102 protein-coding genes and 2 other RNA genes (1 of these 104 only partly in view) are annotated in these 115,343 nt (G+C 32.7%); 67 read left to right on the top strand and 37 right to left on the bottom strand.

The features are described 5' to 3' along the window. Positions 1–84 precede the first annotated feature (84 nt). From VDP25_RS03110 to VDP25_RS03085, 6 genes are all read left to right on the top strand, one after another. Positions 85–366, top strand: coding sequence for a DUF427 domain-containing protein (locus VDP25_RS03110; RefSeq protein WP_215925090.1), 282 nt, complete (start codon positions 85–87; stop codon positions 364–366). 16 nt (positions 367–382) lie between these two features. Further along, the gene (locus VDP25_RS03105; RefSeq protein WP_334466744.1) at positions 383–907 is read left to right on the top strand and encodes a peptide-methionine (S)-S-oxide reductase; all 525 of its coding nucleotides are present in this window, start codon (positions 383–385) and stop codon (positions 905–907) included. Then, on the top strand, positions 904–2,127 hold the full coding sequence (locus tag VDP25_RS03100; RefSeq protein WP_334466741.1) for a bifunctional alpha/beta hydrolase/OsmC family protein: 1,224 nt from the start codon (positions 904–906) through the stop codon (positions 2,125–2,127). Before VDP25_RS03105 ends, VDP25_RS03100 begins: the two co-directional genes overlap by 4 nt. 1 nt (position 2,128) lies before the next feature. Further along, positions 2,129–3,283 (top strand): ergothioneine biosynthesis protein EgtB, encoded by a 1,155-nt coding sequence (egtB, locus tag VDP25_RS03095; RefSeq protein ID WP_334466738.1) that lies wholly within the window; start codon positions 2,129–2,131, stop codon positions 3,281–3,283. Between the two features lies 1 nt (position 3,284). Continuing rightward, positions 3,285–4,226 (top strand): L-histidine N(alpha)-methyltransferase, encoded by a 942-nt coding sequence (locus VDP25_RS03090; RefSeq protein ID WP_334466736.1) that lies wholly within the window; start codon positions 3,285–3,287, stop codon positions 4,224–4,226. A gap of 221 nt (positions 4,227–4,447) precedes the next feature. Continuing rightward, positions 4,448–5,380, top strand: coding sequence for a sterol desaturase family protein (locus VDP25_RS03085; RefSeq protein WP_334466733.1), 933 nt, complete (start codon positions 4,448–4,450; stop codon positions 5,378–5,380). Between the two features lie 47 nt (positions 5,381–5,427). Here VDP25_RS03085 and VDP25_RS03080 read toward each other — a convergent pair whose 3' ends face one another. Then, positions 5,428–7,233, bottom strand: coding sequence for an SLC13 family permease (locus VDP25_RS03080; protein ID WP_334466730.1), 1,806 nt, complete (start codon positions 7,231–7,233; stop codon positions 5,428–5,430). A 274-nt stretch (positions 7,234–7,507) separates the two neighbouring features. On the opposite strand from VDP25_RS03080, the gene VDP25_RS03075 reads away from it, so the two are divergent. Then, a complete protein-coding gene (locus VDP25_RS03075) occupies positions 7,508–8,350 on the top strand; it encodes a phospholipase A (protein ID WP_334466727.1) in 843 nt (280 codons plus the stop codon). A gap of 5 nt (positions 8,351–8,355) precedes the next feature. On the opposite strand, the gene VDP25_RS03070 is transcribed toward VDP25_RS03075, so the two are convergent. Continuing rightward, on the bottom strand, positions 8,356–9,354 hold the full coding sequence (locus VDP25_RS03070; protein WP_334466725.1) for a metal-dependent hydrolase: 999 nt from the start codon (positions 9,352–9,354) through the stop codon (positions 8,356–8,358). Positions 9,355–9,485: 131 nt separating this feature from the next. Between VDP25_RS03070 and VDP25_RS03065 the strand changes: the two genes are divergently transcribed. From VDP25_RS03065 to VDP25_RS02995, 15 genes are all read left to right on the top strand, one after another. After that, positions 9,486–10,502, top strand: a complete 1,017-nt coding sequence (locus VDP25_RS03065; protein WP_334466723.1) for a c-type heme family protein — start codon at positions 9,486–9,488, stop codon at positions 10,500–10,502. A 13-nt stretch (positions 10,503–10,515) separates the two neighbouring features. After that, positions 10,516–10,812 (top strand): thioredoxin, encoded by a 297-nt coding sequence (gene trxA, locus VDP25_RS03060; protein ID WP_334466721.1) that lies wholly within the window; start codon positions 10,516–10,518, stop codon positions 10,810–10,812. Between the two features lie 371 nt (positions 10,813–11,183). Continuing rightward, a complete protein-coding gene (locus VDP25_RS03055) occupies positions 11,184–12,515 on the top strand; it encodes a cytochrome ubiquinol oxidase subunit I (protein ID WP_334466718.1) in 1,332 nt (443 codons plus the stop codon). A gap of 2 nt (positions 12,516–12,517) precedes the next feature. Then, entirely contained in the window at positions 12,518–13,591 is a 1,074-nt protein-coding gene (gene cydB, locus VDP25_RS03050; protein WP_334466715.1) for a cytochrome d ubiquinol oxidase subunit II, read from the top strand. A 15-nt stretch (positions 13,592–13,606) separates the two neighbouring features. Beyond that, the gene (locus VDP25_RS03045; protein WP_334466712.1) at positions 13,607–13,903 is read left to right on the top strand and encodes a hypothetical protein; all 297 of its coding nucleotides are present in this window, start codon (positions 13,607–13,609) and stop codon (positions 13,901–13,903) included. 79 nt (positions 13,904–13,982) lie between these two features. Further along, positions 13,983–14,597 carry a TetR/AcrR family transcriptional regulator gene (locus VDP25_RS03040; RefSeq protein WP_334466709.1) on the top strand — a complete coding sequence of 205 codons (615 nt, stop codon included), beginning with the start codon at positions 13,983–13,985 and terminating at the stop codon, positions 14,595–14,597. Position 14,598: 1 nt separating this feature from the next. Then, positions 14,599–15,849, top strand: a complete 1,251-nt coding sequence (locus VDP25_RS03035) for a TolC family protein (protein WP_334466706.1) — start codon at positions 14,599–14,601, stop codon at positions 15,847–15,849. A gap of 95 nt (positions 15,850–15,944) precedes the next feature. Continuing rightward, positions 15,945–16,856 (top strand): HlyD family secretion protein, encoded by a 912-nt coding sequence (locus tag VDP25_RS03030; protein ID WP_334466703.1) that lies wholly within the window; start codon positions 15,945–15,947, stop codon positions 16,854–16,856. Between the two features lie 30 nt (positions 16,857–16,886). Next, positions 16,887–17,345, top strand: a complete 459-nt coding sequence (locus VDP25_RS03025) for an OsmC family protein (protein ID WP_334466700.1) — start codon at positions 16,887–16,889, stop codon at positions 17,343–17,345. Between the two features lie 6 nt (positions 17,346–17,351). Continuing rightward, positions 17,352–18,254 carry an ABC transporter ATP-binding protein gene (locus VDP25_RS03020; RefSeq protein ID WP_334466697.1) on the top strand — a complete coding sequence of 301 codons (903 nt, stop codon included), beginning with the start codon at positions 17,352–17,354 and terminating at the stop codon, positions 18,252–18,254. Positions 18,255–18,325: 71 nt separating this feature from the next. Further along, positions 18,326–19,054, top strand: coding sequence for an ABC transporter ATP-binding protein (locus VDP25_RS03015; protein ID WP_334466694.1), 729 nt, complete (start codon positions 18,326–18,328; stop codon positions 19,052–19,054). Positions 19,055–19,270: 216 nt separating this feature from the next. Next, positions 19,271–19,657: a GxxExxY protein gene (locus VDP25_RS03010; RefSeq protein WP_334466691.1), complete on the top strand. Its 387-nt coding sequence runs from the start codon at positions 19,271–19,273 to the stop codon at positions 19,655–19,657. 635 nt (positions 19,658–20,292) lie between these two features. Further along, positions 20,293–21,399: an ABC transporter permease gene (locus VDP25_RS03005; protein WP_334466689.1), complete on the top strand. Its 1,107-nt coding sequence runs from the start codon at positions 20,293–20,295 to the stop codon at positions 21,397–21,399. Positions 21,400–21,483: 84 nt separating this feature from the next. Continuing rightward, entirely contained in the window at positions 21,484–22,605 is a 1,122-nt protein-coding gene (locus VDP25_RS03000; protein ID WP_334466686.1) for an ABC transporter permease, read from the top strand. Between the two features lie 69 nt (positions 22,606–22,674). After that, the gene (locus tag VDP25_RS02995) at positions 22,675–24,132 is read left to right on the top strand and encodes an NAD(P)/FAD-dependent oxidoreductase (RefSeq protein WP_334466683.1); all 1,458 of its coding nucleotides are present in this window, start codon (positions 22,675–22,677) and stop codon (positions 24,130–24,132) included. Between the two features lie 351 nt (positions 24,133–24,483). On the opposite strand, the gene pncA is transcribed toward VDP25_RS02995, so the two are convergent. Further along, on the bottom strand, positions 24,484–25,089 hold the full coding sequence (gene pncA, locus VDP25_RS02990) for a bifunctional nicotinamidase/pyrazinamidase (protein ID WP_334466680.1): 606 nt from the start codon (positions 25,087–25,089) through the stop codon (positions 24,484–24,486). 43 nt (positions 25,090–25,132) lie between these two features. Further along, the gene (locus tag VDP25_RS02985) at positions 25,133–26,530 is read right to left on the bottom strand and encodes a nicotinate phosphoribosyltransferase (RefSeq protein ID WP_334466677.1); all 1,398 of its coding nucleotides are present in this window, start codon (positions 26,528–26,530) and stop codon (positions 25,133–25,135) included. Between the two features lie 566 nt (positions 26,531–27,096). Here VDP25_RS02985 and VDP25_RS02980 point away from each other — a divergent pair. The 5 genes from VDP25_RS02980 to VDP25_RS02960 all read left to right on the top strand — a co-directional run bounded on the left by VDP25_RS02980 (position 27,097) and on the right by VDP25_RS02960 (position 33,746). After that, positions 27,097–28,404: a TolC family protein gene (locus tag VDP25_RS02980; RefSeq protein ID WP_334466675.1), complete on the top strand. Its 1,308-nt coding sequence runs from the start codon at positions 27,097–27,099 to the stop codon at positions 28,402–28,404. A 54-nt stretch (positions 28,405–28,458) separates the two neighbouring features. After that, positions 28,459–29,535 carry an efflux RND transporter periplasmic adaptor subunit gene (locus tag VDP25_RS02975; protein WP_334466672.1) on the top strand — a complete coding sequence of 359 codons (1,077 nt, stop codon included), beginning with the start codon at positions 28,459–28,461 and terminating at the stop codon, positions 29,533–29,535. Positions 29,536–29,813: 278 nt separating this feature from the next. After that, positions 29,814–33,008: an efflux RND transporter permease subunit gene (locus VDP25_RS02970; protein WP_334466669.1), complete on the top strand. Its 3,195-nt coding sequence runs from the start codon at positions 29,814–29,816 to the stop codon at positions 33,006–33,008. Positions 33,009–33,103: 95 nt separating this feature from the next. Continuing rightward, positions 33,104–33,409, top strand: coding sequence for a hypothetical protein (locus tag VDP25_RS02965; protein WP_334466667.1), 306 nt, complete (start codon positions 33,104–33,106; stop codon positions 33,407–33,409). 127 nt (positions 33,410–33,536) lie between these two features. Beyond that, positions 33,537–33,746 carry a YgaP family membrane protein gene (locus VDP25_RS02960; RefSeq protein ID WP_334466664.1) on the top strand — a complete coding sequence of 70 codons (210 nt, stop codon included), beginning with the start codon at positions 33,537–33,539 and terminating at the stop codon, positions 33,744–33,746. A gap of 166 nt (positions 33,747–33,912) precedes the next feature. On the opposite strand, the gene VDP25_RS02955 is transcribed toward VDP25_RS02960, so the two are convergent. After that, positions 33,913–35,805 carry a T9SS type A sorting domain-containing protein gene (locus VDP25_RS02955; RefSeq protein WP_334466658.1) on the bottom strand — a complete coding sequence of 631 codons (1,893 nt, stop codon included), beginning with the start codon at positions 35,803–35,805 and terminating at the stop codon, positions 33,913–33,915. A 57-nt stretch (positions 35,806–35,862) separates the two neighbouring features. After that, positions 35,863–41,886, bottom strand: coding sequence for a beta strand repeat-containing protein (locus VDP25_RS02950; protein ID WP_334466655.1), 6,024 nt, complete (start codon positions 41,884–41,886; stop codon positions 35,863–35,865). 576 nt (positions 41,887–42,462) lie between these two features. Here VDP25_RS02950 and VDP25_RS02945 point away from each other — a divergent pair. The 7 genes from VDP25_RS02945 to VDP25_RS02915 all read left to right on the top strand — a co-directional run bounded on the left by VDP25_RS02945 (position 42,463) and on the right by VDP25_RS02915 (position 52,410). After that, positions 42,463–42,825: a DUF4870 domain-containing protein gene (locus VDP25_RS02945; protein ID WP_334466652.1), complete on the top strand. Its 363-nt coding sequence runs from the start codon at positions 42,463–42,465 to the stop codon at positions 42,823–42,825. Between the two features lie 141 nt (positions 42,826–42,966). Continuing rightward, positions 42,967–45,873, top strand: coding sequence for a sensor histidine kinase (locus tag VDP25_RS02940; protein WP_334466649.1), 2,907 nt, complete (start codon positions 42,967–42,969; stop codon positions 45,871–45,873). 7 nt (positions 45,874–45,880) lie between these two features. Continuing rightward, a complete protein-coding gene (locus VDP25_RS02935) occupies positions 45,881–46,633 on the top strand; it encodes a LytR/AlgR family response regulator transcription factor (RefSeq protein ID WP_334466646.1) in 753 nt (250 codons plus the stop codon). Positions 46,634–46,746: 113 nt separating this feature from the next. Next, entirely contained in the window at positions 46,747–47,982 is a 1,236-nt protein-coding gene (locus VDP25_RS02930; RefSeq protein ID WP_334466643.1) for a hypothetical protein, read from the top strand. 38 nt (positions 47,983–48,020) lie between these two features. Then, positions 48,021–48,527: a hypothetical protein gene (locus VDP25_RS02925; RefSeq protein WP_334466641.1), complete on the top strand. Its 507-nt coding sequence runs from the start codon at positions 48,021–48,023 to the stop codon at positions 48,525–48,527. Between the two features lie 162 nt (positions 48,528–48,689). Then, positions 48,690–51,782, top strand: coding sequence for a T9SS type A sorting domain-containing protein (locus VDP25_RS02920; protein ID WP_334466639.1), 3,093 nt, complete (start codon positions 48,690–48,692; stop codon positions 51,780–51,782). 76 nt (positions 51,783–51,858) lie between these two features. Further along, entirely contained in the window at positions 51,859–52,410 is a 552-nt protein-coding gene (locus tag VDP25_RS02915) for a hypothetical protein (protein ID WP_334466637.1), read from the top strand. 131 nt (positions 52,411–52,541) lie between these two features. Here the strand turns inward: VDP25_RS02915 and dnaN are convergent, their stop codons facing one another. From dnaN to VDP25_RS02885, 6 genes are all read right to left on the bottom strand, one after another. Then, positions 52,542–53,660 (bottom strand): DNA polymerase III subunit beta, encoded by a 1,119-nt coding sequence (gene dnaN, locus VDP25_RS02910; protein ID WP_334466634.1) that lies wholly within the window; start codon positions 53,658–53,660, stop codon positions 52,542–52,544. 223 nt (positions 53,661–53,883) lie between these two features. Next, the gene (gldG, locus tag VDP25_RS02905) at positions 53,884–55,554 is read right to left on the bottom strand and encodes a gliding motility-associated ABC transporter substrate-binding protein GldG (protein WP_334466631.1); all 1,671 of its coding nucleotides are present in this window, start codon (positions 55,552–55,554) and stop codon (positions 53,884–53,886) included. After that, a complete protein-coding gene (locus VDP25_RS02900) occupies positions 55,541–56,038 on the bottom strand; it encodes a hypothetical protein (RefSeq protein ID WP_334466628.1) in 498 nt (165 codons plus the stop codon). Before VDP25_RS02900 ends, gldG begins: the two co-directional genes overlap by 14 nt. 1 nt (position 56,039) lies before the next feature. Then, on the bottom strand, positions 56,040–56,762 hold the full coding sequence (gldF, locus tag VDP25_RS02895; protein ID WP_334466625.1) for a gliding motility-associated ABC transporter permease subunit GldF: 723 nt from the start codon (positions 56,760–56,762) through the stop codon (positions 56,040–56,042). 136 nt (positions 56,763–56,898) lie between these two features. After that, entirely contained in the window at positions 56,899–57,195 is a 297-nt protein-coding gene (locus VDP25_RS02890; RefSeq protein ID WP_334466622.1) for a putative quinol monooxygenase, read from the bottom strand. Positions 57,196–57,242: 47 nt separating this feature from the next. Then, positions 57,243–58,094, bottom strand: a complete 852-nt coding sequence (locus VDP25_RS02885) for an SAM hydrolase/SAM-dependent halogenase family protein (RefSeq protein ID WP_334466618.1) — start codon at positions 58,092–58,094, stop codon at positions 57,243–57,245. 121 nt (positions 58,095–58,215) lie between these two features. Here VDP25_RS02885 and VDP25_RS02880 point away from each other — a divergent pair, with 121 nt between their 5' ends. From VDP25_RS02880 to VDP25_RS02870, 3 genes are all read left to right on the top strand, one after another. Next, positions 58,216–59,169, top strand: coding sequence for a PhoH family protein (locus tag VDP25_RS02880; RefSeq protein WP_334466615.1), 954 nt, complete (start codon positions 58,216–58,218; stop codon positions 59,167–59,169). 132 nt (positions 59,170–59,301) lie between these two features. Then, entirely contained in the window at positions 59,302–59,817 is a 516-nt protein-coding gene (locus tag VDP25_RS02875; protein ID WP_334466610.1) for a hypothetical protein, read from the top strand. Between the two features lie 121 nt (positions 59,818–59,938). After that, positions 59,939–60,883 carry a phosphoribosylaminoimidazolesuccinocarboxamide synthase gene (locus VDP25_RS02870; RefSeq protein WP_334466608.1) on the top strand — a complete coding sequence of 315 codons (945 nt, stop codon included), beginning with the start codon at positions 59,939–59,941 and terminating at the stop codon, positions 60,881–60,883. 83 nt (positions 60,884–60,966) lie between these two features. On the opposite strand, the gene VDP25_RS02865 is transcribed toward VDP25_RS02870, so the two are convergent. From VDP25_RS02865 to rlmD, 6 genes are all read right to left on the bottom strand, one after another. Further along, positions 60,967–62,103, bottom strand: coding sequence for a hypothetical protein (locus VDP25_RS02865; protein ID WP_334466605.1), 1,137 nt, complete (start codon positions 62,101–62,103; stop codon positions 60,967–60,969). 5 nt (positions 62,104–62,108) lie between these two features. Then, entirely contained in the window at positions 62,109–62,627 is a 519-nt protein-coding gene (locus VDP25_RS02860; protein ID WP_334466602.1) for a T9SS type A sorting domain-containing protein, read from the bottom strand. A gap of 246 nt (positions 62,628–62,873) precedes the next feature. Beyond that, the gene (locus VDP25_RS02855) at positions 62,874–63,440 is read right to left on the bottom strand and encodes a DinB family protein (RefSeq protein ID WP_334466601.1); all 567 of its coding nucleotides are present in this window, start codon (positions 63,438–63,440) and stop codon (positions 62,874–62,876) included. A gap of 79 nt (positions 63,441–63,519) precedes the next feature. Beyond that, complete coding sequence (locus tag VDP25_RS02850) at positions 63,520–64,278, bottom strand: DUF6048 family protein (protein ID WP_334466599.1); 759 nt, start codon at positions 64,276–64,278, stop codon at positions 63,520–63,522. Then, the gene (locus VDP25_RS02845; RefSeq protein ID WP_334466597.1) at positions 64,244–64,864 is read right to left on the bottom strand and encodes a DUF6452 family protein; all 621 of its coding nucleotides are present in this window, start codon (positions 64,862–64,864) and stop codon (positions 64,244–64,246) included. The genes VDP25_RS02850 and VDP25_RS02845 overlap by 35 nt, the downstream gene beginning before the upstream one ends. A 114-nt stretch (positions 64,865–64,978) precedes the next feature. Continuing rightward, a complete protein-coding gene (gene rlmD / locus VDP25_RS02840) occupies positions 64,979–66,433 on the bottom strand; it encodes a 23S rRNA (uracil(1939)-C(5))-methyltransferase RlmD (RefSeq protein ID WP_334466594.1) in 1,455 nt (484 codons plus the stop codon). Positions 66,434–66,569: 136 nt separating this feature from the next. Between rlmD and VDP25_RS02835 the strand changes: the two genes are divergently transcribed. Next, positions 66,570–66,866 (top strand): hypothetical protein, encoded by a 297-nt coding sequence (locus VDP25_RS02835; protein WP_334466592.1) that lies wholly within the window; start codon positions 66,570–66,572, stop codon positions 66,864–66,866. Positions 66,867–67,006: 140 nt separating this feature from the next. Further along, a complete protein-coding gene (gene rocD, locus VDP25_RS02830) occupies positions 67,007–68,251 on the top strand; it encodes an ornithine--oxo-acid transaminase (RefSeq protein ID WP_334466590.1) in 1,245 nt (414 codons plus the stop codon). A 75-nt stretch (positions 68,252–68,326) separates the two neighbouring features. Here rocD and VDP25_RS02825 read toward each other — a convergent pair whose 3' ends face one another. Next, positions 68,327–68,656, bottom strand: a complete 330-nt coding sequence (locus VDP25_RS02825; RefSeq protein WP_215926036.1) for a CCC motif membrane protein — start codon at positions 68,654–68,656, stop codon at positions 68,327–68,329. Positions 68,657–68,670: 14 nt separating this feature from the next. After that, entirely contained in the window at positions 68,671–68,970 is a 300-nt protein-coding gene (locus VDP25_RS02820) for a DUF2752 domain-containing protein (protein ID WP_334466587.1), read from the bottom strand. A 111-nt stretch (positions 68,971–69,081) separates the two neighbouring features. On the opposite strand from VDP25_RS02820, the gene VDP25_RS02815 reads away from it, so the two are divergent. Together VDP25_RS02815 and VDP25_RS02810 are read left to right on the top strand one after the other, a co-directional pair. Continuing rightward, the gene (locus VDP25_RS02815) at positions 69,082–69,297 is read left to right on the top strand and encodes a hypothetical protein (RefSeq protein ID WP_215926032.1); all 216 of its coding nucleotides are present in this window, start codon (positions 69,082–69,084) and stop codon (positions 69,295–69,297) included. Then, positions 69,287–69,844, top strand: a complete 558-nt coding sequence (locus VDP25_RS02810) for a Smr/MutS family protein (RefSeq protein ID WP_334466584.1) — start codon at positions 69,287–69,289, stop codon at positions 69,842–69,844. Before VDP25_RS02815 ends, VDP25_RS02810 begins: the two co-directional genes overlap by 11 nt. Here the strand turns inward: VDP25_RS02810 and VDP25_RS02805 are convergent. Then, complete coding sequence (locus tag VDP25_RS02805) at positions 69,841–70,806, bottom strand: hypothetical protein (RefSeq protein ID WP_334466582.1); 966 nt, start codon at positions 70,804–70,806, stop codon at positions 69,841–69,843. The two genes, VDP25_RS02810 and VDP25_RS02805, sit on opposite strands and share 4 nt — an antisense overlap. Before the next feature lie 86 nt (positions 70,807–70,892). Between VDP25_RS02805 and VDP25_RS02800 the strand changes: the two genes are divergently transcribed. Next, positions 70,893–72,041: a cysteine desulfurase family protein gene (locus VDP25_RS02800; protein ID WP_334466579.1), complete on the top strand. Its 1,149-nt coding sequence runs from the start codon at positions 70,893–70,895 to the stop codon at positions 72,039–72,041. Here VDP25_RS02800 and VDP25_RS02795 read toward each other — a convergent pair. The 3 genes from VDP25_RS02795 to VDP25_RS02785 all read right to left on the bottom strand — a co-directional run bounded on the left by VDP25_RS02795 (position 72,031) and on the right by VDP25_RS02785 (position 78,272). After that, positions 72,031–73,866, bottom strand: coding sequence for a T9SS type A sorting domain-containing protein (locus tag VDP25_RS02795; protein WP_334466578.1), 1,836 nt, complete (start codon positions 73,864–73,866; stop codon positions 72,031–72,033). The genes VDP25_RS02800 and VDP25_RS02795 overlap by 11 nt on opposite strands. 158 nt (positions 73,867–74,024) lie before the next feature. Beyond that, entirely contained in the window at positions 74,025–76,493 is a 2,469-nt protein-coding gene (locus VDP25_RS02790; protein WP_334466576.1) for a TonB-dependent receptor, read from the bottom strand. 90 nt (positions 76,494–76,583) lie between these two features. Beyond that, positions 76,584–78,272, bottom strand: a complete 1,689-nt coding sequence (locus tag VDP25_RS02785) for a M23 family metallopeptidase (protein WP_334466573.1) — start codon at positions 78,270–78,272, stop codon at positions 76,584–76,586. A 178-nt stretch (positions 78,273–78,450) separates the two neighbouring features. On the opposite strand from VDP25_RS02785, the gene VDP25_RS02780 reads away from it, so the two are divergent. From VDP25_RS02780 to VDP25_RS02755, 6 genes are all read left to right on the top strand, one after another. Then, positions 78,451–78,741, top strand: a complete 291-nt coding sequence (locus VDP25_RS02780; RefSeq protein ID WP_215926017.1) for a hypothetical protein — start codon at positions 78,451–78,453, stop codon at positions 78,739–78,741. Positions 78,742–78,762: 21 nt separating this feature from the next. Further along, complete coding sequence (locus tag VDP25_RS02775; protein ID WP_178987955.1) at positions 78,763–79,050, top strand: cell division protein ZapA; 288 nt, start codon at positions 78,763–78,765, stop codon at positions 79,048–79,050. A gap of 60 nt (positions 79,051–79,110) precedes the next feature. After that, positions 79,111–79,241: non-coding RNA, 6S RNA (ssrS, locus tag VDP25_RS02770), on the top strand. A gap of 97 nt (positions 79,242–79,338) precedes the next feature. Continuing rightward, a complete protein-coding gene (rny, locus tag VDP25_RS02765) occupies positions 79,339–80,916 on the top strand; it encodes a ribonuclease Y (RefSeq protein WP_334466566.1) in 1,578 nt (525 codons plus the stop codon). Between the two features lie 173 nt (positions 80,917–81,089). Then, entirely contained in the window at positions 81,090–82,748 is a 1,659-nt protein-coding gene (locus VDP25_RS02760; protein ID WP_334466564.1) for a C1 family peptidase, read from the top strand. An 86-nt stretch (positions 82,749–82,834) separates the two neighbouring features. Beyond that, positions 82,835–83,719 (top strand): pentapeptide repeat-containing protein, encoded by an 885-nt coding sequence (locus VDP25_RS02755; protein WP_334466562.1) that lies wholly within the window; start codon positions 82,835–82,837, stop codon positions 83,717–83,719. A gap of 92 nt (positions 83,720–83,811) precedes the next feature. On the opposite strand, the gene VDP25_RS02750 is transcribed toward VDP25_RS02755, so the two are convergent. Together VDP25_RS02750 and xerA are read right to left on the bottom strand one after the other, a co-directional pair. After that, complete coding sequence (locus tag VDP25_RS02750; protein ID WP_334466560.1) at positions 83,812–84,975, bottom strand: PAS domain-containing sensor histidine kinase; 1,164 nt, start codon at positions 84,973–84,975, stop codon at positions 83,812–83,814. 71 nt (positions 84,976–85,046) lie between these two features. Beyond that, positions 85,047–85,955 (bottom strand): site-specific tyrosine recombinase/integron integrase, encoded by a 909-nt coding sequence (xerA, locus tag VDP25_RS02745; RefSeq protein WP_334466870.1) that lies wholly within the window; start codon positions 85,953–85,955, stop codon positions 85,047–85,049. A 219-nt stretch (positions 85,956–86,174) separates the two neighbouring features. Here xerA and VDP25_RS02740 point away from each other — a divergent pair, with 219 nt between their 5' ends. From VDP25_RS02740 to VDP25_RS02720, 5 genes are all read left to right on the top strand, one after another. Then, complete coding sequence (locus VDP25_RS02740) at positions 86,175–86,699, top strand: outer membrane beta-barrel protein (protein WP_334466557.1); 525 nt, start codon at positions 86,175–86,177, stop codon at positions 86,697–86,699. A gap of 518 nt (positions 86,700–87,217) precedes the next feature. Next, positions 87,218–87,838: an outer membrane beta-barrel protein gene (locus VDP25_RS02735; RefSeq protein WP_334466555.1), complete on the top strand. Its 621-nt coding sequence runs from the start codon at positions 87,218–87,220 to the stop codon at positions 87,836–87,838. Between the two features lie 83 nt (positions 87,839–87,921). After that, positions 87,922–88,338, top strand: coding sequence for a type II 3-dehydroquinate dehydratase (gene aroQ / locus VDP25_RS02730; RefSeq protein WP_334466552.1), 417 nt, complete (start codon positions 87,922–87,924; stop codon positions 88,336–88,338). Between the two features lie 67 nt (positions 88,339–88,405). After that, complete coding sequence (locus VDP25_RS02725; RefSeq protein ID WP_334466549.1) at positions 88,406–88,888, top strand: hypothetical protein; 483 nt, start codon at positions 88,406–88,408, stop codon at positions 88,886–88,888. Positions 88,889–89,099: 211 nt separating this feature from the next. Further along, complete coding sequence (locus tag VDP25_RS02720; RefSeq protein ID WP_334466547.1) at positions 89,100–89,633, top strand: hypothetical protein; 534 nt, start codon at positions 89,100–89,102, stop codon at positions 89,631–89,633. A gap of 190 nt (positions 89,634–89,823) precedes the next feature. On the opposite strand, the gene lpdA is transcribed toward VDP25_RS02720, so the two are convergent. The 3 genes from lpdA to msrB all read right to left on the bottom strand — a co-directional run bounded on the left by lpdA (position 89,824) and on the right by msrB (position 92,509). Continuing rightward, positions 89,824–91,200, bottom strand: coding sequence for a dihydrolipoyl dehydrogenase (gene lpdA / locus VDP25_RS02715; RefSeq protein ID WP_215925998.1), 1,377 nt, complete (start codon positions 91,198–91,200; stop codon positions 89,824–89,826). Between the two features lie 166 nt (positions 91,201–91,366). Beyond that, complete coding sequence (locus VDP25_RS02710) at positions 91,367–91,921, bottom strand: DinB family protein (protein ID WP_334466543.1); 555 nt, start codon at positions 91,919–91,921, stop codon at positions 91,367–91,369. Positions 91,922–92,029: 108 nt separating this feature from the next. After that, a complete protein-coding gene (gene msrB / locus VDP25_RS02705) occupies positions 92,030–92,509 on the bottom strand; it encodes a peptide-methionine (R)-S-oxide reductase MsrB (protein ID WP_334466541.1) in 480 nt (159 codons plus the stop codon). Between the two features lie 164 nt (positions 92,510–92,673). Between msrB and VDP25_RS02700 the strand changes: the two genes are divergently transcribed. The 7 genes from VDP25_RS02700 (at position 92,674) to rnpB (ending at position 102,674) form a co-directional block, all read left to right on the top strand. Next, positions 92,674–94,077: a glycogen synthase gene (locus VDP25_RS02700; RefSeq protein WP_334466538.1), complete on the top strand. Its 1,404-nt coding sequence runs from the start codon at positions 92,674–92,676 to the stop codon at positions 94,075–94,077. 9 nt (positions 94,078–94,086) lie between these two features. Beyond that, positions 94,087–95,352: a glucose-1-phosphate adenylyltransferase gene (locus VDP25_RS02695; RefSeq protein ID WP_334466535.1), complete on the top strand. Its 1,266-nt coding sequence runs from the start codon at positions 94,087–94,089 to the stop codon at positions 95,350–95,352. A gap of 2 nt (positions 95,353–95,354) precedes the next feature. Continuing rightward, the gene (gene glgB / locus VDP25_RS02690) at positions 95,355–97,265 is read left to right on the top strand and encodes a 1,4-alpha-glucan branching protein GlgB (RefSeq protein ID WP_334466533.1); all 1,911 of its coding nucleotides are present in this window, start codon (positions 95,355–95,357) and stop codon (positions 97,263–97,265) included. Between the two features lie 242 nt (positions 97,266–97,507). Further along, positions 97,508–99,919 carry a glycoside hydrolase family 31 protein gene (locus tag VDP25_RS02685; RefSeq protein WP_334466530.1) on the top strand — a complete coding sequence of 804 codons (2,412 nt, stop codon included), beginning with the start codon at positions 97,508–97,510 and terminating at the stop codon, positions 99,917–99,919. 98 nt (positions 99,920–100,017) lie between these two features. Next, positions 100,018–100,845, top strand: coding sequence for a M48 family metallopeptidase (locus tag VDP25_RS02680; RefSeq protein ID WP_215925984.1), 828 nt, complete (start codon positions 100,018–100,020; stop codon positions 100,843–100,845). 70 nt (positions 100,846–100,915) lie between these two features. After that, positions 100,916–102,310 carry an MFS transporter gene (locus VDP25_RS02675; RefSeq protein WP_334466526.1) on the top strand — a complete coding sequence of 465 codons (1,395 nt, stop codon included), beginning with the start codon at positions 100,916–100,918 and terminating at the stop codon, positions 102,308–102,310. A 53-nt stretch (positions 102,311–102,363) separates the two neighbouring features. Continuing rightward, positions 102,364–102,674, top strand: an RNA gene (rnpB, locus tag VDP25_RS02670) — RNase P RNA component class A. A 51-nt stretch (positions 102,675–102,725) separates the two neighbouring features. Here rnpB and VDP25_RS02665 read toward each other — a convergent pair. From VDP25_RS02665 to VDP25_RS02650, 4 genes are all read right to left on the bottom strand, one after another. Beyond that, positions 102,726–103,250, bottom strand: coding sequence for a hypothetical protein (locus VDP25_RS02665; RefSeq protein ID WP_334466524.1), 525 nt, complete (start codon positions 103,248–103,250; stop codon positions 102,726–102,728). Between the two features lie 180 nt (positions 103,251–103,430). Next, entirely contained in the window at positions 103,431–103,967 is a 537-nt protein-coding gene (gene rsmD, locus VDP25_RS02660; protein ID WP_334466522.1) for a 16S rRNA (guanine(966)-N(2))-methyltransferase RsmD, read from the bottom strand. Further along, positions 103,967–104,773 (bottom strand): DUF3822 family protein, encoded by an 807-nt coding sequence (locus VDP25_RS02655; protein WP_334466519.1) that lies wholly within the window; start codon positions 104,771–104,773, stop codon positions 103,967–103,969. Before VDP25_RS02655 ends, rsmD begins: the two co-directional genes overlap by 1 nt. 1 nt (position 104,774) lies before the next feature. Next, on the bottom strand, positions 104,775–105,500 hold the full coding sequence (locus tag VDP25_RS02650; protein ID WP_334466518.1) for a hypothetical protein: 726 nt from the start codon (positions 105,498–105,500) through the stop codon (positions 104,775–104,777). A 154-nt stretch (positions 105,501–105,654) separates the two neighbouring features. On the opposite strand from VDP25_RS02650, the gene VDP25_RS02645 reads away from it, so the two are divergent. From VDP25_RS02645 to VDP25_RS02615, 7 genes are all read left to right on the top strand, one after another. Next, positions 105,655–107,094 carry an ATP-dependent DNA helicase gene (locus VDP25_RS02645; RefSeq protein ID WP_334466517.1) on the top strand — a complete coding sequence of 480 codons (1,440 nt, stop codon included), beginning with the start codon at positions 105,655–105,657 and terminating at the stop codon, positions 107,092–107,094. 3 nt (positions 107,095–107,097) lie between these two features. Further along, positions 107,098–107,658 (top strand): DUF4126 domain-containing protein, encoded by a 561-nt coding sequence (locus VDP25_RS02640; RefSeq protein WP_334466867.1) that lies wholly within the window; start codon positions 107,098–107,100, stop codon positions 107,656–107,658. Between the two features lie 63 nt (positions 107,659–107,721). Further along, positions 107,722–108,450, top strand: a complete 729-nt coding sequence (kdsB, locus tag VDP25_RS02635; RefSeq protein WP_215925969.1) for a 3-deoxy-manno-octulosonate cytidylyltransferase — start codon at positions 107,722–107,724, stop codon at positions 108,448–108,450. Continuing rightward, positions 108,441–109,145: an HAD family hydrolase gene (locus VDP25_RS02630; protein WP_334466513.1), complete on the top strand. Its 705-nt coding sequence runs from the start codon at positions 108,441–108,443 to the stop codon at positions 109,143–109,145. The genes kdsB and VDP25_RS02630 overlap by 10 nt, the downstream gene beginning before the upstream one ends. 4 nt (positions 109,146–109,149) lie before the next feature. Next, positions 109,150–109,773, top strand: a complete 624-nt coding sequence (locus VDP25_RS02625; protein WP_334466510.1) for a CatA-like O-acetyltransferase — start codon at positions 109,150–109,152, stop codon at positions 109,771–109,773. 41 nt (positions 109,774–109,814) lie between these two features. Further along, entirely contained in the window at positions 109,815–110,897 is a 1,083-nt protein-coding gene (locus tag VDP25_RS02620) for an iron-containing alcohol dehydrogenase family protein (RefSeq protein WP_215925963.1), read from the top strand. Between the two features lie 115 nt (positions 110,898–111,012). Beyond that, positions 111,013–111,561 (top strand): 1-acyl-sn-glycerol-3-phosphate acyltransferase, encoded by a 549-nt coding sequence (locus VDP25_RS02615; protein WP_215925961.1) that lies wholly within the window; start codon positions 111,013–111,015, stop codon positions 111,559–111,561. A gap of 115 nt (positions 111,562–111,676) precedes the next feature. Here the strand turns inward: VDP25_RS02615 and VDP25_RS02610 are convergent, their stop codons facing one another. The 4 genes from VDP25_RS02610 to VDP25_RS02595 form a co-directional block, all read right to left on the bottom strand. Continuing rightward, entirely contained in the window at positions 111,677–112,150 is a 474-nt protein-coding gene (locus VDP25_RS02610; RefSeq protein ID WP_334466503.1) for a nuclear transport factor 2 family protein, read from the bottom strand. A 254-nt stretch (positions 112,151–112,404) separates the two neighbouring features. Beyond that, a complete protein-coding gene (locus VDP25_RS02605; RefSeq protein ID WP_334466500.1) occupies positions 112,405–113,571 on the bottom strand; it encodes an ABC transporter permease in 1,167 nt (388 codons plus the stop codon). A gap of 3 nt (positions 113,572–113,574) precedes the next feature. Beyond that, positions 113,575–114,534: an HlyD family secretion protein gene (locus VDP25_RS02600; RefSeq protein ID WP_334466497.1), complete on the bottom strand. Its 960-nt coding sequence runs from the start codon at positions 114,532–114,534 to the stop codon at positions 113,575–113,577. Positions 114,535–114,551: 17 nt separating this feature from the next. Continuing rightward, positions 114,552–115,343, bottom strand: partial view of a TolC family protein gene (locus tag VDP25_RS02595; protein ID WP_334466495.1) — the 3' portion only. Its footprint extends 582 nt past the window's final position; the window shows 792 of its 1,374 coding nt (coding positions 583–1,374); the start codon falls outside the window, past its right edge; the stop codon is at positions 114,552–114,554.

Below are 115,343 nucleotides of genomic sequence, written 5' to 3'. Positions count from 1 at the left end.
ACTAAGCCTATGTAATTGAGGCTTACTTGTGATGTATAATAGAAAAACTATTACGATTAAAATATAAAGTATATAAAGTATATAATGAAAGCAATTTGGGAAAATCAAGTCATCGCAGAAAGTAATAATACAGTGGTCATTGAAGGGAACCATTATTTTCCTCATGAGAGTTTAAATAAAGCGTTTTTTAAACCAAGTGATTTACACTCTACATGTCCATGGAAGGGTAAAGCATCTTATTACACATTAGAAGTAAATGGGAAAGAAAATAATGATGCAGCTTGGTATTATGAGAATCCATCAGAGTTAGCAAAAGGAATAAAAAACCACGTTGCTTTTTGGAGAGGAGTAGAGGTCACAGAATAAAGCGTTGTAAATAGTAATGAAGCACTTTGAAAAAATAGGATTTGGTGGAGGATGTCATTGGTGTACAGAGGCTGTCTTTCAGTCACTTATTGGTGTAGAGCAAGTACAGCAAGGTTGGATTTCTTCAAGCGGAGATAATGCGACATTGTCTGAAGCGGTAATTGTAAATTATAATGCAGCTTTAATTTCGTTAGAGGTGTTAATTGAAATTCATTTGTACACGCATAAAAGTACATCGGATCATAGCATGCGCCAAAAATACCGTTCTGCAATTTATGTTTTTGATAAAATTAAAGAAAACAAGGTGTTAAACGTGCTTAAAATACTGCAATCTAAATTTAATAATAAGTTAGTTACGCAAGTGCTTCCATTTTCAGAATTTAAACCTTCAAGAGAAGCAATTTCAAATTACTATTATAAAAATCCTAACAAACCATTTTGTGAAACCTTTATTAATCCAAAATTAAAATTGCTTTTAGAAAGGTTTGGTAACTATACCGACATAAGTAAAACAGCACATTTAAATATTAAAGTATCATGAAAAGTAACAGAATAAAAATAAAAAATAATAAAGGCTATACACTAGCTGCGCATTTAGAATTACCAGCCAATCAAAAGCCAAATTACTTTGCCGTTTTTGCACATTGTTTTTCATGTACAAGTAATTTAAATGCAACAAGAAATATTTCAAGAGCCTTAACAGCACATGGTTTTGGTGTTGTACGGTTTGATTTTACAGGTTTAGGTAGAAGTGAAGGAGAATTTGCTGAAAGTCATTTCTCAGCAAACGTAGATGATTTAATTGCTGTGAATGATTATATTACAGAACATTTTAAAGCTCCTAGTTTATTAGTAGGACATTCTTTAGGTGGAGCAGCGGTTATAGTTGCAGCATCTAAATTAGAAAATATTAAAGCGGTTGCAACTATAGGTGCACCAGCAACTGTAGAGCACGTAACACAGCATTTTTCACACAATATAGATGAGGTTGCAGATAAAGGAGAGGTGGAAATAAATATTGGTGGACGACCATTTAAGGTAAATCAAGAGTTTATTAAAGATTTTAGTAAAACCGATTTGCCTACGATAACAAAAAACCTACGCAAACCCATACTCATAATGCATGCTCCTTTTGATAATATCGTTGGCGTAGAAAATGCACAACAGTTGTATTTAAAAGCAATGCACCCAAAAAGTTTTGTGAGTTTGCATGATGCAGATCATTTGCTTTCAAGTTCAAAAGATAGCACGTATGTAGGTCGTATGATTGGCGAATGGGTTAAACTGTATTTACCACAGTTAGAAAACAAAATGCTTAGTACAGAAGATGAACAATTAGTGGCACATCTTAATTTAAAAGAGAATAATTTTACAACGCAGCTTCAAACTAAAAATCACACTTTTGTTGGCGACGAGCCTGCTAGTGTTGGTGGAGACGATTTTGGACCGTCTCCTTATGAATATTTAAATGCAGCCATTGCCACATGCACGGCTATGACTTTAAAGTTGTATGCAGAGCGAAAAAAATGGGATTTGCAGGAAGTCTTTGTGTATATTTCTCATGCACGTAAACATAGTGACGAATTAATGTTAGATATTGAAAAACCAGGGTATTTAGACCATATTTCTAAGCGTTTAAAATTTGTTGGAAATTTAGACGACAAGCAGAAACAACGCTTAAAGGAAATTGCTTCTAAGTGTCCTGTTCATAAAACAGTAGCTAGCGAAGTAATATTTGACACTAAAATAATAGAATCATAGTTTGGATACAACAGCCTTAATTACAAAGTTTAAAACAACAAGAAATGCAACAGAAGAGATTTGTAAACCTCTAGAAATCGAAGATTATTCGGTTCAGCCTATTGTAGATGTGTCGCCACCTAAATGGCATTTAGCACATAGCACATGGTTTTTTGAGCAGTTTGTTCTTAAAGCTTTCAAAAAAGGGTATACCGTTTTTAATGATGATTTTGCTTACCTTTTTAATAGTTACTACAATAATGCAGGCGAACGTGTATTGAGACCAAATAGAGGTTTAATGACGCGACCAACTGTAAAAGAGGTTTACGCTTATCGTAAGTTTGTAACGCAAAATGTTATTGATTTATTAACTAAAAATAGCTCGGAAGCCTTATTAGAATTGCTTGAAATAGGTATTAATCACGAGCAGCAACATCAAGAACTGTTGGCTTATGATATTAAATATATTTTAGGACATCAACCTACATTCCCTAAATACGATGCTTATTTTGTACTTTCAGAAGCACAGGAAAAACAAGAATTTATTTCTATTGAAGAAGGAGTTTATGAAATAGGCCATAAACGCAACGATTTCTGTTTTGATAATGAATTAGGCGTTCACAAAGTATATATTCATCCTTTTGAAATTTCAAATCAACTTATAACCAACAAAGCATATCTCGAATTTATTGAAGCTGGAGGTTATCAGGATTTCAATTTGTGGCATGCAGAAGGCTGGGATTTTATTAATAACAATAACATAAAAGCACCTCTATATTGGCATTTTACTAAGGGTAAGTGGCATTATTACAATTGTAATGGTTTGGAAGCGATTAAATTAAATGAACCTGTAATGCACATTAGTTATTATGAAGCCTTTGCTTTTGCAGAATGGAAAGGTATGCGCTTACCAACAGAATTTGAGTGGGAAGTAGCGTCTTCAAAATTTAATTGGGGCGCCTTATGGGAATGGACCGCAAGTGCTTATCAACCGTATCCAAATTTTACAAAAGCAGATGGAGCACTTGGAGAATACAACGGTAAATTTATGATAGGGCTTCAGGTATTAAGAGGTGCCTCTATAGCAACAGCAAAAAATCATAGCAGACACACCTACAGAAACTTTTTTCATCCGAGTTTACAATGGATGTTTTCGGGAATTAGACTTGTAAAATAATATGAATACACAATTTAAAAAAGACTTAATAGAAGGGCTTTCTAAAGAACAAAAAACGCTTTCGTCTAAATATTTTTACGACGATGCTGGCAGCCGGATTTTTCAGGAAATTATGAATATGCCTGAATATTATCTAACTAATAGCGAGTTTGAAATTTTGTCTTTACAGGCGAAGCAAATTATTGAAGCCTTAAATTTTAACGAACCCTTCAATATTATAGAGTTAGGTGCAGGTGATGGCTTTAAGACTTTTAAACTACTGGAATACTTGGTAAATAATAATATCAATTTTCATTATGTACCAATAGATATTTCCCAAGGAGCTATGGATGATTTAACAGGGAAATTGAAACAAAAATTACCACAGCTATCTATTCATCCAAGGGTTGGCGATTATTTTGAAGTACTTTCAAAAGAAAATATGCAAACCAAGATTCCCAGTTTATTATTGTTTTTAGGAAGTAATGTTGGAAATTACTCTAAGAATGAAGCTGTATCGCTTATGCAGCTGTTTAATAGTAATATGAAGCAAGGTGATAAATTGCTTTTAGGTGTAGATTTAAAAAAGAATCCTATAACAATTCAGAATGCTTATTTTGATAAGCATGGCATTACTAAACGGTTTAATATTAATTTGCTTTTACGTATCAATCGTGAGTTTGATGCCGATTTTAAAATAGATGATTTCGATTTTTATTGTCACTATAATCCAATAAATGGCGAAGTGCGTAGTTATATAGTAAGTCTTCGTAATCAGAAAGTAGAATTGAAAAAAATTAACGAAAGTTTCGATTTTACTTATGACGAGTTAATCTGGACAGAATTATCTAAGAAATATAGTCTTAAAGGTATTGAAGAACTTGCTAAGGATAGTAATTTTAAAGTTGAAAATCATTTTTTAGATTGTAAACACTATTTTACGGATACATTATTAATAAAATAAAAATGTAGAAAATTTCTTAATCAAAAGTCGCTACGTTTTAAGACCTAGTGTAATAAATAGAATAATTATCAATTTCATAGGTTTTTAGTACAAATCATATGTATTGGTCCTATATTTTTTAGGATTTAAACTTCTTTTAGTATTATTCCATAAGATGTAATTTAAAGAATATAGAAATTGTATTTTGCGGAAAATGACTACAACTAAAAAAAATATAATAAATGGATTTTACTAATCCTCTCGTTTACGGAGTTCCTTGTTTCTTGGGTTTTATAGCTCTTGAGCTTTCTTATAGCAAAACATTTGATAATAAAAACCTATATAAATGGAGGGATTTAGTATCGAGTTTATCACTGGGAATAGGGTCAGCAGTACTTGGTGCACTTTTAAAAACTGTTTCTGTAATGTTGGTTTTTAATTTTGCTTACGAGATTTTTAATCCTATGGTAGACGGAGTTAGAACTAATATAATGGGATGGGAGTCCTTTGGTTATGCTTGGTATATTTGGGTAATATGTATGCTCTTAGATGATTTTTCTTATTATTGGTTTCATCGTCAAAACCATATGGTTAGAATATTTTGGGCAGCGCATATTGTACATCATTCTTCTAATAATTTTAATTTAGGAACTGCTGTTAGAAATGGTTGGTTTACATTGTTTTATAAACCCTTTTTTTATGTGTGGATTGTTATGATTGGTTTTCCGCCAGCAATGCTTTTATTTTGTTTAGGTCTTGAATCTTTATGGCAATTTCAGCTTCATACGCAGTATGTTAAAAAATTAGGATTCTTTGATAAGTTTCTAAATACACATACCATGCACCAAGTGCACCACGCTAGAAATATTGAATATATGGATAAAAACCATGGAGGTATTCTTAATATTTTTGATCGTGTTTTTGGAACTTGGAAAGAATTAGACGATGAAGTTGATATTGAATACGGAGTTTCAACACCTCCAAATTCCTATAATATCTTTATAATTCTAACTCATGAATACAAAAATATTTGGGAGGATATGAAAAAATCTAAGCAATGGAAACACAAGTTTATGTATGTTTTTGGTCCACCAGGTTGGAGTCACGACGGAAGTACATTAACCATAAAACAAATAAGAAACGAACAAGCTAAAAATGTTTCTAAGGTAAAGTAAAGCGCTATGAAGGCTTAAACTTAAGCACTTGTTGATGTGTTTTTTTATTAAAGAAGAGTTGATAAAACTAGTGTTCCTACAATCCAAAGTATCAAGGATAATACACCTCCAATAATTAAGAAGTGTTTAAACTTATAAGCACCAGTACCATAAATAAGCGTGTTAGTTTGATAGCCAACAGGAGTGAAAAAACTAAAATTAGCACCAAACATAACGGCTAATAAAAATGGTTTGATATCTAAATTCAAACCGCTAGCTACGGCAATAGCAATTGGTGCCATAATAATAGCTGTGGCATTGTTAGAAATAACTCCAGACATAAGCATGGTAATACCAAATAAAATACCTAAAACTACCATTGGAGTTTGATTGCTCATTAAAACTAATAAATATTTAGATAGCCAAGTATCTGCACCACTATTAGACATGGCAATGCCCAATGGAATCATTCCTGCTAATAAAAAAATAATTTGCCAATTGACTTTTTGGTAAACGCTTTCTAACTGAATTATATTAGTTAAGAGCATGGCAGAAACACCAACAAGGGAGGCCGTTAGTATACTTAAAATGCTGGTTGCAGCTAGAGTAATGACTCCTAATAAAATAAAGAGCGCCATTGTTCTTTTAGATTTAGAAACATTGGGTTTAAACTCGTGTTCGTTTAGTATAGCAATATTTTTAATATTATATAAGTCTGAAATTTTATGCTCTTGCATTTCAAGTAGTATACGATCACCAGGCTTAAGATTGATGTCTTTTATGTTTTTACGTAATAAACGTTCTTTTGTATTTCTTATGTTTCTTCGCTTTTTTATAGCAATAGGATAAGCTCCTTGAAAAGACATACGACGTAAACCTCTTAATGTTTTACCAATAAGGTTGGAACCAGGAAGTATAAGAGTTTCTACATAGGTCATATCGTATTCAGAAGTAGCTTTGTCAGAATTTTGAGTTTGTTGTTTTTGTCGTTTTTCATTTAATACAAAACCATTTCTTTTCATAAATGGTTGAAAATTTTCCAAGTTGCTCATTAATACTAAACTATCGTTAGCTAATAGCTTTATGTATTTTCCAGGGTTGTTTATAACTTGGTTATTTCGAATTAGCTTTAAGATTTTTGCATCTTCATTATTAAAAAAATCAATATCACCTAATCTTTCGCCAATTAATGGTGCATCCTTAGTCACTTTAACTGTAAAAACATAAGATTCAATATTGTAATCTTTAGATAAATTGCTTTGTTTTTTCTTTGGCAAAAAGGGAGAAGCAATCGTCATAATTACCAATCCAATTATAAAGAAAACAAGACCATATAAAGAGAATTCAAAGAAACTAAAAGCTTCAATACCATGTTTTTTTGCAATAGAATTCACTAATAAATTAGTAGAAGTACCCATTAAAGTACAGCTTCCACCCAATATACCAGCAAAAGAAATAGGCATTAACAAACGCGATGATGAAAACCCGTATTTTTCAGATAGTTGATTAACTATTTTTATAAAGATAATTACAACTGCAGTTGTACTTATAAAAGCTGAAATACTCGCTGATATAACCATAAATGCAGGTGTGAGTAAAATAAGAGGAAGGATGCTTAATTTTTTAATACCGTCAGATATTAGTTGTATTACACCATTTTCTTCAAGGCCAACAGCTAAAATCATTAAGGCTAATATGGTAATTGTAGCTGGGTTAGCAAAACCACTAATAGCTTCCTCAGGAGTAGCTAATTGTGATAACACTAAAGCAACAATAATAAAGAACGAAATTTTATCTACAGGAAAGAATTCAGTAATAAAAAGCAGAATACTAACACCAATAATCGCAAAAACCAATATAATAGGTAATTCCATAAAAAGTAATGCGTTAAATTAATTGTCTTTTACTTATTGGTCTCATTCACTTTGCCATAATAAGTTTAAACATAAGTTGGGGATACTAAAGATAGTTATCAATTAAGTAAGTTTTGTAACTTAATTAGTAATATTTTTATCTCATTTAGAAGGCGTTAGAGCCACCAAAATAGTCTCTTTAAAATATTTATTTAAGGTATTTTCATTACTGTTTGAGTTAAGTAATTTCAAAATCTAAGCTTAAGTTTGTGTACTATTTTAGAATCTCATTTATATGAAACAATCTTTTTTTACAATTGTAAGTTTTCTTTTTATCTTTTTTACAGCTTCAGAAGTTAATTCGCAAAGCTATACAAAACAAGAGTTAAGAGATTCGATTGCAAAGCTGCCTTATTTTTCAATTCATAAAGACAATTATTTTATTACTGGAGTACCAACAAATAAAACCATTAATAAGAATACGGCAAACGCAAAGTATCAGATTAGTTTTAAACAAATTCTAACCAGAAGTCGCTTACCTTTAGATACTTATTTGTTTATGACTTATACGCAACGGTCTTTTTGGAACATTTATAAAGAATCTTTTCCTTTTAGTGATATTAATTTTAACCCGTCAATTGCTTTAGGAAAGGCTTTTTTTGATAAAAATGATAAATTAAAAGGTATAGCCAATCTTTCGTTTGAACATGAGTCTAATGGTAGAGATAGTATTTTTTCTAGAAGTTGGAACCGTTTGAGCTTAGAATACACAACTAATGTTGCTAAAAACACCATTGGTAGGTTTAAAGTATGGGTGCCTTTTGGTTACAAGGAAGGAAATCCAGATTTATTAGAATACACGGGCTTAGGACAGATTAATCTTTCGCACATTATAAAGCCTGATAAGTTTTTTTTTGATGTAAGAGTTAGAAAAGGTATAAATTTTGATCTAAAAGGATCAATTAGAACACGTGTTTATTTTAATCCATTTGATAATAATATCTCCAATCAATACTTAATACTCGAATGGTTTTTAGGACAAGCAGAGGGGATGTTAAACTATAAACAATCGCAAAGCATGATTAGAATAGGATATGTTATTAGAACCAATGAGTTTAGGTGGTTAGGAGGTAAATAGTAAATTTAGTTTCCTTTTATTCTCTCCCATAAATCTTGAATTAATTTTTTTCCATCGCGTTGCGTTTTTTCTTGTTCTATAAAATTAACATTTCCAGAAGCATCTACATCAATGAAGTATTTAAACACAAAGTTTTGAGATTGAGATTCCATATTCAATAGTCCAAATCGCAAGTCGTTATAGTATAATTTATCATCTATTTTGTTAATGGTGTACCAACCTTCAGAAATAGCAATCATACGTTTTACTTTTTCGTTTTCAATTAGTTTTCCTAGCAGTTCATGGTTTTTAGGGTAACTTTCAAAGGTTATACCCTTAGTGTCAAAAAATGAATAATCGCCTAATAAGTATGCCTCTTTAGTTTCGACATTAGCGTTCCATAAAATGGTATTTAAAGGAGAAGGTCTAATATCTATTTCTTGGTAATTAATATTTTGGGTTTGTAAGGCGCTCTCAAAATGATTTAAAGCTGCGTCTTTTAAAACAAAGGTTAAGGCTAAATAGGCTGTGCTTATAGTTAATCCAATGCCGTTATAAAGTTTTCTTTTTTTAGATGTTCGTTTTTGAAACATCGTTAAAATTAAGAATACTAAAAAAGGTAAGGTGTAAAGTGGGTCAATTACAAAAATGGTTTTAAAAGCCAATCTTATATCCAAAGGCCAAAATAGTTGTGTGCCCCAAGTCGTATGTGCATCTAATATAGGATGTGTTATTAATGCCCAGAAAAATAACCAAGACCAAGCTTTAAAGTCCTTATACTTTTCGTAACGAGAAACTAACCAACCAAAAATAGGAGCAAAGAGCACTGAAAAAACAATAGAATGAGTAAAGCCGCGATGAATCGCCAAAGCCGAAACCGTATCTGTAAAATGAGAAGCAAAAATATCTAGATCTGGTATCGTACCTGCGATAGCACCATATAAAATAGCTTTATTGCCTACTTTGTTTCCTAAGACAGCCTCGCCTACAGCTGCACCTAAAACGATTTGTGTGAGTGAATCCATAATTGGATGTAAAAATACACTTTCTAATACAGAAAATTAGTATAATTTTTATAGTGCTTTTAAGCAGCATTGTAACATTAGTTACCTAAGTATTTCGTATTCCTTACTATCTTTATTCAAACTAAATTTATATGAAAAATTTTATTGGATTTCTTGTGTTAATTATAACTTTAGTGGGTTGCAACTCAAGTCATAAAACTAAAGACACATATAGTAGTACTGATAAATCGAGTGCAGCAACAGAGCATCCTGGTAAAAAGTTAATGGAAGCAAATTGTTATGTGTGTCATAATCCTACCGCAACGCAAGCAGATAGAATTGGTCCACCGATGATTGCCATTAAAAAACATTATATTAATAGTGAAACGAGTAAAGAAGATTTTATTGCTTCAATGCAAACTTGGATTAAAAATCCCAATGTAGAGGATGCTAAAATGTATGGAGCTGTCAAACGATTTGGTGTGATGCCTAAACAGGCATTTGCAGAGAAAACTATAGAACAGATTGCAGATTATATGTATGATTTTGAAATTGAGCAACCAGAATGGTTTGAAGAGCATTTCAATGAAGAACGAGGTAAAGGCATGGGTGATGGTAAAGGCATGGGAAATGGAAATGGTAAAAAACAGGGTATGCAACAAGCCCAAACTAATTTTGAAGACTTGTCTTATGGTGAGAGAGGTTTAAAGTACGCCTTGACAACAAAAGCCGTTTTGGGTAAAAATTTAATGGGAACCATTCAGAAAAAAGGAGTATTGGAAGCCTTAACATTTTGTAATGAACGCGCGTATCCTTTAACCGATAGTATGTCAGTGGTGCATAATGCTGTTATTAGACGTGTGTCGGATAAACCAAGAAATCCAAAAAATAAAGCAAATTCAGAAGAATTAGATTATATAAACACCTTTAAAAAGGGTATCGCTAATAATGAAGAGGCAAGCCCAATTGTAAAAGAATTAGACAATAAAGTAAAGGTTTATTACCCAATTACGACTAACACAATGTGTCTTCAATGTCACGGAAAACCTAATGAAACATTGAATGAAACCACTTTAACTAGAATTAAGAGTTTATATCCTATGGATAAAGCAATTGGTTATAATATTAACGAGGTAAGAGGTATCTGGAGTATCACTTACGATAAATAAAAATAAGTCAGGTATGAGCAAATTTTCAGAAATAATAAATCAAGATCAACCCGTTTTAGTTGATTTTTTTGCAGATTGGTGTGGACCATGTAAAATGTTGAGCCCAATTTTAAAACAAGTAAAAGAGGCTATGGGTGAAGATGTTAGTATCATTAAAATTGATGTCGATAAAAATCAAGCTCTAGCTTCAAAATACCAAGTGAGAGGTGTGCCAACTATGCTTTTGTTTAAAAATGGGAAGCAAGTATGGAGGCAGTCTGGAGTGCTTCAAAAAGATGAGATTATAAATGTTATAAAATCATCTAATTAATTTTTAAAGATTGTTTAATATTTTTTCTTAGAATGACAAATGTCATGTTTAATAAAAAAATAAGTAATTATTTTTATACCCAGAAAAAATAGATAATTTATATGATTAATTCTTCAATAACATTGTATAGTTGGACGAGTGGAGTGGTAATGATAATAATCTTCGCGTTAGTCTGTATTACCTTAGTGGGTATATTAATTAACTTTATGTCAAAGGGAAAACCTAAAGACGAAGAGCCAGAAGAAAGATAGTTATAACATATTTATAAAAATATAAAAAAGGTTATCTGTAATACAGATAGCCTTTCTTTGTATCAAAAGTTACTTAATTTCTTCTTTTTCATTCGTATTTTTATAGCTTAAAATTTGGCTATGGAAGACATGATCTTTTACGATAGATTGCAATTTGCATTTACTATCACTTTCCACTATATATTTCCGCAATTAACCATGGGATTGTCATTAATGATAGTCTACTTTAAATGGAAATTCCTTAGAACTAAAATTGATAAATATAACAATGCAGCAAAGTTTTTTATGAAAATCTTTGCTATTAATTTTACTATGGGAGTGGTAACAGGAATTCCAATGGAATTTCAATTTGGAACCAATTGGGCAAAGTTCTCAGAACTCACAGGTGGTATTATTGGTCAGACTCTAGCTATGGAAGGCATGTTCTCTTTCTTCTTGGAATCCTCGTTTTTAGCATTGTTCATTTTTGGTGAAAAACTAATGGGACAAAAACTGCACTTTCTAACTGGTTTTTTAGTCTTTTTAGGCTCTTGGGCAAGTGGATGGTTTATTTTGGCCACCAATGCTTGGATGCAACATCCAGTAGGCTACGAGATTTTAGATAATGGTAAATTTGTTTTAGAAAACTTTTCGGCACTCTTTACGAATCCTTGGTTATTACCTGCTTTTTTACATAATCAATTAGCGTCTGTGGTAACGTCTTCTTTCGTTGTCGCAAGTATTGGTGCATTTTATGTATTAAGAAATAAACAAACCGAATATGGTAGACTGTTCTTAAAAACAGGTGTTGTTTTTGGTTTAATCTCTAGTATTTTGGTTGCATTCCCAACAGGAGATTGGAATGCTAAAAATGTTGCAGAATACCAACCAGCAGCTTTTGCAGCTATGGAAGGGATTTTTGAAACGGAAGAAGCTGGAGCTGAAATTGTACTTATTGGACAACCTAATATGGTTGAAAAAAAGCTAGATAATAAAATTGCAGTACCCAATATACTAAGCTTCTTAACGCATCAGGATTGGAATAAACAAATTCCAGGAATGGATCAATTTAAAGAAGAGGAATTACCAGATAATATTCCTGCGCTTTACTATTCGTACCATATAATGGTTGGTTTAGGTACTATTTTTATTGGAGTAATGGCTTTAGCGCTTTTCTTTTTATGGCGAAAAAAATTATATACTATAAAACCTCTATTGTGGACTATCATGTTTTTAGTTCCATTTCCATATATCGCAAATCTTACAGGTTGGTATACTGCAGAATTAGGAAGACAACCTTACCTCGTTTACGGTTTATTAAAAACAAGTGATGGTATTTCACCAACAGTATCTTCAGGTAATACATTATTTACCTTACTTGGTTTTGTCGCATTATATATGCTACTAGGCTTATTATTTTTAGTCTTAGTTGGTAAAACTATTAATCATGGTCCAAAACCCCAAACACATTAATTATGGAAGTATTTTGGTATATAGCAATTGCGCTAGTTTTAGCAGTGTTTTTTATTTTAGATGGTTACGATTTTGGAGCAGGCATCATCCATTTATTCTTTGCTAAAAAAGAAAAAGATAAAGAAGTAATAGCAAAATCTGCCGGCTTATTTTGGGACTCAAATGAGGTTTGGCTCGTTGCAGCAGGCGGAATGCTTTTTATGGCTTTTCCTACGTTTTATGCCTCTGTTTTTAGTGGATTTTATTTGCCTTTAATTATCGTATTATGGTTAATCATTTTTAGAGCTATTGGTTTAGAGTTTAGAGGACAATTTAAATATCAAATGTGGAAAGACATTTGGGACGCCTCATTCGGAGTTTCTAGTTTGTTATTAGCCTTGTTCTTTGGTATTGCCTTGGGGAATGTTGTAAGAGGTGTAAATTTAGGAGGTGTAGAAAACGGCGCCTCTGCATACGAAGGCCATTATTTTTTCTTACCCTTATGGGACAGTAGTTTTAGTCCTTTAAGTGACACACCAGGCATTATAGATTGGTTTACAATAATTATAGGTTTAATTTCTGTGGTCACCTTAGCGATTCACGGAGCCAATTGGGTGATTTTAAAAACCAATTCATCAATTAATAATAAGCTTACAGGTGTTGTTTTTAAGTTGAATATAGTACTAGCAGCACTAACTGTATTATCATTAATTGTTTGGCAAATTGTAAATCCTAATGCGTTAAACAACTATATAGAAAGACCTTATTTAATAGTGTTTCCTGTTGTTTATTTTACAGGTTTAATAGGATTGTTTTTTATTAAAAAATTCAAAAAAGAAAATCAAGGTTTTTTGTTTTCTACCATACTAATTGTTGGCGGAATTACATCGTCTTTGGCATCATTATTTCCTGTAATATTACCATCAATCAATAACACTCATGAACACTTAACTATTTACAATACAGCTGCAGAACATTATGGTCTGTCAGTAGCTTTTAATTGGGCAATTATTGGGTTTATTCTTTTAATTGTTTACTTCATAGTTCAAAAAAGACTCATGGGAGGAAAGGTTGATAAAATGGATTACGGGCACTAATCTAAACTTGTTATTATGACTGAAACATTAATTTCTTTAATTAGTATACTAACAGGAATAATAGCTGCCAATACTTTTGGATATATTAAAAAGTCATATACGTTTGGCTTTACTGGAAATACATTAATTGGCGTATTTGGAAGCATTTTAGTTTTAAAATCTTTTGGACGATTAGGTTTTAATCCATGGTCAATAATGAAAGATGGAAGTATTGATGTTTCTTTATTTGTCATCAATATATTGGTGTCTGCTTTAGGTGGAATTATCGGACTCGTATTAGCTAAGATGATATTTCGAAAGATGAATACATAAATATAAAATAATCAAACAGGTGATGGTTTGATTATTTTTTGTAAATTTATTAACCAATTGGTTAAACCATATAGTTAAAATGAAAAAAACAAAAGACGAAAATACCGAAGAGCTAATACTAAATGCAGCAAAACACATTTTTCAATCTAAAGGAATGGTTGGCGCAAGAATGCAAGAAATAGCCGATAAAGCAGGTATTAATAAAGCGATGTTGCATTATTACTATAGAAATAAGCAGTTATTGTTTGAAGCTGTTTTTAAGAATGCATTTTCGTTGTTAGCACCACAATTGAATGCCGTTTTAAATGATGATTCTTCTATTGAAGATAAAGTGAAAAATTTCACATTAAACTATATAAACTTTATAGCGAAGCATCCGTATTTGCCAAATTTTATCATTCAAGAACTCAATAGGAATCCAGATTTTCTTTTAAAAATGAAAGATAATCCAGCTTTTCCTAATATTGAAAAATTTAAGAAACAAGTCGCTCAGGAAGTTGAAAAAGGTATTTTAAAACCCATTAGTGCCGAACAATTATTTATCAATATTATGGCTTTAAATGTTTTTCCGTTTGTTGCAAAACCGTTACTCGTGGCATTCACTAATACCGATGATAAAACCTACAAAAAACTCATAGAGGATCGTAAAACAGAAGTTGCCGACTTTATTATTAATTCTATAAAGCATACTTAAAATGAAGCAGTTATTAATAATTTTATTCCTCTTAGTTGGCTTACCAAGTGTTGCACAACAAAGCATTACATTAGAAGAATGCTATGATTTAGTGACAGAAAACTATCCGTTAGCAAAACAGTCAAAACTTTTTGAGGCGCAAAACAAATTAGATGCAGAAGTTATTGCTACTTCAAAATTACCTCAGTTAAGCTTAGATGCACAAGCGACGTATCAGTCTGATGTGATTCAGTTTCCTTTGGCAATGTCAGGAATCGAACCATTAAATAAAGACCAATATCGTGCAACCGTTTCTGTAAACCAATTAATTTATAATGGAGGAGCAACAGCAGCGTCTTTAGATTTAAAATCGGCGCAACTAAAAACGAAACAAAAACAAGTCGAAGTCAGTTTATACCAACTTAAACAGCAAATTAATCAACTCTATTTTTCTGTGTTGTTAGCGCAAGAATCTCAATTATTATTAAAAGCGAAAAAGGTTCAATTAGAAGCAAAACTAAAGGAAGTACAATCAGGAATTAAGTATGGTGTTATTTTGCCAACTTCAGATAAAGTTTTAGAGGCTGAATTATTAAAAATAAACCAACAATGCAACGCATTAGAAAGTAACAAAGCAACCCTTATCGAAACATTATCAAGTTTAATAAGTCAGCCAATAGATGCTTCAATAACATTTCAAAAACCACTTATAGAAACACAGTTACGAACAGAATTAGCAAGACCAGAACTGGAATTATTTCAATTTAAAAAAGATGAAATTGAAAATTATGAAACCCTGTTATCAAAACAAAACGCACCTAAATTACTTGGTTTTGCAACAGGAGGTTATGGCAATCCAGGATTAAATATGTTAGATAATTCGTTTCAAACATTTTACACCGTTGGTGTTAAAGTGAATTGGACTGTTTTCGATTGGAATGCGAACAAAAAGCAAAGAGCATCTTTAGCTATCAACAAAGATTTTATAGAGAATGAAACCGAAATTTTTAAACTCAATACTAACATTGCGCTAAATCAACAACAAAAAGAAATCGATAAAATTGAATCTTTTATTACTTCAGATTTAGAAATAATTAATCTTAGAAAAGACGTGCTAAAATCGGCAGATTCACAACTTAAAAATGGTGTGATTACATCTTCGGCATACATCACAGAACTCACTAATTTATACGAAGATGAAAACACCTTGATAAAACATAACATTCAGTTACAATTGGCAAAAGCAAATTATAATGTCATTAAAGGACAATAGAAGAAGATCTAATAGATTCCGCAGATTAGAGTAGAGAAATAAATAGTAAGATCTGCGAAAATCAGCGAAATCTGCGGGAAACAAAAACCATAAATATGAAAAATAATAAATACATACTAGGACTAAGCATTATTGCTTTTAGCTTGTTTTCTTGTGGAAACAATAACGGAAAAGCAGATGGCTATGGGAATTTTGAAGCCACTGAAATAACCATTTCAGCAGAAACTAATGGGAAACTAATGCAGTTTAATCTCGATGAAGGCGATGTGCTTCAAAAAGAACAATTTATGGGCTATATAGATACTATTCCTTTAGCATTAAAACGTGAGCAGTTAGCGGTCTCTAAAGCTATCATTGCTTCAAAATCTAAAGGAGTCTTATCTCAAATAGCGGTTTTAAATTCTAAATTAAAAACAGCAAATACCAATAAAACACGAATAGAAAATCTGATAAAAGATAATGCAGGAACACAAAAGCAATTAGATGATATAATAGGAGAAATTGATGTCATAAAAAATCAAATTAGAAGTATCGAAATTCAAAATGCACCTGTTGTGAATGAGCTTAAATCTATTGATGTGCAGTTAAAACAAATTGACGACCAAATCCATAAAAGTAAAATTGTAAATCCTTTAATCGGAACCGTTTTAACCAAATACGCAGAACCAAATGAAATTACTGCTTTTGGAAAACCGTTGTATAAAATTGCCGATTTAAGCACCATGCAATTACGAGTTTATATAAGCGAAACGCAATTAGCTAATATTAAAATAGGACAGGAAGTAACGGTTAAAATTGATGATGTAGATGTCATGAAATCCTACAAAGGAACGATTAGCTGGATAGCTTCGGAAGCAGAATTCACACCAAAAATAATTCAGACTAAAGAAGAACGTGTGGCCTTAGTTTATGCCGTAAAAGTGGATGTTAAAAACGATGGAAGCCTAAAAATTGGAATACCAGCCGAACTATGGCTAAATGCTTCGGAGGAACCTATGAATAATTAAATAAAAAACCATAACTAAAATTATAGAATCATGGAAAAACATATTTATAACGTCGATATTAAATGGACGCAAGACAGAAAAGGAACCATGTGTTCCCCAGAATTGAAAAATGAGGCAACTAATGAAACTAATTGCATTGAAGTGGCAACACCACCAGAATTTCCTGGCGGAATGTCAAATATTTGGTCACCAGAGCATTTATTTACAGCAGCAGTAAGTAGTTGTTTGATGACTACTTTTTTAGCAATTGCAGAATATTCAAAATTAGAATTTGTGAGTTTTGCATGTGGTTCTAAAGGTATTCTAGAAAAAGTGGATGGCAAATTTGCAATAAGTGAAGTGTTATTATTTCCAGAAGTTGTAATTACAGACGCATCTAAAAGAGAACGTACAGAACGTATTTTAGAAAAATCGGAAAAAGCCTGTTTAATTTCAAATTCTGTGACTTCAAAAATTACAATGGAAGCTAAAATTATAGTTCAAAATTAAAATTTAGTGAGTATAACGGTCAACCATATTAGTAAGTCTTATAAAAACGTAAAGGCCTTAGAAGATATTTCTTTTCAAGTAAAAGAAGGGGAGCTTTTTGGACTTATTGGTCCTGATGGCGCAGGAAAAACAACGTTGTTTAGAATTTTAACAACACTTTTAATTGCTAATGAAGGTTGTGCAACGGTTGCTGATTTTGATGTGGTTGTAGACTATAAAAAGATTCGGAATAATGTGGGTTATATGCCAGGAAAATTTTCACTCTATCAAGATTTAACGATTGAAGAAAATTTAAACTTCTTCGCAACTATTTTCGGAACTACCATTGAAGAAAACTACGATTTAATAAAAGACATTTATGTTCAAATAGAACCTTTTAAAGACCGTCGTGCAGGTAAACTTTCTGGAGGAATGAAACAAAAGTTGGCTTTATGTTGTGCTTTAATTCACAAACCAAAGGTGTTGTTTCTAGATGAGCCAACAACAGGAGTTGATCCAGTGTCGAGAAAAGAATTTTGGGACATGCTTAAACGTTTGCAACAAAAAGGCATTACCATTTTGGTATCTACACCATATATGGATGAAGCAGCTTTGTGTGATAGAATTGCATTAATTCAAGATGGTAAAATTTTGCAGATTGATACACCTCAAGCTATAGTGAAACATTATCCAAAAAGGATTTATAATGTTAGGGCAAGCAATACATACCAACTCATAAATGCTTTAAATGATTATGAATACAACCATAGTGTTTATCCTTTTGGCGAGTTTGTACATTATACAGATAGCAGAGAAGATTTTAATCCGGAAGATTTAATAGATTATTTACAATCTAAAGATTTATCGCATATAGAAATCGGAAAAACCGAACCAACCATTGAAGATACCTTTATGGAATTAGCTAAATAAATGTCTGTTCGAGCGCAGTCGAGAACTAATAAGACATCTCGACTGCGCTTGATTAGACAAAAAAGAACTAAATGAACAAAAAGAACGTCATAGAAGCTCAAAACCTAACCAAAATGTTTGGTGATTTTACAGCAGTAAACGCTATTTCTTTTGATGTTAAAAAAGGAGAAATATTTGGCTTTTTGGGAGCAAATGGAGCAGGGAAAACTACAGCCATGAAAATGCTGATTGGTATTTCAAAACCTACTTCTGGAGCTGCCAATGTTGCAGGTTTTGATGTGTTTACTAATGCAGAAGACATCAAGAAAAATATTGGTTACATGAGTCAGAAGTTCGCGCTGTATGACGATTTAACGGTTAAAGAAAACATCACATTCTTTGGTGGAATTTATGGTTTGTCAAGAAAAAGTATCAAAGAGAAATCTGCTGTATTAATAGAAGAGTTAGGACTAGAAAAGGTGGCTAGTAAATTAGTAGGTTCTTTACCATTAGGCTGGAAACAAAAACTATCCTTTTCAGTGGCTTTACTTCATGATCCTAAAATTGTTTTTTTAGATGAACCAACAGGAGGTGTTGACCCAATTACGAGACGCCAATTTTGGGAAATGATTTACAAAGCTGCAAACCAAGGAACAACCGTTTTTGTTACCACACATTACATGGATGAAGCTGAGTATTGCGATCGCGTGTCTATAATGGTAAACGGAAAAATAGAAGCTTTAGACACCCCTAAAAAGCTTAAGCAACAGTTTAACGTTGCAAATATGAACGATGTGTTTTTAAAACTAGCAAGAGGATAGAGAATTTCCCGCAGATTTCTCAGATTTTCGCAGAAATGGACTTAAAAAAAATCTGCACTTATCAGCAAAATTAGTGGGATATATAGAGTTTATAAGAAAAATGTTCAGCAGATAATGCGGATTTTAGCAGAAAGAGTAAATATTATATAAGGAATAATACTAAAAAAAACATCTGCGATAATCTGCGTAATCTACGGAAATAAAAATCAAATAATTATGGAGGAAAAAACAGAAAATGAAATATCCTATATAATCAGAGGAGCGATTTTTAAAGTCTATAATGAATTAGGTCCGGGTTTATTCGAGTCTGTATACGAAGCTGTGTTGATGTATGAACTAGAGAAACAAGGATTATCAGTTAAAAAACAAGTTCCGTTGCCTGTGTTTTATGATGGTATAGAATTAGAAATTGGATTCAGATTAGATTTATTAGTTAATAATAAAGTAATAATCGAAATAAAATCGGTAGAAACTTTATCCAAAGTACATCACAAGCAAGTTTTGACTTACTTAAAAATTTCAGAATTAAAACTAGGTATTTTAGTGAACTTCAATGTGGATGATATAACAAAAGGGATTTTTAGAAAAGTACATGGATTATAAAAAAATATCCCGCAGATTTCTCAGATTTTCGCAGAAATGGACTTAAAAAAATCTGCGCTTATCAGCGAAATCAGCGGGAGAAACAGAGATATAAAATTATCTTGAGATAATACAGGTTAGAGTAGAAAGAGTAAATATCAAGTCAAGGAAAAAACAAAAAAGATCAGCGATAATAAACGGAACCAGCGGGAGAAACAGAGATATAAAATTATCCTGAGATAATACAGGTTAGAGTAGAAAGAGTAAATAAAGGAAAAATTAAAAAAGATCAGCGGTAATCAGTAAAATCAGCGGGAGATAGATAGTTATAAAAAATGTCCAGCAGATAATACAGGTTTGAGTAGAAAGAGTAAATATCAAATAAAAACAAAAAAAGATCAGCGCTTATCAGCGAAATCAGCGGGAGAAACAGAGATATAAAATTATCTTGAGATAATACAGGTTTGAGTAGAAATAGTAAATATCAAGTCAAGGAAAAAACAAAAAAGATCAGCGATAATCAACGGAACCAGCGGGAGAAAACATCTCTTAGATAAAGAGGATTTTGACGTGAAAAATAAATGTAAAATCAAAAGATAACATTTAAAAAAAATCTGCGGTAATCTGCGAAATCTGCGGGAGAAAAGAAATAAATAATGAAAAGATTCATAGGCTTCATAAAAAAAGAATTCTATCACATTTTTAGAGATAGACGCTCGTTGTTTATTCTCTTCGGAATGCCAATAGCACAAATTATGCTCTTCGGCTTTGCGATTACCAATGAAATAAACAATGTAGATATTGCTGTTTTAGACCATTCAAAAGACGCAACAACAAAAGAAATTATTAATAAAATTTCAGCTTCAAAATACTTTAGTATCAATCAATTTATTGATAGAGAATCAGATATTGAAACTATTTTCAAAAAAGGAAAAGTAAAAGCCGTTTTAAATTTCGAGGAAGGTTTCAGTAAAAGCTTAATTAAAGATCATACAGCAACTATACAAATTATTACAGATGCTACAGATCCTAATACTGCAAATACAATAAGTAATTATGTCAATGCTATTCTTCAGCAATATCAAAAAGGATTGAATAAAGACATCACAATTGCCTATCAAATTGTACCACAAACCAGAATGGTTTATAATCCAGAATTAAAAAGCGTCTACATGTTTGTTCCTGGTGTAATGACTATCATTTTAATGCTCGTTTCCGCAATGATGACTTCAATTTCTATTACAAGAGAAAAGGAATTAGGAACTATGGAAATCCTTTTAGTGTCACCTATAAAACCAATTCAAGTTATTGTTGGTAAAGTGTTTCCTTATATTTTTCTGTCTATTATAAACGCCATCGTCATTGTAGTTTTAAGCATATTCATATTTAAAATGCCAGTTCAAGGAAGCTTGTTTTTATTAGCTTTTGAAAGTGTTTTATTCATAATCACAGCATTAGCTTTAGGGATTTTAATCTCAACAATTTCTGCAACACAGCAAACAGCAATGATGATTTCTTTAATGGGATTAATGCTACCTGTAATTCTATTATCAGGTTTTATTTTTCCAATATCAAGCATGCCTTTACCATTACAAGTGATTAGTAACATCATTCCTGCAAAATGGTTTATCATCATCATAAAAGGGATTATGCTAAAAGGAGTAGGGTTACAATATCTATGGAAAGAAACCTTGATTTTAGTTGGAATGACCATCTTTTTTATTGGATTAAGTGTGAAGAAATATAAAATACGATTAGAGTAAAAAAAGTTAGTTGTCCTGCAAGGTTTTAAAAACCTTGTAGGTCTAAGAATTAAAAAAAAGATTCCTGCCTACGCAGGAAATAATATGAAAACAATTTTATACATCATACAAAAGGAGTTCAAGCAAATCTTTAGAAATAAAGGCATGCTTCCTATCATTTTTGTTTTACCATTATTACAGCTCGTTATATTATCTAATGCAGCTACGTTTGAAGTCAAAAATATCAAATTTGGTTATATTGATAACGACCACACATCAACGTCTAGAGCCTTAGTTGAAAAATTTAACGCATCTACTTACTTTAATGTGTTAACAGATTTTCCTTCGGAAGCATTAGCAAGTTCAGCGATGTTAAAAGGAGAAGTGGATGTGCTTTTACAAATTCCACACTATTTTGAACGCGATTTACAAAAAGAAAAACAGAACAGCTTAGGCGTAACTATAAACGCAATTGATGGCGCAGCAGCAGGAGTAGAAAATGTATATGTCACACAAATTGTACAACGTTTTAATCAAAACATAAAAGTAGATGTGTTTCAAGTTTCAGACAAACAAATACAACCAATTACTATAGAGACTATTCCATTATTTTGGTATAATAAAACTTTAAATTATAAAACCTTTATGGTTCCTGGTATATTGGTTTTACTAGTTACTATGATTACGCTCTTCCTTTCAGGAATGAATATTGTCCGCGAAAAAGAAATTGGTACTCTAGAACAAATCAACGTCACACCAATTAAAAAGAGCCAGTTTATTATTGGGAAACTTTTTCCGTTTTGGGTCATAGGAATGGGCTTACTAACTGTTGGGTTAATTTTAGCCAAAGTCATATTTAATGTTCCAATGCTAGGGAGTTTACCACTTATGTATTTATATACATCAATTTATATTCTAGTCATTTTAGGTATTGGTTTGTTCATTTCTAATTTTACAGATACGCAACAACAAGCTATGTTTATTGCGTGGTTTTTTACAGTCATTTTTATTTTAATGAGTGGTTTATTTACACCAATAGAGAGTATGCCAAAATGGGCTCAAACACTTACCGAATTTAACCCAATAAGATATTTTGTAGAAGTTATGCGTATGGTGATGCTTAAAGGTTCTGGTTTTAACGATATTCTTCCACAGTTATTAAAAACAGCCCTTTATGCTTTTATAATGAATGGATTAGCGGTTTGGAGTTATAAGAAGACGAATTAAAAGACTTGTGTAACATTAGTTGCTGTGTGTCATTTTATTTGATATTACCTTTAATTAAAATTAATGATTATGTCTAAAATTGTCATTCTTGGAGCCGGAATTTCTGGTCACGTTGCAGCTACACATTTACGCAGAAAACTACCGAAAAAGCACGAAGTTGTTGTGGTATCACCTAACAGTAATTACCAATGGGTTCCGTCTAACATTTGGGTGGGAATTGGTAGAATGAAATCAGAAAAAATCTATTTTCCGTTAGCGCCTTTATATAAAAAGAAAGGTATTGGTTATAAGCAAGCCAAAGCGATTTCCTTTTTTCCTGAAGGGGATAAAATCGAAGAGAAACCTTATGTTTTATCCGAATATGTGGTTGGAGAAAAGAAAGGACAACAAGAAAAAATAACTTATGATTATTTGATTAATGCCACAGGACCAAAATTAAATTTTGAAGCTACTGAAGGCTTAATTCCTGGTAAAAATAAAGCCTATTCTGTTTGTACATATTCACATGCTGACCATGCTTGGGAAGGTTTAAAAGCGCTAATTGAAGAAATGAAAGCTGGTAAAAAAGCTAAAATTTTAATTGGTACAGGTCATGCAAAATCAACCTGTCAAGGTGCTGCTTTTGAATATATATTAAATGTAGAACAAGAATTGCGTAAGCATAATGTACGTGATATGGCTGAAGTCACTTGGATTTCTAACGAATATCAATTAGGTGATTTCGGGATGGATGGTATGTTGTTAAGCTACGGAAGCATGACCATGAAATCTCATGAAATGGTAGAAATGGTTTTTGAAGACAGAGACATTAAATGGATTCTAGGAGCAGGCGTTAATAAAATTGAAGATGGCGTAGCACATTACGAAAATTTAGAAGGAGAACAGAAATCAGAAGCTTATGATTTTGCCATGTTAATTCCTTCGTTTTCTGGTCATGGTTTTAAAGCCTATGACAAAAATGAAAACGACATTACAGAAAAACTCTTTAAAGGGTTCATGATTGTTGATGCAGATTACACACCAAAACCTTATGAAGAATGGTCTGTAAAGGATTGGCCGGAAACGTATCAAAATCCAAGTTATAAAAACATTTTCGCACCTGGTATTGCGTTTGCACCACCACACGCTATTTCTAAACCAAGAACGAGTAAAAACGGAACGGTTATTTCACCAGCACCACCAAGAACAGGAATGCCATCTGGTATCACGGCGAAGTTAGTAGCAGATAATATTATTGATTCTATAAAGAGTGGAAAAGAGTCCTTAAGCCACAAAGGTTCTATGGGAAATATGGGAGCAGCATGTATTGCTTCTGCAGGTTTTGGATTAATTAATGGAAGTGGAGTTAGTATTACAACCTATCCCATTGTTCCAGATTATGAAAAATATCCTAAAACACAAGGACGTCAACTCGGTAAAACTTTTGGGGAAATTGGTTTAGCTGGTCACTGGTTAAAATTAGCTTTACACTATGCTTTTATTTACAAAGCTAAAATGCGACCATTTTGGTGGTTGATTCCTGAGTAAGCTTTTTTTTAAAATTAGTGTGAGCTAATGAATTTTGAGTAAACACATAAGAGTAATGTCCCCTCGAGGGGACTTTAGGGGTGTTTTATTAATAAAGGAATCAAATTTGTTAAGTCACAGAAATATAACCGTGAAAATTAAAATACCATGACACAAAGAATTTCAAAATATCAAAGATTTAAAATGATGAATCCTATCATTCAGTTTTTCAAATTCATTTATTTAAGTATCAAAATAATGATAGTCGTTGCAGGAGGCCATGGTGGCACAAGAAACGTGAACTAAAATAATGATTAGAACTTAGTATGGGATTAATATCTAGAACTCATCTATTTAATGGTATAATAACTATTAAATAGATGTTGATGTTACCATCTGAATACCCATAGCAATCATTTCCTTTTTTAGTTTTTCAAAGACGTCCTTATCCAATGCTTTAGAAGCATCTTCAATAAAAAAGCAATCAAAACCTTCTTTAACAGCATCGCGTGCTGAAAAATATACGCAAATATCAGCAGCTAAACCACATAGAAAAAGCTGTGTGGTTCCTTTTTCTTTTAAATAACCAGCCAATCCGGTTGATTTTAAATGGCCATTGTCATAAAAAGCACTGTAACTATCAATAGTTTTATTGGTTCCTTTTCTAAAAATAGCTTCAAATTTGTCAGTATTTAAATCCGGATGAAATGCTGCACCTGCTGTACCTTGCACACAGTGATTTGGCCATAAAGTTTGTGGTTGCCCATGAATTTCAATCTCATCAAAGACAGATTTTTCGTCATGATTACTAGCAAAACTGATATGGTCTTTAGGGTGCCAATCTTGTGTGCCAATGATTAAATCAAATTGATCTTGAATCTTATTAATTACAGGAATAATTTGATTGCCGTTGGGAACAGGAAGAGAACCGTTTGGTATAAAATCGTTCTGCGCATCAATAATTAGTAGCGTTTTCATGAGTAGAATTTAATTTTGAATGTATTTTTTAATATCGCTTAGTTTAGAATTTATGCTTATTAATTAAAGTGTCACGTTCTTTCTTAAGTGTTGAACTCAGTCCAATTTTATAGATATGTGGATTCTGAAAACGTTTGTATTCATTAGGAAGTTGTTTTAAACGTGATTGCGAATATTTCGAAATTTCAGTAACCGATCGAGGCGGAACTATTCTTTTTCCATTTTTCATAACCTGTTCAAGTAAAGGCTCATGCTTAAATGAATTGAGGTCTAAACTTTTTGTTGTATCAAAAGGATGTTCCATTAATGTAACGTTATCTTCAGAAGAAAGTGTTACGGCATCGGCACCATAGAACATACCATTAGCGTCTATCATTCGGTAAACTTGCTTTTTAAATGGAAGCGATATTTTAATAATATTTTCAGAAAGCTTGATTCTTGGTGTATCGTTATATTCTGCTAATTTATAAACACCGTCCATGGCAGCATCAGGTTTTCCGGTCACTAGATTTGTGCCAACACCAAAAATGTCAATGGACGCACCTTGTTCCTTCAAACTTTTTATAACATATTCATCCAATTGGTTAGATGCTACAATTTTTACATAACTCAAATTCGCATCGTCAAGTATAGCACGTGTTTTTTTAGATAAATAGGCTAAATCACCACTGTCTAAACGCACACCTAAGAGACGGTCTCCTCGTTTTTCCATTTCTTTGGCTACAGTAATAGCATTGGGTAGGCCACTTTTAAGGGTGTTATAAGTGTCTATTAAGAAGACGCAATTCTCTGGTCGCATTTTAGCAAAATCTCTAAAAGCTTGTAATTCTTCATCATAACTTTGAATAAAAGAATGTGCCATAGTACCTGTAGAAGGAATATCGTAATCTTCGGCAGCTTTAACATTACTCGTACTGTCAAAACCACCAATGGCTGCAGCTCTAGAGGCATAATAGCCACCTGTAGCATGTGCACGACGTAAGCCCATATCTAAGAGAATACCATCTTTAGCACTAAATTTTATTCGGCTAGCCTTTGTAGCAATCAAGGTTTGAAAATTAAGAATGTTTAGTAAAAGCGTCTCAATAATCTGAGCTTCTATAATATTGGCTTCTACTTGCAGTATTGGTCGGTTAGGAAATACAACATCGCCTTCCTTACTCGAATAAATATTTCCTTTAAATCGGAAATTCTTTAAATAGTCTAAAAAATCATTTTCAAACCCTTTTTGTTTCAAATAGGAAATATCTGATGAAGAGAACTCGAGGGTTTCAAGAATATCTAAGACATCTTCTAGTCCTGCAAAAATGGAATACCCACTTTTAAAAGGATTATGTCTAAAATAATAATCAAATACCGCGCGTCCATTAGGTTTAGTGCCAAAATAAACTTGAGCCATTGTAATTTGATAGAGATCGGTATATGCTGCAGTAATATTCATGAGAATTTTGGATTATATCTTTACAAGATATCCAAAAATGAAAAGATGTCTTGTTGAGAATTTTGAAAAATTAAAGGGAATAAATTTAAGGATATTTTGCCACTCGGAAAGGGAAGACTAAGAAAGATTGTATTTGTTTATTAAAAAAAAATGATTTAATCGTAATTCATTTTTGTTGAGTAACATTAGTTACCAAGTATTACTATATGTTGACTTACTTTTGTAATATAAAATGGGGTTTGTTCGGTTTAATTAGAATTAAAAGCTTTGATTTTACAAACAGCCAAGTTAGTATGACACAAAGAATTTCAAAATATCAAAGATTTAAAATGATGAATCCTGTCATTCAGTTTTTCAAATTCATTTATTTAAGTATAAAAATAATGTTAGTTGTAGCTGGAGGGCATGGAGGCACAAGAAAAGTTAGCTGATGTGGTTATCAGTTTTTTTTGGTTGGTTAGTAAAAGGGCATTTATAAGGATTTATAAATGCCTTTTTCGTTGGTAACCTTTGTTACTAACTTCTGATTTTACCTAATGTACATTTGTACTATAAATTAATAATTGATGAAAAAACATATTTATATACCACTATTACTTTTAGCGTTTACAATATCAGTGAAGGCACAAGATGCAGTGTCTATATCAAAAACTGAGGTTTTAAGTAGAGTTTCAGAAAATAATACAAGTATTAAGATTTCTGAAGAGGAGTTTAAACAAGCGAAAGCCGATTTTAGACAAACCAATGCAGTGTTTTTACCTAATATTACAGCAAGTCATACCGCAATAGCGACAACGAATCCATTAATGGCTTTTGGTTCTAAGTTGAATCAAGAAATATTAACGCAAAACGATTTTAATCCTGCATTATTAAATGATCCTTCGCAGATTGAAAACTACGCTACAAAATTCGAAATTCAACAACCATTAATCAATTTTGATGGCATGTACCAACGTAAAGCTGCCAAATCTAAAATGGAAGCGATGTCTTTAAAAACAGAACGTACACAAGAGTATTTGGCTTTCGAAGTTGAAAAAGCATACATGCAATTACAACTGGCCTATAAAGCGGTTGATGTTTTAGAAAAAGCATTAGATGCTGCAAATGCCAATAAAAAATTAGCAGACAATAGTTTTAAACAAGGCTATTTACAACGCTCAGATGTGTTGAATGTTGAAGTGCGAGTAACTGAAGTTCAAAATCAATTACAATCGGCTAAAAGTAACGTACAAAATGCCTCTAACTACTTATCGTTTTTAATGAATGATGAGACGTATGTGATTTACACACCAACAGATGAGTTAACGGTTTCAACTTTTGCAATGGAAGATAAATCTATTTCTGAAAATCGTTCGGATATTAAAGCCATGGAATTGGCTTCAAAGGCTTATGAAGCTATGAATAAGGCTGATAAAATGGCATTCTTACCAAGATTAAATGCATTTGGAAGTTACGAGTTGTATGACGATCAAATTTTTCAAGCCGACGCTAGTGGTTATTTATTTGGCGCACAATTAAGTTGGGATATTTTTCAAGGCTCTAAACGCTTTGGGAAAGCACAAAAAAGTAAATCAGAATTCGAAAAATCAAAATTAGAATACAAACAATATGTGTCTCAAAGTAATTTGGAATTAAACAAAGCAAAACGTGCCTTATTGGATGCAGAAAATAAGTTAAAATTAACAGCTTTAGCTTTAGAACAATCAGAAGAATCTTTAAGAATAAGAACCAATAGATTTAAAGAAGGACTAGAAAAAACGTCTGATTTATTAATGGCAGATACACAATTTGCTCAAAAGCAATTAGAATATTACCAAACCATTTTCGAATACAATTACGCACAAGCCTATTTAGAATTTTTAACCAAAGAATAATTTTTTCTACAAAGTTTCTAAAACCTTGTAGGTATTAAAATAAAAACAATCAAAATGAAAAAAACATATACAATTCTAACATTTTCCTTAGCCTTATTACTAGCGAGTTGCGGAAGTGAAGACAAAAAGCCAATTACCGATAATTCACCTGCAATTACGGTAAAAACGAGTCAGGTAGAAGCCAATACGAATAGTCCATTTTTGGCTGTAAGTGGGAAAATTCAAGCAGTTAATAGTGCTGATTTAAGTACTAGAATGATGGGTTACGTTAATAAAGTTCATGTTAATGTTGGCGATAAGGTTAAAAAAGGACAATTATTAGTGTCTATTAATAATGCCGATTTACAAGCCAAACGAGCACAAGTAAATGCTGGCATATCAGAAGCAACAGCTGCCTTCAATAATGCACAAAAAGATTATAATCGTTTTAAAAACTTGTTCGCAGATAATAGTGCTTCTCAAAAAGAGATGGATGATATAACGGCCAATTTTGAAATGGCTAAAGCACGTTTAGAATCTGCCAATCAAATGAAAAACGAAATTAATGCACAATTTACGTATAGTAATATTACGGCACCTTTTAACGGAACCATTACAAGTAAAAATGTAGAAGCTGGTGATATGGCAAATCCAGGAGCACCATTAATAAGCATTGAAACGCCAGGACATTTTGAAGTGATGGCTATGGTACCTGAATCTGAAATTTCTGCAATAAAAAAAGGAACTACTGTTGACGTATTGGTGAAATCAATTAATCAAACCTTAAAAGGAAAGGTAGCTGAAGTAAGTACATCTGCCAAAAACACAGGTGGACAATATTTGGTAAAAATAGCTTTAGATAAAACAGAAGTCAATATTTTATCAGGAATGTTTACAACAGTACAATTTCCTGTAGAAAGAAAAGCAGTAACAGCAATGGTCTTAATTCCAAGTGATGTTATTATAACAAACGGACAATTATCTGGTGTGTATACCGTAAGTCAAAGTAATACAGCATTATTAAGATGGTTGCGTTTAGGAAGAACCTTTGGAGACCAAGTAGAAGTATTATCGGGTTTAAATGCAGATGAAGCGTATATCGTTTCTGCTGAAGGAAAACTTTACAATGGAGCAAAAATCAGTGTGCAGTAGGTATCAGTAGACAGTCGCAGTCACAGTTTTTAGTATCCTGCAAGGTTTCAAAAATCGTGTAGGACTTAATAAAGAGGAGTAAATAACACAAAAGAGTACGCGCGTTAAGGATAGAAACGGCATCCTTTTTACGTCAGTTTGAGTGAATTTGCCTAAGCAAATTTGTATCGAAAACAAGTAAAAAGATATAGTGTATAGCCTGACTTTTTGCGATCCTGTAAGGTTTTTAAAACCTGACAGGTATGAGTAAAAAGTAACGCCCAAAATAAATAAACAAAATGAAAGAAGGAATCGCAGGTAAAATAGCCAAAGTCTTTATGCAATCGAAGCTCACCGTGCTTTTAATGATTGTATTTATGGTGGTTGGTGTATATAGTTCGTTTTTAATTCCGCGTGAAGAAGAACCACAAATCGATGTGCCAATGGCAGATATTTTTGTAGGTTATCCTGGCGCAAGTCCTACGGAAGTAGAATCGCGTGTCATTAAACCTTTAGAGCAATTAATATCGAATATTAAAGGTGTAGAATATGTGTATTCAACGTCCATGAAGGAACAAGGCATGGTGATTGTTCAGTTTTATGTGGGCGAAGATATTGAGCGTTCGTTTGTGAAAATGTACAACGAAATCAATAAACACATGGACCAAATGCCAGCTGGTGTAACGTTTCCGTTGGTGAAAACACGTGCTATTGATGATGTGCCAATGTTGGGTTTAACTTTGTGGAGTGAGAATTATGACGATTACCAACTCAACCAAATGGCTCAAGAATTAGAGGCTGAGATTAAGAAGGTAAATGATGTGGCGATTACTCATAAAATTGGAGGAAGAGACCGTCAGTTACGTGTAGTTTTAGATAAGGATAAATTAGCAGCGAGTGGATTAGATTTCTTGTCAGTTTCAGAAATGATTAAGGCCAATAACAGTCAATTAAGTGCTGGGAGTTTTGATAAAAGTGATACGGAGTTTTTGGTAAATACAGGTAAGTTCTTAGCCTCAGTAACTGATGTTGAAAATTTAGTGGTTGGTGTGCAACAAAATCAGCCAATTTATTTAAAACAAGTCGCTAACATTATCGATGGGCCAGAAGTGCCACAGAATTACGTGAGTTTAGGCTTTGGAAAAGGAGGTGAAAAATCAGCTGAGTACAAGTCAGAATATCCTGCAGTTACCATTTCTGTTGCCAAACGAAAAGGTGCAGATGCCATGAAAATCGCGGAAGTGATTATAGACAAGGTAGACCATTTACGTAGTACGTTAATTCCAGATGATGTGCATGTAGAAATTACAAGAAACTACGGTGAAACAGCATCTCATAAAGTGTCAGAATTACTATTACACCTTATCGGTTCTATCTTTGCAGTAACCATTGTGGTCATGTTAGCCATGGGTTGGCGAGGTGGATTGGTTGTGTTTTTATCCGTGCCAATTACGTTTGCGTTAACCTTGTTGAGTTACTATATGATGGATTACACACTAAACCGAATCACGTTATTCGCATTAGTATTTGTAACAGGAATCGTCGTCGATGACTCAATTATCATTGCCGAAAATATGCACAGGCATTTTAAAATGAAACGCTTGCCATTTAAACAAGCTGCTTTATATGCTATTAACGAAGTTGGTAACCCAACCATTTTAGCAACCTTTACGGTAATAGCGTCTGTTTTACCAATGGCTTTTGTGTCTGGTTTAATGGGGCCATATATGGCACCAATGCCAATTGGAGCATCTATTGCTATGATTTTATCCTTATTTGTTGCTCTAACAATTACACCATATTTAGGGTATATTTTCTTAAGAGAAAAAGACAAGAAAGGAGCAGAAGAGCAACCTGAAAAAGCGGTTGAAGACACGCTTATTTATAGAATTTACAACAAGTTTGAAAGACCACTTTTAGAAAGTAAAGGCAAACGTTGGTTGTTTTTATTAGGAACTTTTGCAGTGTTAATAGGAACGATGGCCTTATTTTTTACCAATTCGGTAGCCGTAAAAATGTTGCCTTTTGATAACAAGAATGAGTTTCAAGTGGTGATTGATATGCCAGAAGGTACCACCTTAGAACGTACTGGTGTTGTCGCTCAAGAGATTTCTCAATACTTATCTAATAGACCAGAAGTGGTCAATTATCAAAACTACGTTGGGACGTCTGCACCAATTACGTTTAACGGTTTAGTGCGTCACTACGATTTGCGTGGTGGATCTAATATGGCAGATATTCAAGTGAATTTATTAGCCAAAGAAGACCGTTCAGCGCAGAGTCATGATATCGCTAAATTAATGCGTCCAGATATTCAGAAAATTGCAGCGAAATATAATGCCAATGTGAAGTTGGTAGAAGTGCCACCAGGACCACCTGTATTATCAACTATTGTTGCCGAAATTTATGGACCTGATTATAATGAACAGATTAAAGTTGCAAACCATGTTCAAGATATCTTAAAGAATACAACTGATGTGGTTGATATTGATTGGATGGTTGAAGACGACCAAATTGAATATCAATTTGATATCAATAAAGAGAAAGCCATGTTGTATGGAGTGGCGCCACAGCAAATTGCATACACTATGAATATGGCGTTATCTAATAGAGCGATTACAACGCTGTACGATGAGGATGCTGTTAACCAAATAGGTATCGTACTGGCATTGGATGAAAAAGAGAAATCGACTATTACAGATATTTCACAATTGAAGGTAAAATCGAAACAAGGTCACATGGTACCAATTTCAGATTTGGTTGATATTTCTCAAACTATTGCAGCAAAAAGCATTTACCATAAAAATCAAAAACGTGTGGTTTATGTGATGGCAGATATGGCTGGAGACTTAGAAAGTCCTGCGTATGCTATTCTTGGTATGGAAGAAAAATTGAAAGAAATTCCATTACCACAAGGCTTTGAGATTAATGAAATGTATTTAGGTCAACCAGAGTTTGAAGATAACTATACGGTTAAATGGGATGGCGAATGGCAAATTACTTTAGAAGTTTTTAGAGATTTAGGTATTGCCTTTTTAGGAGCTATTATCTTAATATATATCTTAATTGTAGGATGGTTTCAAAACTTTAAAGCACCAATTGTTATGATGGTTGCGATCCCATTATCCCTAATCGGAATTATTCTAGGACATTGGCTTATGGGAGCATTCTTTACAGCAACTTCTTTTATAGGCATGATTGCTTTAGCCGGAATCATGGTGAGAAACTCAGTATTACTGATTGACTTTATTAACTTAAGAACAGCAGAAGGTGTACCGCTAAAACAAGCTGCAATTGAAGCAGGAGCCGTTAGAACCACACCAATTTTATTAACTGCGGGAACAGTTGTAATTGGCGCTTTCGTGATTTTGTTTGACCCAATTTTCCAAGGATTAGCAATCTCATTAATGGGAGGAACAATTGTGTCAACAGTATTAACATTGTTGGTGGTGCCATTAGTGTATTATATGATAGAGAAGAAGAATTATAAGTAATAATTGTTCCGCAAATTTCACAGATTTGCGCAGAAAAACAAACACTACAATCTGCGTGAATCTGTGAAATCCGCGAGAAACTAAAACACAAACAAATGAAATTAGTCATAGTCACCGTAGTGGATTACTACAAAAAGGATATTATCCAATTATTTAAACAGGCTCAAATTAGTAATTTCAGTGAGTCCGATATTGAAGGATTTAAAAACAGTACCACGGCAAGGTTAAGTGCCAATTGGTTTGCAAGTGAACATAGTGGTGCAGATTCTGAAATGTTCTTTTCTTTCACCGAAGAAAAAAATATTGATGAGCTATTCAGTCTTATAAAATCCTTTAATGAAAAATTAGAAACCAACAATCCAATCAAAGCGGTTGTGGTGCCTATTGAAAGATTCATTTAAAATCGAGCAAATTTTAAATACAGAACTAAGTTCCGTACTTAGGCTATATTCCTATAGCGTTTTAATTAATAATCAAAACCTATAAGGTTGACTAAACCATATAGGTCATAATAAAAAAAAAGAAAAGATGTTAAATACATATTTTAGAGTTATTGTTGGTTTCATGGTGCTTTTAAGCGTTGTTTTAACCGTATATGTGAATCCAAATTGGATGTGGTTTACCGTATTTATTGGAGTGAATTTAATTCAATCGGCCTTTACAAAATGGTGCTTATTAGAAACTATTTTAGTAAAGTTAGGAGTAAAGAAAGAGGGGGGGAGTTGTAAGTCTTGTTAACAGTGGTTGCCTTCTTTTTAATATATAAAGTAGATTTGGGGCTTCTTTACGGATAGTTATATTGTAATTGACAGACTGCAATTTATTAAATGATTAGAATCAGTGAGTTAACATTATTTTTGTTGAAAAGCACATTGTTAATTTCTAATTGCTTTACTATATCGTCTTATTTATGAGTTACTATTAGTTTTTTAGTAAAAGACTCGTTGTTTAAAAGTTGAATACTAGCTAAATATACCCCATCATTTAAAGATTTTGAAGGGAAACTATACTGATCTTGAATAGATGAAATGGAATGACTTAAAACTAATCTTCCATTGATATCGTATACTTGGAACGATTTTAAGTCCTTCATATTAGGGTTTAATAGAAGAATCTGAGATTCTTGATTATTCGCTATAATATCAAATTGGTTTTTAATATGAGTTTGAGCTATTAATGTATTTTCATTTTCAAATACAATTCTAAAACGAGAATCAAAATTTCCTGCACTTATATTTAGGTCATAATCTTGCTGTGTTAAATCTACGTACATATTATTTTCTAAATCATGTAAATATATCGGTTGACCTTCTTCAAAATTTTGAACGTCAAAAATGCTAAACTTCAATTGTTGTTGTTGGCTGGATTTAACCACTACAGGTAATGATAAATCTAAAGCGTAAGCATGTGCTTGAATGGTATAAGGTACTGTTTCTAATACCCAATAAGCATCAGATGGTGCATCACTAGACGATTTTGCTTCTAATCCATAATCAAATCCGGGAGTTGCTGAATCGTGAAAATTATGAAGCAATTGTCTTGTATATTGATCATTAAATGTAACATTTAAACGAAATCTCTTATGATCTTGAGGAACATTATTAAGGCCATATTCATTATATAATGGTTCGTCTGAATCCATATCTTCCGATGAAGTCTGAGCGTCTGCACTTCTAAAGAACACACTATTACCATCTGAAATCTTTTCATATACGCGATGCGCATTTTTCATATGTACTAAAGAACCAGGTAATATACCACTAGCACCTTCTATCATGAAACCTTGACCAATTGGAATGTATCGTTTTGATATTTTAGACCCTGTATTGCCATCCGCTGATGGGGCTAAAGGTATTGGATTTCCTGCACCATCATAAGCTGAAAACATGGCATTTACAAAACTTTCAACACCAGTACTAGAGATTGTATATGATGCATAGCCACCTACATAATCTGCAAGCGTGTGAGACCCTTCATCGGATTGCTCCCAAAAATACAGTGCACCAGTAGTTGTAGGTTGTGGACTTGGTCCATTATTCAAGTTGGTATTTTGTGGATCATGGATAAAACGTAAGGCATCTACTGCTGATGGATAAGGATTACCTATTAACGTAAATTCGTCAGCAGTAATAATATTACTTATGGTTCCATTATTAGCTTTTCCCCTAAAATCATATAATTGATTGCTAGTTCCCAGTACTCCTTTCATAGTGAATCCAAGTCCAGGCAAAATTGGGGACGACGCACCAACATAATTCCAATCGGCATAGTCATTAGATGTGTTAAAGGTGTAAAGCCAACGATTAGAAATTGTTAATGATGGTGATGAAAATCCATTAAAATTAGATGTAAATCCTGCATCAGTACTAGAAGTTAACCCTTCTGGATCTTGCACAGTTATGATATGAGTAGCCTCATCAATTAAATTGACACGTGCAGATTCATTCCCAAATAGATTAGAATTATTCCCTACTGGAGAGCACCAATAATTATAAGTATAATTACTAGCATTACCTGTCTGATAAACACTGAGTTCACCAATTCCTGTATTAGAAGAAACTTCATTGCCTTGAATGAGCTGCCCCTCCTTCCTTAAATAAAATTTTGACTCCGATTCTCCTAAGGTAATCGCATTATTTACAAAAATAATTTCATCATTAACTGTAATGAAATTATCATTTCTTACGCTTAACTGAGCAAAAGATGAGAAGGTAGCGCCTAAAATGAAAACAAAAACGGTAATAGTCCTTATTCGAAAATTAATAGGATTTATGAGTAAACGATTATAAAACATCATAATTGATAATTTAATTGCTAAAAACACCTTGACATTTTTATGGGTATGTCTATTGAATTAATTTACGGTTGCCGTAACGTTTGATTCTTTATAAGACCAGCTATCACTACCTAAATTTCTTCCCCAAAGCGATATGGTGTACGTTCCTTCACAAGAACTATTTGCACCACTGGTACCATGGTAACCTTTGAAATCATCGTGATTGATTTCTGAAAAATCACCACCTGATAAACTGATATCGCTGCATCCACCGCTTCCAGTTAAACGAACTTCAAAGTTTAACGTATCTGTAGTGCTAGCACCAGTTAGTTTAACTATGGTTGACCAGTTCACTAAGATTACATCTCCATTTCTAACATCTAATGCAGAAGATAAACTTGTAATTCTTCTCCAATCATCCGAACTATTATAATTAGCACTTGTACCTCTGGCAAAAGTTGCACTTCTAGTTGATCTAATGTTTAAAACCCCCTGGCTATCTGCGTACACAATTCTATTTTGTGAATTGCTTAAATCACGTACTCGGGCTGTACCGTCAATATCTAATTTTTCTGATGGCCCAGTTGTACCAATTCCTAATCCAGTTGTAGTTAAGGTCATTTCTGTACTAGTCGTTACAGCAGTGCCAGCTGTTACGCCTTCAGCTATTTCAAAAGACATTGCAGCGTTTGTACTGCTATCTACGTTTACACTGATGCGTGCTGCATTACCATTTATATCAGGAATCCGGTCAGTATTATTAAAGGTTATGTTTGCATTTCCACCGCTATCATTAACTGTAAGTGCTACCGAACCTGTATTTTTACCTGCTTCTATTCTATTGGTTTCAATTTGGGCGTGTGTTGAACTTGCGCGACCCACTTGAATGATACCGTTGAGTACGTTTAGTCTTTCTTCGGGATCAGACATGCCAATACCAATTCTATTTGTGTCAGCATCTATTGTAAATGTAGATCCATCAACTTGGAAGGCATCGTTGGCACTACCACTAAAATCTATTGTATTGGTATTCAAATTAACTATTCTATTTGAGGTTAAAGTACCATTAGTATAATATATATTATCTTCGTTTCCACCACCAGCAGCTACAATCTCTGCAGCTGTACGTTTACGAATATTACCACTAGAATCTCTCGTTAAAATATTATCAGTAGCATCTCCGTTATTCACTGTTCTAATTCTAGCTGTTCCGTTAACATCTAATTTAGCCGTTGGATCACTAATACCAATACCCACATTACCACCATCTTCAATATATAAGTCATCCGTGTTGTTGGTTCCTAATCTTACTTGTCCAGATCCACGATTACGTAAATACATAATACCGTTACCTTCATTGTCAATAATAAAATCCCCATCAGAACCATTATTTCTAAAAATTTCAGCGTCATTTGAGGCATCAGCATCAGTAAAAAATTGAATTCTAGAATTTCTATTACCAGTACCCATTTCGTTAAGTCTAATATCTCCATCACGTGCGATATTAGAGCCTAATCTACTATTTCCATTAACATGAAATCGTTCTGTAGGAGTAGTGGTTCCAACTCCCACGTTACCGCTACTGTTTATTCTTATTCTTTCGTTATTATTTGTGTAAATCGCTAAATTTCCATCACCTTGCTGTTGTAAACCCGTATCTGTATCTCCAATGGCCAAATCTATATTTGGGTAAGTGGTTCCTATACCTACATTATTTGCGCTACCATCGATAACTAAAGTGTTGGCATCAAAGTTAATATCGTAGTTATTCTGAGTGATATTACGATTACCAGTAATTGTTCCACTAGTAGAGTAAATATTATCATCGCTTCCGCCACCAGCAGCTACAATTTCTGCTGCTGTTCTTCTGCGGATATTACCACTAGCATCTCTAGTTAAGATATTATCTGTTGCCGCACCAATATTTACTGTTCTAATTCTAGCTGTTCCATTGACATCAAGTTTTGCTGTTGGATTATTTAATCCCACACCAACATTATTAGATCCACCGTCTACAACTAGCGTATTTGAATCAAAGTTTAAATCATTTGTTCCAGAAATAAGAACATTTGTATTAGTTGTAATGGTACCTCCTAGACGAACATCATTTCCCGACTTAGATAAACCATTGCTAGTTGTAATATTAGAAATTCCTGCAGCTGTTACAATTTCTGCCGCTGTTCTTCTGCGGATATTACCACTAGTATCTCTAGTTAAGATATTATCTGTTGCCGCACCAATATTTACTGTTCTAATTCTAGCTGTTCCATTGATATCAATTTTTGCTGTTGGGTTATTCAGTCCCACACCAACATTATTAGATCCACCGTCTACAACTAGCGTATTTGAATCAAAGTTTAAATCATTTGTTCCAGAAATAAGAACGTTTGTATTAGTTGTAATGGTACCTCCTAGACGAACATCATTACCCGACTTAGATAAACCATTGCTAGCTGTAATATTAGAAATTCCTGCAGCTGTTACAATTTGTGCCGCTGTTCTTCTGCGAATATTACCACTAGCATCTCTCGTTAAAATATTGTCAGAGTCGTCTCCGTTATTCACCGTTCTAATTCTAGCTGTTCCGTTAACATCTAATTTAGCCGTTGGATCACTAATACCAATACCCACATTACCACCATCTTCAATATATAAGTCATCCGTGTTGTTGGTTCCTAATCTTACTTGTCCAGATCCACGATTACGTAAATACATAATACCGTTACCTTCATTGTCAATAATAAAATCCCCATCAGAACCATTATTTCTAAAAATTTCAGCGTCATTTGAGGCATCAGCATCAGTAAAAAATTGAATTCTAGAATTTCTATTACCAGTACCCATTTCGTTAAGTCTAATATCGCCATCACGTGCGATATTAGAGCCTAATCTACTATTTCCATTAACATGAAATCGCTCTGTAGGAGTAGTGGTTCCAACTCCCACGTTACCGCTACTGTTTATTCTTATTCTTTCGTTATTATTTGTGTAAATCGCTAAATTTCCATCACCTTGCTGTTGTAAACCCGTATCTGTATCTCCAATGGCCAAATCTATATTTGGGTAAGTGGTTCCAATACCTACATTATTTGCGCTACCATCGATAACTAAAGTGTTGGCATCAAAGTTAATATCGTAGTTATTCTGAGTGATATTACGATTACCAGTAATTGTACCACTAGTAGAATAAATATTATCATCGCTTCCGCCACCAGCAGCTACAATTTCTGCTGCTGTTCTTCTGCGGATATTACCACTAGCATCTCTCGTTAAAATATTATCTGTTGCCGCACCAATATTTACAGTTCTAATTCTAGCTGTTCCATTGACATCTAATTTGGCAGTCGGGTTATTTAATCCCACACCAACATTATTAGATCCACCGTCCACAACTAGCGTATTTGAATCAAAGTTTAAATTATTTGTTCCAGAAATAAGAACATTTGTATTAGTTGTAATGGTACCTCCTAGACGAACATCATTTCCCGACTTAGATAAACCATTGCTAGCTGTAATATTAGAAATTCCTGCAGCTGTTACAATTTGTGCCGCTGTTCTTCTGCGAATATTACCACTAGCATCTCTCGTTAAAATATTGTCAGAGTCGTCTCCGTTATTCACCGTTCTAATTCTAGCAGTTCCGTTAACATCTAATTTAGCCGTTGGATCACTAATACCAATACCCACATTACCACCATCTTCAATATATAAGTCATCCGTGTTGTTGGTTCCTAATCTTACTTGTCCAGATCCACGATTACGTAAATACATAATACCGTTACCTTCATTGTCAATAATAAAATCTCCATCAGAACCATTATTTCTAAAAATTTCAGCGTCATTTGAGGCATCAGCATCAGTAAAAAATTGAATTCTAGAATTTCTATTACCAGTACCCATTTCGTTAAGTCTAAAATCTCCATCACGTGCGATATTAGAGCCTAATCTACTATTTCCATTAACATGAAATCGCTCTGTAGGAGTAGTGGTTCCAACTCCCACGTTACCGCTACTGTTTATTCTTATTCTTTCGTTATTATTTGTGTAAATCGCTAAATTTCCATCACCTTGCTGTTGTAAACCCGTATCTGTATCTCCAATGGCCAAATCTATATTTGGGTAAGTGGTTCCAATACCTACATTATTTGCGCTACCATCGATAACTAAAGTGTTGGCATCAAAGTTAATATCGTAGTTGTTCTGAGTGATATTACGATTACCAGTAATTGTACCACTAGTAGAATAAATATTATCATCGCTTCCGCCACCAGCAGCTACAATTTCTGCTGCTGTTCTTCTGCGGATATTACCACTAGCATCTCTCGTTAAAATATTATCTGTTGACGCACCAATATTTACAGTTCTAATTCTAGCTGTTCCATTGACATCTAATTTGGCAGTCGGGTTATTAATGCCTATACCAACTTCATTTGCACTACCATCGATTACTAAAGTATTGGCATCAAAATTGACATCATAGTTATTCTGAGTGATATTACGATTTCCAGTAATTGTACCACTGGTAGAATAAATATTATCATCGCTTCCACCACCTGCAGCTACAATTTGAGCAGCCGTTCTACGACGAATATTACCACTAGCATCTCTGGTTAATATATTATCAGTATCTGCTCCGTTATTTACTGTTCTTATCCTAACGTCTCCATTGACATCTAATTTAGCAGTTGGGCTGTTTATGCCTATACCAACTTCGTTAGCGCTACCGTCTATTACTAAGGTGTTTGAATCAAAATTAAGATCGTAGTTACCTTGAGATACATAGCGATTTGCCGTAATAGTACCATTAGTAGAATAAATGTTATCATCACTTCCACCTCCAGCAGCTACAATTTGAGCAGCCGTTCTACGACGAATATTACCACTAGCATCTCTGGTTAATATATTATCAGTATCTGCTCCGTTATTTACTGTTCTTATCCTAACATCTCCGTTGATATCTAATTTAGCAGTTGGGCTGTTTATGCCTATACCAACTTCGTTAGCGCTACCGTCTATTACTAAGGTATTTGAATCAAAATTAAGATCAAAATTACCTTGGTTTACAAAACGATTACTAGTAATTGTACCATTAGTAGCATAAATGTTATCGTCGTTTCCACCACCTGCAGTTACTATTTGAGCGGCTGATCTACGACGAATATTTCCACTGGAATCTCTAGTTAATACATAATCCGTATCCGCTCCAATATTGACTAGTCTTATCCTAGCATCTCCGTTGACATCTAATTTAGCTGATGGATTGTTTATGCCTATACCAACTTCGTTGTCACTACCATCTATTACTAAGGTGCTTGAATCGAAATTTAAATCGTAATTACCTTGGTTTACATAACGATTACCAGTAATAGTACCATTAGTAGCATAAATGTTATCATTGTTTCCGCCACCTGCAGCTACAATTTCAGCCGCTGTTCTACGACGAATGTTTCCACTAGAATCTCTCGTTAATATATTATCAGTTGCAGCTCCATTATCTACAGTTCTAATTCTAGCTGTTCCATTAACGTCTAATTTCGCTGTAGGATTACTTACACCTATACCTACTTCATTTGCACTACCATCTATAACTAAGGTGTTTGCATCTATATTTAAATCATAGTTACCTGTTGTTAAGGTTCTATTAGCATCTAACGTTAAGTTTGTATTTGCAATATTGCTATCTGTATTTCCAATAATATCAGCTAATGGTACGGAAGCAGTATTACCATTTTCTAAAGTAATACTCAGGTTAGATCCTATAACACTAAAATTTGTAATTTTTTGATTATCTACATTAGAGCCTGCAGCTACACGAACCCATTCACTACTATCCCAATAATAGTAACCTGGTTCAACATTATTTATGGTTTGCGTGTTATAAACTAAGAGACTTTCTACGTTACCACTTGTAATAGTAGATACGTCATTAGTACTAGTAAGTTCTACTCTAGGAATAAGTAAACCTTGAGTACTAGATTCAATTTCTAATATTGAAGAAGGATTAGGAGTAGTGGTACCAATTCCTACTTGTGCATTTGTATATAAACAAAAACAAAAAAAGATAATTGTAATTTTAAATACTGTAGATAATCGAAGATTCATTTTTCTTTTTTATTTGTTAACCTGAGCTCGCAAAGTAACAAAATAAAAATCGATAAAACGCTTTAATCATCGATAAAGTGTAAATAATAACGATAAAAAGTTTATTTTATCGTTTAAGTGTAAGTTGATGTATGGCTTTATTTTATTGATTAATAGGTTTTTAAAACCGTAAATTCTAGGTTAATTTTCTTTAAGTAAAATGAAAAAAAAATATGAATTATTTATTTTTTAAGCCCAGAATGATTGATTATAAATGAAAAATCTTACAAAATAGACATTCATATTTATTTAAGGACTCCTATAATTTTAAAAAAGTAATAGTATTTCTTAGGTTATTTTAGGGGTATTACAACTGTTGCCGAAAGATTAAGTGGTTTGCGTCAATCTAACTTAAATGTATTTTAATTCTAGTTTTTGGATGGAATTAATAAGCGCTTTCTAAATGTGGCTACTTGGAAACTATATTATATATAAAATATAAAAAAAGGGAAAGGAAATTGTACTTTTTACCAATTTGAATACTAGTCTGTAACATTTTTAATTTGTTTGCGTCCTATAGGTGTAAAATCATTAATCATGGAATCAAATTATCACACGTTTAAACGCACAGACAATCAATTATTAGTCATTACACATTTGTCACAATTGCTAACTTATGTGACAGGTTTCGGAGGACTTTTAGCTCCATTAATTATTTGGGCTACACAGAAAGAACAAGTTGATGGCATGGATGCTCATGGAAAATCTATAGTGAATTTTCAGTTAAGCATGCTCATATATTCTATAATTAGTATTCCGTTAATCTTCGTTGTTGGGTTGGGAATCTTAACCTTAATATTAGTTGCCATTTTGGCATTTGTAATGCCTATAATAAATGCTATAAAAGCTAGTAATGGAGAATTACCTAGCTATCCGTTATCTCTTAATTTTATTAGTTAGTTAGATTATTTGAGATGAAGTGAAAACGCTTGCAGCAATGTAAGCGTTTTTTTGCTTTTAGAAAAAAATCACTAGCTTACAGAAGAATCACCGTTTATTTAAATAATTAAATATTTAAGTTTGTGAATTGTACAAGATATTATGTATAATTTGAAGACCAAAATATCAATAATTACTTTACTATTTTTAGTAGTATTGAGCTATGCTCAGAATCCGGTGTTAGAAAATATGTCAGATGTTTCAACGCTTCCCGATGTTGAGTTTTATGATATTTTAGAAGATGATACTAATTACATCTGGTTAGCAGCAGATAAAGGCTTATTTCGTTATAATGGGAAGTCGTATCAACGTTATAGCCATCCCAATCAAAAAGCAAATTCCCTATTTCAGTTAAAAGAAGATAATGATGGAAAATTATGGTGTAATAATATTTACGGTCAGTTATTTTATGTAGAAGATGATCAATTAAACCTATTTTATGACGCTAGCGACTTAGTAAAAGGCCAATTAGCAGCCTATACTGTTTTAGATCAGTATATCCGCTTATTTACTACCACAGGTATTTATGATATTCATAAAAACACCAAGAAAGTTACAAAAGTTTTTGATGGCTGGTGTATTAGTAATGCCAATAGTTTGGGTAGTAATTACATCTTTATTATTAATAAAGAACAACAATTAGAGAAACATCGTGTTTATAAACTCGAAGGTGATTCTACTGTAAAAATATTGGACGTCGATAACGTGGGGCGTATTCAGTCCCCTAGATTATATGCTTTTAAAAATGAAGTCTTCTTAACGCATAAGAGTAACAAAGGAAATATCATCTATTTGATACATAAATCTGACGACACTTCAGTTAAACTTCAAACCCCTCATCAATTAAAGAATCAGATAATTTATAATCTATTAAATTTAGATGGAAAGTATTGGTTTTTAACTACTGAAGGTGTTTTTATTTATGAGTTTAGAAATGAAGGTTTTATTTTTAAAGAACAGCTTTTTCCTACCGAAGCTATAACGGATGTAGAGAAAGATTTTAATAACAATTATTGGTTTGCAACTTTAGATAATGGTGTATTTGTATCACCAAACTTAAATATTAGACACGTTGCATTGGCACCAACAAAATCTAAAATTACAGCATCTTGTGCTTTAGATAATAACCAATTTGTATTAGGTACAAATGATGGCAAATTATTGTTTTACGACCAGCTTCAACGATTTAAAACCTTACAATTACCTGGACAAAAAATTATTGGTAATCTATTTTATGATGCTCAAAATCAGCAACTCATTGTAAGTATTAATGCCTCGGAATCTTATGTTGTAAACCTAAAAAACGATAAAATAACAGATGCTATTAATAAATTTTCTGTAGCCAAAGCTATTTCTAAACTTAATGATACCTTATTATTTTATGGTAATTATAAGGAAGGCATCGTTTATAACAACCCTTATCATTCTAAAGAGAAAAGCATTTTGCGTTCTAGTAGAGTAAAGGCTTCAGTGGTTTCGCATGGAAAACTTCTTGTTTCTTATATCGACGGATTATTTCAATATGATTTAAATGGGTTTTCTTCAACCGAAATTCAGTTTCAGGGCCATAGTTTAATAGTAAATGCCATGAGCAATTCGAGTACAGCAATTTGGCTCGCAACTCAGCATAATGGCTTAATGACCTTTGAGAATCAGATTTTAAGTAAAGCTAGCATTCAATTGCCAGACGATGTATTAATCAACGCCATACAATCAGATGGTGACGATTTGTGGATTTCTGCAGATACTGGATTATTCCGATATAACACGGTCACTAAAACCTTACAATCTTTGAATGCCCAAGATGGATTGAACACAGCAGTTAACAATTTCCATGTTCTCAAAGATGTTATTGTCGTCAGCTTGCCTCAAGCACTTTATTTACTGCCAAAAGATGAACGTCTATTTAAAACTTTTAATACTTCAAAAATTGAAATTGAAGCTGTGCAAATTAACGATCGCGATACTATTGTGCAATCGCAATACAATTTACCATATTATTTAAATAAAATTGGACTTCGTTTTAATTCTAACGGTTTTCAATCCAATAAACAGGTCAACTATCACTATCGCGTACAACAATTAGATTCTAGTTGGCAGAAGGTTCCGTTAAATACTAATGCTGTTAATTTTAATAGTTTGGCTAGTGGCACCTATGAGGTGGAAATTAAAGCGCAAAACGTTAGTGCAGAAGATGCTGTTTTTGCGATGCCTTTAACGTTTGTAATTGCTAAGCCTTTTTGGGAAACCTATTGGTTTTATGCTTTAGTTCTAGTGACTATTTTTGGATTGGTTTGGCTGTATTTTAGGTGGAGATTACAACAAAAAGAAGAACAACGCATTTCTGAAATCGATAAAATTTTAATCGATAAAAAAATTACCAATTTGAGATTAGAAAATCTACGCTCTCAAATGAATCCACATTTTATTTTCAATGCGTTGAATTCCATTCAAGATTATATTGTGTCTAACGAGAAAGAATTGGCAAGCTCGTATTTAGTGAAGTTTAGCCGACTAATCAGAAAGTACTTAGACTACAGTCAACAAAACGAAATTACTTTAGAAGAAGAATTAAACGCTTTAAAACTGTATCTAGAATTAGAAAAAGTGCGTTTTGAAGACGAGTTAGAATACCATATTACTGTGGATAATCTGTTAAACACAAATCAGATAAAAGTGCCCTCATTGTTTATCCAACCTTATGTTGAAAATGCCTTAAAACATGGGTTATTGCATAAATCAGGCTATAGAAATCTTACTGTTGAGGCTAAAGTTGTGCAACAAAATAAACTTCAAATAACTGTTGAAGATAACGGAATAGGCAGAGAGCAATCCGAAAAATTAAAACGCCCAAACCAGCATAGACCTTTTGCTACCAAAGCCAATGAAGAGCGTGTGCATTTGTATAAAAATAAATTGAAACGCGATATCACTATTGAAATAGACGATTTACACGATGAAAGTCATACCGCTTCAGGAACGAGAGTAGTTATTATAATGCCAATTTAAAAGACCAATGAAAGCGATAATTATAGACGACGAAAAACGCGCCAGACATTTACTGGCAAATTTGCTAACAGAACATTGCACTAATATTACAAGTATTAATGAAGCGCAAGATTTAGCAACAGGTGTAGATTTAATAAAAAATACAAAACCAGACGTCGTATTTTTGGATATTGAAATGCCAAATCAATCGGGATTAGATATTTTAGAATACTTCCCCAATCAGGTAGATTTTAAACTCATTTTTGTTACTGCATATAATCAGTATGCCATTGAAGCATTTAAATTATCTGCAGTCGATTATTTGTTAAAACCTGTAGATACTACCGAATTAAAAGATGCTGTTGCCAAAGCAGAAGAGGCTATAAAAGCTAATAATCTTAATGATCAATTAAACAGGTTGCGCGACTCGTTAAAGCAATTGTCTATGGATAAAATTGCTTTAGAAATTCCAAAAGGCATCATGTTTGCCTCACACAACGATATCGTTTATTTTGAAGCTGATGGTATGTACACCAACGTGCAGCTTATGGATGGCAAACAAAAAACCATTTGTAAACCGTTAAAGCATTTTGTAGAACAATTAGAGCGTAATGCCATGTTTTTTAAATGTCATCGTTCGTATTTAATTAACTTAAAATATGTAGACGAATTGGTAAAAGACGACGGTGATTATTTACTCATGAATAATCAAAAACGCATTCCAATTTCAAAATCTAAACGCGATCAATTTTTAGAAGTAATCAAAGAAACGTTTATGTGATTCACTTAGAATCTTTGAATTTCTTTCAGAAAAAAAATCCTCAGTTTTAGAAAAAAAACAATTAAGAATGGCTGGTTAGTACCTTATTTTGAAGTCTATTAAACACAATTCTTATGAAAAAAATAGTTTTATTATTGGTTTTAGCGATGTGCTATACTACAACACATGCACAACTGGGTAAAATGCTAAAAAGGAAAGCTAAAGCCGCAGTTGAGAAGAAGTTGACAAAAGACGAAGACACTAGCACATCATCTTCCCAAACAACAAATGCTACTGGAATGGTTGGTGATACAGCAACAGCCAATCAAAATTCTTCAAAAACCGACTATACCGATGAAGAATTTAAAGCAGAATTAGCCAAAAAATATCCTAACGATCAAGTGAAACAAGATTTATACTATCAAAAATATCTGGAGAAAAAACAAAAAGAAGCTGAAGCTAACAAGCCTAAAACAGCCTCTAGTATAAGTGATGACTTCTTATACATGTCGTATCCTTTTGCAATGACAAAAGGCATGAGTGCAATAGGTGTAGATCGTGTAAAATTAAGACGCCAAATGACTGATATGGGGGATAACGTCGATTTATTACCAGCACAAGATCCAGAATATGCTTGGTTACGTTTTTTAACCACACCAGAATTAGAAGCCATGTCACCAGAAGGTTATATTGGTTACGAGTTGGTATCCGGTATGTTTACAACCAAAGTTGGTACAGACCGATCACAAACTCTCGAGCTTGGTACTGGTATGCCAATATTAGTTAGAGGTATGCTAATTGCAGACGATGTTTTTGTGATTTATGCAGCATCGCACCAAGGTGGACATGCGTTTAACGTGCCATCGTATATGCATCAAAAAGATATTACCATACTTAACGTCATTGGTAAAGGCGAGCAACAATTTCATTTGGAATGGTTAGAAAAAGCAAAACCAATAGTTAAAGAATTTGAAGCAACCTTAAAAGCTAATTATGATGCCGCAGCAAAATCTACTATGGCGGCTATAAAAATGCCAAAAGCTGGCAGCATGAATAATACCGCATCATTAGTAAGCTTTGCTAAACAAAATGTGTCTAAAACTATTGAAAAAGATGGTGCAAAACTTTTGAAACTAAATATAGAATCTAACGACTGGAGTGTTGTAAAGAACAAATACACCGGACACATTCTATACCGTTGGATTAAAGGGGCATTTACAGAGAAAAATAAAAATAACGATTGCTATTTACAAGGCTTTTTAATCAAGCAACACTATAATGGTAGTGGATATGGTAGTTCAGAATTTGGTGGGATTATTCATGGCCAAATGCCTTATGGCCAGAAAATGAACTGTGAAAACGCCAACTAATACGATGGATACAATCAATCCTTAATACCTTATAAACCATGAAAAAATTATTTATACTACTAACGATTATAACTATTAGTGCAGCACAACCTGTAAATGCGCAATTCTTTAAAAAAGTTAAAGAAAAACTAGATCAACCACTTATAAAAAAGAAGAATAAAAAAATAAGTGAAGAAGAGCTGGAAAAAAGAAAAAATATTAAGCTGCCAGATGTTGGTGCCTTAGATAAAGATGAAGCCTTAAAGACAATAGCAGTAAAAGGGTTAGATACGTATTATAGTAAGTATAGTATGAGCAATACGCATCAATACATTACTTCAAATAATTGGTCTACCGTAAAACATAAAGATACCGGAGTGCCTTTGTACCAATGGGCTGTAGGTGCAGTTGTACAGAAAAATTCAGATGGTCAATGTATGCTATATGAGTTTATTCTGAGACGTGATTATACAGGTGGTGGTAATTATGGTGATGCCTTTTTCAATGGTATAAATAGAGGCACAATTAAGGCGCCATATGGTAATTATATAGCTTGCGTAGAATAATACCCAAAAAAGATATTTGCTTTCATATTTTAAAAGAGTTTACGAGATGTAGACTCTTTTTTTATTTAGAAAAAAATCGAGGCGTTTCAGAAAAATGCAAGTTGAAACATGAGTTAAAAGTAAGTGTTTTGTATTCCATTAATTTTAATATTTAAAACAACCATGAAAAAAAAATTACTCTTATTTACAACCTGCTTATGCATGGGTATGTTTTCGGCTATGGCTCAAAACGTTACTATTTCAGATGCAAATTTTAAAAGCTATTTATTAGCAGATCCAGCTATTAATACCAATAATGATTCAGAAATTTCTGTGGCAGAAGCACAAGCTTTTACAGGAACTATATCGGCAACAGGACTTGGAATTACAGATTTAACAGGAATTGAAGCCTTTGTAAATATTACCATATTAGAGGTATATTCAAATAGTCTAACATCTATAGACGTTAGTAATAACACTAATTTAACACGATTACATTGTGCAGATAACCAAATTACCCATTTAGATGTTAGTAACATTCCTACATTAAATCAAGTTCATTGCCAAAACAATCTATTAGAAGAGTTAAACATAGCCAATGGTCAAGGTGCTTCGTTTACATACATGAAATCTTATAATAACCCTAGTCTTACTTGTATACAAGTTGATGCTGGAACTGTACCACCGCCTAACGTAGGTTTGTATGATGTGGGGTGGACTAGAGATCTAGAAACGAGAGTCGTAGAAGATTGCAGTTCAAGTATTTCTTACGTAACTATACCAGATGCAAATTTTAAGTCTTATTTAGTTGACAACAGTGCAATTAACACAGATTATGATCAAGAAATATCTGTTGCAGAAGCTCAGGCGGTTACCGGAACATTAGATGTAAGTAGTTTGGCAATTTCAGATTTAACTGGTATTGAAGCTTTTATTAATCTTACCGCATTAGATTGTAGTGATAATACAATCACCGCTTTAGATGTGTCAACTATTACAGGGCTTACCAATTTAAATTGTAAAGAAAATAATATTGGTAATTTGAACGTGCAGGGCACTTCTTTAATAACTTTAGATGCTGAAGATAACAGTTTAACGAGTTTAGATGTTTCAAATTTAGTAACCTTAACAACTTTAAATACCAGATCAAATAATATTTTAAATTTAAATCTTCAAGGTGCAACAGGTCTTGAGGTTTTAAATTGTAGCGATAATAGCTTATCTACGTTAAATGTAAGTTTAAATACAAACCTTATTGATTTAAATTGTAGTGATAATAACTTAACGACTTTAGATGTTACTAACTTAACGTCGCTAACAGATTTGAATTTTGGTGATAATACCATCTCATCAATTATACTTAACACGAATTCAAATTTAAATACATTAATAGCAAACGATAATAATTTAGCTAGTATTGATGTTTCTAATAATACAATGTTAACTGATTTAATTGTGGCAAGTAATAGCTTAACAAGTATAGATATTACTAATAACACAATGCTTACTGCTGTAGATTTTCAAGATAATTCAATCAGTAGCCTAGATATTAGCAATAACCCTAATTTAACTAGGATTCACGCTGCTTTTAATCAATTTACAACGTTTGATATTAGCGCCTACCCTCAAATAAATCAGTTGTTGATATATGACAATCAACTTACTAGCTTAAACGTGGCTAACGGTAATAATTCTAATTTTGTATATATGAAGGTATATAATAATCCTGATTTAACATGTGTACAAATAGATTCAGGATATACACCAAACCAAGTCGGTGTGTATGATAATGGATGGACTAAAGATGCAACCACAAACTATAGTGAAAATTGTATTCCTACAGTGTATTATGTTAATGCAAATGCCTCTGGAAATAATGACGGAAGCTCTTGGACAGATGCTTTTACTAGCATTGAAGATGCATTAAATAATGCATTATTAAATGATGAAATTTGGGTGTCTAGTGGTGTATATACTCCAGCAACAGCTGCTACAGTATTAAGATTAGATTTCGAAAACTTAAAAATATATGGTGGTTTTGATGGTACTGAGTTAACCTTAGCAGATCGTGATTTAACTAAAGTATTTACCGATAATGCTACTATTATTTCTGGAGATATTAATGGTGATGATATTGAAGGTGATTTCACAACTAATAAAACCGATAATGCCACAACATTAGTAAGTCTTGAAGATGATAATGTCATTTTTGATGGTTTTGTACTTCAGAATGCTTATACCTCTGGGTCTAGTCCAGTTATCGCAACTAATACCAATGTTACCAATTTTACTTTAAAAAATACATGGATTTCAGAAAATTACAGTGCAGGATTACTATTAGATTGGAGAAAATTTTCTGGAGACTTGGTGGTTGAGAATGTAGCAATAACCAACAATGCGACCAATAATGGTGTTATTTTAGTAGAGCATAGTGCCTCAAATTCAGATGAGTTAACGTCTCATTGGTCAAATATTCTATTTACAGATAATACGTATAATTCAGACTTTGGTGCAATTTGGTTTAGAAGAAGTTCATCTTCTAATGGTAACAGAAGTATAGTTCACTATTTAAATAATGCCACAATTGTAAATAACGTAAACAATCATGCAACTGTACAACAGGTTATTAATGTTAGTGGAAGTGGATGGATTCGTCTAGAAACAAGAAATAGTATTTTTTGGCAAAATAAATATAATGGAAGCCAATTCAGTACTGTAGATATTGACAATAACAAAACAGGAGAAGGTGATAGCCAAACAATCAATGTCTATAATTCGGTAATCCAGGTAACTTCAGCTGCTACTTCAGGTACTTATAACGCTTTAGATATTATGCAATTAGATCCTTCAACGGATAATTTAAATTTAGATGCTGATTATAAACCAACTTCAGCTTCAAATTATATCATAGATCAAGGTGATAATACGTATTATGATACTACAATTTTTGCGGGCTTAGATTTATCTGGGAACGATAGATTTTTCAATACTACTATAGATTTAGGAGCTTATGAGTATAATTCTACCTTAGGATTAGAGGATGAAAATTCTATTTCAAAATTGAAATTATACCCAAACCCTGTAAGTGACAGATTGTTTATTAGTACAAGAGCACAGATAGAACGTCTGGCTATTTTCAACATAAACGGTCAATTAGTAAAGGAAACTAATTCGGTAGTAAATGGTGTTGATGTATCGCAATTACCAAGTGGTTTATATATGGTGCAGTTACAAACAAATACCAATACTACAACTCAAAAATTCCTTAAAAATTAAGTCCATATTTTAGGTCTTAAATTAAAAGGCTCATTGTAAAAAGTGGGCCTTTTCTAACTTTTTAAAATTCTAATATATGAAACATATAAAACGTTTTGCATTCGTCTTCCTAGTTATTTTAAGTGTGTCTTGTTCATCCGATGATGATAATTCAGGCTCTCAAAACGAAAACAATATTACAGTAGGAGCATCGGTTTATGAAATGAAAACAGCCATTGTAGAACCTGCTTCAATAGGTCAGTATGTATATTTAAGTGTAAGCAATAAAACTGAGGCAGAAATAACAGCTGCTATTAATGGGACGACAATCAATAATGTGGATTTATTTTCGGCTCGAATTAATGCGTTGGATCTTACACCCAATAGAACTTACAACTTATCAGAAATTTCAAGTTTAGAGTTTGTTGTTGATGGTGATTTTATTGGTGCCGACTTTGAAAATGGCGTGAGTCAATTTTATTTAGGAGATGGAACTTCAGATTTAAGAGTCGTTGATGGTAGTATTACCGTTATAGATTACGCTGTGGAGGCTATTAGTTTATCGTTTAGCTTTACACGAGCAGATGGTAAAGACATAACAGGAAGTTTTGAAGGCGCCTTTTTATATCTGACTTCAGATGATGAATAAGCTTTTCTGAAAAAAGATAATGTTAAGGTTCATCTATTAGTGATGAGCCTTTTTTTAGGAATAAAAAAGACTCACCATTATAGTGAGTCTTTTAATAAGTAATTATTATAAATAGCAAAATTATTATCAGTTTAACTATTTAGCATCACAGGCATCACCAACATAGTAACATGTTCTCCTTCATCTAAACCATCAATTGGTGTTAAAATACCAGCTCTGTTTGGTAAACTCATTTCTAACTGAACGTTATCTGAGTTTAAATTGTTTATCATTTCGGTTAAGAAGCGCGAGTTAAAACCTATTTGCATATCGTCTCCTTGATAATCACAAGTTAAACGCTCTTCTGCTTTGTTAGAGTAATCAATATCTTCAGCAGAAATATTTAATTCGGCACCGGCAATTTTTAAACGAATTTGGTGTGTGGTTTTGTTAGAGAAAATACTAACACGACGTACAGAGTTTAAAAATTGTGTTCTATCAATTACTAATTTATTTGGGTTTTCTTTAGGAATTACCGCTTCGTAATTCGGATATTTTCCATCAATTAAACGGCAAATTAATACCGAGTTTTCAAAAGTAAACTTGGCATTAGATTCGTTGTATTCTACCAATACATCATCATCACTTCCTGCTAAAATACCTTTTAAAAGATTTAAAGGTTTCTTTGGCATAATAAATTCTGCTGTTTCAGTAGCACTCACATCTTTTCTAGTATATTTTACCAATTTGTGCGCATCAGTAGCAACAAAGGTTAAATTATCTTGAGAAAACTGAAAGAACACACCGCTCATTACAGGTCTTAAGTCATCATTACCAGCAGCAAAAATTGTTTTGCTAATCGCCGTTGCTAAGATGTCTCCCATAATAGTTGTTGTACTAGCATCTTCAATAGAAACTGCATTTGGAAATTCTGCACCATCAGCATAAGCTAAAGCATATTTACCATGATTAGAGCTAATTTCTACCGTATTATTTTCTTCAACAACAAAGGTTAAAGGTTGCTCAGGAAATGTCTTTAAGGTATCTAAAAGTAATCTTGCAGGTAAGGCAATGCTGCCTTCAGAATCACTTTCAACATCTATTGTAGCAGACATCGTTGTTTCTAAATCACTCGCCGAAATCGTTAATTTTGATTGGCTAAGTTCAAATAAGAAATTATCTAAAATAGGTAGTGTATTACTGTTATTAATTACACCTCCTAATACTTGAAGTTGCTTTAATAAATAGGTGCTTGAAACAATGAATTTCATGTGTTTTATATTAATTGTTTTTAATTCGTTACATGGAACATCTTAAATTGAATTCTTAAGATAAAACTCAACCTTGTTAGATTAGAGGTTTCATGCTGAATATATGTATTTTATACTTTTAATTGGTATTACAAATATATCTTAATAGAAGGGTTTTTTAAAACAAACTTATTAACAAATTCTACTAATTAAAGTCGTATTTTATTGCATTAAAAACAGGTTTTTAAGACGTGTATTTACGTTTTCTCAAATAATTAAATACAAAACCAAAGAGACCTAAAAGTATGAGTGGCAAAGCAATATTAATAAATTGCCATGTGCCTTTACTGTCTTTTATTTTATCTGCATCTAAAAAAGCGACATTAATTTCTTTAGCTCTAATGTTTATAAGTCCTGTATCGTCTAAAAGGTAATTAACTGTATTTAGTAAAAATTCTTTGTTGCCAAATGATTTTCCGGTGAATTGATCAAAGCCTAATTCTAAGGGTCTATTTTTTATGACTTCATTTTTTATCACATTACCATCTGAAACCACAACCATTTTTGTCGCCTTACTTTTAGATTTAAAATCATTTACTTTAAATGGTAAAACACGTTGGTCATAAACTGAAGAAAATTCACCTTCTAACAATACCGCTAAATTTTGAGGACCTAAGTTATAACTTGCTTCGTTAGGTGCTTTAGTGACATTGTTTAAAGAAATAGATGTTGGTGCACCTTCTGTTTTAGATTTTGGTGAACTCTGTAGCAAAATAGATTTTTTGATGCTATTTTTTAAGGTATCAATTGGACTTGCAAAATCAAACTTTACTAAATTTAAGTTTTTGGTGATTGAATGTTTAGGATTTGATGCTGCTAAAGGTGAATATTGCCATTGAATAGGTTGCATTTGTGCTTCACTACCTTCTCCTATAGATAACATAATTGGGGCAGAGTAGAGGTCTTTGACTAAAGTAGGATTTACTCTAACGCCATATTTAAAGAAAAAATCATTCATGTTTAAGTCACGTATAATCGATACTCCAGTTCCTGTCGCATTATATAAACTGTCTTTGTCCATTATAACAGACTCTGTAAGCCATAGACTTTTACCTCCATTCATGGTGTATTGATCTAAAACTAATTTTTCATTTTCGGTAAAAGGAATACTTGGTTTTGCCGCAATAATTAAATCGTAGTCTTTAAGTTTATCTAATGTACCTTGTGGATTGGTAGCCACACTATCTAAGGTAAATTGCGCTAAATTATAATACGGTTTCACCGTTTTTAGAAAGTCAGCTATATAAATGTCATCTAATTCACCATTCCCTTTTAAAATAGCAACCTTTTTTGATTTTGCATTTACCAATTTACTAAAACCGTCGGCAAAGGCATATTCTAGAGCTTGTACTGAATTATTAATTTGTTCTTGTAACCCTTGTGTAATGCTTCGTTTTAAAAGTGGAATTTTAAGGGTTTCACCTTTATAGCTAGCAAAAGCCCATGGGAAAATAATATCTTGAGTTACTTTTCCTGTGCTGTTATCTGTGTTTATGTATGGTTCTAATCCTGCATTTGTTAATTCTTCAATATAGCGTTGACGTGTAGTTTCATCTTCAATTGGATCAATATAGTTAATGAATATTTGATTGGATTCTAACTGAAACTCTTCTATAAGTTGTTTTACTTCTGATTGAAGTAATCTAAATTCAGAAGGAAAATCACCTTCCAAAAAAACATCTATAATTAAAGGTGAGTCTAAATCGCTTATCAATGATTTTGAAGCATCTGAGAGTGTATAGCGATGATCTTTAGTTAAATCGAAACGCTGATAAACCGAACTCGAAATTGCATTTACAATGATGAGTCCTGCAATAATAGCAACAATATATAATATAGATTTATTTTTTTTCATTCTCGAAAGTTATTTCTTCTTGATACGGTCGTATAGATATGACTTTATCATTTTTAAATGTGATTTCTACGCATTCTTTTTTATCATTAAATGCGCCAGGTTCTATGCCAAGTCCGTAATTCCATTTGTTGTTATCATGTGTGTTTTGAGCATCATCCCAAGACAACCATTCTGCTTCTCCTAAAAGAGTTTTAACATTAGCTTTTGAAGCTCCAATTAACGTATCTGTTTTTATAATATTATCAATCATCTCATAACGCAAAGCGGGTTCTTCTATCCAAGCTTCACTATTAAAATATTTTTGATGATGGTAACTACTAATAATATTTAGAAAAGGATAAAACATAAAGAAAAACACAAAAGGTGTAAGCACTAAGCTTATTATAGCCGAGAGCCATTTGCGTTTGTCAACAGTATTTAAAAATAAAAATAGGAGTACAAAAACGACAATTAAGAATATGACTAATAAAGGAGTGATTATCATATTATTGTTTTTGAATTCTGAGTTTTGTAAATAATAAAAAAGCTAAGGCAATACTTATAAAGTACACTAAATCTCGCGTGTCAATAACACCACGACTCATACTATTGTAATGAGCAGACATGCCAAGGTTTTCCATGTAAACTAAATTGTTTAATATGTTATAATTAGATAGGCCTTCAAACCCGAAATAGAAAAAGAAACATATAAAAACAGCAATGATAAATGCTACAATCTGATTATCAGAAAGGGTAGAAGCAAACACACCAATGGCAGTATAAGCGCCAACTAAAAACAATAAGCCAAAATAAGAGCCAATAGCGCTTCCCATATCAAGGTTCCCTGTTGGATTTCCTAATTGAGACACTGTATAAACATATAAGAAAGTTGGAATTAAAGCCATTAAAATAAGCGCAAAAGCACCAAAATACTTTCCTAATACAATCTGAAAATGAGAAATAGGTTTGGTAACCAATAACTCTAAAGTGCCTTGTTTTTTCTCATCACTAAAACTACGCATGGTTACTGCTGGGACTAGAAAAATAAGAATCCAAGGCGCGAGTAAAAAGAATGATGATAAAGAGGCTTGTCCATTATCTAATATGTTAAATTCACCTTTAAATACCCATAGAAATAACCCATTGAGTAATAAAAAGACGCCAATAACCAAATAACCAATTGGTGAAGCGAAGAAGGTGCTTATTTCTTTTTTTAAGATTGCTAGCATATTATATCGTTAGTTCTCGTCATTACTCACGCTATTTATGTAACGTAGTAATCTGTTTATATTTCGTTTTAAATTTAAAATATTGCAACGTTTAGCTTGCAATGACATTTTAATTTATATTTCAAATTAAAGTTTATCAATTTAAACTCGTCAATTTATCGACACTCCAAGCTTCAGGTTTTGCATTGAATTTTGGTTTTGTGTTTGCCCAAATGTCTTTAAACAATTCGGAATGTCTGTAATTATTTAAATCGTCTTCAGAACTCCAGTAGCTATAAGTAAAAAAAATATTGGTTTTATTCTGATCGCGATAAAGTTCTAAAAACTGACAACCTTCAAAGTTCCTGATGTTTTGTTTTACTGTTTCAAAATTAGCCAAGAATTCTTCAATTTTTGACGGTTCAAAACTCATTTTTACAATTCTTACTAACATAATTTTATTATAATTCTTAGATTCTTTCTGATGAAAATATTTTTCTGCTATGGTAGATTTGATGAAGGGCTTCCAAAATTAACCGTCACAGTATCCATAGTTTTCAATCCCATTAAAGTAGAAGCACCTCCTACAGTAGTAAGGTTGCTTTTATAAATTGCAATTTCTAAATATCCTGAAGAATTAAAAACAACTAAGCCTTTACCTTCAACATCGCGTTTAGATTCTTCTTTTGTAAAATCAATTAGATCACTGAATTTATTGTAGATTTTATTAAACCGTTTATTGCGAGCAAAAACTTCATACGGTCTATTTTTCTGAACCGTTTCAAAAAAATTACGTTTAATATTAGTGACAACATTTCCGTAATTATCAATATAAATCACAGTGCCAATAATTTGGTTGTACTCATCATTAACAAACGGAACTAAATTTTTGATTGGCTTAATAGTGTTAATAACTTTTCCTATGACATCAAGTGTGCCACCACGTGCAATATGGCAAGCTACTTTTACAAAAATGTCTAATACAGGGAAATTAGTTTCCACTCTATCGTGTATATTAATCTCTACAATCTTCTCTGGCGCGATTTCCGCGCAAATCATACTCATTATGCCGTTGTTTGCGCATATAAAGTAATGGTCATCTAATTTGACTGCAATATGCTTATTTTCAGGACTTAACTCAGAGTCAATTCCTATTAAGTGAATCGTTCCTTTAGGAAAACTGCTATAGGCATTCTGAATAATATAAGCCGCTTCAGAAATGTTAAAAGGCGAAATGGAATGCGATATATCTACAATATTAATCTGCTCAAGCTCGCTATAAATAGCTCCTTTTATGGCTCCAGCAAAGTGATCTTTTTCTCCAAAATCAGTCGTTAAAGTGATTATAGCCATGGATTGATTGTTGATATTTTTTTATGATTTGTGGTTGTAAAATTACTAGATTTGTGTGTATACACAAGAATTACAAAATTAAGAAAAGAAAACAGATTAACACACTAAATATAGCTCGCTTTTGAATGAACTGATCCTAGAACTCGAAGAAATATCTCCAAAAGAATTCTTCGGAGCGCAAAATGCTAACATTGAACTTCTTAAAAAGTACTTTCCTAAACTTAAAATAGTTGCTAGAGGTAACAAATTAAAGGCCTACGGAGATGAAGATTTACTCGAAGAGTTTGATCGTAGAATGACCATGTTAATGAAACATTTTGGAAAGTATAACAAGCTCGATGAAAACGTTATAGAGCGCGTGCTTACAAGTCAAAGTAGTGATGACTATACAACATCAACTAGAAGCGATGAGGTTATAGTGCATGGTGTAGGAGGAAAGCTCATTAAAGCACAAACAGCAAATCAGCGTAAGTTGGTAGAAAGTATGCGAAAAAATGATATGGTTTTTGCTATTGGACCTGCGGGAACTGGTAAAACTTATACAGGAGTTGCTTTGGCTGTACAAGCGTTAAAAAGAAAAGAAGTTAAACGTATTATCTTAACACGTCCTGCTGTTGAAGCTGGTGAAAACTTAGGGTTTTTACCTGGCGATTTAAAGGAAAAGTTAGATCCGTATATGCAACCGTTGTATGATGCTTTGCGCGATATGATTCCAGCAGAAAAATTAGAGAGCTATGTAGAAAAAGGCGTGATACAAATTGCACCTTTAGCCTTTATGAGAGGGCGAACTCTAGATAATGCCTTTGTTATTTTAGATGAAGGCCAAAATACCACACATGCCCAAATGAAAATGTTCTTAACCAGAATGGGCAAGAACGCCAAGTTTTTACTTACAGGTGATCCTGGACAAGTAGATTTACCACGTCGTACCATCTCTGGACTAAAAGAAGCCCTTTTAGTGTTGAAAAATGTTGAAGGTATTGGTATGATTTATTTAGACGATAAAGATGTGATTCGCCATAAGCTGGTTAAGAAGGTGATTGCAGCTTATAAAAGTATTGAAAATAGAGAGTAGTGTATTAAGGTGTTGTAAGTGAGGTTATTATGTGTTTTTAGCTTTTAATTGTATAAAATTTAGTAGAAATCATATAAATATTTAGCGGTTAACCTAGTTTAAATTTGCGGTATAATAAAAACTTACAACAACATGAAGAAAGTATTTTTAATTATCGGAATTACATTAGGATTAAGTCCATTATTTGCTCAAGAAGAAGACATCGATTTAAATGCAGACAATTCTTGGCTTAAAGCAGGTTTAACTGCCGGCATACCAGTAGGTGATGCAGATGAAGCGTCATCGTTTGCTTTAGGTGTAGATTTGAGAGGACAATACTTATTTAATCCTAATTTAGGAATTGGATTAGCTTCTGGTTACACTAATTATTTTGGAAAAGATGAGAATGATGATTTCGGAATCGTTCCACTTGCAGGATTTATTCGTTATTATTTTACGCCTGATGGCTTGTTTTTTGGCACCGATTTAGGCTATGGTTTTTTAACCGGAGTAGATGACAATGAAGGTGGACTTTATGTAAATCCACAAATAGGTTACCATAATCGCGATTGGAATTTTTACGCTTATTATCAAAATACATTTGCAGAAAACGATATAGATATCCAAGCTGTAGGAATTGGAGCAACTTATAATATTAGGTTTAAATAAGATAAACCACATAAAAGTTAAATTAAAGAGGAGAAAGTTTATTTCTCCTTTTTTTATGGAGTTTATTGTTTGACCCAAGTAAAGAAATTACATTTGTAGCTCACAACTAAATGATGATTAAATGAACACCATAGTAGATACCAATTTCAACTTTCCGAATCAGAAAAGTGTTTATAAAGGAAAAGTAAGAGAAGTTTATAATATTAATGATGAACAATTGGTTATGGTTGCCACAGATCGTCTTAGTGCTTTTGATGTGGTGATGCCTAAAGGGATTCCTTACAAAGGCCAAATCTTAAATCAGATTGCGACTAAAATGATGAAGGAGACTGAAGATTTAGTCCCTAATTGGTTGTTGGCTACACCAGATCCTAATGTGGCTGTTGGTCATTTATGTGAGCCTTTTAAGGTAGAAATGGTAATCCGTGGATATATGTCTGGTCATGCCGCTAGAGAATATAAAGCAGGAAAGCGAATGTTATGCGGAGTTGAAATGCCAGAAGGCATGAAGGAAAATGATAAATTTCCTGAAGCGATTATTACACCTGCAACAAAAGCTGAAATGGGTGACCATGATGAGGATATATCCAGAGAAGATATTTTGAAAAAAGGCATTGTTTCTGAAGTGGATTATATTGTTCTTGAAGATTATACAAGAAAATTATTTCAACGTGGAACAGAAATTGCTGCAAATCGTGGATTAATTTTAGTGGATACCAAATACGAATTTGGAAAAACTAAAGACGGAAAAATTGTATTGATAGATGAAATTCATACACCAGATTCTTCACGTTATTTTTATGCAGATGGTTATCAAGAGCGTCAAGATAAAGGTGAAGCACAGAAGCAATTATCTAAAGAATTTGTGAGACAATGGTTAATTGCTAACGATTTTCAAGGCTTAGAAGGGCAAACTGTTCCTGTAATGACTGATGCGTATATTCAGTCTGTAAGCGAACGTTATATTGAGTTGTATGAGAATATTACAGGTGATACGTTTGTAAAAGGAGATGTTAGTGATATTCAAAACAGAATAGAAGCTAATGTTTTAGCTTATTTAAAGTAATTCAAAAACAAAAGCTTTTTTAGAACAAAAAAGAGGTGTATAAATTATTTATACACCTCTTTTTTATTTATAGAAGTTATTATTTATAGTGCATACCATGTACCGCTTACATAAATAAGTTGTACTGCAGACCCACCACTTAAGACTATAGGAGTTGAAACTAAAGAACCACCAGCTTTTAAGTTGTTACCATTTGCATTTAAGGAAGTGCCTCCTTCGTGATAAATATATACTATTTGACCTTCTTGAGGAGTTGCTGGTAAAGCTAATGTCATTGTACCAGAGCTTATAATAATTTGACTTTCTGTAGTGATAGTTGTATTAGAACTTACTACAGTAACGGTGTAATTTCCACCATCAGCGCCATCTGCTCCTGCAGGTCCAGCAGGTCCCATTGGTCCCGCAGGTCCTGTAGCTCCAGTTGCACCAACAGGTCCTATTGGTCCTTGAGGTCCTGTAGCGCCAGTTTCACCAGTAGGTCCAGCAGGTCCGATTGGTCCCTCAGGTCCTGTAGCACCAGTTTCACCTGTAGGTCCAGCAGGTCCTATTGGTCCTTGAGGTCCTGTAGCGCCAGTTTCACCAGTAGGTCCAGCTGGTCCGATTGGTCCCTCAGGTCCTGTAGCACCAGTTTCACCTGTAGGTCCAGCCGGTCCTATTGGTCCCTCAGGTCCTGTAGCACCAGTTTCACCAGTAGGTCCAGCCGGTCCTATTGGTCCTTGAGGTCCTGTAGCGCCAGTTTCACCAGTAGGTCCAGCAGGTCCAGTTGGTCCTTGAGGTCCTGTAGCACCAGTTTCACCTATAGGGCCAGGAATAGAACTACCAGACGTTTTTGCGTACAAGGCATATGGAACACTCATTAATTGACTAATTCCTGTTATAGTATAGTTCGTTCCTCCTGTTGGATCAATTTCAGTTTTAATAAAATATAAATTGTTTCCCCAATCAATGTCACTAAAAATACCAGTGGTATTAGTGCCGGTACCTATCTCAATAGACAACAGACCGTTATTGTTTGTCGTAGGGTTTTGTGTTTCAACATATATAGCATTGCCACTAGTAGATCCTTCTAAAAGGCTAATTTGAATGCCTACGCTCTGATTGGCTAATATTTGGTCACTACTGTTTCTTACTATCGCTTGATAACTAATTTTATCTGGCGCTTGTGCCATAACAGTTAATGAAGTGGCGATAAAAATAAGAATTAAAGTAATTTTTTTCATTTCGGTTAGTTTTTAATTATTTTAAAGATTTGGGATGTCTGATTTGTAGTGTTTTCAATTTGAAGTAAATAAGTTGCTATTTCTAATTGATCAACATTAATTGTGGTAGTTTTAGTAGTAACTTTTCCATTGATTACCAATTGACCTAATACATTATACAATTTATAAGTAAGTGTATTGGGTTTAAAATCATCTATAGTAATGTTTAGTTTTGATGATGTCGGATTAGGGGAAGTTGTGATTTCTAAATTAGTTTTTATATCAACTACTGTGAGAGTTTGGTCTTCAAAATAGAACTGAATACCTTGTACAGCAGAGGTATCTCCATCTGTTAAGGTATTCTGAACAACTTGTCCGACGGAGTAGTTAACACTGCCGCCTGTGTCTGTGATATCGCCACCTGCAGCAACTACGGTTTCTTGAGCTTCCATATAATTGAAGCTTGAAATAAGGACTCCTAAAAGTAAAAGGGATCTAGGATTTAAACGCAAAGGGTATGCGTTAGCCAATTTGGTTGGTTTCATAAAGTAGGTTTAAAAATTTGGTTAGTATGCTTGTTTTTTTTTCGACGAAATGTCGATTTAAGCAGTTCAAATGTAGTTTAAATTATCAATAAAAAAAATGTATAATCTTTTTTTTTATTTTAATAATCTTAAAGTTAACCCTAAGGATGGTGTTTTTTATATTAAAATCAATTTGATTGCGTTGTGTTATAAATTTAGAACTGAACTTGAATGATTGGTTGTTATACATACGACACGTTACAAAGATTATATTTTGAGATAAAAATTATTATGAGCTACGTATGATATTGCTATTATTTGCTTTAGTGTGTTGGTATGATGCTCAACATGATGAGCAGTCCACATTATAATTTCTCGAACAGGCATTTTTCCCATTAAAGGATGTGGTAAAACAACGGTATCTAAGTTTTTGTCGCTTATGCGTCTTGTTTTATATTGTAATTTCTTTTCTTCAGTTTGTATGCGGTTTAAAAGATATTGCTTATCTGCCAAAGTAGGTGTTTTTAGGTTCTTAGAACTTTTATTTGTTTTGCCTTTAGCTTCTGATAAGCGTTCTTGATAACGTTTTACTATAGCGGCATATGGTCTTACAGGTCTATTGGCTTTTCCATATTTAAAACGCAGTAAGTATTTAGGCATACTTAGAGCATTGTTTAATGGGATTATGCTTTGTAATAAGTGAAGGGCATGCTGCCCTGTGGTCCATTTCCCTTCTGGCCCTTGAGTCCAAGAGTCATTTGGTTGGTTTTCGAGCCAAGTGATTAATTCGGAATATTTAGCTTCAATTAAATCTGCAATAGCTTCTTTATCCATATGAAAGAATTTGATAAAGAAAAGATAGGGATTTTTACCGAATTGTAGATAGGGTAAAATTCTTTTATTTTTCTAACAGCTACTCTTCAATTTCTTTTTCTTGAATCACAATTTTATCCTTCTTAAAAATAGGAACTAAATAAGATAAGTTAAACCCAAAGCCGCCTCCAAATTTGCTACTGTCAAAAGTTCTGTTGTAACCAGGGATATAAAGATTTTCGTAATTGTCAGGCTCAGTTTCAGAAATTAAGAACTTAAGTTGAATGTTAACACCTGCAAAAAAGTTGTTAAATAATTCCGCCTTTAATCCAATTTGAAGTTCTGCCCACAGTGCGGTTAAGCTTTTAAATTCTTCTCCTTCTTCTACATAATATTGTTGTTCCCAATACTGGTTGTTAGGATCGTAAATTGTATAATTGTTTAAAGTACTGCTAAAAGTACTCGCACCAATACGGAAACCAGAATAAATCATGTTTTCCATGTCAAGCCAATTTTTGTAGAAATTGATATCAACTCCACCTTTAAAATAACTCCCTTTTGTAGTGGTGTTCATAAAATCATTTTCGAGTGTACGTTCTTCGTTACCAATTTCCCCAGCAATGTAAATGCGCTTGGTGAGGCGATAATCTCCTGTAATTTCAAAACCGGTATAATTGTCATCAATAAAAGAACGCGCTAGCTTGCTTATATCTGCGCCAAGTCTAAGGCCATACTTTTGCTTGTAAATTAAAGTATCGTTAATTGTTTTTTTCTTTTCTTGCGCAATTGCTATTGTAGATAACAACAGCAAGATAATAACGCTTCTAATGATAGATGCGAACATGTGTTGTATTTTCATTTTCTACAGTTAATTCTATGGTTTCTTCTATTTCTATATTGGCAATCCATGGCTCACTATCAGTGTCTCTAGTAACGCTTAATTCTGTAAAGATACTTTTGTAACCACAAGCTCTAGAAACATATACAAATTCAGTTTTATAGGTGATTTCTAAAATGTCTGTGTTAGATTCTCCAGTAGCATCTATACGTTGGTTAGTGTCTTTTTCAAGTATATATCGTGTGGTAATAGTTTCGTTATTTAGACCGTCATCTATTTTTAAAGGTAGCCCAATTTTATTTGTATTTACATTAAAGACATAAGAACTCTCATTAACGTAATCTTCTATAATTTTATCAGAGGCTTCTATGGGTTCTATAATTTGGCCATCCTCATTTAATATTTGACCTTCTCCATAAACTGTAAGTCTAGGGACATTTTTTAAACTCTCAGGATTATCTATATCATAAAATTCTATAACTAATCGCGGAGTTGTGGAAGTTGTGGCAGCACAAATATCATCGCGTTCACAGTTTTGTAAAGTCGTTATAACTATTAAACTAAGTACAAATGGGATGATATATTTTTTTTGAAATAATCTTTTCATAGAATCGTGTTGATTCGTTTATTTAATAATTGCGAAATGCATATAGCATATAAGTTATTTTTTCAATTTGGCTTCTTACGAAGGTGTAATCACTATCAGGAACAAGTCAAAAAGTTAACCTTTTTCAAACAAAACAACCGTTTCTATATGTGCTGTATGCGGAAACTGATCTACCAAACTTAATTTTTTAATGGTGTAACCAGACTCCATTAATTGTTCTGTGTCTCTGGCTTGTGTTGCCGGATTACAAGATACATAAACCAAACGTTCTGCATTTAGGTTTATTATTTTTTTAAGAGTTTTTGGTGCAATTCCGGCTCTCGCAGGATCTAGAATAATCGTTCTAATTTTATTAGTGTATTCAGGATGTTCTGTTAAAAATTTACCAACGTCTGCAGCAAAGAATTTTAAACCTTCAATATTATTTCGTTTGGCATTTTCTTTAGCGTCTTCAATAGCAGCAGCCACAATATCCACTCCAACAATTTTAGTGTTATCAGATTTGTTAGCTATAATTTGACCAATAGTTCCTGTACCACAGAATAAATCTAAGACCACCGTATTGTCAATGGCGTCTTTATTTTCTAAAGCATAATCGACCACTTTAGAGTATAACTTTTCAGCACATTTAGGGTTGGTTTGAAAAAAGCTTTTCATGCTGATTTCAAAATTTAAGCCTAATAATTCTTCAACAATTTTATCATCACCATACACTAGAGAAATACTTCCGGTTGTAGCAATTGTTCGATCTCCAGTTTCGTCGTTAATGGTATGTAATAAACCAGCAACACGGTCGCCAAATAATTCGACTAAATAATTCGCGAATTTATCTAAATCAAACTCTGGTAAATCGTAAGACGTTGTAACTAAATTAAAAAGTAATTGATTGGTTTTAAAAGATTTTCTAACGACAAAATACCTAAAAAAGCCTTCTCTTTTGGGAGGATGCCAAGGGGCTAATCCTGTGTCTACGCAATAGGCTTTAATGTCTTTTAGGCGGTTTTCAAATTCAGCATCAAATAAACCAGAATCTTTTTTAAGATCATCACCACACCACCATGTACCACGTTTTTTGAATCCTAATGTAAATTCATCGACATCGGTTTTTAATTCGTGATTATAACCAATAGCAGAAAAACCATATTCCATTTTATTTCTATAATGAAATGTGTTTGGGGAGCTTACAAACTCGTCAAACTTAGCTTCAATATCAGCAACTTTACCAATGCGCTTAAATAATTCTAAAGTACTTTGCTTTTTATAGTCGTGCTGCTTTTCAATAGGTAAATTAATATAAGGAGCACCAGGAATGCTTTGGTAAGGCATATCTATTTCATCTTCCGATGGTTTTAAGACTTCAAAAAGTTTACATTCGGCATACTTTTTACTCGTCTTTTTTACCTGTCCTTTTACCAACTGACCAGGTAATGTATTAGGAACAAAAACAACAAATTCTCCATGTTCATTTCTAATACGACCAATACCTTTGCCACCAAAAGCGTAATCTTCAATTAAAATCTCAATGATTTGTCCGCGCTTTACAAATTTATTCCGTTCTCTCTTTGGCATTTTATAATAATTTGAGTGCAAAGATATTCTTATTTTATAAATAGTTGGACTGAATTAGGTCTGTATAATTTAGATTAACTTTAAAAAGAATTTCAAAATAAAATGAACCTTTTTATAATTCTGTCGTCTTTAAAGTATGAGAGTGAAAAATAGGCATACCAGAATAATCCATCAGCCTAAAGAAAAGGTGTCTCAATTATTTAAAACATTAGCGTCTTCTGAAGATTTAGTTTGGCCTTCTGAAAACTGGCCAGCCATAAAATTCAAGAATGGATTGCAAGTTGGAAGTAAAGGCGGTCATGGTCATATTAGATATACTATTATTGAGATGAATGATTTTGATGATATTAAATTTCAGTTCTCTAAACCAAAAGGGTTTATTGGGACGCTCGAGCTTCAAGTTTTAGCATTGTCAGGAAAAATAGCTGAGTAAGTTTTAAATCGAAAAGAATATTTATTAATTTGCACGTTCTTAGGGATGATTTCTCTCCCACGCTGCTTTTTCAATACGTTTGAAAGAATAAAGGTGATGAAGGAATGGATATTTTATTCATTTATTAAATTATTTTTAAAATGGCTGTTATAGACCAATTAACATCGCAAGAAGCGATAGATTTAGAAAACAAATATGGTGCGCACAATTACCATCCACTACCTGTAGTATTGAGTAGAGGAGAAGGTGTACATGTATGGGATGTAGAAGGTAAACAATATTACGATTTTTTGTCTGCTTACTCTGCCGTAAATCAAGGGCATTGTCATCCTAAAATTGTTGCTGCTATGACTAAGCAAGCACAAACACTAACCTTAACATCAAGAGCATTTTATAATGATATGTTAGGGAAATATGAAAAATACGCTTCCGAAACATTTAATTTCGATAAGCTTTTACCAATGAATACAGGTGCCGAAGCTGTAGAAACAGCTTTAAAACTTTGTAGAAAATGGGCTTATGAAGTTAAAGGAATTGATGAAAATGAAGCTGAGATTGTTGTGTGTGAAAACAACTTCCACGGAAGAACAACAACAATCATTTCGTTTAGTAACGATCCTATAGCACGTAAAAACTTTGGACCTTATACGAATGGTTTTATAAAAATTGAGTACAACAATTTAGAAGCTTTAGAAGATACGTTAAAAAACAATCCTAATGTTGCTGGCTTTTTAGTAGAACCAATTCAAGGTGAAGCAGGAGTTTATGTGCCAAGTGAAGGGTATTTAGCAAAAGCAAAAGCGATATGTGAAGCTCATAATGTTTTATTTATCGCAGACGAAGTACAAACAGGTATTGCTAGAACTGGAAAGATGTTAGCTGTAGACCATGAAAACGTTAAGCCAGATATTCTAATCTTAGGAAAAGCCTTATCAGGTGGTGCATATCCTGTGTCTGCTATATTGGCAAATGATAACATTATGAATGTTATAAAGCCAGGAAATCACGGAAGTACGTTTGGAGGAAATCCAATTGCTGCGGCAGTGGCTATTGCGGCTTTAGAAGTTGTTAAGGATGAAAATTTAGCAAACAATGCTCAAGAATTAGGAGACTTATTTAGAAGTGAATTATCTAAATTTATTGAAACAAGTTCTATTGTTAATTCTGTAAGAGGTAAGGGGTTATTGAATGCTATTTTAATAAACGATACAGAAGACAGTGATACTGCTTGGAATATTTGTTTAAAATTAAGAGACAATGGCTTGTTAGCAAAACCAACACATGGTAATATTATTCGTTTTGCACCACCTTTAGTAATGACAAAAGAACAATTACTAGATTGTGTGTCTATTATCATTAAGACTTTAAAAGAGTTTGAATCTTAGTAATAATTTCAGCATAGACATAAAAAAAAGCGATTTTCAATTAAGAAAATCGCTTTTTTATTTTTTATTAAAGTACTATTGATTTTGTTGGATTTGTTCCATCATTTCTTGTGACTGTAACATTATTTCGTCCCAACCAACAGTGTATATTCTGTAAATAGTCATTAGCAAGTAAACCACATTTATAATTAAAATTATTAATGCTACAATTTTAGCTGTATTCATTGCTTTTACACTTCCTTGATCGTAGTTTTCAGGATTAAGACTGGCTTTCTTTAAGCCACTTTGTGCAATAAAAAAAGCAGGTGCTGAAAGTAATACACCAAGACCGCCAAAGCAGCAGCATAGTAATCCAATAATAGCTAATACATAAACAATAGCTGGGTTTAGTTTTTGTTGTTCCATAATTTTTGTTTGATTTATTTTAAGTAAAGTTTGATTAGGTAACTAATAACTATGATTAATACATTAGCTAAAGCCAATATAATAATAATTTTATTGCCATGCTTAAAATTTTTAAAACTGTTTACAATTAAAAATCCAAAGAAGGCAATTAAAGTATAGATTGCAGGATACATAAAAAAGGCATCTATTAATTGACCATTAAGTATTAAGGCTACAGAGCGTTGAAGCCCACAACCCATACAGTCAAAGCCTAAAAGTTGTTTGTTTAGGCATGGTAACATATAATCCTCAAGTCCTTTTGCAAGTATTAGCATGCCGCTAAATTAAGAATTTGATAAATAATTTATACCTCATTTTAAAATTCATTTGCTATTGCCGTAAATATTTTTCTAAACCTTACTTTTGCGTTTAATAATTTATTAGTTATGAATATTTCTAGGACCATAAATTTTATTTGTATCGTTGTTGGTGGCTTAATCGCTTTTTATGCACAAGCACAACAGGAACAAAATAGTTATATCTTAATAGGAGGCATTGTGTTATTAGTATTTGGTATTTATAGAACTTCTAGAAATATTCCAAGTAAGCACGATAAGCCTGAGGAATCTTTTATTAAAAGCGAAAAGGAAGATGAAATTTAAAATAGGTGATACCGTAGAAACTATTGATGATGCTATTTCTGGAGTTATTACGAAAATTTCAGGAGACATGATTTTTGTTGAAGACGTTCATGGTTTCGACTTTCAGTTTGAAGCTCAAGAACTCATGTTAATGGCTTCTGGTAATAGTCTAGAAAATGCCGTTTACAACACGGATATTGAAGCTGTAAAAAAAGAAAAAGCATCTAGAAAACGAAAGTCTGCACCAACGGTAAAACCGAAAGAACGGCATGCTCCAAAATTTGAAGTAGATTTGCATATTCACCATTTAACAAAATCATCAAAAGGTATGTCTAATTATGACATGCTAAATCTTCAATTAGATACAGCTAGAGGACAATTAGAATTTGCCATGCGAAAGCGTATTCCTAAAATTGTATTTATACATGGAGTAGGAGAAGGCGTGTTACGACAAGAGTTAGAAACGCTTTTTGGTCGCTATAATAATGTTAAATATTATGATGCAGATTATAAAACCTACGGGTTAGGAGCTACAGAAGTTAGAATTTTTCAGAATATAGCACCTTAATCTAAAAAGATACTTGGTGTTACTTCTAAGGTCGTTGTTAAAGTACCAAAATCAATAATTGTTGTTCTTAGAATTTCTAAATCAATACCTACTATTGTAATGCTTGTTGTTACCGTTCTGGTATATGTTGTAACTCTTTTTCCTGGATCTGGATAGGTGTCTAAATAATCTTCGTGATTATATAAATAACGAAAAATGTCTGATCCAAACTCATCAACAACGTAGTTAGAGAGATCTCTTGGGTTTTGATCTCCATCTACATCTTCTAAATAAGTGGGGATATTATCACCATCATCGTCGGAATCTAAATAGTCAGGTAGCTCATCTCCACCTACTACTAAATCTGCATCTGTATTTAGAGGGTTAGTGGTTGGGTCATCATCACCATCTGTATTATCAATTTCATCTATAGTTAGTACGTTGTCATTGTCATCGTCTTTATCTATATAATCTGGAAGCCCATCTTGGTCAGTGTCTAAAGAATCCCAATAAATACCATCTTCGTATGGCTCTCCGGCTAAACCTTCAAATTCGGCAGGTACTCCATCATTATCATCATCTACAACAGTTACTGTAATTTGAATTTGGCCATCAAATGCTTCATAATTATCCGCAATTGATAAATCATAGGGCGGTACAATATCACATAATTCACTATCACTCAGGTTTCTATTGTAAGTTCTAAATAAAAATCTAGCATTAGTAGAACTAATATCTATAGTTACGGGTTCGCCTACAGGTGTAGGAGTTGTAAAAAGAGCGTTGTTGGCGTTGTTTTTAGGTAAAATTAAGATGAGAGATTCACTTGGATCTTCTCGTGTATCATATATTAAATGGTACTCTTCAAAATTATCACAACGTTCTAAGTTTCCTTCAAAATCTAAATCAACAGTTAAAATATCGCCATCATCACAAGCGACTATAAACACTAAAATAAAACAGATAAAAAAACGACGTATCATAGACTCAATTTTGAACAAAAATAAACGATTTGTAAAATTATAACGCTCCATTAACTAAATAATTTTATTTACGATATTTTTGCAATATGAAGCAAGTATATTTAGACAACGCAGCGACAACAGCTATACGGCCAAAAGTTATAGAGCGAATGATGCAAGTAATGCGAGAAAGTTACGGAAATGCATCGTCCACGCATAGTTTTGGTCGCTCGTCTAAAGCACTTTTGGAACAGTGTCGAAAAAATATAGCCTCCTATTTTAATGTGTCAGCTTCAGAAATTATTTTTACTTCTGGAGGTACTGAAGCCGATAATTTAGCACTGCGAAGTGCAGTGAGAGATTTAGGAGTTACAGAAATTATTCTTTCTAAAATTGAGCATCATGCTGTTTTGCATACAGCAGAACAGTTACAGAAAGAATATGATGTAACATTAAGCTTTGTAGATTTAGATGATTGTGGTGTTATAAATTATGCTCATTTAGAAACATTGTTACAGTCTGGAAACAAGACTGTAGTTAGCTTAATGCATATAAATAATGAAATTGGTAATATTTTAGATATTGAGCGTGTTGCAAATCTTTGTAAAACCTATGACGCCTTATTTCATACAGATACTGTGCAGTCTGTTGGACATTATAAAATAGATTTACAGACTATTTCAATTGATTTTTTAGCGGCAAGTGCACATAAGTTTCATGGGCCAAAAGGAGTGGGGTTTTGTTTTGTGAGAAAAGAATCGGGATTAAAACCTTTGATTTTTGGTGGAGAACAGGAGAGAGGCTATAGAGCTGGTACTGAATCGATACATAATATAGTTGGTATGGATGAGGCACTTAAAATTGCTTATGCCAATTTAGAAGAAGATAAAAAATACGTTTCTGCATTAAAGCGTTATTTCATTCAGCAAATAAAAGCACATTTACCAAGCGCTAGTTTTAATGGAAGTTGTGATGAAGAAGAAATGAAGAGTACTTATACATTAGTGAATGTTTGTTTGCCAATTGCACCACAAAAAGCACCAATGTTACAATTTCAACTCGATTTAAAAGGAATTGCTTGTTCTAAGGGTAGCGCTTGTCAAAGTGGAAGTAACCAACAATCGCATGTGTTAACAGAAATATTAAATGATGAGAAATTGAAACAACCATCAGTCCGTTTCTCCTTCAGTATATATAACACTAAAGAAGAATTGGATTATGTGGTTACTGTTTTAAAGGAATTTGTTAGTTCTTAACAATAATTTTTTGAGACTTGGCTTTTGTATTTGAATTAGTAGCAACATTTACCACGTAAAACCCATCACTCAAACGTAATGTAGATAAATCGTATTTGTTTTTTATAGCATCAAAATTAGCTTGTAAAATACGTTTACCAGCAACGTCAAAAATTTCAATAGTTTTAATGTCTAAACCATTTGGGTTATGCACGGAAAGTTCATGAACTTTATTATTTTGCTGTATTTTTAAAGAGGCTAAGTCAAGCTCATCAATACCAAGAGAGCCATCTTCAGGTGTAAATACAATTTCAAAACGATTTGTGTAGTTTCCTGGTTCAATATTGAGTTCGTAATCTAAATTTCTCAAATTAACATAAGTGTCATTCTCTAAATCGTGAATATAGATACCTTGAGAGTCATCAAAATTCTGAATATCAAAAATTCTAAAACGTAAAGGCTGTTGTTGCTCAATATCTATAGTTAAAGGGATGATGAGTGTTTCTTCAAAAGGAAAAGCTTGTCCATTGTATATTTTGTCATCCAATAAGAAATAAGCATCTGAAGGAGTAGGTTCAGAATGAATTAATTCTAAACCATAATCAAAACCAGCAGTGGCAGATTCATGAAAATTTAAAACCAATTGTCTGGTATATTGTGCTTCTTCAACAGTGAAATCTACATTGATTCTAAAACGTTTAAAATCATTAGGCACAATAGAAAGTCCATTCTCTTGATATTGAATGCCTGTAGTTTCAGCAGTGTTATCGCCATTGTCAGTACTGCTTCTAAAGAAATAACTGTTACCATCAGATTCTTTGGCAAATACACGATGGGAGTTTTTAGTGTAAACAGTAGCTGGAGTTCCTGGTGTACCAGCAATGCCTTCAACCATAAAGCCTTGTCCTATTGGAATATATCTACCAGCAGATTTAGAACCATTAGTTGGTATCGCTAAAGGAAAGGTGTTGTCTTGTTCGTCGTAAGTCATAAATTGAGCAGGAGTATCCGTAATTACTGTTCCTGAGGCGTCAATAGTGAACGAATAGTAACCTCCTCTATAATCTTGTAAAACATGTGAATTTACAGAACCATCTTGTTCCCAAAAAAGTAGGGTGCCTGTAATTGTTGCTTGGTTTTGAGGATCGTGAATAAACTCGACAGTATCCATTGCACTTGGATATGGATTACCAATTAAAGTATTTAAGCCGTTAGCCACATCGTTAGTAATGGTGCCGTTATTAGGTTTGCCTCTAAAATCATATACTTGGCTACCTGTTAGACCAACTCCGTTTCCTTTCATTGTAAAGCCAAGTCCTGGTCTAATATTTCCGGCAGCACCTACATAAACCCAATCAAGATATTGATCGGATGTTTGGTAGGTCCATAGCCAACGATCAGAAATTGTTAAAGGACTTGAACTCCCATTAAAAGCCGTAGTAAATGCAGCATCTGTGCTAGATGTTAATCCTGTAGCATCATCAATTAAATTGACACGTGCATTTTCATTTCCAGTTGCTGCAGAATTATTACCAACAGGAGAGCACCAATAGTTATAAGCCCATTGATTTACAGTACCTGTTTGATAAACGCTTAATTGTCCTGTTCCAGAATTTGTACTTGTAGCAGCTCCAAAATCTTGAATTAATTGTGCTTCGTTTCTTAAATAGATATGACTATTAGTTCCTGTTAAGTTCACGGCATTTGTAACGTATAAAGGAGCTATATCTGGAGCGGCTGTAAACCCATCGCCATCAACAAAAACATAAGAATTGTTTGTTACTGTTAATTGAGCAAAAGCTACACTAGAGCATAGCAAAATACATGCTAAGAAAGGAAATTTCATGTCTTAAAAATTTATGCTGAAGTTTAGTAGGGTAACCTAAAGCCAATTAGATAGTTACAAATTTAATAAATTAAAGCATGATATAAGTGCTTAATATCGAAAATATCGGTTGTTCCACTAAAAAAAGGTATAGATAGACTGTAAAAATTAGATTTAATCTAAAAACGAGCGGATAATCTCAAATTAAAAACGCGAGGTGTTAAATAATTTGGAATAGCATATTGTGCCTTAGAATAAACGTCTCTAACCCATGTATTGGTAATAGAGTTTTGATTATTAAACATATTGTAGATTTCAAATCCAATAGCTAATTCTCTAAACGATTTTTTCCATTTAGCATTATATGTTTTTTCTGGATTTACAACTTCAAATGAGATGCCTAAATCTGCACGTCTATAATCTTTTAAGCGTATTTGATAAATATATGGATCTGCATAACTAGGCGAACCACCAGGAACTCCGGTATTGTAAACGAGATTTAAGTACATTTTTAAATCAGGCATATTAGGTACATAGTCTTGAAATAAAGCCCCAAATTTTAAACGTTGATCGGTTGGTCTTGCAATATACCCTCGATTGTCTATGTTCTCTTCTGTTTTTAAATAACCAAAACTAAACCAAGATTCCGTTCCAGGTACAAACTCACCATTAAGTCGTAAATCTAGTCCATAAGCATAGGCCTTAGCATTATTGTCCGCACTGTAGCGTATTCTAACGTTTTCTAAGGTATAAGGATTAACATCTGTCATCCCTTTAAAATAAGCTTCACTAACCAGTTTAAATGGTCTTTCCCATAGTTGAAAGCTGTATTCATTACTTACAACAACATGAAACGATTGTTGTGCTTTAACGTTAGGTTGTACTGTACCTGAAGAATCTCTTAACTCTCTGTAAAACGGAGGTTGATAATACAGGCCACCTGCAACTCTAAAAAGCATGTCTTTTTCCCAATTTGGTTTAATGGCAAACTGAGCTCTTGGACTAATAACAGTTTGAGTTTTATTATCAGAAATACCATCACCACTAACAGACCAGCTGTGTGTTCTTACACCTGCGTTGTAAAATATCTCGTGTCCATTCCAGTCGGTTTGTTTGCTGTATTGTACAAAAGATTGTAGTCTATTTATTTTTACAAAATTTAAAGATTTTATGTTTTCAAAAGCCGTTAATGGTCCTGTAAACGGGGTGTAAGGTTGTGGGTTAGGTTGGCTAAAACGAGGAGGTCTAATTGAAAAACCTGCAGAATCAATAACTTCATATTCGACTAAGCGGTCTCTAATATCTTCGTGAGTGTATTTTACAGACCATTCTACAGTACTTTCGTCATCAATTTTGTAATCTCCCCTGTGTTCTGCATTAAAGATTAGAGCATCTAAATCATTACGTGCATGTGTTAATTGCGAGCCAATACCTTCACTAAATTCTACTTCACCTAAATTCTCATCTCCTATATTTGTATTTACTTCACCTAAACGGTATTGGGCTAATATATCAAAGTATTCTTGTTCTGTAGTATGGTAGGCTGAAGCAATGAGTTTAAGAGTTAAATCATCATTAACAAAATAATTGGCTTTAAAGGCTCCAAAATAAGTTTGGTATTTGTCTTTTTCTTGTCCCTCATAAACCACTAATAGTGCCACAGGGTCTTCTAAGGTACCAAAATTGGTTTGTCTATTTTCTGGTTGAAAATTGTATTTGTTTAAAGATATGTTTCCTAGAAAATTTAGATGAAATTTACTTGAAAAACGATATGTTAAGTAGGTTTGTGCGTCAGCAAAAACAGGTTCAACATTGCCTTCGGTTTCTAAACTATTTAATAATAAACTGTTGTCTCTATATCTAACTCCTGCAATACCAGAAAATTTTCCGTCTTTGGAAACGGTTTCTGCAGCGATACTTCCGCCTAGTAAACTTAAATCTGCTCTTATTCCAAAATCTACCGGATTTCGGTATGTAATATCTAAAACAGAGGATAATTTATCACCGTATTTGGCTTGAAAACCTCCAGCTGAAAAATCGACATTCTGAACCAAATCGGTATTTACAAAACTTAAACCTTCTTGATTTCCAGAGCGAATTAAAAAAGGTCTATACACTTCAATCTCATTGACGTAAACAAGGTTTTCATCAAAGTTTCCACCTCTTACAGAGTATTGTGTACTTAATTCATTAGAGATATTAACGCCAGGTAAGGTTTTTAAAATATTTTCAACACCTGGTTGTGCACCTTTTATAGTTCTTATCATTTGTGGAGAAATAGAGGTGACTCCATCAACAGATTGTCTGGTATTTGTATTAATAACAACAGTAGCAATTTGTTCAAATTCAATTAACATTACAGGGTTGTATTCTATTTCCTGGCCGTTTTTTAAATTAAACTTTTGTTCTATACGTTTGTGTGAAACATGGGTAAACTCAACAGTTATTTCAACTCCATAAGGAATTTTAAGTTCGTAAAATCCGTTACTGTTTGTGGCAGTACCTTCGCCTGTATTTGTTTTTATATTAACCCCTTCTATTGGGTTTTGAGCTTCATCTAAAATAACACCTCTAATAATGGCAGATTGAGAAAAGGATAGCAAACTAAAGAGTAAGCTGAGTAGGACTGAGAAATATAAGCGTTTCAAATAATTTAGTTTTATATGCCAAGTTTTAGATCTTGAACTTTAATAGTCTTTGTTTTAGGTTCTAAAAGCGAAGCGGTCTATGGTCTTTTTCTATTTTCTAAAAAATGTTGCTTCAAATGTAGAACTATTTCCAACATTATCCGTCACAATTATTTTTAATTCATTCTTAGTATCCTTAACGATATTATCATTAAAATCGTGTGTTAAGGTATTCGTTTTATAATCATACTCCATTAAAATCCACTTTCCATTAACTGTAGCTCTGTATTTACTGATGCCAGAAAGGTCGTCTTCAATCTTAACTTTAAGATAACGGTATTTACTTATCCATTTTTTATCCTGAAAATTAATAGGTTTTATGGTTGGTGGTGTAAGATCAGTTGCTAAAGCAAAAGTTCCTAATGCTTTAGTTTTAGCCGTTAACACATTGCCTTTACGTGAGCTAGTAACGTAATAAGGTTTCCAATAATTGCCATAAAACCTAGCAATAAATAATTTTTCTTGATGTTCACTTTTATAGTTGCTTAAATCGTAATTGATATAAAAGTTCTTTTGCATAGGAATGCGGTCTTCACCTAAGAAAAGGGTGTCAGAACTTACTTTAAAATCTATATAGGTATCATCGTATAATGTGTTTTCATAGAAATTAACAGTCACAAATCCAGAGGTTAGAGTTGTAGGTTTATTGCTATAAACTAAGGATTTTGTAGTGACATTATCAATACTATCCTTTTTTATGGTTTCAAGTTTTCCTTTTATTGGTATTGTTACCCATGTTTCATTATCATGATAATCTCTTATTCTTATTTTGTAAACAGAAGATGTACTGTCTTTAATCATAACATAACCATTGTCATAAGGGTCTTTAAAAAGACTTAAAGGGTTATTTTTTTCAATGAATAACTTCTGAATTTTAGATTTTTTACTTTTGTAGTATTCGTAATCTACATACCTTTTTATATGTTTAGTTTCATCAAAACTAAAACGTTTAAAATCGACTTCTAAACTTTTATTACCGTTAAAGAATGACTGGATATTACTGACGCCATTTTTATTTGGAGCTAAATCTTGTTTGTCATTAGAAGTAACACCAAAACCAATAGCTCCATGGGCTTTAATTTCTTCAACCATATAATCTCCTGTTTTTCTTGGGATTAATCGTAGTTCAGTTCTTTCGTTTTTACCATTAATAGTTGCGTTTTCATCTTTAGGATATGCAAAAATAGCAGTGACATAAGGTGCTTTTGAGTCTTTTACTTCCAATCCAAAAAGCAAAGGGTTCATTGGGCGTTCTTGATTATCTCTAATTTCGAAATGTAAATGCGGTCCGCCAGAACTACCTGTATTACCAGAATAAGCAATAACTTCGTTAGGTTCTACTAAGATTTCTTCGACTCCTGGAAACATTTCTACCTCATAACTCTCTTTTTCATACTGGCATTCTTTAATATAGTCTTCTAAACGCTTTGAGAATTTTTTAAGATGCCCATAAACGGTTGTATACCCATTAGGATGTGTAATGTATAAGGCTTTTCCGTAGCCAAAATGCGAAACTTTAATCCTGCTTACGTAACCTTGTGCAGCGGTATAAACTTTTAAGCCTTCTTTTTGTTGTGTTTTAATATCTAAACCACCATGAAAATGAGTTGACCTTAATTCTGCAAATGTTCCGGCAAGAACCAAAGAAATATCTAGTGGATTTCTAAAATAATCTTGAGGATATTCTGATTGTCCATAAGCAGAGCAGGTTAGTAAAAAAAGTATCAAAAATTGTTTCATATGTTGTACTATTACTGCTAAAATATTAATTTGATAACGATAATCAAACGTTAAAAGCGCATTATTTTTCTTAACGCTTTAAACCCTTTAAAGTTATATAAATAAAAAATAATTGTAAAAGAATTGTATTTCTTCATTTGGTATGTTAACTTTGTTTCAATAGTATTGAATTGCTTTAATGAGTAAAATAGAAGACATTGTTGACGCGTTAGAGAATAAAATCAGTAAGATTTTACACAAGCAAGAGGTTTTAAAACAGACCAACGCTAAGCTCTCAGAACAATTACAACAGCAGCAACAAAAGGTTTTGGATCAGCAGGAAGAAATTGCTGGTTGGATAGAAAAACATGATACACTCAAAATGGCAAATTCAATGCTTGGTAGTGACGAAAATAAACGAGAAACGAAGCTCAAAATAAATGCACTTATAAGAGATATTGACCATTGTATAGGGCAACTCTCAGAATAAAGTTGTAAATTTAGACGTGATATGTCAGAACAATTAAAAATTAAACTTTCTATAGCAAATAGAGTTTATCCGTTAACGATAAACCCGAGTCAAGAGGAAGGTTTACGAAAAGCCACAAAGAAAATTGAGGCTATGATTGGACAATTTGAGCAGAATTACTCTGTAAGAGATAAGCAAGATGTTTTGGCCATGTGTGCCTTGCAATTTGCGGCTCAAGTAGAGCAAAAATCAATAGATAAAGAGTATGTAAATGAAGAGGTTCAAGAAAAGTTAGAAGCTTTGAATGAACTTTTACAAGCACATATTTAACTCGTACGTTCTTTAAAATAAAATAAGGTTACTGCCTATATTAGTTACATTTTTTGATAAACTCAACGATTAATTCTTTAAAAAGGGTGAGTTTAAGTTGTAAAATCGTGCTGTTAGTGCTGAACTCGTTTCAGTATCTTAGACAGATTTTTGATCAGCTTGTTAGCCCTAAACTTGTTTTTAAGGAGTTTATACAAAACCGATAACTGATATAGGCTTTTTTTATATTTCAACTTTAGGTAGAAATTTAAAAAAGAACCACCAATCTAAATAAACTAAATAAGAAAAATGGACACTAACACAATTATATATATAGTTGGCGGAGTAGTATTAGGAGTAATACTGGGATATATTATAGCAAAATCTTTAGAAAAAGGAAAAGCTTCTAAACTAATTGCAAATGCAGAAATGGAAGCTAAATCTATTTTAAAGCAAGCAAAGTCTGATGGAGAATCTATTAAAAAAGATAAAATGCTTCAGGCAAAAGAAAAATTTATTGAGCTTAAATCTGAGCACGAAAAAGTAATACTATCTCGTGATAAGAAAATGGCTGAAACTGAAAAAAGAATTAGAGATAAAGAGTCTCAAATATCTAACGAACTTTCTAAGTCTAAAAAAACGAATCAATCTTTAGAGTCTAAAATCAAGGATTACGATTTTAGATTAGAATTTTTAGAAAAGAAACAAGAAGAAGTTGATAAGGCTCACAAAAACCAAATAAAACAACTAGAAGTTATTTCTTCATTATCTGCAGAAGAAGCTAAGGAGCAATTAATAGAATCGCTTAAAGAAGAGGCTAAAACTGATGCCATGGCTTTTATACAAGATCATGTAGAAGAGGCTAAGTTAACAGCTCAGCAAGAGGCTAAGAAAATAATTATCAATACAATTCAGCGTATTGGAACAGAGGAAGCTGTAGATAACTGTGTCTCTGTCTTTAATATAGAGTCTGATGATGTTAAAGGTAGAATTATTGGTAGAGAAGGAAGAAATATTAGAGCAATTGAGGCTGCAACAGGAGTTGAAATTATTGTAGATGATACTCCAGAAGCCATTATCTTATCGTGTTTTGATTCTGTACGACGTGAAATAGCACGTTTATCGTTGCACAAGTTGGTGACTGATGGAAGAATACATCCTGCAAGAATTGAAGAAATTGTAAAAAAGACCGAAAAACAAATAGAACAAGAAATTATAGAAGTTGGAAAACGTACGGTTATCGATTTAGGAATTCATGGTTTACACCCAGAATTAATAAAGATGGTAGGTCGTATGAAGTACCGTTCGTCTTACGGACAAAACTTATTACAACACTCTCGAGAAGTTGCTAAACTCTGTGGTGTAATGGCTGCAGAATTAGGTTTAAACCCTAAGTTAGCTAAACGAGCAGGATTATTACACGATATAGGAAAAGTGCCATCTTCTGAAACAGATGTAGAAACTCCACATGCTATTTTAGGAATGCAATGGGCAGAAAAACATGGTGAAAAACCAGAAGTTTGTAATGCTATTGGAGCACACCACGATGAAATAGAAATGACGACTTTATTGTCGCCAATAATACAGGTATGTGATGCTATTTCTGGAGCAAGACCAGGTGCAAGACGCCAAGTATTAGATTCTTATATACAACGTCTTAAAGATTTAGAAGATGTCGCTTTCGGGTTTACGGGCGTAAAGAAAGCTTATGCAATACAAGCAGGTAGAGAACTACGTGTTATTGTAGAGAGTGAAAAGGTAACGGACGAAAAAGCAGCAAGTTTATCGTTTGAGATTTCTCAAAAAATCCAAACAGATATGACTTATCCGGGTCAGGTTAAGGTTACTGTGATTAGAGAAACAAGAGCAGTGAATATTGCAAAATAATTAAGTAAAATTATAATGAAAAAAGTGCCTTTAGAAATAAGGGCACTTTTTTTATGCTCCAAATAGTAGCAGTAAGCTCACAAAGTAACTTTTTTAAATTATTAAAGTTTTTTGTGATGACATATTTAATTGGTTTCGATATACAGGTAATACGAACTATTAAACCAATTATTATGAAAAAAATTAATTTATTTCTGTATGCTATTCTTGCACTACAATTAAGTGTTTTTGTTAGTTGTGACAAAGATAGTGAGCCTATTGACGATGATGATGATAATCCACAAAGTGAATTTGCGCTTGGATGGAATGGACAAGATGATCTAAGCAGCATCCCAACATCAACAAATTTTAGCTTTGGAAACACCAGTTTACCTTCGTCGGTAGATTTGGTTCCTAAATTTCCACCCATTGGAGATCAAGGTCAATACGGTACTTGTGTGTCTTGGGCGGTAGGTTATAATATTAAGACTGCTTTAAATGGAATGAGTAAAGGGTACTCAACTTCACAATTGGCATCACCATCTAATCAATTTAGTGCTAAAGATTTATTTACTGCAATTCCAGATAATAATAAAGGTCAGGATTGTAGTGGTACTAATTTTTCTGAAGCACTTACTGTGCTTCAAAATAGAGGAGTAGCTACGGCTCAAACAGTGCCTTATACAAATTTAGGTGATTGTTCTAGTTCTAATGTGCAATCGAGTTGGACTACAGAAGCTAATCAGAATAAAATAAAATATTGGAGAAAAATTGACGCCAATATTTCAAGTATTAAACAAAATTTAGCGAACAATATTCCTGTAATTCTTGGCGCAAAATTAGCCGATAATTTTATGAGTTGGAATAGCAATGTTGTATTGTCCTCAAGTACATCTTATAATAATGTTGGGCAACATGCATATCATGCAATGGTAATTGCAGGTTATGATGATTCTAAAGGTTCTGGAGGCGCTTTTAAAGTTATTAATTCTTGGGGCGAATTATGGGGAGATTTTGGATACATCTGGATAGACTATAACTATATGATTAATGAGTTTTGTACCAGTTACGATGGAGATAAACCTCTTTTTATTGCCTCAGACCAAGAAAGTGGAGGAGATAATAATCCGCCAGACGACGTTGATCCCAATACCTCAGGAGTGGATCTAGCACCATGGGTTTTTGCAGATTATTCTACTTACCAAATTAGTGGGATTGCAACAGAAAGAATGATTGATTTTAATATTTATAATATAGGAAACCAAACAGCATCTGTAAATAACGATTGGTCTATTTATTATATTTATTTCAATGCCTTTGATGCCAATGATTATGGTGTAATTTATTACGATCAGTTTAATAGTTCAATTCCTGTGAATACTTACGATTGCCCAACGGCAGACAACTGTATCTTTAATCTCGATATTCCATCAGGTTCTAGTTTTACCCAAACGGCTTGGGGACAACAAAGCCAAACAAGAACTTACTATATGCCAGAATTATCAGGTTATTATTATTTGGTTTTAATTGCTGATGCAGAAGATAAATTTAATGAACAAGATGAAATGAATAATTTGTTTTATACAACTATAGACCCAAAATATTTTGATTACGGTTATAGCTCTAGATCTGCAGATAGTGTTAGTCAGTTCAATTTCGTAAATAATGTTGAGCCTAATTCTGAAAGGCTAAAAAACAATATTCACAATACGGTGGTTACTGAGAGTTTTAAAAATGCATATACACAAAAAGAAATTTTAGAATTCATTAAAAAAGAAAAGCAAAACGGAAATATAGATAGTAAAATTGATACGCATATCCAACGTGTCAAGGATAAATACTACGGGAATTAAGATTTAATTAATCAATAGTGAAGTTTCAAGCCTATGTAATCAAATTTGCATAGGTCTTGAAATCTCATTTTTAAAATACACGACTTATGAAATATGTTCTATTGCTAATGGCTGCTTTAACGCAGTTATCTTGTGCCACCCAAAACGCTTCAAACAATAAAGACAATAACCTAAAACAATTAATACAAAATGAACAGCATGTTTATATAGAGAATCAGACCATTGATGAGCTACTTGATTTCACATCATTTTTTAATACACATCTTATAAGTGAAGGAGTTTATCAGGTGAATATAAAATCTGGTATCACTTTTAAAAAATGCATATTTAATAAGTCTGTAAATGCTTTTAGGAAAATGGAAAACGGAAACATTGTGCTAACCGCTTTTCAAGGCAACGTTTCTTTTATAGATTGTATTTTTATGGACGATGTGAATTTTAGAGGAAGTAGTATTGTTGGAAGAACTGATTTTACGGGATCATCGTTTAATAAGAGTGCCAATTTTGAAGAACTAAACTGTCATGAAAATGCATTTTTTAATAAATGTGTATTTGAGGAATCGTTGCGATTTCAAAATGCATTTTTTAATCAAAAAGCTAATTTTATGAACACTAAGTTTTACGGTACGGTAAGTTTTCAAAGCAGCTTGTTTAATTCTGAATCGCAATTTAGTGCTGCAACGTTTTATAAATATGCCGACTTTACTTTAATAGACTGTAGAGGTAAGTCGCTTTTTAATTATACAGAGTTTATGGATAAAGCCGATTTGAGCCACTCTATATTTCTTCAGGATTTTGATTTTATAAGCACTAAAAACAAGACAACACGTTTTAATAGTTGCCGTTTTTTAGGAAACGTTAGATTTAATAAAATGGAAGTTTCGTCAACTTTGAGTATTAATGACAGTTACTTTCTATTACAGACACCAGAAATAGATATTCCTTTAGAAAAACTAATATTTTCTAAATAATCAAGCATTGGATTATTGTAAAATAATTATAAGTAAATAAGAAATATAACTGTCATTACTTTAAGTCGCTAAAAAAAAACAAAGGCATAAACTTAGAGTCCTTTTTGCTTTTTAAATGTAATAGAAAAAGCAGTTCCTTCGTTGAGCTTGCTTTCCATTAAAATTACACCATTTAAAGCTTCAACTTGTGTTTTTGTTATGTATAGTCCAATACCTCTAGAATCTTTTCTATCTGTACCATGGAATGTTTGATACATTTCAAATACTTGATCTTTAAATTTGGTCATATCTATTCCTATTCCATTATCTGAAATTAGAATTTTTACAGCTTCTTTAGATTGAATAGACTGAATGACTATTTGGGCCTTTTTATTTGGGTCTGAATATTTTATACCGTTAGAAATCAAATTATAAAACACACTTTCTAAATACGCAGCATTAGTTAATAATACTTCGTCTTTTCTTAAAGCATTATGTATGGTAACGCTTCTTTTGTCGCTTTCTATTTTTAAACTCTCTATAACTTTATTGCTTAAGCTATAAAGATTTACACGTTCGTTAAGTTGGTTAGTATGAACTTTAGACTTGATACTGACAATATCATCTAAATCTTCAATGGTTGTGGTTAAGGATTCTGAAATAGATTGTAAGTGACCAACCAGTTCTTTTTTCTCTGTTTCCGAAGAAGCTTCGTCATAAAACTCTAAAATATTTTTTAGATTCCCAATATGAGTTTTTAAATTATGAGAAACGATATGAGTAAAACTATATAATCTTTTATTCTGGCTTGTAATAAGCTGAAGACTTTTATTGAGTTGTGTTTCGTTATTTTTTAGTTTTGTAATATCTGTATGTGTGCCAATAATACGAGAAGGTTTACCATTTTTATCTCGCTCTACAATTTTCCCTTTATCTAAAATCCATTTGTAACTGCCGTCTTTACATTTTATACGATATTCGTTTTCGTACAAATCTATTTCACCCTTTAAATGAGAATTGAAATTTTTATAGTAAACATCGCTATCATCGGGATGTACTTTGCTATCCCAAACTTCAGAAGTGTTTTTTAAATCGTCGTCTGCATAGCCAATGATTTGCTTAGATTCTTTTGAATAAAAAACTTTATTAGTTGTAATATTCCAATCCCAAAGACCAACATTAGAAATTTCTAATGCCGTTTTGTGTTTCTGATCTTCAAACGTAGATTTAGAAGTGTTTGATTTGTAGTTTCTTAAGTTTAGTTTAGGGAATTTCATTAATCTGTGCTTTATTTTTGGACACTATTTGTAAGAAAATGTCACATTAAATAGGGTGTTTTTTTTTTTGCTTATTTTCTAGGATGAAACTTGTTTAGAACTTCACTTAAATGTGACCGATCTACATGCATGTAGATTTCTGTAGTTGTAATGCTTTCATGACCTAGCATCATTTGTATAGCTCTTAAATCGGCTCCGTTTTCTAATAAATGTGTAGCAAAAGAATGTCTAAACGTATGGGGAGAGACTGTTTTTTTTAATCCTGTAGTTTCTACAAGTTTTTTTATAATGGTAAAAATCATGGCTCGTGTGAGTTGTTTTCCTTTATAATTTAAAAAGAGAACATCTTTAGAGTCAGGCTGTACTTCAATATGGTTTCTTATGGTTATCCAAATAGTTATATAATTCTGTGTTGAAGGACTAATAGGAACAAAACGTTGCTTATCGCCTTTTCCTGTAACTTTTATAAAACCTTCTTCAAAAAATAAATCTGAAACTTTAAGACCTATAAGCTCGCTAACTCGTAAACCACAACTGTATAAAGTTTCAATAATTGCTCTATTGCGCTCTCCTAGATTAACACCATTATATTGGTAACTTAAATCAATGGCGTTAATTAAGTTGTCAATATCTTCAATAGATAAGGTGTCTGGTAATTTTCTTCCAATTCTTGGCGATTCAATTAAATCTACTGGATTAGTACTTCTGTAATTTTCAAAAATTAAATAATCAAAAAAATTACGAAGTCCAGAGATTAAACGAGCTTGTGATCTTGGATTTAAAGATTTTGAAACAGAATAAATAAACGCTTTAATAATAGTATTATCTATAGTAATAGGGGAAACGTTTATCGAATGATCCTCTAAATATGAAATCATTTTTTTTATGTCATAACTATAGTTTTCTATTGAGTTTTTAGATAACCCACGTTCTATTTGAAGATAATGTTTGTAATCTGTTATTGCTTGTTGCCATTTCATGGCTAAAAATAATGATTTAAATGTTGAATTACTCCTAAAAATAGTACGCAATTTATCGTATTTTTAATTTTAATTGTTAATAAGTGTCTTTGTATATGGTTGACAACTAGCTTCTTGTGTGTATTTGTGTATAAAATTGTTAATAACTGTTAAAAGAAATTTTTATATCTAAGAAAAAAGACTTTAGTTTGTATCTATTAATCTAAAAATTAGAATATTATGAAAAAATTATTTTTGGCTGCTTTTGCAGTGTTTGCTTTCACAAGCATCAATGCACAAACTTTCGGTGCTTTAGGTGGATTATCAATGATGTCTCTTAAAGTTGATAGCGGTGGATTTGGGGATGCCACAGAATCAGAAACAGGTTTTCATCTTGGTGCTTTTGCTGAATTTGAAGTATCTGATCAATTTGCAGTACAACCTGAATTGACTTACACAATTGCAGGTGACCTTTCTATGTTTGGACTTAATGCGATAGCTAAGTACAATATTTCAGATGAATTTAATATTCAAGCTGGACCACAAATTGGATTTGTAGGTGGAGATGTTGGTGACTATATAGATTCTTTTGATGATGGAACAAAATTAAACTTACAATTAGCAATAGGTGCTGGTTATGATATTAGTGAAGAATTATTTGTACAAGCACGTTATGGTTTTCAATTAAATGATCATTATACAGGCGAAGGGGATGGTTCAATTAAAATTTCTGGTTTTGCTGCAAGTGTAGGATACAAGTTCTAAATCTAGAAAATTACATATTTAAAAAGAGGCGATTCGCCTCTTTTTTTTGTTTATAAATAAGCATTATATATTAAGTAATGTTAGCAATCTGTTTTGGCGAGTGGTTCAGTAATTTTCTAAGGCTTTATAAGAGGAATCATTTTTCTGAATCTACAGAAAACTATGTAAAAGGTAATTTAGAAGGAGCTGACTTCGGGTTTAATAGTAGTGTTAGCTACATATTAAGGAGTGTTTAAACTTTTTTGCGTGTTATATTTAGGTTTACTAATATTAACGGTACTGAGTGCTTTAGTGATTGGACAATAAAGAGTCGTGTCTTACATGTGTATGTAGGCTATATGCTTTAACATTTGTATTTGTATAATTATTTGAAAAAGAAGTGATTCACTCAAAACGCATGACAAAGTGTTAAAAAATATCGTTGAAATGCATATATTTTTAACATAATTTAGATTTTTAGTATAAAACTAAAGTCTACATTTGCCGACCAATTTAATTATAAAAATTAAACTTTAATTATGAAAAAATTATTATTTACAGCTGCAGTTGCAGTATTAGGATTTACAAGTGTAAGTGCACAAGAAGAAGCTAAAACTTTTGGTTTTGCTGAAGGTGATATCTTTGTAGAAGGTATGATTGGTTTTAACAGTACAAATGACAAAAACACTGAAGAAAAAACTTCTGGATTTGAAATTAGCCCAAAATTAGGTTATTTCATTAGCGAAGATTTAGCTATTGGTGGTGAATTATCTTTTATGTCTTCTAAAGAAGAAGTTGCAGGTAATGATACAGCAGATTATTCTGGTTTTGGTGTTGGTGCTTTTGCTCGTTATTACTTTTTAGATTTAGGTGAGCGTTTTAAAACTTTTACTGAATTTGGTGTAGGTTATGCTAACCAAAATGATAAATTAAACGATTTCAAAGTAAATACTATTGGAGCTGGTTTAGATTTAGGTATTAACTATTTCGTAACTGAAAAAATTGCTTTATCTTTTGGTTTAAAGAACGTATTATCTTTCGCTACTGCTAAAGCAGACGTTGATGGTGCAGAAGCTGTATCAGAATTTAACTTAGGTTTTGGTGATGTTGCTAACCCATTTGGTGGAACAGCTAACTTTGGTATCTTATTCAAGTTATAAGACATACAAAACATTTAATTATATATTAAAACCGAAGCAAACGCTTCGGTTTTTTTATGCGCATATTTTAATATATTTACTACATGAAGAAAATAATAATTATCAACGGCCCTAACCTTAATTTACTAGGTAAACGCGAGACTAATATCTACGGTAATTTAACTTTTATGGAGTTTTTTGATACAGTAGTGAAAAAATATCCTGATGTAGAATTGGAGCACTTTCAATCTAATATAGAAGGTGAACTTATAGATAAACTACAAGATGTAGGTTTTACTTATGATGGGATTGTTTTAAACGCTGCAGCTTATACGCATACGTCTGTAGGGATTGGTGATGCTGTTAAAGCCATTACAACTCCTGTGGTAGAGGTACATATCTCTAATACATTTTCTAGAGAAGAGTTTAGACATCAATCGTATATTTCGCCTAATGCTAAAGGGGTTATTTTAGGTTTTGGTTTGCAAAGTTATGAATTAGCAATTGAGAGCTTTATTTAAACAAAGTTCGTCACAAAGATGTATTAGGTACGGATTTTTAATTTTATGAATGCTTAAAATTGTTTATATGAAGAATCTTATTAAAACGTTCTTTGTTTTTATTGTTATAATTAGTACATCTAATGTACAAGCCCAAACAGGTTTTGGTGTAAAAGGCGGATTGAATTTTACCTTTTTTAAAGTAGAAGAGGGGAGTTTTGGTGAGACTCCAGATGTAGAATTAGGATATTATATAGGTTGCTTTGTAGACTTTGAAATTGAAAACGATTTTCTTTTACAACCGGAATTACTTTATATAAATCTAGGAGATTTTGATTTTTTAAATGCTCCTATATATTTAAAATATAAAATAAAGGATCATTTTGATATTCTTGTAGGTCCGAGTTTAAATTATTTCTTCGATTTTTCAAACGCTAAATTAAAAGTTAGAGCAGATTTAGGGTTTGCTTACACTTTTACTTCAAGATTAGATCTACATATGAAATACACTATTGGTTTTGAAGAAATATCACCTAATGGCGTTTTTTTAGGTTTAGCCTGTAAATTGTAATTACGCTATTGTATTAGGTGGTTAGGTGTGTGCTTTTAAAGCTAAAACAGAGTTTAAACTTTTTTATTGGTTGTTTAACGGAGGTTTTTTTAATTTAGTGGTTATTAACATAGTTTTAACATATAAGCATTGCAGTTCTTCTAATCGTTTTATAATGCGTTAGTTAAAACTAGAATCTATAAAGTGTAACCAATTTAATACAAATATAATTATGAGAATGTACTTACCTAAAACAAAAATTTTAATGGCCTTTTTTATGGTTGGAGCTATCTTTATGTCATGTTCTAGTGACGATAGTGGAGATAGTGGTAATTTAGATGGTGTACCATCTGGTGAAATTGTTGCCTTAGAATTAAGAAATGAGACCTTAACAGGGTTTAGTGGTTTAAGCAGAAATGAAGGATCTCAAAAATGGTGGTCTCATACAACTAGTGATTTTAATTTTTCTGGTTGTGGTGAAGAAGGGGAAGATTATTCTTATGATGGTTTAGGGTATTATGCTTTTTATCCTGATGGATCTATGTATTCTAAGAGTGGAATAAATGGTACTCCTACTTATCTTCAAGAATGGGAGTGGACAGATTCTAGCTTATCTGCAATTTATGTAAGAGGTGAAACAAGTGTGCCATTTACTGTAACGTATTTAAACGAAGACAATGTTGTTTACGGTTCTAATCAAAGTGTTGGAGGCGGATGTTCTTTAACGTCTTACGAACAACTTGGAGATCCACATTATGTAGATTAAATTTTAGTTATTCATATACTATAGGGCAGCAATTTGTTGCCCTTTTTTTATGTCTAGCTTTTAGTAAAAGCAGGTAATAAGAAAATGTAGAAACAAAAAAATGCGATTCTAACGAATCGCATTTTAAATATAAAACGTTTAGTGTTTCAGTTGTAAAAACGTATAACTCTAAAATTTTAACTATAATTTGTTATAGGTGAATCACTTCATCATAAGCTGCTGCAACAGCTTCCATAACCGCTTCACTCATTGTTGGGTGAGGATGCACTGCTTTTAGCACTTCATGTCCTGTAGTTTCTAATTTACGACCTAAAACAGCCTCAGCAATCATATCTGTTACTCCAGCACCAATCATATGGCATCCTAACCATTCGCCATATTTAGCATCAAAAATTACTTTTACAAAACCATCTTTTGCGCCACTAGCACTTGCTTTTCCTGAGGCAGAGAAAGGAAATTTACCAATCTTAACATCTAAGCCTTGTGCTTTGGCTTGAGCTTCAGTTAAACCAACACTAGCAATTTCTGGAGAACAATAGGTACAACCAGGAATATTACCATAATCTAAAGCTTCTACATGCTGACCAGCAATTTTTTCTACACAAAGAATACCTTCTGCAGATGCAACGTGTGCTAATGCTTGGCCAGGAGTAACATCTCCAATCGCATAATAGCCAGGAATGTTAGTTTGATAATAATCATTAACTAAAATTTTATCTCTGTCAACTGCGATGCCAACATTTTCTAGACCTATATTTTCAATATTAGACTTTATACCAACCGCAGATAATACAATATCAGCTTCTAGTACTTCTTCTCCTTTTTTTGTTTTTACTGTGGCTTTTACACCAACTCCAGAGGTATCTACAGAAGTTACTTCTGCAGAAGTCATAATTTTAATTCCAGATTTCTTAAAGCTACGTTCTAATTGCTTTGAAACCTCATCATCTTCAACAGGAACGATTTTATCTAAATATTCTACAATAGTCACTTCTGTTCCCATTGAGTTGTAGAAATAAGCAAACTCAACTCCAATGGCTCCAGAACCTACAACAATCATCTTTTTTGGTTGCTTTTCTAAAGTCATGGCTTGTCTGTATCCAATTACTTTTTTACCATCTTGCGGTAAGCTTGGTAATTCGCGTGAGCGTGCTCCTGTAGCAATAATGATGTGGTCTGCAGAATATTCTGTACCATCAACATCTATTTTCTTTCCAGTTTTTAGTGTTCCAAAACCTTCAATAACGTCTATTTTATTCTTTTTCATTAAGAATTTTACACCATTACTCATGCCTTCAGCAACACCACGACTACGTTTAACAACGGCATCAAAATCGTGTTCAGCACCAGAAACTTTAAGTCCGTAATCTTCAGCATGTTTAAGATATTCAAATACTTGAGCAGATTTTAAAAGTGCTTTCGTAGGGATACAGCCCCAATTTAAGCATACACCACCAAGGCTTTCTTTTTCTACAACGGCAGTTTTAAATCCTAATTGCGATGCTCTTATTGCGGTTACGTAGCCACCAGGACCACTTCCTAATACTATAATATCGTATTTACTCATGGGTAAGTTATTTTAGTTGAAATTTTGAAGTTACAAAAGTAACAAATTCCAAAAAGAAAACTCCAAATAGCAAAATGAAATTCTAAATCACCAAAGCTTTAAATCATCTGATGTCTTTTCTAAGCAGATCTTTGAGGTTTGAAGCCTTATAGTTTTGTCATTTTAATTAGAGATCTTCTGTAAAATGTTTGCGGCTTTTGTCGTGTTGAAACTTGTCTTTATTATAGGCTTTTGATTGTCCTTTAGGAATAGATAGTGATTTCCAATGTTCGCCTTTAATTAATTTGCCAATATATACGATTTGCCCAACATGATAAGCATAATGCATCATTTGTCTGTTGATGGCTTCGGTAACAGAATGGCCTTGGTTTCTAATATAGATAACTTGCTCTAAGTTATGATTTGATAGTGGTTTGATGGCTGTAAACAAACAATTCCAACCTTTGTTCCAAGCGTCTAGCAATTCATCTTTTGATTTAAAATCATCTATAAATTCTTCATCACGTTTACGCCATTTTTTTTCGCCATCTTCGGTTAAAAAATTGGTCCAACGGCTAAGCATATTACCAACAAGATGTTTTACAATGATAGAAACGGAATTAGAATCTTGAGCAAATTCTTTTTTTAATTCGTCAAAAGTCAATTGTGCAATGGTTTTATCGCCAAGGGATTTGTAGTATTCAAATTGTTTAATTGTACTAGGTAAATAAGAAGAATCCATAAAGCTTAAATTTAATCCCTATAAAAATAGCGATATAACATCTGATAAACTATTATAAAAAATAGATAGATGTAATAACGCTATTTAGCTTATGTATTATTACAGATTTTACTCTTTAGAAGCAACAAATTTTAAAGCATCTCCATTAATGCAGTGTCTTTTACCTGTGGTTTCTTTTGGGCCGTCATTAAACACGTGTCCTAAATGGCCACCGCAAGTTGCGCAATGTTCTTCGTCTCTTGTATAACCAATTTTTGTATCTGTACCAAAGGCAACATTACCTTCAATTACACGATCAAAACTTGGCCATCCTGTTCCTGAATCGAATTTATGTTCACTTTTAAATAAAGGAGTATTACAAGCGGCACAATGGTATACACCTTTTTCGTAATTTTTATTTAAGGGGCTAGAAAATGGTCTTTCAGTTCCGGCTTCTCTTAAAATGTAGTATTGTTCTTTGGTGAGTTGTGCTTTCCATTCTGCGTCTGTTTTAGTAACAGGAAATGTTTCTTTAGTTTCATTTTTTTGGGCTGAGCTGTTACAGCTAAAAAACAAACTAATAAGGGTAAGTAATATTATCTTTTTCAAAATTAATTTTTTTTTAAAATTAGGGTTGTTGGTTTGGTCGTTATCATGTTTTGTTCATTACGAAATAGTATATGTTTTTATTTGAAATTACATTCAAAATACTCTTGACTTTATTTTTATTATTGTTAAATTTAACAACGTCAACAATAAACGAGTCCATATTAATGAAAATAATACATATAAGTGCAGAATGTTACCCAATTGCTAAAGTAGGTGGTTTGGCTGATGTTGTTGGCGCTTTGCCCAAGTACCAAAATGAAATAGGTGCTAATAGTGCTGTTATAATGCCATTTTATAACACTAAATTTACTCAATCGCATAAGTTTACTTTGGTTTATCAGGCTAATTTAATTTTGGGAAACCAAGAATTAAATTTCGATATTTTAAAAATTGAAGACGCTGTTTTAGAATTTGATGTTTTCTTCGTTCATGTTAAAGATTTGCTATATACAGAAAGTGTTTATACAGATAATGATACCAATCGTTTTTTAGCATTTCAAATAGCGGCTTTAGATTGGATATTAACTTTAAAGAAAAAACCAGACTATATTCATTGTCATGACCATCATACAGGTCTAATTCCATTTATGGCACAAGAAAGTTATAAATATGAGTCGCTAAATAAAATACCTGTTATTACTACAATCCATAATGCACAATATCAAGGATGGATGTCTTACGATAACTTATATAAGATACCTGAATTTAATATTGAAAATGTAGGATTATTAATGTGGGATGGTATGATAAACCCACTAGCTGCAGCAATAAAATGTGCTTGGCGCGTGACTACTGTGTCGCCGAGTTATATGGAAGAATTAAAATATAGTGCCAACGGACTCGAGTCTTTATTGTCTCATGAAAGTTCTAAAGCAGTTGGAATTTTAAATGGCATAGATTCGGCTGTTTGGAATCCAGAAACGGATAAATTCATTATAAAAAATTATAAAAAAACGACTGTAGAATCAGGGAAGAAGGCGAATAAAGAATGGTTGTGTTCTCAGTTTAATTTGGATAAAAGTAAACCCTTATTTGCTTTTATAGGACGTTTAGTTGGTGAAAAAGGAGCAGAGCTTCTGCCACATGCGCTAGACTATGCGTTGCGTTCTAAAGATATAGCTGTCATTGTTTTAGGATCTGGAGCTAAAGAAACAGAGAAAGAATTGTTTGATTTAATACTAAAACATAAAGGAAATTATAATGCGTTTATTGGTTATGACGAAAAACTGTCTCATATTATTTATGCTGGAGCAGATTTTTTATTAATGCCATCTCGTGTAGAACCATGCGGATTAAACCAAATGTATTCCTTAAGGTACGGAACTGTGCCAATTGTAAGACGCATTGGAGGATTAAAAGACACTGTTGTAGATATTGGCGACCATGGTTTTGGTATATGTCATAATGAAGTTTCCGAACAGGATATTGTGGTTGCAATTAATAGAGGGAAAGAGTTTTATACTCAACAAAAAGAATTTAAAGCGAACCGAAAACATATAATGAGCATAGATCATTCTTGGGAGGTTTCAGCTAAAGCATATATAAACTTATACAATTCAATAAACTAAACTAAAGCTATGATAAACGATAAAGTATTGTCCATTATACTTGGTGGCGGCCAAGGATCTCGACTATATCCATTAACTGAAAAACGATCTAAACCTGCAGTGCCAATAGCTGGTAAATATAGATTAGTAGACATACCTATTTCTAATTGTATTAATTCTGATATTAAACGCATGTATGTGTTAACGCAGTTTAATTCAGCATCATTAAATAGACATATAAAAAACACTTATCATTTTAGTTTTTTTAGTTCTGCGTTTGTAGATGTATTAGCAGCAGAACAAACACCAGAAAGTAAATCTTGGTTTCAAGGCACCGCAGATGCCGTGAGACAAAGTATGCATCATATTAAAGCGCACGATTTTGAGTATGCTTTAATTTTATCAGGTGATCAGTTATATCAAATGGATTTTAATGAAATGATTAAAGCGCATAGAGAATCCAATGCCGAGATTTCTATTGCAACAATACCAGTAAATGAGAAAGACGCTACTTCTTTTGGTATTCTTAAGACAGATGAAAATAATGTTGTTACCTCATTTGTTGAAAAACCAAGTTCAGATTTATTGCCAGATTGGACGTCTGAAACAAGTGAAGAGATGAAAGCTCAAGGTCGTAACCATCTTGCTTCTATGGGGATTTATATTTTTAATAGAGAATTGTTAATTGATTTAATGAATAATCCCGAAACTAATGATTTTGGTAAAGAGATTATTCCTCAATCTATAGACAAACATAAAACGTTAAGTTACCAATATGAAGGGTATTGGACAGATATTGGAAATATAGACTCATTTTTTGAGGCAAATCTTGGTTTCACAGATGATTTACCGCAATTTAACTTATACGATTCTAAACAACGGACCTATACTAATGCGAGGATTCTTCCAACTTCAAAAATTACAGGTACTGCTTTAGATAGAGCAGTCATTGCTGAAGGTTGTTTAATAAATGCCGCTAAGATTGAAAAATCTGTTATTGGTATTCGATCTAGAATAGGTAAAGATTCTACAATCATTAATACTTATATGATGGGTAATGATGATTATGAATCTTTAGATGATATAAAAAACAATAAAACAGAAATACTTTTAGGTATAGGAGAAAGGTGTTATATCAAGAATACTATTATAGATAAAAATGTACGCATTGGTGACGATGTAAGAATTAACGGTGGATCTCACTTAGCAGATACAGAAAAAGAAGAATATGTAATTAAAGATGGTATAGTTGTTATAAGGAAAGACGCTATAATTCCTAAGGGATTTGTACTATAAATATGGCAAAAGTAATAACACACAGTCGTTTTACAGATTTTGATATCGATCTTTTTAAATCTGGAAAGCACTATCGTTTATACGAGAAATTTGGTTCACACATAACAACCGTAGATGGAGTAGAAGGTGTATATTTTGCTGTTTGGGCACCTAGTGCTAAAATGGTATCTGTAGTTGGAGACTTTAATTTTTGGACAGAAGGCGAACACAAATTAAATGTACGCTGGGATTCTAGCGGAATTTGGGAAGGTTTTATTCCTGGTGCTGGAAAAGGGAGTAAGTATAAATATAAGATTCTTAGTAGTAATAACGATATTGTAACAGAAAAGGCAGATCCTTACGCTAGACGAGCAGAGCATAATCCTAATACAGCCTCAATCGTTTGGGAAGATAACTATAAGTGGAAGGATACAAAATGGATGAAAAAGCGCAAAAAGAATAACGCTTTAAATGCGCCATATTCTGTTTATGAAGTTCATTTAGGGTCTTGGAAAAAGAATGTTGAAGAAAATCGCTTTATGTCTTATGTAGAGTTGGCAGATGAATTGGTCAAGTACGTAAAAGATATGAACTTTACGCACGTAGAATTAATGCCGATAATGGAATATCCTTATGATCCATCTTGGGGCTATCAAGTAACGGGGTATTTTGCGCCAACATCACGATTTGGTTATCCTGAAGAATTTAAATTGTTAGTAGATAAGTTTCATCAAAACGATATAGGTATTATTCTCGATTGGGTGCCTTCACATTTTCCAGAAGATGCACACGGATTAGGTTTCTTTGATGGTTCAGCACTTTATGAACACCCAGATAAACGGAAAGGGTACCATCAAGATTGGAAGAGTTTAATTTTTAATTACGGACGTAACGAAGTCAAATCATTTTTAATTAGTAATGCTATTTTTTGGTTAGACCAATACCATGCAGATGGTTTTAGGGTAGACGCAGTAGCTTCCATGTTATTTTTAGATTATAGTAGAGAAGATGGGCAATGGGAGCCTAATATGTATGGTGGAAATGAAAATTTAGAAGCCATATCATTCTTAAGAGAAATGAACGAAGCGGTGTATGCTTCATTTCCAGATGTACAAACTATAGCTGAAGAATCTACGGCGTTTCCAATGGTATCAAAACCTACTTTTATAGGTGGACTTGGTTTTGGAATGAAATGGATGATGGGTTGGATGCATGATACACTTCAATATTTTGCAAAAGAACCAATATATAGACAATTCCATCAAGATGACTTAACCTTTTCAATGACTTATGTGTTCACAGAAAACTTTATGTTGCCTTTAAGTCATGATGAAGTTGTATATGGTAAAAAATCTATTTTAGGTAAAATGCCAGGAGATGAATGGCAACGTTTTGCAAATTTAAGACTGCTTTATGGGTATATGTTTACACATCCTGGAACGAATCTATTGTTTCAAGGAGCAGAATTTGGGCAAAGTAGCGAATGGAATTTTAAAAACAGTCTCGATTGGCATTTGTTACAATACGATTTACACAAAGGTGTGCAAGCCTTAATTAAAGATTTAAACACATTATATAAAAATGAGCCGGCTTTATATGAAAAACAATTTGAAGCAGATGGCTTTGAATGGATTGATTATGGAGATTCTAAAAATTCAGTTTTTACATATATAAGAAAAGGAAATAATCAAGAAGATGATGTTATTATAGCTTGTAATATGACACCTGTTCCACAAGAAAAATATAGAATAGGAGTGCCAAGAAAAGGCCAGTTAAAAGAAATTTTTAATAGTGATTTAAAAAAATATTTCGGAACAGGAGAATATAAAAACAGAAAAAAAGCGACGCAATCAGAACCTTGGAATTATAGAGATAATTCTTTAGAAATTAATATTCCACCTATAGGTATGGTTGTTTTTAAGTACTCAAAATAAATGAAAAAAAGATCAAGATGATTTAGGCTTGTTAGGTTTTATAATCTAACAGGTCTTTTTTATTTATTTTGTTAATTAGGATATGCGTTTATGTCAATAAATCGTATAAAAATTATCATAATTGTAAAATTTATGACCGAAAACGTAATAGTTGCTAAATCATGTAATTACTAGGATAAACCCTTTTTAGTGTTTAATTTTTTCCGTTTTTTTGCAAGTAATTTTTGCCTAAAAGTTAACCCATGATTGTAAATACAGAATTAGAAAATAAAGGAGATTTATTTCCTTCGCAAATAATAGATTTTAAAAAAGACGTTGATAAACTATATTTTACAGCAGCAAATGATGTTATTTTAGAATTAACGGTTGTTAGAGATAGTTTACTTCGTTTTAGGTATACTACAGTTGGTAATTTTAATAACGATTTTTCTTATGCCATTACCAAATATGCAAGTACAGGTTACAACAAGTTAGAAATAGAGGAAAAAGAAGATGTTTATGAAATCTCAACGTCTAAATTACTTTGCGTAATTTCTAAAGAAGATATGAGAAAATCCATTTACGATGTTAATGATGGTACGCTTATTAACCAAGACGAAGGTGGATTTCATTGGGAAGAAAGCTATGAGCATGGAGGAAACATTGTAAAGATGAGTAAAGTGTCTAATGATGGCGAAAGTTATTATGGACTTGGAGATAAACCTAATCATCTTAACTTAAAAGGGAAACGCTATAGCAATTGGGTAACAGACTCATATGCTTACGGAAAAGATACAGATCCTATTTACAAAACGATTCCGTTTTACACAGGTTTACATCATGGTAAGGCTTATGGTATTTTCTTTGATAATACGTTTAAGTCGTCTTTCGATTTTGCACAAGAGCGTAGAAATGTAACCAGTTTTTGGGCACAAGGTGGTGAGATGAATTATTATTTTTTCTACGGTCCAAAAATGAGTGATGTTGTAGAAAGTTATACAGATTTAACAGGAAAACCACACCATTTGCCACCACTTTGGGCATTAGGATTTCATCAATGCAAATGGAGTTATTATCCAGAAAGTAAAGTAAAAGAAATTACATCTACGTTTAGAAAATTAAAAATTCCATGTGATGCTATTTATTTAGATATCGATTATATGGAAGGTTTCCGTTGTTTTACTTGGAATAAAGAGTATTTTCCAGATCCAAAACGAATGGTAAAAGAATTATTGGACGATGGGTTTAAAACCGTTGCTATTATTGATCCAGGAATTAAAATAGATAAGGACTATTCTGTTTTTAAGGAGGCTTTAGAAAATGATTACTTCTGTAAACGAGCCGATGGAGATTACATGAAAGGGAAAGTATGGCCAGGAGAATGTTATTTTCCAGATTTTACAAACCCTGAAGTAAGAGAATGGTGGTCTGGACTATTTCAAGAATTGATTGAAGATATCGGAATTAAAGGTGTTTGGAACGATATGAATGAGCCAGCTGTTATGGAAGTGCCTAATAAAACTTTCCCAGACGATGTGCGTCATGATTATGATGGTAACCCTTGTAGCCATAGAAAAGCTCATAATATTTATGGTATGCAAATGGCGCGAGCAACATACCAAGGCTTAAAAAAATATTCATACCCTAAACGTCCATTTGTTATTACACGTGCAGCTTATTCTGGTACACAACGTTACACGTCAACTTGGACAGGAGATAACGTCGCTACTTGGGATCATTTATGGATTGCAAATATACAAGCACAACGTATGGCAATGTCTGGGTTTTCGTTTGCTGGTAGTGATATTGGAGGATTTGCAGAGCAACCTCAAGGCGAGTTGTTTACACGTTGGATTCAATTAGGGATTTTTCATCCATTTTTTAGAGTGCATTCTTCTGGAGATCATGGCGATCAAGAACCATGGACTTTTGATGAAGATGTTACAGATATTGTAAGAAAGTTTATTGAAATTCGTTACCAGATATTACCATATTTATATACAGCATTCTGGAATTACGTAGACCATGGTACTCCATTATTGAAATCTTTAGTACTTTTTGATCAAGAAGATGTACAAACTCATTATAGAACGGATGAGTTTATTTTTGGTGAGCAAATTTTAGCTTGCCCTGTATTAGAGCCTAATGCTAAAGGAAGACGTATGTATATTCCTAAAGGTAATTGGTATAATTTCTGGACCAATGAAATTATAAAAGGAGGCAAAGAAATGTGGGTTGATGCTGACATTGATAGTATGCCAATTTTTGTAAAAGAAGGAGCGATAATTCCTAAATTTCCAATTCAACAATATGTTGGAGAAAAAGAAATAAAGGAAATTACTTTAGATGTTTATTATAAAAATGGGAAAGAAGAAAGCGAACTTTATAGCGATGCCAATGATGGTTTTGATTATACTAAAGGACGTTACAGTCTTAGAAATTTTACACTTAGAGGGAAGTCTGAAGAGCTAATAATTAATCAGTATAAAGAAGGAAAATTTGTAACTAAATATGATACCTTTAATATTCAATTTCATGGCTTGCCATTTGATATTGTAGAAGTGCAATTAGATAATGAAAAAATAGCGCTTAAAAGCATGAAAGCAAATGGTATAACATCTATTGTTGTTGATAAGAATTTTTCTCAGTTACATATCATTGGAAATAAGTCTTAATTCTAGTGATTTTCTAGTGACCAATTAATTATTTTGGTGTCCAAAGAGTACAAAATGTTTTTTGTATTTTAGTGTAACTCTTAATAAAACTATTAGCTATGAAATTTAATAAATTAGTATTGGGTATTGCAATTGTTGCTTTTGTGGCTTCATGTGCAACAAACCCATTTACAGGTAAAAAAACCTTAGCATTTGTTGGTAATGATCAATTGTTTCCATCTTCATTTGCACAATATAATCAGGTACTTTCAGATAGTAAAGTCATAACTGGAACTGAAGATGCCGATATGATAACACGTGTAGGTCAACGTATTGCAATTGCATCAGAACGTTGGTTAACCGCAAATGGGAATCATGGTTATTTAGACGATTATAAATGGGAATATAAACTTATCGAATCAGAACAAGTAAATGCATGGTGTATGCCAGGAGGAAAAATTGCATTTTATACAGGGATTTTGCCAATTGCAGCAAATGAGACTGGTATTGCAGCAATTATGGCACATGAGGTAGCGCATGCGTTGGCTAATCATGGTCAACAACGAATGAGTGCATCGTACATTCAACAAGGTTTAGCTGTAGCAGGAAATGTAGCCTTATCAAATGATGAACAAGCTTTAGGGATATTTAATCAGTCTTATGGAGTTGTTTCTAACGTTGCAGGAATGTTACCTTTTAGTAGAGCTCATGAAACAGAAGCAGATGAAATAGGATTATATTTAATGGCAATTGCAGGTTATAATCCAGATGAAGCCTCTGTACTTTGGGAGCGTATGAAAGCAAATAGTGGAGGTGAAGCACCACCAGAATTTATGAGTACACACCCAAGTAATGATTCTAGAATTAAAAACTTAAGAGAATTAGCTCCAAAGGCAAAAGCAGAAGCTAAGAAATTTGGAATAACGAGTTTTAGACCTATAAATTAATATTGAATTAATAAATATTTGATTACTTTAGAAGCTGCTCAATTTGAGCAGTTTTTTTTATTTAGTATTTATGAGTGAACTTAAAAAAGGAAGTAAAAAACTTCTCAATGCCTGGGCATTTTACGATTGGGCAAATTCTGTTTATACCTTAACGATTGCATCATCAATATTTCCAATATTTTACTCTGCACTATTTGTATCTCAAGTTGAAAAAACGGTTCCTGCTTTTGGAATGGTATTTAAAAGCACTGCTTTAATTACTTATGTTACAGCATTTACGTTTTTAGTGGTTGCTTTTATGTCACCTATTCTTTCTGGTATTGCAGATTACGTTGGTAATAAAAAGAGCTTTATGAAGTTTTTCTGCTATGTTGGTGGTATAGGCTGTATAGGTTTGTATTGGTTTAGTTTAGATAGTGTTCATATAAGTCTGTTATTTTATTTTATGGGATTAATAGGCTATTGGGGAAGTTTGGTGTTTTATAATTCATATTTGCCAGATATCGCTTATCCTGAACAACAAGATAGTATTAGTGCCAAAGGTTTTAGCATGGGCTATTTAGGAAGTGTTGTTTTATTACTCGTAAACTTAGCTATGGTAATGAAACCAGATTGGTTTGGTTTTGATATGAGTATTGCTAAAACTATAACAGAAAGTGGTACAGAGCAAGAAATCGCCGAAGCACTGCAAACGGCCAAGAATAAAGCATCATTTGAAGCAATGAGAGTTTCATTTATAACCGTAGGTTTATGGTGGATTTTATTTAGTCAATACACCTTTTATATACTTCCAAAAGGTGTTTCAAATGGCGGAAAAGTGACAAGAGATGTTGTTTTTAATGGTTTGCAAGAATTGAGACAAGTTTGGATTCAATTAAAACAAAACCTGCGCTTAAAACGATATTTAGTTGCGTTTTTTGTGTTTAGTATGGCAGTTCAAACCATCATGTTGGTGGCTGTTTATTTTGGAGAAGAAGAGATTGCTTGGGGAAGTTCTGATGCGAAAACCCAAGGATTAATTACTAGTATTTTAGTAATTCAATTAGTAGCGATACTTGGTGCGTTTTTAACCTCTAGAGCATCTTCAAAATTTGGAAATATAAAGACACTTATCGTTATTAATTTCTTTTGGATGGCACTTTGCTTTTATGCCTATTTTATGGAAACAGCATTGCAGTTTTATATTGCTGCTGGTTTTGTAGGTTTAGTTATGGGAGGAGTACAATCATTAGCAAGATCTACTTATTCAAAATTCTTACCACAAACTGAAGACACTACATCTTATTTTAGTTTTTATGATGTGGCAGAAAAAATAGGTATTGTTATTGGAATGGTCATTTTTGCAACCATAGACCAAGTTACTGGTAGTATGAGAAATGCTATTTTGTTTCTCGTCATCTTTTTTATAGCAGGAATTGTGCTTTTATTTAGAGTCCCAAGAACTGAATTAAAGAAAATGGATTAATTCTTTTATAATATTTATTCCCACACTTCGCTCTAATATTTTAACTTTGTCAACAAGTAAATCGCCTTATCGATTCTAAATTTATTTAGGGTAGGAAAGTCCGAACACCATAGTGCAATCATAGTGGTTAACAGCCACCAGTCGTAAGGCTAGGAAAAGTGCAACAGAAAGTATGTACAGGTAATGCTGTAGTGAAACCAGGTAAACTCTATGTGGTGCAATGTCATGTAAACTAACGTTTGAGCGTGCACGCGCGATTGTTAGAGGGTGGGCAGCTAAAGTTTGCTGGTAACAGTAAACGTAGATAAATGATAAGGGCTCTTTTATTAGAGTACAGAATTCGGCTTATAGATTTACTTAAGCATAAAAAACCATCTAGAAATAGATGGTTTTTGTGTTTATTTAAAGATTATAGTTATTTTTTTGGTGGTGTAATAGTATAACCTTGAGTTGTTAATATGTTGAGCACATCGTAGTAGTAGCGTATATATATAATTTTATCATCTTGTATCAAAGAAGCTGTATGGTAGGGGATTATAACTTCTTTTCCTGTTTTTTTATTCGTAATTGTGTTTGTTCCCCAAGATAAGATCCATTCTCCTTCATTCCAGTTGTTTTCAACTTTTACGGGTAAATATAAATCTCTGCTAATAGAGTGTTTAAATTGGTTTGTACTGTTAGTGTAGTATTCTTTGTGTTGTTGTACGTTTAAAGAGTCTATGCCGCCGCCTAAGCCATATATCATGGCTTTTTCATGAAGTTGTGAGCTCATAGTGTTCACGTTTCCTTTTTGTAATGCTTCGGTGTAAGTTCTAATGAGTTTTACTGCTGTTTCTGCATTTTTAAATTCAATAGTCACTTTACTTTCTTGTGCGTTGGTAATAAAACTGATACTTAGGCATAGAAATGACAGAATAATAACCTTTTTTGAGATTTTCATAATAGCTGTTTTTAAATTATATAATTGATTAATAGTTACAAATCAATTTTGGAGCAAAAACACTTAATGCGTGAGGCTATTAAAATCAGTAGGGTGATAATAATTAAAAGAAAGTTACTTAGGATTACTAAGTTAGTGAATTTAATTGATTGGGAATTAACCTACAGGTCTGATAGAGAGTTACTTTGTAAAAAAGCTAAACATATTCCCACCATAACTTTTAGAATGTGAGTAATGTTCTAATTGACTTAAATCGGTGTGTTTAGAGTGTTCTACAATGAGTACACCTTCCTCTTCAAGTAATTCATTCTTAAAAACTAATTCTGGAATTTTAGAAAAAGCAGCCAATTCAAAATTATAAGGCGGATCGGCAAAAATAATACTATGCTTTTGTTTTGATTTTTCAAGAAATTTAAAAACATCACTTTTAATAGTGCTAATCGTCATTTCAAAAGCTTCAGCAGTGTCATTTATAAATTTAATGCAGCCGTAATTTTCATCTACAGCTGTGATATCTTCAGTGCCTCTAGAGGCAAACTCGTAACTAATATTGCCTGTTCCAGAAAATAAATCTAAAACAGAAATAGCATCAAAATAATACTGATTATTTATGATGTTAAAAAGTGCTTCCTTTGCCATATCTGTGGTTGGTCTTACAGGTAATTTTTTAGGAGCTGTAATTCGTCTGCCTTTATACAAACCTGAAATAATACGCATTAAAAGGAATTTAAGATTAAAAAATGTTGGTGTAGGTAGCGCCTGTCTGTTTCTGCTGCGATTTTAAAGTCGTAAGCTTCTTCTATAAAACTAACGTGTCTTATATAAATGTAGAGCATAACAAAGAGTTCGTCTCCAATGACAATATTGCCACATAATTGAACTGCTGTGGTTTCTACATCTAGTTTTAGTTGTTCAAAAACAAATAATATATAGTAGAGAAAATCTTCTTTACTATGGTATTCAAAAACATTAAATAGTTGTAGAGTGCTGTTTTCAACAACTAATATTTCAATTGTAGTTTTATTAACATTGATATAGACGTTTGAACCTTCTGCTGTTTCAGAATTTTGTAAAAACGCATCAATAAGTATACTAGAAGAGTGTTTATAGACAAACTCTCCAAAGGTTTCAAAAATGTAATTATTAATATTTACATACGGCACATAAACATTTACGCTTTTGTTTATAGCGATGTTGTCCTCTGTAATAAAATCGTTTTTAAGTATTTTTGAATTGAATTTTAAATAATCGGTTTTATTAGCCGAGTTGTAAAATTCTTCAGGCACAAGTGTTGCCAATTCATTTTGATGTATGACTAAAACATCATTAAAGTCTTCTGAAAACACGGCATTGCTACCTAATTCTGTTTTTAGTTGATTAAGAACAGCATCTGGTGTTAATTTTTGCTCAAAATCAATAATTTTAAGAAACTCTACAGTATTCGTTGTTCTGTTTAGAATACAAAAAGAAAGCCCATTCAAATTAATTTGAATGGACAGTTCTTTAATATCGTTTATTTTCAAACTATTCTTTATTTGTGTAGCTTTTTGGCCAGTTTCCTTTAGTGAATACTTCCTCCATAGAACCTACTTTTAAAGTAGGACCATTAACACCGTCTACAGAAACAACTTGATTTTCTTTTTCAATTAAGTAAGGTTCTTGGTCATCCAAAACAACCGCTTTATCTACACTTACTTCAAATACAGGAAACTCATCTAGTTTACCAGCTTTAAGTGTGAATTTAGCACCTTCTTTACCAACACCTACATTCATCATTGTTTTGTATCTGTCACTTCCTTTGAATATAGAATCTTTTACAGAGTAAAAGCTTAGTGTATCAATTAAAGTAATTGTTTTCATGGTTTCTACACCACCAAAAAGTTTTGTTCTTTCTTCATCTAATACTAATGTGTCACGTCTTTGTGTAATTGGAACTTTTCCGTTTTCTACAAATTTGATTAGTTTGTCAAAATCTCCAGCAAATTCGCCATTTACATCTTTGTATGCTAATTGTGAGTCTCTTACGTCAATTAAACGATCGATAACCACTTTATAACGTTCTACTTTAAGTTGATTAAATTTAATCTCATCATAAACCGAATTAAAAGTCATATAACCTAAAACAAAAATTAAAGCCCAAAGTATTAAGTTGATAAATGGCTTTATCTTTTTTGGAACAAATTTGTCAATTGCCCACACAATCCCTATGGTCAATGCTATAATTAATACAATTGCTATAATTACTTTCATAAATGTTTTTATTAATTAGGTCTATCGCAAATCTACAATTTTTTTTTGTTCGTTAAAACTATCTAAAATAAAAAATATTAAAAAAGCGAACTAAATGCAATATGAGCTTTTAAAATAGAGAATAATAGTATCTTGCTATATATTTATTTCTGTTATGGTTTCTAATGCTTCTGCATTCTATTCGTTATTAAAATCTAAATTTCCATTTGCACCAACTTCTAAGCAAGACATGGTGTTAATGCAATTGTCTCAATTTATTTTTGACACTAATAAAAATTCAATTTACTTATTAAAAGGGTACGCAGGTACAGGTAAAACTAGCATAATTGGAACCATTGTTTCCAATTTGTGGCAAGCAAAAAAAAGTGCGGTTTTATTAGCTCCTACAGGTCGAGCTGCTAAGGTTATTTCAAATTACTCTAAAAAGGAGGCATTTACCATTCATAAAAAGATTTATTTTCCTAAAAAAGATAAAGGAGGAGGTGTCAATTTTGTAATGCAACCTAATAAACATCGCAATACTATTTTTATTGTTGATGAAGCTTCCATGATACCAGATACTCCTTCGGACACAAAATCGTTTGATAGTAGTTCGTTACTCGATGACCTAATGCAATATGTGTATTCTGGTCACGACTGTAAATTACTATTAATAGGAGATAAAGCACAGTTGCCTCCGGTGAAGTCCGATTTAAGTCCTGCTTTAGATGAAAACCGACTCAGTTTAAACTATAATAAAGATGTTGTAGGAATTGAGTTAGATGAAGTGGTGCGACAAGAACAAGGTTCTGGGATTTTAAGTAATGCAACCGAACTTAGAGCGGTTTTAGAATCTAATTTTTATGAGAGTTTTAAATTCAACCTTAATGGCTTTACAGATAGTGTACGCTTAATAGATGGCTACGAAATTATGGACGCTATTAATGATGCTTATAGTGCCGATGGTTACGAGGAAACAGCCATTATTGTTAGAAGTAATAAGCGTGCAAATGCTTACAATCAACAAATTCGTCAACGTATTCTATTTAATGAAACAGAACTTTCGGCAGGCGATTATTTAATGGTGGTAAAGAATAATTATTTTTGGTTAAAACCTAATACCGAAGCTGGTTTTATTGCTAATGGTGATATTATTGAAGTGCTAGAAATTTTTAGCATCAAAGAATTATACGGTTTTAGATTTGCAGAAGTTAAGTTACGAATGGTAGATTACCCTAATATGAAACCGTTTGAAACCGTATTACTTTTAGATACTATTGATGTAGAAAGCGCATCTTTAAGTTATGAAGAGTCCAACCGATTATACCAAGAAGTATCCAAAGATTATGAAGGCGAAACAAAATACAAACGCTTTTTAGGGGTTAAGAACAATAAGTATTTTAATGCCTTGCAAGTAAAGTTTTCTTATGCGATTACCTGTCATAAATCGCAAGGTGGCCAATGGAACACCATTTTTGTAGAGCAACCTTACTTACCTAATGGTATGGACAGAGATTATATTAGATGGTTGTATACGGCCATAACAAGGGCGAAAGAAAAACTGTATTTAATAGGTTTTAAAGATGAGATGTTTGTAGAAAAAGAGTCAAACTAAACTATAATGACAGAAACAATTTTAAGTATTTTTTTAGGGATTGGTCTTTCGGCTTCCGTAGGCTTTAGAGTTTTTTTACCATTGTTTGCTTTGAGTTTAGCAGCCTATTTTAATGTTTGGGAGCTTAATGAATCTTGGCAATGGATTGGAAGCACAGCAGCTGTAATTACATTGGGTATTGCTACTTTGGTCGAAATTGTAGCGTACTACATTCCTGTTGTAGATAACTTATTAGATAGTATTGCTATTCCGTTAGCGACCATTGCCGGAACAGCAGTTATGGTATCTACCGTAGCAGATTTAAGTCCGGTAATTACTTGGGCATTAGCAATTATAGCAGGAGGAGGTACTGCAGCAGCTGTTAAAAGTTCTGCAAGTGCAACACGTTTGGGGTCTACTGTATCTACTGCTGGTTTTGGAAATCCAATTGTATCAACTATAGAAACAGGGACTTCGATTGTAATGTCTATAATCTCTATCTTTTTACCCATTTTAGCTATAATTTTAGTAGTATTCATATTTTATTTGATATTTAAACTCTATAAAAAGTTACGATCAAATTGACCGAAATCAGCTTTTAAATCTTATTTTTGAAATTAAATACTATCATTATATATATCTTATTAAATGAAAATTATTTCCATGATTCCTGCACGTTATAGTGCGTCACGATTTCCAGGTAAATTGATGCAAAATTTAGCGGGGAAATCTGTAATTCTAAGAACTTATGAAGCCACGGTTGCCACGCAACTCTTTAGTGAAGTTTATGTGGTGACAGATAGTGATATTATTTTTAATGAGATTGTTAATAATGGAGGTAAAGCCATTATGAGTTTAAAAGAACACGAATCGGGAAGTGATAGAATTGCTGAAGCTGTAGCTAATATTGATTGTGATATTGTTATAAATGTACAAGGTGATGAACCGTTTACAGAGGGCGAAAGTTTAGCGAAAGTTATTGATGTGTTTAAGGATGATAAGGATAAAGAAATCGACTTAGCCTCTTTAATGGTAGAAATTGAGGATTTAGAAGAAATTAATAATCCCAATACCGTTAAAGTTATTGTAGATCAGCAAAATTTCGCTTTGTATTTTTCACGAAGTCCAATACCATTTCCAAGAGATAAAAATGTAGGTGCGCGTTACTTTAAGCACAAAGGTGTTTATGCCTTTAGAAAACAAGCGTTATTAGATTTTACGGTTTTACCAATGCAATTTTTAGAAGCTTCTGAAAAGATTGAATGTATCAGGTACCTAGAATATGGTAAGCGTATAAAAATGGTAGAAACTAAAATACAAGGAGTAGAAATTGATACACCTGAAGATTTAGAAAAAGCGAAACGTTTGTGGAAGTAAATTACAGTAACATAAAGGTAATTGGTTTTGATGCCGATGATACGCTTTGGGTGAATGAAACCTATTTTAGAGAAGCAGAAGAGAGAGTTGGTCTTTTATTGTCGCATTATGAAACACCAAACAAAATAGACCAAGAGCTTTTTAAGATGGAAATGAAAAATCTATCTATCTATGGTTATGGAGTTAAGGGCTTTATATTATCAATGATTGAATTGGCAGTAGAGTTGTCTAATGGTAAGGTGTCAAATACTATAATAGCCGAAATATTAGAGATAGGTAAGGATATGATTAACAAGCCTATTGAACTATTAGATGGAGTAGAAGATGTCCTTAAAACCTTATCTAAAGATTACAAGTTAATTGTTGCCACAAAAGGTGATTTATTAGACCAAGAACGAAAATTAGAGAAATCAGGATTGTTAAAGTATTTCCATCATATTGAAGTGTTAAGTGAAAAACAAGAGGTTAATTATAAGCAGTTATTAAAACGATTGGATATTGAGCCAGAAGCGTTTGTAATGGTTGGTAATTCATTAAAATCAGACATTTTACCTCTTGTAAAGATAGGTTCAAAAGCGATTCATGTGCCTTTTCATACCACATGGCAACATGAAAAAGTATCTAAACACGAATCTAATGGGGCAGAATATGAAACGGAGCATAGTTTAACCGAAATTTTAAAATATTTTAATTAAAAAATTGAAAATACTAGATAAGCATACATGGAATAGGCAAGCTCATTTTGAGTTCTTTAATACGTTTGTAGACCCTTATTTTGCGGTTACATTTAAAGTAGATGTCACAAATGCTTATGAGTTTTCACACGATAATGTAACATCTTTTTTTGTGACCTATTTACATGCCACAATGCAGGCCATAAATGATGTTGAAAATCTAAAATACAGAATAAATGAAGCTAACGAGGTTGTTATGTTTGATACCATTCATGCATCACCAACAATTTTAAGACCTAATAAAACATTTGGGTTCTCGTTTGTAAACTATGATAAAGATATTTTTAAATTTCAGAATAATTTTTTAAAAGAAAAAGAAAGAATATTTGGTTCTAATGATTTATTTCCACCTGTAAATTCAATGGATTGTGTGCATTGTTCATCTTTGCCATGGGTCAATTTTATAGGTCATAAAGAACCGTTTAAAGGAGATAAAGACTCTATACCAAAATTAGCGTTTAGCAGAATGGAACGTGTAGAGTCAAAAAAAGAAATGCAAGTCGCTATCAGTGTTAATCACGCCTTGGTAGATGGCTATCATATTGGACTATTTAATGAAAAATTACAATTTCATTTAAATAGTTATTAAATATAAACTAAGTTATTATTTTTGTTAAAGATATAAAGTAAATGATATTCAAAAATTATCCAATGGTGTCCAGAGTTGTTTTTGGACGAGGAAGTTTTAATCAACTCGATGAGATTCTCGCCCCAAAGCGCAAAGGAAGAAACGCACCATTTATATTTTATGTTGATGATGTCTTTAAAGGCAATCATTGGTTAACCTCTCGTATAACATTATCCTACAAGGATAAAATAATATATATACCTACCAAAGAGGAACCGAGAACAGATCAAATAGATCAGTTGGTAGAAGATATTATATTAGAATATAGTGAGCTGCCGTCAGGTATCATAGGTATTGGAGGAGGTACGGTTTTAGATATTGCAAAAGCAGTATCTTTAATGCTTACCAATAAAGGTGAATCTAAAGACTATCAAGGTTGGGATTTAATTAAACATCCTGCAATTTATCATGTAGGAATTCCAACAATCTCAGGAACAGGCGCAGAAGTGTCTAGGACTACAATTTTAACTGGTCCTGTTCGTAAACTTGGTATTAACAGTGATCATACCCCTTTTTACCAAGTGATATTAGATCCAGAATTAACTAAAGATGTTCCAAAAGATCAGTGGTTTTACACTGGTATGGATTGTTTTGTGCATTGTGTAGAGTCGCTTACAGGAACATATTTAAATGCATTTAGCCAAAGTTATGGCGAAAAAGCATATGAACTTTGTAAGGAAATATTTTTAGGAGACTCATTAAGTCCTGAAGAATCACAAGACAAATTAATGATGGCATCTTGGCATGGAGGTATGAGTATTGCCTATTCGCAAGTTGGTGTTGCACATGCTATGAGTTATGGTTTAGGTTACCTTTTAGGAGTAAAACATGGTATTGGAAATTGTATTGTATTTGATCATTTAGAAGAATATTATCCAGAAGGTGTTGCCATTTTTAAACAGATGAAAGCCAAACATAATATTAAATTACCACAAGGTATTTGTGCCGATTTAGAACAAGATCAGTTTGATATTATGATAGATGTTGCTTTGAGTTTAGAGCCACTATGGGAAAATGCCATTGGTAAGAACTGGAGAACGGTTATTACTAGAGAAAAGCTATTGGAGCTCTACAAAAAAATGTAATACCGATACGGCTTTAAGTGTATTCATTAAAATCATTTTAGTTTTTATTTAAAGTCAATTGTATCGGCATAACACTTTAAAAAATTATTAAATATTAATAAAATAATAGTGCTAGATGCGTTGGTTAGCTAAAATTATATATTTTAAAATCATGGGGTGGAAAGTGGTTGGTAATACCAACTTTTCTAAAGATACCATTAAGAAAGCTGTTATTATTGCTGCACCGCATACCAGTTGGGTCGATTTTTATTTGTCTCTGTTATTAAGGAGTGTAACACAAGTAAAAACTAATTTTGTTGGAAAAAAAGAGCTTTTTGTATGGCCATTTGGTTATTACTTTAGAGCAGTAGGTGGAAAAGCTTTAGATAGAACTTCTGGTCAAAATAAAGTAGAAACTATAGCTAAGTTATTTGAAGGAGAAGATGAGTTTAGGTTGGCATTATCACCAGAAGGGACTAGAAAAAAAGTAGAAAAATGGAAAACAGGATTTTACTATATCGCAAAAAAAGCCAATGTTCCAATTATAATGTACACTTTTGATTTTGAGAATAAACAGAATAAGGTGTCAGAACCATTTTATCCTACTGACAATATTGAGGCAGATTTTAAATATATGAAATCCTTTTTTAAAGGAGTTGTAGGAAAGGTAAAAGAATACAGCTAATAGACCGTACTTTAACGTTTTGGCATTAATTTTGAAGTGTTAAAAATAGCAATGAAACATAAAGTAAACTCCAAGTCCCTAAAAAGAAACATTGTCCCAAAAGCTATCTAATTCGTTAGATGGCTTTTTTATTTTTTATGTATTTATCTAAAGTATAATTGGTTTGGCTTTGAAGCTTGTTTTTAAAGAAGGTCATCCCTCCAAAGAAAAAACCTTTAATTCCCATAGCTTGTTTGGCCCATTTATGTAAATTGAATTTGTCTGTATGTTTAATTATCAAACCATCTTTAAATTCAAACTTAGCATCAATCTTATTATGTACTTTTCTTCCTGTTTTGCTAAAATTATAAATAGCTTCCCAGTGTGCAGAACCTGATTTGTCATTAGCTTTTATGGCTGAAAACTCAACGTTAAATCCTTTTCCGTTTTGCGATTCGCATAACATTAACCACATGGCTTTAGCACGTTCTCCTTTTAATGTTCCAAAGGCAGGATCTTCAAAAACGATGTCTTTATGATAACAAGATATCATGGTTGGGCCATCACAATTACTTAGAGCTGTATAAAATTTTTCAACGATGTGTTCCATAGGATTACAATTAGTTTAAAGAGGTGTAAAGCCATTCCCTACAAAAGTACGCAAGTAGAATGCTATTAACTCATATTCTTTCATCAGAGTGAATTTAATTGTTATGCTAAAGAAAGATTATCTATAATGAGTTGGCCTTTTTTATGGTTAAGTAATTTGTTATAGTCTGTAGATTATCTCATAATACTTCAAAAACTATAATCAGCTATAAATTTAATACGGTTCTACTTTTAGGTTTTAATTCTGAGTAGTTTTTAAGCCATGTTTTGTTTTTTTACAGAGGTGTTAATTTTAAATTGAAGGAGTGCAATCATCGCAATAAAAGTGACAATAATTATTAATATTAACATTTTAATTTCCGAAGCTATAGCCGAAACATCTCCATCGTAAAAAGCAATTGTTCTGAAACCACTTAAGAACTGTGTCACAGGAATAAATTGTGCTATGCTAGTAATAAAATCTGGTATAGCTATCGTTGGCCATGTAAATCCGCTTAGTATAAATGCTGGTGTAGAAATAACCATTAATAACTCTGTAGCTTTTAGCTGACTTGGTATGGCAATAGAAAAGAGCATACCAATTCCCATAGAAGCTAGTGTTAATAATAGGGTTAAAATTAGCATTGGGATATTAAAAATAGCTGCTGTAATATTAAAATACGGAAAGAGCATACTAACAAATAACCACATTATAGGAAGCATTATAAGAAATGGAGTGGCTTTTAACATAACATGATAAAATGAAGACTTGCTTTTTTTTGTTAAGGTAATAAAGTAGCCATCTTCAAAATCTCTAGAAAACACCAATGCCATTGCTAGGAAAATAACCTGTTGCATAATTGCAGCTAGTAAACCTGGTAGCATAAACGTAACATAGTTCCCTGTAGAATTGTAGAGCTTGTTAAAATTTATTTTAAAGCTTTCATAAGCTGCTTTTGCTTGTGTAGGATGCAGGCCTTGCTTTTTAAGTCCTTCGATTTCTATGCCTGCATTTAATGTCATTAAAACCGAACTTATATTTTTGCTTGCCGTGTTGGCATTTAAAATATTAGCCATATTAAGATCAATACGTACTTCAGGATGATTTTTCTGTAGAATATTTTTTTCAAAATCTGAAGGTAAGGTAATAACCGCAGCATATTGTTCTACAGGCATTTCGTTTATAATATTGACGTCAGAAGACCGTACATCTACAACAAGTAACACTTCATTATCTTCAAAAGCATCAATAATTTTATCTGTTGTTGGACTTTGATCTTGATCTACAATAACAATAGGTAAATCTACAACTTTTGCTTGTTGGTATACATAGCCAAATAAAATACCGTAGCCAATAGGTGCACCAAAAAAAATAGCAAGTAAAACACCATTTGAAAAAATGCGTTTAAACTCAATTTTAAGTAAGCTTATAAATGTTTTCATTACCTAATTTTTTATGAGCATGGTCGCATTACTGAAAAACTTTTGTTCAGAAACATCGGCTGTTGGTACAACTTTTAATTCGTATATAGACTCCGATAATTGGTACAGAGGTGCTGTACTTGTTATGTCTGCATACTGCGCCAATTGTTTTATCGCAACGATTTTAGCTGTGGTTTCTATTTTAGTGTATGGGTTAATTATGGTGAGGTGTTTTCCGACTTCAAAATCATAAATTTTTGATTCCGGAACTGTAAACCTGAAATACACACTTTCTGTTTTATAACCGTTGAATAAGGTAAATCCAGCCGTTAATAATTCGCCTTCTTCTAAGCTAATAGTTTCTATAGACATAGCTGCAGGCGCAATGACATATTGTTCATTTGAAGCCGAAAGTACCTCTTCTTTTGCTCCAAGTGCTCGCTCTAATTGTCCTTTAGCTTGTTCTATTTGTTCAGTTCGTGTTCCTTTTTTTACTTCATCGCGTTTGGCTTCTAAACTAGCAACTTGAGCTTTTGCCATTTTTAATTTCATTTTTACTTCGTCAAATTGCTGTTGGCTAACTAAAGAGTCTTGATACATGTTTTGTAGCCTTTGGTAAGATTCTTGTGCAAACTCTAATTGGGCTTTTCCGGCTTCTAATTGACCTTCAATCTGATTTAATTGTTCGGATGTGGCACCATTATGAGCCATGCTTAATTGGCCTTGTGCTGCTGTAATTGCACCATTAGCTTGTAGTAGTTTAGCATTCACTTCAGGAATATTAAGCAAAGCTAAAGTATCTCCTTTTTTTACCGTTTGTCCTTCTTCAACATATATGGCATTAATACGTCCAGGTATTTTACTACTAACAGCAATGGTTTCAAATTTTACTTTTCCCCTTAAAGGTGTAATTGGGTCGTGCTTACACGATTGAAGGAGTAACAGTGTAAAAAAACTGAAGATGAGAGTTTTATAAGTGTTCATTGTATAGCGTTATTGAATTAATATGTAAGTATACCTTTAGCATGAAGCAGTTCTGTAACAGCTCTTCGCTCATTATAGAATGATTCTTGCAGTTTAAAATTGGCTTTTTCTACATCGTTTAAAGCATCGAGAACCTCATTGATTGAAGCCAAATTATTTTTGTATTGTTGATTAACTAAATTATAAGTTTCTTGAGCTAATTCAATTTCTTTTTCAACCACCTTAGTGTTTTCAATGGCAGCTTCGTAAGTTAATTGTGCTTTGGTAATACTTAAGGCAATTTTTTCGTTGGCATCATCAATCTGTTCTTTTAGTTTTTCACTTTCTAGTCGTGTTTTTTTACTTTTTAATCGTGATGAGTTACCATCAAAAACATGCCATTTAATACCTGCGCCTATAAACCATTTGGGATCTAATAAGGATAGATTATCTTCAATAAACTCATAATGGCCTTTAAGTGCAACCTTAGGTATAAAATTACTTTTTTCCATTTTTGCCTTATAGTTGGTGGCTTTTTCAGCTTCTTCTAAGGCCTTAATTTCATTTCGTTTTTTTGTGTCTGAAGCGGCGTTAAATGCAAACAATTGTAATTCTGGACTAAGTAATCGCAAGTTGGCTTTGGGTTCTCCTGTTAATTGATGAAGCACTTCTATTAATAGAGTGGTTTTATGTTCATAATCGATTTGTTTAGCTTTTAATTGTTGTTGGGCGAGTTCAATTTTTTTTCTGCTAATTGGTGTCGCTAAACCATTTTTAATGGCTTTTTTGACATAAAAAGTTTGCTCATTTAAATAGTTTTCTGTGGTGGT

Source organism: Winogradskyella sp. ECml5-4, assembly GCF_036903175.1.
GTDB lineage: Bacteria > Bacteroidota > Bacteroidia > Flavobacteriales > Flavobacteriaceae > Winogradskyella > Winogradskyella damuponensis.
The sequence above is the reverse complement of the archived record's forward strand: the minus strand, read 5'-3'. Positions and strand labels throughout refer to the sequence as shown.

What these genes read in the sequence shown, in the direction of transcription:
- VDP25_RS03110 (WP_215925090.1), top strand. Translation starts at nt 85, where the DNA reads ATGAAAGCAATTTGGGAAAATCAAGTCATCGCAGAAAGTAATAATACA.
- VDP25_RS03105 (WP_334466744.1), top strand. Translation starts at nt 383, where the DNA reads ATGAAGCACTTTGAAAAAATAGGATTTGGTGGAGGATGTCATTGGTGT.
- VDP25_RS03100 (WP_334466741.1), top strand. Translation starts at nt 904, where the DNA reads ATGAAAAGTAACAGAATAAAAATAAAAAATAATAAAGGCTATACACTA.
- VDP25_RS03090 (WP_334466736.1), top strand. Translation starts at nt 3,285, where the DNA reads ATGAATACACAATTTAAAAAAGACTTAATAGAAGGGCTTTCTAAAGAA.
- VDP25_RS03085 (WP_334466733.1), top strand. Translation starts at nt 4,448, where the DNA reads ATGGATTTTACTAATCCTCTCGTTTACGGAGTTCCTTGTTTCTTGGGT.
- VDP25_RS03080 (WP_334466730.1), bottom strand. Translation starts at nt 7,233, where the DNA reads ATGGAATTACCTATTATATTGGTTTTTGCGATTATTGGTGTTAGTATT.
- VDP25_RS03075 (WP_334466727.1), top strand. Translation starts at nt 7,508, where the DNA reads ATGAAACAATCTTTTTTTACAATTGTAAGTTTTCTTTTTATCTTTTTT.
- VDP25_RS03070 (WP_334466725.1), bottom strand. Translation starts at nt 9,354, where the DNA reads ATGGATTCACTCACACAAATCGTTTTAGGTGCAGCTGTAGGCGAGGCT.
- VDP25_RS03065 (WP_334466723.1), top strand. Translation starts at nt 9,486, where the DNA reads ATGAAAAATTTTATTGGATTTCTTGTGTTAATTATAACTTTAGTGGGT.
- trxA (WP_334466721.1), top strand. Translation starts at nt 10,516, where the DNA reads ATGAGCAAATTTTCAGAAATAATAAATCAAGATCAACCCGTTTTAGTT.
- VDP25_RS03055 (WP_334466718.1), top strand. Translation starts at nt 11,184, where the DNA reads ATGGAAGACATGATCTTTTACGATAGATTGCAATTTGCATTTACTATC.
- cydB (WP_334466715.1), top strand. Translation starts at nt 12,518, where the DNA reads ATGGAAGTATTTTGGTATATAGCAATTGCGCTAGTTTTAGCAGTGTTT.
- VDP25_RS03045 (WP_334466712.1), top strand. Translation starts at nt 13,607, where the DNA reads ATGACTGAAACATTAATTTCTTTAATTAGTATACTAACAGGAATAATA.
- VDP25_RS03040 (WP_334466709.1), top strand. Translation starts at nt 13,983, where the DNA reads ATGAAAAAAACAAAAGACGAAAATACCGAAGAGCTAATACTAAATGCA.
- VDP25_RS03035 (WP_334466706.1), top strand. Translation starts at nt 14,599, where the DNA reads ATGAAGCAGTTATTAATAATTTTATTCCTCTTAGTTGGCTTACCAAGT.
- VDP25_RS03030 (WP_334466703.1), top strand. Translation starts at nt 15,945, where the DNA reads ATGAAAAATAATAAATACATACTAGGACTAAGCATTATTGCTTTTAGC.
- VDP25_RS03025 (WP_334466700.1), top strand. Translation starts at nt 16,887, where the DNA reads ATGGAAAAACATATTTATAACGTCGATATTAAATGGACGCAAGACAGA.
- VDP25_RS03015 (WP_334466694.1), top strand. Translation starts at nt 18,326, where the DNA reads ATGAACAAAAAGAACGTCATAGAAGCTCAAAACCTAACCAAAATGTTT.
- VDP25_RS03010 (WP_334466691.1), top strand. Translation starts at nt 19,271, where the DNA reads ATGGAGGAAAAAACAGAAAATGAAATATCCTATATAATCAGAGGAGCG.
- VDP25_RS03005 (WP_334466689.1), top strand. Translation starts at nt 20,293, where the DNA reads ATGAAAAGATTCATAGGCTTCATAAAAAAAGAATTCTATCACATTTTT.
- VDP25_RS03000 (WP_334466686.1), top strand. Translation starts at nt 21,484, where the DNA reads ATGAAAACAATTTTATACATCATACAAAAGGAGTTCAAGCAAATCTTT.
- VDP25_RS02995 (WP_334466683.1), top strand. Translation starts at nt 22,675, where the DNA reads ATGTCTAAAATTGTCATTCTTGGAGCCGGAATTTCTGGTCACGTTGCA.
- pncA (WP_334466680.1), bottom strand. Translation starts at nt 25,089, where the DNA reads ATGAAAACGCTACTAATTATTGATGCGCAGAACGATTTTATACCAAAC.
- VDP25_RS02985 (WP_334466677.1), bottom strand. Translation starts at nt 26,530, where the DNA reads ATGAATATTACTGCAGCATATACCGATCTCTATCAAATTACAATGGCT.
- VDP25_RS02980 (WP_334466675.1), top strand. Translation starts at nt 27,097, where the DNA reads ATGAAAAAACATATTTATATACCACTATTACTTTTAGCGTTTACAATA.
- VDP25_RS02975 (WP_334466672.1), top strand. Translation starts at nt 28,459, where the DNA reads ATGAAAAAAACATATACAATTCTAACATTTTCCTTAGCCTTATTACTA.
- VDP25_RS02970 (WP_334466669.1), top strand. Translation starts at nt 29,814, where the DNA reads ATGAAAGAAGGAATCGCAGGTAAAATAGCCAAAGTCTTTATGCAATCG.
- VDP25_RS02965 (WP_334466667.1), top strand. Translation starts at nt 33,104, where the DNA reads ATGAAATTAGTCATAGTCACCGTAGTGGATTACTACAAAAAGGATATT.
- VDP25_RS02960 (WP_334466664.1), top strand. Translation starts at nt 33,537, where the DNA reads ATGTTAAATACATATTTTAGAGTTATTGTTGGTTTCATGGTGCTTTTA.
- VDP25_RS02955 (WP_334466658.1), bottom strand. Translation starts at nt 35,805, where the DNA reads ATGATGTTTTATAATCGTTTACTCATAAATCCTATTAATTTTCGAATA.
- VDP25_RS02950 (WP_334466655.1), bottom strand. Translation starts at nt 41,886, where the DNA reads ATGAATCTTCGATTATCTACAGTATTTAAAATTACAATTATCTTTTTT.
- VDP25_RS02945 (WP_334466652.1), top strand. Translation starts at nt 42,463, where the DNA reads ATGGAATCAAATTATCACACGTTTAAACGCACAGACAATCAATTATTA.
- VDP25_RS02940 (WP_334466649.1), top strand. Translation starts at nt 42,967, where the DNA reads ATGTATAATTTGAAGACCAAAATATCAATAATTACTTTACTATTTTTA.
- VDP25_RS02935 (WP_334466646.1), top strand. Translation starts at nt 45,881, where the DNA reads ATGAAAGCGATAATTATAGACGACGAAAAACGCGCCAGACATTTACTG.
- VDP25_RS02930 (WP_334466643.1), top strand. Translation starts at nt 46,747, where the DNA reads ATGAAAAAAATAGTTTTATTATTGGTTTTAGCGATGTGCTATACTACA.
- VDP25_RS02925 (WP_334466641.1), top strand. Translation starts at nt 48,021, where the DNA reads ATGAAAAAATTATTTATACTACTAACGATTATAACTATTAGTGCAGCA.
- VDP25_RS02920 (WP_334466639.1), top strand. Translation starts at nt 48,690, where the DNA reads ATGAAAAAAAAATTACTCTTATTTACAACCTGCTTATGCATGGGTATG.
- VDP25_RS02915 (WP_334466637.1), top strand. Translation starts at nt 51,859, where the DNA reads ATGAAACATATAAAACGTTTTGCATTCGTCTTCCTAGTTATTTTAAGT.
- dnaN (WP_334466634.1), bottom strand. Translation starts at nt 53,660, where the DNA reads ATGAAATTCATTGTTTCAAGCACCTATTTATTAAAGCAACTTCAAGTA.
- gldG (WP_334466631.1), bottom strand. Translation starts at nt 55,554, where the DNA reads ATGAAAAAAAATAAATCTATATTATATATTGTTGCTATTATTGCAGGA.
- VDP25_RS02900 (WP_334466628.1), bottom strand. Translation starts at nt 56,038, where the DNA reads ATGATAATCACTCCTTTATTAGTCATATTCTTAATTGTCGTTTTTGTA.
- gldF (WP_334466625.1), bottom strand. Translation starts at nt 56,762, where the DNA reads ATGCTAGCAATCTTAAAAAAAGAAATAAGCACCTTCTTCGCTTCACCA.
- VDP25_RS02890 (WP_334466622.1), bottom strand. Translation starts at nt 57,195, where the DNA reads ATGTTAGTAAGAATTGTAAAAATGAGTTTTGAACCGTCAAAAATTGAA.
- VDP25_RS02885 (WP_334466618.1), bottom strand. Translation starts at nt 58,094, where the DNA reads ATGGCTATAATCACTTTAACGACTGATTTTGGAGAAAAAGATCACTTT.
- VDP25_RS02875 (WP_334466610.1), top strand. Translation starts at nt 59,302, where the DNA reads ATGAAGAAAGTATTTTTAATTATCGGAATTACATTAGGATTAAGTCCA.
- VDP25_RS02870 (WP_334466608.1), top strand. Translation starts at nt 59,939, where the DNA reads ATGAACACCATAGTAGATACCAATTTCAACTTTCCGAATCAGAAAAGT.
- VDP25_RS02865 (WP_334466605.1), bottom strand. Translation starts at nt 62,103, where the DNA reads ATGAAAAAAATTACTTTAATTCTTATTTTTATCGCCACTTCATTAACT.
- VDP25_RS02860 (WP_334466602.1), bottom strand. Translation starts at nt 62,627, where the DNA reads ATGAAACCAACCAAATTGGCTAACGCATACCCTTTGCGTTTAAATCCT.
- VDP25_RS02855 (WP_334466601.1), bottom strand. Translation starts at nt 63,440, where the DNA reads ATGGATAAAGAAGCTATTGCAGATTTAATTGAAGCTAAATATTCCGAA.
- VDP25_RS02850 (WP_334466599.1), bottom strand. Translation starts at nt 64,278, where the DNA reads ATGAAAATACAACACATGTTCGCATCTATCATTAGAAGCGTTATTATC.
- VDP25_RS02845 (WP_334466597.1), bottom strand. Translation starts at nt 64,864, where the DNA reads ATGAAAAGATTATTTCAAAAAAAATATATCATCCCATTTGTACTTAGT.
- rlmD (WP_334466594.1), bottom strand. Translation starts at nt 66,433, where the DNA reads ATGCCAAAGAGAGAACGGAATAAATTTGTAAAGCGCGGACAAATCATT.
- VDP25_RS02835 (WP_334466592.1), top strand. Translation starts at nt 66,570, where the DNA reads ATGAGAGTGAAAAATAGGCATACCAGAATAATCCATCAGCCTAAAGAA.
- rocD (WP_334466590.1), top strand. Translation starts at nt 67,007, where the DNA reads ATGGCTGTTATAGACCAATTAACATCGCAAGAAGCGATAGATTTAGAA.
- VDP25_RS02825 (WP_215926036.1), bottom strand. Translation starts at nt 68,656, where the DNA reads ATGGAACAACAAAAACTAAACCCAGCTATTGTTTATGTATTAGCTATT.
- VDP25_RS02820 (WP_334466587.1), bottom strand. Translation starts at nt 68,970, where the DNA reads ATGCTAATACTTGCAAAAGGACTTGAGGATTATATGTTACCATGCCTA.
- VDP25_RS02815 (WP_215926032.1), top strand. Translation starts at nt 69,082, where the DNA reads ATGAATATTTCTAGGACCATAAATTTTATTTGTATCGTTGTTGGTGGC.
- VDP25_RS02810 (WP_334466584.1), top strand. Translation starts at nt 69,287, where the DNA reads ATGAAATTTAAAATAGGTGATACCGTAGAAACTATTGATGATGCTATT.
- VDP25_RS02805 (WP_334466582.1), bottom strand. Translation starts at nt 70,806, where the DNA reads ATGATACGTCGTTTTTTTATCTGTTTTATTTTAGTGTTTATAGTCGCT.
- VDP25_RS02800 (WP_334466579.1), top strand. Translation starts at nt 70,893, where the DNA reads ATGAAGCAAGTATATTTAGACAACGCAGCGACAACAGCTATACGGCCA.
- VDP25_RS02795 (WP_334466578.1), bottom strand. Translation starts at nt 73,866, where the DNA reads ATGAAATTTCCTTTCTTAGCATGTATTTTGCTATGCTCTAGTGTAGCT.
- VDP25_RS02785 (WP_334466573.1), bottom strand. Translation starts at nt 78,272, where the DNA reads ATGAAACAATTTTTGATACTTTTTTTACTAACCTGCTCTGCTTATGGA.
- VDP25_RS02780 (WP_215926017.1), top strand. Translation starts at nt 78,451, where the DNA reads ATGAGTAAAATAGAAGACATTGTTGACGCGTTAGAGAATAAAATCAGT.
- VDP25_RS02775 (WP_178987955.1), top strand. Translation starts at nt 78,763, where the DNA reads ATGTCAGAACAATTAAAAATTAAACTTTCTATAGCAAATAGAGTTTAT.
- rny (WP_334466566.1), top strand. Translation starts at nt 79,339, where the DNA reads ATGGACACTAACACAATTATATATATAGTTGGCGGAGTAGTATTAGGA.
- VDP25_RS02760 (WP_334466564.1), top strand. Translation starts at nt 81,090, where the DNA reads ATGAAAAAAATTAATTTATTTCTGTATGCTATTCTTGCACTACAATTA.
- VDP25_RS02755 (WP_334466562.1), top strand. Translation starts at nt 82,835, where the DNA reads ATGAAATATGTTCTATTGCTAATGGCTGCTTTAACGCAGTTATCTTGT.
- VDP25_RS02750 (WP_334466560.1), bottom strand. Translation starts at nt 84,975, where the DNA reads ATGAAATTCCCTAAACTAAACTTAAGAAACTACAAATCAAACACTTCT.
- xerA (WP_334466870.1), bottom strand. Translation starts at nt 85,955, where the DNA reads ATGAAATGGCAACAAGCAATAACAGATTACAAACATTATCTTCAAATA.
- VDP25_RS02740 (WP_334466557.1), top strand. Translation starts at nt 86,175, where the DNA reads ATGAAAAAATTATTTTTGGCTGCTTTTGCAGTGTTTGCTTTCACAAGC.
- VDP25_RS02735 (WP_334466555.1), top strand. Translation starts at nt 87,218, where the DNA reads ATGAAAAAATTATTATTTACAGCTGCAGTTGCAGTATTAGGATTTACA.
- aroQ (WP_334466552.1), top strand. Translation starts at nt 87,922, where the DNA reads ATGAAGAAAATAATAATTATCAACGGCCCTAACCTTAATTTACTAGGT.
- VDP25_RS02725 (WP_334466549.1), top strand. Translation starts at nt 88,406, where the DNA reads ATGAAGAATCTTATTAAAACGTTCTTTGTTTTTATTGTTATAATTAGT.
- VDP25_RS02720 (WP_334466547.1), top strand. Translation starts at nt 89,100, where the DNA reads ATGAGAATGTACTTACCTAAAACAAAAATTTTAATGGCCTTTTTTATG.
- lpdA (WP_215925998.1), bottom strand. Translation starts at nt 91,200, where the DNA reads ATGAGTAAATACGATATTATAGTATTAGGAAGTGGTCCTGGTGGCTAC.
- VDP25_RS02710 (WP_334466543.1), bottom strand. Translation starts at nt 91,921, where the DNA reads ATGGATTCTTCTTATTTACCTAGTACAATTAAACAATTTGAATACTAC.
- VDP25_RS02700 (WP_334466538.1), top strand. Translation starts at nt 92,674, where the DNA reads ATGAAAATAATACATATAAGTGCAGAATGTTACCCAATTGCTAAAGTA.
- VDP25_RS02695 (WP_334466535.1), top strand. Translation starts at nt 94,087, where the DNA reads ATGATAAACGATAAAGTATTGTCCATTATACTTGGTGGCGGCCAAGGA.
- glgB (WP_334466533.1), top strand. Translation starts at nt 95,355, where the DNA reads ATGGCAAAAGTAATAACACACAGTCGTTTTACAGATTTTGATATCGAT.
- VDP25_RS02685 (WP_334466530.1), top strand. Translation starts at nt 97,508, where the DNA reads ATGATTGTAAATACAGAATTAGAAAATAAAGGAGATTTATTTCCTTCG.
- VDP25_RS02680 (WP_215925984.1), top strand. Translation starts at nt 100,018, where the DNA reads ATGAAATTTAATAAATTAGTATTGGGTATTGCAATTGTTGCTTTTGTG.
- VDP25_RS02675 (WP_334466526.1), top strand. Translation starts at nt 100,916, where the DNA reads ATGAGTGAACTTAAAAAAGGAAGTAAAAAACTTCTCAATGCCTGGGCA.
- VDP25_RS02665 (WP_334466524.1), bottom strand. Translation starts at nt 103,250, where the DNA reads ATGAAAATCTCAAAAAAGGTTATTATTCTGTCATTTCTATGCCTAAGT.
- rsmD (WP_334466522.1), bottom strand. Translation starts at nt 103,967, where the DNA reads ATGCGTATTATTTCAGGTTTGTATAAAGGCAGACGAATTACAGCTCCT.
- VDP25_RS02650 (WP_334466518.1), bottom strand. Translation starts at nt 105,500, where the DNA reads ATGAAAGTAATTATAGCAATTGTATTAATTATAGCATTGACCATAGGG.
- VDP25_RS02645 (WP_334466517.1), top strand. Translation starts at nt 105,655, where the DNA reads ATGGTTTCTAATGCTTCTGCATTCTATTCGTTATTAAAATCTAAATTT.
- kdsB (WP_215925969.1), top strand. Translation starts at nt 107,722, where the DNA reads ATGAAAATTATTTCCATGATTCCTGCACGTTATAGTGCGTCACGATTT.
- VDP25_RS02620 (WP_215925963.1), top strand. Translation starts at nt 109,815, where the DNA reads ATGATATTCAAAAATTATCCAATGGTGTCCAGAGTTGTTTTTGGACGA.
- VDP25_RS02615 (WP_215925961.1), top strand. Translation starts at nt 111,013, where the DNA reads ATGCGTTGGTTAGCTAAAATTATATATTTTAAAATCATGGGGTGGAAA.
- VDP25_RS02610 (WP_334466503.1), bottom strand. Translation starts at nt 112,150, where the DNA reads ATGGAACACATCGTTGAAAAATTTTATACAGCTCTAAGTAATTGTGAT.
- VDP25_RS02605 (WP_334466500.1), bottom strand. Translation starts at nt 113,571, where the DNA reads ATGAAAACATTTATAAGCTTACTTAAAATTGAGTTTAAACGCATTTTT.
- VDP25_RS02600 (WP_334466497.1), bottom strand. Translation starts at nt 114,534, where the DNA reads ATGAACACTTATAAAACTCTCATCTTCAGTTTTTTTACACTGTTACTC.